The organism is Pseudomonas sp. LPB0260 (assembly GCF_013388395.1).
The window spans coordinates 4,363,755-4,476,367 of sequence record NZ_CP058247.1; the positions used below are offsets into that span (position 1 = coordinate 4,363,755).

100 protein-coding genes (1 of these 100 only partly in view) are annotated in these 112,613 nt (G+C 67.8%); 33 read left to right on the top strand and 67 right to left on the bottom strand.

Going from position 1 to position 112,613, the window contains the following annotated elements; all coding sequences use genetic code 11:
* The 15 genes from LPB260_RS19445 to LPB260_RS19515 all read right to left on the bottom strand — a co-directional run.
* Positions 1-639 carry the 5' portion of a DMT family transporter gene (locus tag LPB260_RS19445; RefSeq protein ID WP_208707441.1) on the bottom strand. Its footprint begins 246 nt before the window's first position, so only the first 639 of its 885 coding nucleotides appear in the window; its start codon is at positions 637-639; the stop codon falls past the left edge of the window.
* 242 nt (positions 640-881) lie between these two features.
* The gene (locus LPB260_RS19450; protein ID WP_208707442.1) at positions 882-1,523 is read right to left on the bottom strand and encodes a TetR/AcrR family transcriptional regulator; all 642 of its coding nucleotides are present in this window, start codon (positions 1,521-1,523) and stop codon (positions 882-884) included.
* Between the two features lie 163 nt (positions 1,524-1,686).
* Positions 1,687-2,574, bottom strand: coding sequence for a polysaccharide deacetylase family protein (locus LPB260_RS19455; protein WP_208707443.1), 888 nt, complete (start codon positions 2,572-2,574; stop codon positions 1,687-1,689).
* 58 nt (positions 2,575-2,632) lie between these two features.
* A complete protein-coding gene (locus LPB260_RS19460) occupies positions 2,633-3,424 on the bottom strand; it encodes an enoyl-CoA hydratase (RefSeq protein ID WP_208707444.1) in 792 nt (263 codons plus the stop codon).
* A complete protein-coding gene (locus tag LPB260_RS19465) occupies positions 3,425-4,621 on the bottom strand; it encodes a CaiB/BaiF CoA-transferase family protein (protein WP_208707445.1) in 1,197 nt (398 codons plus the stop codon).
* Between the two features lie 2 nt (positions 4,622-4,623).
* Positions 4,624-6,057: an amidase gene (locus LPB260_RS19470; protein ID WP_208707446.1), complete on the bottom strand. Its 1,434-nt coding sequence runs from the start codon at positions 6,055-6,057 to the stop codon at positions 4,624-4,626.
* Positions 6,054-6,455 carry a hypothetical protein gene (locus tag LPB260_RS19475; RefSeq protein ID WP_208707447.1) on the bottom strand — a complete coding sequence of 134 codons (402 nt, stop codon included), beginning with the start codon at positions 6,453-6,455 and terminating at the stop codon, positions 6,054-6,056. Before LPB260_RS19475 ends, LPB260_RS19470 begins: the two co-directional genes overlap by 4 nt.
* Entirely contained in the window at positions 6,452-7,708 is a 1,257-nt protein-coding gene (locus LPB260_RS19480) for an MFS transporter (RefSeq protein ID WP_208710044.1), read from the bottom strand. The genes LPB260_RS19475 and LPB260_RS19480 overlap by 4 nt, the downstream gene beginning before the upstream one ends.
* Before the next feature lie 514 nt (positions 7,709-8,222).
* The gene (locus LPB260_RS19485; protein ID WP_208707448.1) at positions 8,223-8,882 is read right to left on the bottom strand and encodes a GntR family transcriptional regulator; all 660 of its coding nucleotides are present in this window, start codon (positions 8,880-8,882) and stop codon (positions 8,223-8,225) included.
* A gap of 84 nt (positions 8,883-8,966) precedes the next feature.
* A complete protein-coding gene (locus LPB260_RS19490; RefSeq protein ID WP_208707449.1) occupies positions 8,967-10,331 on the bottom strand; it encodes an MmgE/PrpD family protein in 1,365 nt (454 codons plus the stop codon).
* Positions 10,332-10,433: 102 nt separating this feature from the next.
* Positions 10,434-11,267, bottom strand: a complete 834-nt coding sequence (locus tag LPB260_RS19495) for a CoA ester lyase (protein ID WP_256625495.1) — start codon at positions 11,265-11,267, stop codon at positions 10,434-10,436.
* A gap of 353 nt (positions 11,268-11,620) precedes the next feature.
* Positions 11,621-12,970, bottom strand: a complete 1,350-nt coding sequence (locus LPB260_RS19500) for an MmgE/PrpD family protein (protein WP_208707450.1) — start codon at positions 12,968-12,970, stop codon at positions 11,621-11,623.
* Positions 12,971-12,980: 10 nt separating this feature from the next.
* Positions 12,981-14,144, bottom strand: a complete 1,164-nt coding sequence (locus tag LPB260_RS19505; protein ID WP_208707451.1) for an acyl-CoA dehydrogenase family protein — start codon at positions 14,142-14,144, stop codon at positions 12,981-12,983.
* Between the two features lie 80 nt (positions 14,145-14,224).
* Positions 14,225-15,052 (bottom strand): MaoC family dehydratase N-terminal domain-containing protein, encoded by an 828-nt coding sequence (locus LPB260_RS19510; protein ID WP_208707452.1) that lies wholly within the window; start codon positions 15,050-15,052, stop codon positions 14,225-14,227.
* Between the two features lie 438 nt (positions 15,053-15,490).
* Positions 15,491-16,435 carry a LysR family transcriptional regulator gene (locus tag LPB260_RS19515; RefSeq protein ID WP_208707453.1) on the bottom strand — a complete coding sequence of 315 codons (945 nt, stop codon included), beginning with the start codon at positions 16,433-16,435 and terminating at the stop codon, positions 15,491-15,493.
* A gap of 281 nt (positions 16,436-16,716) precedes the next feature.
* Here LPB260_RS19515 and LPB260_RS19520 point away from each other — a divergent pair, with 281 nt between their 5' ends.
* Both LPB260_RS19520 and LPB260_RS19525 read left to right on the top strand, forming a co-directional pair.
* Positions 16,717-17,937 carry an OprD family porin gene (locus LPB260_RS19520; protein WP_208707454.1) on the top strand — a complete coding sequence of 407 codons (1,221 nt, stop codon included), beginning with the start codon at positions 16,717-16,719 and terminating at the stop codon, positions 17,935-17,937.
* 150 nt (positions 17,938-18,087) lie between these two features.
* The gene (locus LPB260_RS19525; RefSeq protein ID WP_208707455.1) at positions 18,088-19,971 is read left to right on the top strand and encodes a methyl-accepting chemotaxis protein; all 1,884 of its coding nucleotides are present in this window, start codon (positions 18,088-18,090) and stop codon (positions 19,969-19,971) included.
* Positions 19,972-20,133: 162 nt separating this feature from the next.
* Here LPB260_RS19525 and LPB260_RS19530 read toward each other — a convergent pair whose 3' ends face one another.
* From LPB260_RS19530 to LPB260_RS19575, 10 genes are all read right to left on the bottom strand, one after another.
* Entirely contained in the window at positions 20,134-22,152 is a 2,019-nt protein-coding gene (locus LPB260_RS19530; protein ID WP_208707456.1) for a bifunctional diguanylate cyclase/phosphodiesterase, read from the bottom strand.
* A gap of 20 nt (positions 22,153-22,172) precedes the next feature.
* Positions 22,173-22,652: an oxidoreductase gene (locus tag LPB260_RS19535; protein ID WP_208707457.1), complete on the bottom strand. Its 480-nt coding sequence runs from the start codon at positions 22,650-22,652 to the stop codon at positions 22,173-22,175.
* Between the two features lie 272 nt (positions 22,653-22,924).
* Positions 22,925-24,211, bottom strand: coding sequence for a TRAP transporter large permease (locus LPB260_RS19540; protein ID WP_208707458.1), 1,287 nt, complete (start codon positions 24,209-24,211; stop codon positions 22,925-22,927).
* Complete coding sequence (locus tag LPB260_RS19545) at positions 24,208-24,825, bottom strand: TRAP transporter small permease subunit (RefSeq protein ID WP_208707459.1); 618 nt, start codon at positions 24,823-24,825, stop codon at positions 24,208-24,210. The genes LPB260_RS19540 and LPB260_RS19545 overlap by 4 nt, the downstream gene beginning before the upstream one ends.
* An 83-nt stretch (positions 24,826-24,908) precedes the next feature.
* Positions 24,909-25,850 carry a TRAP transporter substrate-binding protein gene (locus tag LPB260_RS19550; protein WP_218281504.1) on the bottom strand — a complete coding sequence of 314 codons (942 nt, stop codon included), beginning with the start codon at positions 25,848-25,850 and terminating at the stop codon, positions 24,909-24,911.
* 629 nt (positions 25,851-26,479) lie between these two features.
* Positions 26,480-27,700, bottom strand: a complete 1,221-nt coding sequence (gene arsJ, locus LPB260_RS19555; RefSeq protein ID WP_208707461.1) for an organoarsenical effux MFS transporter ArsJ — start codon at positions 27,698-27,700, stop codon at positions 26,480-26,482.
* 100 nt (positions 27,701-27,800) lie between these two features.
* Positions 27,801-28,805 (bottom strand): ArsJ-associated glyceraldehyde-3-phosphate dehydrogenase, encoded by a 1,005-nt coding sequence (locus tag LPB260_RS19560; RefSeq protein WP_208707462.1) that lies wholly within the window; start codon positions 28,803-28,805, stop codon positions 27,801-27,803.
* Positions 28,806-28,857: 52 nt separating this feature from the next.
* Positions 28,858-29,214 (bottom strand): metalloregulator ArsR/SmtB family transcription factor, encoded by a 357-nt coding sequence (locus LPB260_RS19565; protein ID WP_208707463.1) that lies wholly within the window; start codon positions 29,212-29,214, stop codon positions 28,858-28,860.
* Positions 29,215-29,345: 131 nt separating this feature from the next.
* Positions 29,346-30,569, bottom strand: a complete 1,224-nt coding sequence (locus LPB260_RS19570; RefSeq protein WP_208707464.1) for a CaiB/BaiF CoA-transferase family protein — start codon at positions 30,567-30,569, stop codon at positions 29,346-29,348.
* 145 nt (positions 30,570-30,714) lie between these two features.
* Positions 30,715-31,893: an acyl-CoA dehydrogenase gene (locus LPB260_RS19575; protein WP_208707465.1), complete on the bottom strand. Its 1,179-nt coding sequence runs from the start codon at positions 31,891-31,893 to the stop codon at positions 30,715-30,717.
* A gap of 191 nt (positions 31,894-32,084) precedes the next feature.
* On the opposite strand from LPB260_RS19575, the gene LPB260_RS19580 reads away from it, so the two are divergent.
* The 10 genes from LPB260_RS19580 (at position 32,085) to LPB260_RS19625 (ending at position 41,370) form a co-directional block, all read left to right on the top strand.
* Positions 32,085-32,993 carry a LysR family transcriptional regulator gene (locus tag LPB260_RS19580; RefSeq protein ID WP_208707466.1) on the top strand — a complete coding sequence of 303 codons (909 nt, stop codon included), beginning with the start codon at positions 32,085-32,087 and terminating at the stop codon, positions 32,991-32,993.
* A gap of 551 nt (positions 32,994-33,544) precedes the next feature.
* Positions 33,545-34,666 carry a Re/Si-specific NAD(P)(+) transhydrogenase subunit alpha gene (locus LPB260_RS19585; protein WP_208707467.1) on the top strand — a complete coding sequence of 374 codons (1,122 nt, stop codon included), beginning with the start codon at positions 33,545-33,547 and terminating at the stop codon, positions 34,664-34,666.
* 14 nt (positions 34,667-34,680) lie between these two features.
* On the top strand, positions 34,681-34,995 hold the full coding sequence (locus LPB260_RS19590) for an NAD(P) transhydrogenase subunit alpha (protein ID WP_192328256.1): 315 nt from the start codon (positions 34,681-34,683) through the stop codon (positions 34,993-34,995).
* 2 nt (positions 34,996-34,997) lie between these two features.
* Entirely contained in the window at positions 34,998-36,434 is a 1,437-nt protein-coding gene (locus LPB260_RS19595; protein WP_208707468.1) for an NAD(P)(+) transhydrogenase (Re/Si-specific) subunit beta, read from the top strand.
* A gap of 415 nt (positions 36,435-36,849) precedes the next feature.
* A complete protein-coding gene (locus tag LPB260_RS19600; protein ID WP_208707469.1) occupies positions 36,850-37,065 on the top strand; it encodes a DUF1127 domain-containing protein in 216 nt (71 codons plus the stop codon).
* A gap of 251 nt (positions 37,066-37,316) precedes the next feature.
* Positions 37,317-37,523, top strand: a complete 207-nt coding sequence (locus tag LPB260_RS19605) for a DUF1127 domain-containing protein (protein WP_208707470.1) — start codon at positions 37,317-37,319, stop codon at positions 37,521-37,523.
* 95 nt (positions 37,524-37,618) lie between these two features.
* Positions 37,619-37,936, top strand: a complete 318-nt coding sequence (locus LPB260_RS19610; RefSeq protein WP_208707471.1) for a DUF2388 domain-containing protein — start codon at positions 37,619-37,621, stop codon at positions 37,934-37,936.
* Between the two features lie 159 nt (positions 37,937-38,095).
* Positions 38,096-38,416: a DUF2388 domain-containing protein gene (locus LPB260_RS19615; RefSeq protein ID WP_208707472.1), complete on the top strand. Its 321-nt coding sequence runs from the start codon at positions 38,096-38,098 to the stop codon at positions 38,414-38,416.
* Entirely contained in the window at positions 38,413-40,365 is a 1,953-nt protein-coding gene (locus LPB260_RS19620; RefSeq protein WP_208707473.1) for a DUF4105 domain-containing protein, read from the top strand. The genes LPB260_RS19615 and LPB260_RS19620 overlap by 4 nt, the downstream gene beginning before the upstream one ends.
* Before the next feature lie 96 nt (positions 40,366-40,461).
* A complete protein-coding gene (locus LPB260_RS19625) occupies positions 40,462-41,370 on the top strand; it encodes an AEC family transporter (RefSeq protein WP_208707474.1) in 909 nt (302 codons plus the stop codon).
* A 9-nt stretch (positions 41,371-41,379) separates the two neighbouring features.
* Here LPB260_RS19625 and LPB260_RS19630 read toward each other — a convergent pair whose 3' ends face one another.
* From LPB260_RS19630 to recC, 4 genes are all read right to left on the bottom strand, one after another.
* On the bottom strand, positions 41,380-42,153 hold the full coding sequence (locus LPB260_RS19630; RefSeq protein WP_208707475.1) for an ABC transporter substrate-binding protein: 774 nt from the start codon (positions 42,151-42,153) through the stop codon (positions 41,380-41,382).
* A 121-nt stretch (positions 42,154-42,274) separates the two neighbouring features.
* Positions 42,275-44,113: an exodeoxyribonuclease V subunit alpha gene (gene recD / locus LPB260_RS19635; protein WP_208707476.1), complete on the bottom strand. Its 1,839-nt coding sequence runs from the start codon at positions 44,111-44,113 to the stop codon at positions 42,275-42,277.
* A 103-nt stretch (positions 44,114-44,216) separates the two neighbouring features.
* On the bottom strand, positions 44,217-47,924 hold the full coding sequence (locus tag LPB260_RS19640) for a UvrD-helicase domain-containing protein (protein ID WP_208707477.1): 3,708 nt from the start codon (positions 47,922-47,924) through the stop codon (positions 44,217-44,219).
* Positions 47,921-51,223 (bottom strand): exodeoxyribonuclease V subunit gamma, encoded by a 3,303-nt coding sequence (gene recC, locus LPB260_RS19645; protein ID WP_208707478.1) that lies wholly within the window; start codon positions 51,221-51,223, stop codon positions 47,921-47,923. The genes LPB260_RS19640 and recC overlap by 4 nt, the downstream gene beginning before the upstream one ends.
* A gap of 174 nt (positions 51,224-51,397) precedes the next feature.
* Here recC and LPB260_RS19650 point away from each other — a divergent pair, with 174 nt between their 5' ends.
* The 4 genes from LPB260_RS19650 (at position 51,398) to LPB260_RS19665 (ending at position 54,863) form a co-directional block, all read left to right on the top strand.
* On the top strand, positions 51,398-52,069 hold the full coding sequence (locus LPB260_RS19650) for a haloacid dehalogenase type II (RefSeq protein WP_208707479.1): 672 nt from the start codon (positions 51,398-51,400) through the stop codon (positions 52,067-52,069).
* A gap of 195 nt (positions 52,070-52,264) precedes the next feature.
* Complete coding sequence (locus LPB260_RS19655; RefSeq protein WP_208707480.1) at positions 52,265-53,911, top strand: Na/Pi cotransporter family protein; 1,647 nt, start codon at positions 52,265-52,267, stop codon at positions 53,909-53,911.
* 116 nt (positions 53,912-54,027) lie between these two features.
* Positions 54,028-54,633, top strand: a complete 606-nt coding sequence (locus LPB260_RS19660) for an RNA polymerase sigma factor (RefSeq protein ID WP_208707482.1) — start codon at positions 54,028-54,030, stop codon at positions 54,631-54,633.
* Positions 54,627-54,863, top strand: a complete 237-nt coding sequence (locus tag LPB260_RS19665; RefSeq protein ID WP_208707484.1) for a hypothetical protein — start codon at positions 54,627-54,629, stop codon at positions 54,861-54,863. Before LPB260_RS19660 ends, LPB260_RS19665 begins: the two co-directional genes overlap by 7 nt.
* Before the next feature lie 34 nt (positions 54,864-54,897).
* Here the strand turns inward: LPB260_RS19665 and LPB260_RS19670 are convergent, their stop codons facing one another.
* The 3 genes from LPB260_RS19670 to LPB260_RS19680 all read right to left on the bottom strand — a co-directional run bounded on the left by LPB260_RS19670 (position 54,898) and on the right by LPB260_RS19680 (position 59,713).
* Positions 54,898-57,471 (bottom strand): TRAP transporter permease, encoded by a 2,574-nt coding sequence (locus tag LPB260_RS19670; RefSeq protein ID WP_208707486.1) that lies wholly within the window; start codon positions 57,469-57,471, stop codon positions 54,898-54,900.
* Positions 57,472-57,600: 129 nt separating this feature from the next.
* Positions 57,601-58,572 carry a TAXI family TRAP transporter solute-binding subunit gene (locus LPB260_RS19675; RefSeq protein WP_208707488.1) on the bottom strand — a complete coding sequence of 324 codons (972 nt, stop codon included), beginning with the start codon at positions 58,570-58,572 and terminating at the stop codon, positions 57,601-57,603.
* Positions 58,573-58,750: 178 nt separating this feature from the next.
* On the bottom strand, positions 58,751-59,713 hold the full coding sequence (locus LPB260_RS19680; protein WP_208707489.1) for an NAD-dependent epimerase/dehydratase family protein: 963 nt from the start codon (positions 59,711-59,713) through the stop codon (positions 58,751-58,753).
* Between the two features lie 156 nt (positions 59,714-59,869).
* Between LPB260_RS19680 and LPB260_RS19685 the strand changes: the two genes are divergently transcribed.
* Entirely contained in the window at positions 59,870-60,982 is a 1,113-nt protein-coding gene (locus LPB260_RS19685) for a DUF5924 family protein (RefSeq protein WP_208710049.1), read from the top strand.
* On the opposite strand, the gene LPB260_RS19690 is transcribed toward LPB260_RS19685, so the two are convergent.
* The 5 genes from LPB260_RS19690 to LPB260_RS19710 all read right to left on the bottom strand — a co-directional run bounded on the left by LPB260_RS19690 (position 60,964) and on the right by LPB260_RS19710 (position 64,388).
* Positions 60,964-62,193, bottom strand: a complete 1,230-nt coding sequence (locus tag LPB260_RS19690) for a nucleoside recognition domain-containing protein (RefSeq protein WP_208707491.1) — start codon at positions 62,191-62,193, stop codon at positions 60,964-60,966. The genes LPB260_RS19685 and LPB260_RS19690 overlap by 19 nt on opposite strands.
* 143 nt (positions 62,194-62,336) lie before the next feature.
* The gene (locus tag LPB260_RS19695; protein ID WP_208707492.1) at positions 62,337-62,501 is read right to left on the bottom strand and encodes a DUF1328 domain-containing protein; all 165 of its coding nucleotides are present in this window, start codon (positions 62,499-62,501) and stop codon (positions 62,337-62,339) included.
* 76 nt (positions 62,502-62,577) lie between these two features.
* Entirely contained in the window at positions 62,578-62,808 is a 231-nt protein-coding gene (locus LPB260_RS19700) for a hypothetical protein (RefSeq protein ID WP_208707494.1), read from the bottom strand.
* Between the two features lie 212 nt (positions 62,809-63,020).
* The gene (locus LPB260_RS19705; protein WP_208707496.1) at positions 63,021-63,455 is read right to left on the bottom strand and encodes a PA2169 family four-helix-bundle protein; all 435 of its coding nucleotides are present in this window, start codon (positions 63,453-63,455) and stop codon (positions 63,021-63,023) included.
* Positions 63,456-63,551: 96 nt separating this feature from the next.
* Positions 63,552-64,388: a BON domain-containing protein gene (locus LPB260_RS19710; RefSeq protein ID WP_208707498.1), complete on the bottom strand. Its 837-nt coding sequence runs from the start codon at positions 64,386-64,388 to the stop codon at positions 63,552-63,554.
* 234 nt (positions 64,389-64,622) lie between these two features.
* Here LPB260_RS19710 and algB point away from each other — a divergent pair, with 234 nt between their 5' ends.
* Both algB and LPB260_RS19720 read left to right on the top strand, forming a co-directional pair.
* A complete protein-coding gene (gene algB, locus LPB260_RS19715) occupies positions 64,623-65,969 on the top strand; it encodes a sigma-54 dependent transcriptional regulator (RefSeq protein ID WP_208707501.1) in 1,347 nt (448 codons plus the stop codon).
* A complete protein-coding gene (locus LPB260_RS19720; protein WP_256625498.1) occupies positions 65,966-67,741 on the top strand; it encodes a KinB sensor domain-containing domain in 1,776 nt (591 codons plus the stop codon). Before algB ends, LPB260_RS19720 begins: the two co-directional genes overlap by 4 nt.
* A gap of 10 nt (positions 67,742-67,751) precedes the next feature.
* Here the strand turns inward: LPB260_RS19720 and LPB260_RS19725 are convergent, their stop codons facing one another.
* Together LPB260_RS19725 and LPB260_RS19730 are read right to left on the bottom strand one after the other, a co-directional pair.
* Positions 67,752-68,528, bottom strand: coding sequence for an N-acetylmuramoyl-L-alanine amidase (locus LPB260_RS19725; protein ID WP_208707504.1), 777 nt, complete (start codon positions 68,526-68,528; stop codon positions 67,752-67,754).
* Positions 68,525-69,118, bottom strand: coding sequence for a MarC family protein (locus tag LPB260_RS19730; protein ID WP_208707507.1), 594 nt, complete (start codon positions 69,116-69,118; stop codon positions 68,525-68,527). The genes LPB260_RS19725 and LPB260_RS19730 overlap by 4 nt, the downstream gene beginning before the upstream one ends.
* A 192-nt stretch (positions 69,119-69,310) precedes the next feature.
* Here LPB260_RS19730 and LPB260_RS19735 point away from each other — a divergent pair, with 192 nt between their 5' ends.
* On the top strand, positions 69,311-70,729 hold the full coding sequence (locus tag LPB260_RS19735; RefSeq protein ID WP_208707509.1) for a DASH family cryptochrome: 1,419 nt from the start codon (positions 69,311-69,313) through the stop codon (positions 70,727-70,729).
* Positions 70,730-70,747: 18 nt separating this feature from the next.
* Here the strand turns inward: LPB260_RS19735 and LPB260_RS19740 are convergent, their stop codons facing one another.
* The 5 genes from LPB260_RS19740 to LPB260_RS19760 all read right to left on the bottom strand — a co-directional run bounded on the left by LPB260_RS19740 (position 70,748) and on the right by LPB260_RS19760 (position 75,311).
* On the bottom strand, positions 70,748-72,679 hold the full coding sequence (locus LPB260_RS19740; protein WP_208707511.1) for a GGDEF domain-containing protein: 1,932 nt from the start codon (positions 72,677-72,679) through the stop codon (positions 70,748-70,750).
* Positions 72,676-73,557, bottom strand: coding sequence for an endonuclease/exonuclease/phosphatase family protein (locus tag LPB260_RS19745; protein ID WP_208707514.1), 882 nt, complete (start codon positions 73,555-73,557; stop codon positions 72,676-72,678). The genes LPB260_RS19740 and LPB260_RS19745 overlap by 4 nt, the downstream gene beginning before the upstream one ends.
* A gap of 23 nt (positions 73,558-73,580) precedes the next feature.
* Complete coding sequence (locus LPB260_RS19750) at positions 73,581-74,210, bottom strand: thiol:disulfide interchange protein DsbA/DsbL (RefSeq protein WP_208707517.1); 630 nt, start codon at positions 74,208-74,210, stop codon at positions 73,581-73,583.
* Between the two features lie 155 nt (positions 74,211-74,365).
* Positions 74,366-74,974 (bottom strand): cytochrome c, encoded by a 609-nt coding sequence (locus LPB260_RS19755; protein WP_208707519.1) that lies wholly within the window; start codon positions 74,972-74,974, stop codon positions 74,366-74,368.
* A gap of 46 nt (positions 74,975-75,020) precedes the next feature.
* Positions 75,021-75,311: a cytochrome c5 family protein gene (locus tag LPB260_RS19760; protein WP_208707522.1), complete on the bottom strand. Its 291-nt coding sequence runs from the start codon at positions 75,309-75,311 to the stop codon at positions 75,021-75,023.
* A gap of 247 nt (positions 75,312-75,558) precedes the next feature.
* Between LPB260_RS19760 and yihA the strand changes: the two genes are divergently transcribed.
* Complete coding sequence (yihA, locus tag LPB260_RS19765; protein WP_208707524.1) at positions 75,559-76,197, top strand: ribosome biogenesis GTP-binding protein YihA/YsxC; 639 nt, start codon at positions 75,559-75,561, stop codon at positions 76,195-76,197.
* 312 nt (positions 76,198-76,509) lie between these two features.
* Here the strand turns inward: yihA and polA are convergent, their stop codons facing one another.
* A complete protein-coding gene (gene polA, locus LPB260_RS19770) occupies positions 76,510-79,293 on the bottom strand; it encodes a DNA polymerase I (protein WP_208707527.1) in 2,784 nt (927 codons plus the stop codon).
* Positions 79,294-79,367: 74 nt separating this feature from the next.
* Here polA and LPB260_RS19775 point away from each other — a divergent pair, with 74 nt between their 5' ends.
* Both LPB260_RS19775 and LPB260_RS19780 read left to right on the top strand, forming a co-directional pair.
* A complete protein-coding gene (locus LPB260_RS19775) occupies positions 79,368-79,652 on the top strand; it encodes a DUF2782 domain-containing protein (RefSeq protein ID WP_208707529.1) in 285 nt (94 codons plus the stop codon).
* 12 nt (positions 79,653-79,664) lie between these two features.
* A complete protein-coding gene (locus LPB260_RS19780) occupies positions 79,665-80,615 on the top strand; it encodes a homoserine kinase (protein ID WP_208707532.1) in 951 nt (316 codons plus the stop codon).
* Between the two features lie 80 nt (positions 80,616-80,695).
* Here LPB260_RS19780 and LPB260_RS19785 read toward each other — a convergent pair whose 3' ends face one another.
* The 3 genes from LPB260_RS19785 to znuA form a co-directional block, all read right to left on the bottom strand.
* Entirely contained in the window at positions 80,696-81,382 is a 687-nt protein-coding gene (locus tag LPB260_RS19785) for an NrdJb (RefSeq protein ID WP_208707534.1), read from the bottom strand.
* 41 nt (positions 81,383-81,423) lie between these two features.
* The gene (locus LPB260_RS19790; RefSeq protein WP_208707537.1) at positions 81,424-83,565 is read right to left on the bottom strand and encodes an adenosylcobalamin-dependent ribonucleoside-diphosphate reductase; all 2,142 of its coding nucleotides are present in this window, start codon (positions 83,563-83,565) and stop codon (positions 81,424-81,426) included.
* Between the two features lie 173 nt (positions 83,566-83,738).
* Positions 83,739-84,746, bottom strand: coding sequence for a zinc ABC transporter substrate-binding protein ZnuA (znuA, locus tag LPB260_RS19795; protein WP_208707538.1), 1,008 nt, complete (start codon positions 84,744-84,746; stop codon positions 83,739-83,741).
* A gap of 66 nt (positions 84,747-84,812) precedes the next feature.
* On the opposite strand from znuA, the gene zur reads away from it, so the two are divergent.
* The 7 genes from zur to LPB260_RS19830 all read left to right on the top strand — a co-directional run bounded on the left by zur (position 84,813) and on the right by LPB260_RS19830 (position 90,514).
* Positions 84,813-85,298 (top strand): Fur family transcriptional regulator, encoded by a 486-nt coding sequence (gene zur / locus LPB260_RS19800; RefSeq protein ID WP_208707541.1) that lies wholly within the window; start codon positions 84,813-84,815, stop codon positions 85,296-85,298.
* Positions 85,295-86,098: a zinc ABC transporter ATP-binding protein ZnuC gene (znuC, locus tag LPB260_RS19805; protein WP_208707544.1), complete on the top strand. Its 804-nt coding sequence runs from the start codon at positions 85,295-85,297 to the stop codon at positions 86,096-86,098. Before zur ends, znuC begins: the two co-directional genes overlap by 4 nt.
* Positions 86,091-86,879, top strand: coding sequence for a zinc ABC transporter permease subunit ZnuB (gene znuB / locus LPB260_RS19810; protein ID WP_208707547.1), 789 nt, complete (start codon positions 86,091-86,093; stop codon positions 86,877-86,879). The genes znuC and znuB overlap by 8 nt, the downstream gene beginning before the upstream one ends.
* Positions 86,880-86,962: 83 nt before the next feature.
* Positions 86,963-87,811 (top strand): PA5502 family lipoprotein, encoded by an 849-nt coding sequence (locus LPB260_RS19815; RefSeq protein ID WP_208707550.1) that lies wholly within the window; start codon positions 86,963-86,965, stop codon positions 87,809-87,811.
* A 202-nt stretch (positions 87,812-88,013) separates the two neighbouring features.
* Complete coding sequence (locus tag LPB260_RS19820; protein ID WP_208707553.1) at positions 88,014-89,021, top strand: methionine ABC transporter ATP-binding protein; 1,008 nt, start codon at positions 88,014-88,016, stop codon at positions 89,019-89,021.
* Positions 89,021-89,686 (top strand): methionine ABC transporter permease, encoded by a 666-nt coding sequence (locus LPB260_RS19825; RefSeq protein WP_208707556.1) that lies wholly within the window; start codon positions 89,021-89,023, stop codon positions 89,684-89,686. Before LPB260_RS19820 ends, LPB260_RS19825 begins: the two co-directional genes overlap by 1 nt.
* A gap of 57 nt (positions 89,687-89,743) precedes the next feature.
* Positions 89,744-90,514 carry a MetQ/NlpA family ABC transporter substrate-binding protein gene (locus LPB260_RS19830; RefSeq protein ID WP_208707559.1) on the top strand — a complete coding sequence of 257 codons (771 nt, stop codon included), beginning with the start codon at positions 89,744-89,746 and terminating at the stop codon, positions 90,512-90,514.
* An 87-nt stretch (positions 90,515-90,601) separates the two neighbouring features.
* Here LPB260_RS19830 and LPB260_RS19835 read toward each other — a convergent pair whose 3' ends face one another.
* Positions 90,602-91,492 (bottom strand): LysR substrate-binding domain-containing protein, encoded by an 891-nt coding sequence (locus LPB260_RS19835; protein WP_208707561.1) that lies wholly within the window; start codon positions 91,490-91,492, stop codon positions 90,602-90,604.
* 112 nt (positions 91,493-91,604) lie between these two features.
* Between LPB260_RS19835 and LPB260_RS19840 the strand changes: the two genes are divergently transcribed.
* Positions 91,605-92,030 (top strand): VOC family protein, encoded by a 426-nt coding sequence (locus tag LPB260_RS19840; protein ID WP_208707565.1) that lies wholly within the window; start codon positions 91,605-91,607, stop codon positions 92,028-92,030.
* 93 nt (positions 92,031-92,123) lie between these two features.
* On the opposite strand, the gene LPB260_RS19845 is transcribed toward LPB260_RS19840, so the two are convergent.
* From LPB260_RS19845 to LPB260_RS19865, 5 genes are read right to left on the bottom strand one after another with little or no spacing between them, the layout of a single operon-like run.
* Positions 92,124-92,759, bottom strand: coding sequence for an SCO family protein (locus LPB260_RS19845; RefSeq protein ID WP_208707568.1), 636 nt, complete (start codon positions 92,757-92,759; stop codon positions 92,124-92,126).
* 12 nt (positions 92,760-92,771) lie between these two features.
* Positions 92,772-93,671, bottom strand: a complete 900-nt coding sequence (gene cyoE / locus LPB260_RS19850; RefSeq protein ID WP_208707571.1) for a heme o synthase — start codon at positions 93,669-93,671, stop codon at positions 92,772-92,774.
* Between the two features lie 25 nt (positions 93,672-93,696).
* Positions 93,697-94,758, bottom strand: a complete 1,062-nt coding sequence (locus tag LPB260_RS19855; protein WP_208707574.1) for a heme A synthase — start codon at positions 94,756-94,758, stop codon at positions 93,697-93,699.
* A gap of 9 nt (positions 94,759-94,767) precedes the next feature.
* Entirely contained in the window at positions 94,768-95,349 is a 582-nt protein-coding gene (locus LPB260_RS19860) for a hypothetical protein (RefSeq protein ID WP_208707577.1), read from the bottom strand.
* Positions 95,324-96,055: an SURF1 family protein gene (locus tag LPB260_RS19865; protein WP_208707579.1), complete on the bottom strand. Its 732-nt coding sequence runs from the start codon at positions 96,053-96,055 to the stop codon at positions 95,324-95,326. Before LPB260_RS19865 ends, LPB260_RS19860 begins: the two co-directional genes overlap by 26 nt.
* A 74-nt stretch (positions 96,056-96,129) precedes the next feature.
* Between LPB260_RS19865 and LPB260_RS19870 the strand changes: the two genes are divergently transcribed.
* Positions 96,130-96,333, top strand: a complete 204-nt coding sequence (locus tag LPB260_RS19870; RefSeq protein ID WP_208707581.1) for a twin transmembrane helix small protein — start codon at positions 96,130-96,132, stop codon at positions 96,331-96,333.
* 5 nt (positions 96,334-96,338) lie between these two features.
* Here the strand turns inward: LPB260_RS19870 and LPB260_RS19875 are convergent, their stop codons facing one another.
* Genes LPB260_RS19875 through coxB form a run of 4 tightly spaced genes read right to left on the bottom strand, consistent with a single transcriptional unit; the run spans position 96,339 to position 100,532 of the window.
* Positions 96,339-97,226 (bottom strand): cytochrome c oxidase subunit 3, encoded by an 888-nt coding sequence (locus LPB260_RS19875; RefSeq protein WP_208707583.1) that lies wholly within the window; start codon positions 97,224-97,226, stop codon positions 96,339-96,341.
* Between the two features lie 11 nt (positions 97,227-97,237).
* Positions 97,238-97,801, bottom strand: a complete 564-nt coding sequence (locus tag LPB260_RS19880; protein ID WP_208707585.1) for a cytochrome c oxidase assembly protein — start codon at positions 97,799-97,801, stop codon at positions 97,238-97,240.
* Between the two features lie 18 nt (positions 97,802-97,819).
* Entirely contained in the window at positions 97,820-99,403 is a 1,584-nt protein-coding gene (gene ctaD, locus LPB260_RS19885; protein WP_208707587.1) for a cytochrome c oxidase subunit I, read from the bottom strand.
* 4 nt (positions 99,404-99,407) lie between these two features.
* Positions 99,408-100,532, bottom strand: coding sequence for a cytochrome c oxidase subunit II (coxB, locus tag LPB260_RS19890; RefSeq protein WP_208707589.1), 1,125 nt, complete (start codon positions 100,530-100,532; stop codon positions 99,408-99,410).
* A gap of 362 nt (positions 100,533-100,894) precedes the next feature.
* Between coxB and LPB260_RS19895 the strand changes: the two genes are divergently transcribed.
* A complete protein-coding gene (locus LPB260_RS19895; RefSeq protein WP_208707591.1) occupies positions 100,895-101,551 on the top strand; it encodes a hypothetical protein in 657 nt (218 codons plus the stop codon).
* A 63-nt stretch (positions 101,552-101,614) separates the two neighbouring features.
* Here LPB260_RS19895 and LPB260_RS19900 read toward each other — a convergent pair whose 3' ends face one another.
* The 9 genes from LPB260_RS19900 to LPB260_RS19940 all read right to left on the bottom strand — a co-directional run bounded on the left by LPB260_RS19900 (position 101,615) and on the right by LPB260_RS19940 (position 112,545).
* Positions 101,615-102,328, bottom strand: coding sequence for a carbonic anhydrase (locus LPB260_RS19900; protein ID WP_208707593.1), 714 nt, complete (start codon positions 102,326-102,328; stop codon positions 101,615-101,617).
* A 277-nt stretch (positions 102,329-102,605) separates the two neighbouring features.
* The gene (locus tag LPB260_RS19905; RefSeq protein WP_208707595.1) at positions 102,606-103,862 is read right to left on the bottom strand and encodes a carbohydrate porin; all 1,257 of its coding nucleotides are present in this window, start codon (positions 103,860-103,862) and stop codon (positions 102,606-102,608) included.
* Positions 103,863-104,038: 176 nt separating this feature from the next.
* Positions 104,039-105,703, bottom strand: a complete 1,665-nt coding sequence (gene pgi / locus LPB260_RS19910) for a glucose-6-phosphate isomerase (protein WP_208707597.1) — start codon at positions 105,701-105,703, stop codon at positions 104,039-104,041.
* A 50-nt stretch (positions 105,704-105,753) separates the two neighbouring features.
* Positions 105,754-106,695: a carbohydrate kinase gene (locus LPB260_RS19915; RefSeq protein WP_208707598.1), complete on the bottom strand. Its 942-nt coding sequence runs from the start codon at positions 106,693-106,695 to the stop codon at positions 105,754-105,756.
* A gap of 45 nt (positions 106,696-106,740) precedes the next feature.
* Positions 106,741-108,213 carry a mannitol dehydrogenase family protein gene (locus LPB260_RS19920; protein ID WP_208707600.1) on the bottom strand — a complete coding sequence of 491 codons (1,473 nt, stop codon included), beginning with the start codon at positions 108,211-108,213 and terminating at the stop codon, positions 106,741-106,743.
* Positions 108,214-108,246: 33 nt separating this feature from the next.
* Positions 108,247-109,350 (bottom strand): ABC transporter ATP-binding protein, encoded by a 1,104-nt coding sequence (locus LPB260_RS19925; RefSeq protein ID WP_208707602.1) that lies wholly within the window; start codon positions 109,348-109,350, stop codon positions 108,247-108,249.
* Positions 109,351-109,365: 15 nt separating this feature from the next.
* The gene (locus LPB260_RS19930) at positions 109,366-110,199 is read right to left on the bottom strand and encodes a carbohydrate ABC transporter permease (protein WP_208707604.1); all 834 of its coding nucleotides are present in this window, start codon (positions 110,197-110,199) and stop codon (positions 109,366-109,368) included.
* A 10-nt stretch (positions 110,200-110,209) separates the two neighbouring features.
* A complete protein-coding gene (locus tag LPB260_RS19935; protein WP_208707605.1) occupies positions 110,210-111,142 on the bottom strand; it encodes a carbohydrate ABC transporter permease in 933 nt (310 codons plus the stop codon).
* Between the two features lie 92 nt (positions 111,143-111,234).
* The gene (locus tag LPB260_RS19940; RefSeq protein ID WP_208707606.1) at positions 111,235-112,545 is read right to left on the bottom strand and encodes a sugar ABC transporter substrate-binding protein; all 1,311 of its coding nucleotides are present in this window, start codon (positions 112,543-112,545) and stop codon (positions 111,235-111,237) included.
* Positions 112,546-112,613 lie beyond the last annotated feature (68 nt).

The following is a 112,613-nucleotide window of genomic DNA, read 5'->3' on the forward strand; positions in this document are numbered from 1 at the left end:
CACCCAGCCGAGGTCAGCCGCCGTCATCCATTGCAGGCTCTGCCAGCGCTGTCCCGGCAGGCTCAGCAACGCCAGCAGCACGCCGCCGGCGAGCATGTTGCCGCAGGCCAGCGAGGCGGCGCTGCGCTGCGCGCCCAGCCAGGGTTTGCAGCGCAGGGTCAGCGGCGCGTAGAGCGCCAGCGCCAGGCAGCCGATCCCGTACAGTCCGTAGGCGTAGGCATCGAACCGGGCTTGGTCGAGGGCCAGCAGCGCCAGAGCGCCGCAGGCGGCGGTCAGGTTCGGCCAGAGTCGTTGCAGCACCGGCGTGCCCAGCAGCAGGCGTTCGCACCCGAGCGTGAGCAACGGTATGGTGACGAACAGCATGGCGATGTCCAACGCCCCGGTATGCTTGAGCGCTTCGAACATGCTGGCGAAATGTATCGCCAGCAGTCCGCCGAGCAACGTGTGAGCGGCCACGGCCGGCCGGCCTATCGCACTGCGTCGCCGCCACAGCAGGGGCAGGAACAGCAGGCCGGACAGCAGCAGGCGCAGGGCGATCAGTGGCAGCGCATCCAGGGTCGGGCCAAGTTCGGCGACGGCGAAGAATGACAGCGCCACCAGCAACGCCCAGAGCAGCATGCACAGATGGGCATTCAGCACGGCCTGCGCTCCCGGCAGATCGTCGTACGGGTCAGAACCGGGCCAAGCGGCCCGCTGACGGTGTGTCCTTGTTTCATATGCAGATCCTGTCGGTAACTGATTCCAGTCAGTAAGCGTGAGTGCCACCCGAAAAGCGCTGGGCAGGCGGAAGCCGATCACGGCGCAAAGGCGCAGCAATACCTTCGTTGTAAGTTGGCGCGGGGCTTCAGGCTCGCCAGGCGAAGTTGTCGCGAGCCAACGACTCAAGTCAGCGCGGCGCTATCGGCCACCAGGGACTTCAGCACCAGCGCCTGGAAGTGCTCTATCAGCCACTCGATTGAGGACGCCCCCTCGGCGGGGGGACAATCTGGCGCCCCCTCGAGCATGGCGATCAGCGCATGTACCACGGCGACCACATTGCCAATGGCGAACAGCCTCCGGCGCATGCCCTCGCGGATCATCTCGCCGAGCAAGTCGTGGTAACGGCGGCGCACTCCCTGGATATGGCGCTGCTGAGCAGAACTCAGGCTACGAAACTCGAACCGGGTCAGGGCCGCGCCCAAGTGGTTGGCTAGCAGGAAGCGGATGTAGGCGTCAATGTAGCTGCGCACCGCTTGCCGTGGATCATGGCCGTGGCACTGCTGCTTGCGCAGCACGTACAGCAGCGCCTCCTCGTAGTCCTCGATCAGCTCGTAAAGCAGGCCTTGCTTGCTGTCGAAATGGTTGTAGAGCGAGCCGGCCTGCACGCCGATCGCGCTGGCCAGCCTGCGTACGCTGACGCCGTTGAAGCCCTGCGTCACGAACAGCTCAAGCGCGACCACGCGCACCTGGTCACTGGCCGGCGCCAGCGAAGAAGCCGGCGCGCAGCTGGCGCGGGCGGACGAGACTCGAACGGACTGTTGCATTGGCTTTTACTCAGCAGGCTAATGCCGACCAGTCGGACTGGCCGGCGACACGACAGACAACGATCTTTTTCGCGACACATCAGAGCGCTTTCGCGGACAGCGCGCCGGTGCAGTCATCGCCCCATGGTGTTCGACCCTGAGCGCTCAGGACCGACATCGATGCCTACCTGGCCTCGCCCGGCTCCGCAGGCACCTGCTCGACATACCAATCGGCGATCTGCGTCCCGGTCATGAAGCAGACCCTGGGGGAGCTTTGCAGCAGGTCGAGCATCCGCTCGAAATAGGCGAAGCGGTGGGGCACGCCCATCAGGTGCGGATGCAGCCCCAATGCCAGCACCCGCGGCTGCGCTTGCGCTTCGCGCTCGAACAACGCGAGGGTCGTGGCGAGGCGCTCGAAGAACTCCGCCGAGGCGTGCTTTTCCACCGCGTAGATGACCGAATCATTCAGCTCCAGGTTGTAAGGCACCGAGAGCAGCGGGCCCTGGCGCGTCGACATCCAGTTGGGCAGATCGTCCAGCACCCAGTCGAAGACGTGATCGATCCCGGCCTGTTTCAACAACTCCGGCGTCTCGCTGGTCTCGCGCAACCCCGGACTCAACCAGCCCCGCGGGCGGGTTCCGGTAAACGCCTGGATCTTGTCCAGCGCCCCGGCGATGACCTGCGCCTCGTTCTGCTCGTCCTGCATCCCGCGCTGGTGCATGCCATGGCCGATGAACTCCCAGCCGGCGTCGAGCAGGGCCTCCGCTGCCTGCGGATAGGCGTCGATGACACTGGCGTTGAAGCTGGTCGAGGCCGGGATCCCACGGCTGCGCAGGGCCTCGATCATCCGTGGCAGGCCGCAGCGCATGCCATATTCGACCCAGGAGAAATTCGGAATATCGGGCACCGACTGGCGCCCGTGGGGCGGGGTGAGCAGGGTCCGCGGCATGGCCTGGTCGAAGCACCAATGCTCAACGTTGACCACGACATGGACCATGATGGAACCCGAGGCCGGGGCGCGCAGCGCTGGCCGCTCGGCAGGCATTGCATAGGGAATTCTTGGATTTGCCACGAACTTAGCTCTCTAGAATGCGAGACGGTGAGGGTCTCGGTTAACGGCAAGGGCGCGCTCAGCGCCCTTCGAATCTTGGCTCGCGGCGTTCGGCAAAGGCCCGCCGCCCTTCAGCGTAGTCCTCGCTGCGAAAGCACTGCTCCACCTGCCGGGCAACGGCCTGCGCGACAGCCGCCGGCACCTCGATATGCGCCGCACTGCGAATCGCCAGTTTCGCCGCGCGCAGCGACAAGGGCGCATTGGCCGCGACCCGGCCGATCAGCGCCTCGACCGCGTCATCGAAGGTCTCGGTGCCCAACACCCGATGCACCAGACCGCGCTGGGCGGCCTCTGCGCCGCTGTACTCGCTGGCAGAGAAGAACAGCTCGGTCGCCTGCGCCGCACCGAGAATGCTCACCGCGCGCTGCATGCCACGCAGGGCATAGCCGAGTCCCAGTCGCGCCGCCGGCATGCGGAACCGCGCGCTTGCCGCCGCGTAACGCAGGTCGCACGACAGCGCCAGGCCGATACCGCCGCCGAAGCAGTAGCCCTCGATCACCGCGACGACCGGGTGCACGCAGTCCTGCAGGGCGCTCTGCGCGCGATCGACGGCCTCGTCGTAGGCCTTCACCGCCTCGTCGCTGGAGCGCAGCGTGGCGAATTCGCGGATGTCCGCGCCGGAGACGAAGGCCCTGCCGCCCTCGCCGCGCAGGACGATCAGGTTGATATCGCCGCGCCCGTTCAGCTCGCTGACGATATCGCCCAGCTGGCGCCACATCGCCAAGGACATGGCGTTGTGGCGCTGCGGGTTGCAGATGGCAATGCGTGCAATCCTGCCGTCGAGGTTCAGTTTGATCGTGCCCGCTTCCATCTACACCACCCCCTGCTCGCGCAGTTCGAGCTGGCGCTCACGGCCGTAGCCGAGGGCGCTGAGAATCTCGTCGGTGTGTTCACCCCAGCCCGGCGCCGCCGAGGCGATGGCGCTTTCCGTACGCGCCAGACGCACCGGCTGGGTCACCACCCGGCGCGCCATCCCGGTTTCCGCGATCACCTCTTGCACCACACCCAGGTGCTGCACCTGCGGGTCCTCGAACATCTCGGGCACCGAATACACCGGGCCGGTCGGCACGCCCGCCTGGTTGAGCAGGTCGACCCAATAGGCCACCGAGTGACTGGAGAAGACCTTCTGCAACTGGGCATTGAGCTTGGCGCGGTTCTTCACCCGCAGCTTTTCATCGGCGTAGTCCGGGTCCTCCAGCCAGCCCGGCTGGCACAGCGCGGCGCACAGCCGTTGCCAGCTGCCTTCCCCCGAGGCGCCGAGGTTGAACGAACCATCCGAGGCCTCGAACAGGCCCATCGGGCTGCTGGTCGGGTGATCGTTGCCGGCCTGCCGGGGAATGTCGCCTTCGTTCAGGAAGCGGGCGGCCTGGAAGTCCATCATGGCGATCATGGTGTGCAGCAGCGAGGTGTGGACCCACTGCCCCTCCCCGGAGACCTCCCGCTCGAGCAGCGCGATGAAGATGCCCAGCGCCGAGTAGAGGCCCGCGGCGGAATCGGCCACGGCCAGGCCGGCGCGAACCGGCCCCTGCTCGGGAAATCCGGTCACCGACATCAGCCCGCCCATGCCCTGGACGATCTGGTCGAAGCCCGGCCGGCGCGCATAGGGACCGCTCTGGCCGAAGCCGGAAATGCTCGCCAGGATGATCCGCGGGTTGATCGCACGCAGCGACTCGTAGTCGACGCCGAGGCGGGCCTTCACATCCGGGCGCCAGTTCTCCACCACCACATCCGCGTCCTTCACCAGGCTGCGGAAAATCTCCAGGCCTTCCGGCTTCTTCAGGTTCAGGGTCAGCGAACGCTTGTTGCGATTGAGATTCTGGAAGTCGCCGCCGAGCCGATCGGCGGCAAACATGCCTTCGTTCGGGTCGACCCCCTTGGGCGGCTCGATACGGATCACATCGGCGCCGAAGTCCGCCAGCATGCGCACGCAGGTCGGGCCTGCCCTGACTCGCGAAAGATCGAGAACACGAAACCGGGCGAGGGCGTTGGAAGCACTGATCTTGGCCATGATTACCTCTTGGTACTTATCCGAGTGGAACTGCCGTCCGGGGTCAGGGGCAGGGGGGCGAAGCCCTCTGCGCCGAACAGGTCGCGCTCGACCCGGTAGGCAAACGAAAGCAGGGTTGTCTCGCTGAAGGGGCGACCAATTGCCTGCACAGAAACCGGCCGGCCGAGTGCATCGGTGCCGACGGGAAAGACGACGGAGGGGAAGCCGAGGTAGTTGACGAAGGGCATCAAGCGGTACAAAGAGCCCAGGGCACGACCGTTGAAGCGTGGCGACCGGGTATGCACCTCATCCCAGTTGGGCACCCCCTCTGGCAGCGCCGGCATCAGCAGGATGTCGGCCGCCTCGAAATACTCGGCCACCAGGCGCTTGGCCCACTGCGCGCGGCGCGCCAGCGCTTCGGCGTACCAGACCGCCGGCAGGGCGATGCCGGGCAACGCCACCGCACGCACCATGGGGCCGAGCGCCGTTGGCGACTGCCGCAGCCGTGGCAGGTGCACCTGGGCGGCCTCGACATGCAGCAGCGTCTCGGCGTAGCCGGTCAGTTCCTTGAGCCAGGGCGCGGCGCGCGGGGTGATCTGCCACGCACGGGGTAAATTCCGTGTGAAGTCGAGGAGTACCGCCAGCACGTCCTCGCGCACCGGCGCGGCGTCGAAGCAGTAGCGCAGGCGCGGCGCAGGGCTGGCGAGCAATGCCGTCTCCAGCTGCTGCGGACTCTCCAGCGCCGCCCGTAGCGTGCGCAGCCCGCGCGTCGCGGTGACGGCCAACAGGTGCGCGGCATCGGCGGCCGAGCGGGCAATCACCCCGACCGTGTCCAGGCTGGGCGCCAGGGGAAACACGCCGCTGCTCGGGATCAGGCCGCGAGTGGGTTTGAGCCCCAGTACCCCGCAGGTCGCGGCGGGAATCCGCACCGAGCCGGCCGTATCCGTCCCCAGCGAGGCGTAGCAGAGCCCGGCCGCCACGGCCACCGCAGAGCCGCTGGACGAACCGCCGACCACGGCCGCCGCGTCGAGCGGGTTGACCGGCTCATCGCCCTGCTCGCTCTGCCCGGTGGCGCCGCAGGCATACTCGGCCATGCACAGCGAGGCCAACTCGCTGGCGCCGGCGGCATCCAGCCGGGTCAAGGCCGGGGCGCTCAAGGCACGCCGGCTCACCGGCGGCGGTAGCCGATGGCCACAGCTGGCCGGCCGGTCGAGGCGGTGGAAGATGTCCTTGTGCGCCAGGCCGACGCCGTCCAGCGGACGGCGGACGGCCGCAGACTGCCTCGGGCGAGATGATTCGGCGCCGGGCAACTCATGGATGGCCGTGACGCAGCGATACTTCGAGGCGTTCGCGCGCAGGTGCGCCACCTGCGCGTCGAGGGCCTCTTGCACGCTGAGCCGTCCGGCGGCGAGGGCCTTGCGCAGACCACTCAGGGTCGCCGGCAATAGCGCGCTCATGAGCGCCCCTGCGGCGAACCGGCAACGCCGCCCAAGCGCCCGCCCGAATCCTCCTCGGCGCCCGGGAACACCCGCGCCAGCCTGGCGCTGACCTTGCTCACCATCACCAGTTCCTCACTGGACAGCGGCACATTCAAGGTGGCGAATGCAGCTTCGAGGGAGTAGCCCGGAGCACGTGCCACGGGCGCCCGCAACGCCGCCGGCGCGGTGATTCCGGTGGCCTCCTGAATCAGTTCGAGGCCAACCCTCACCTCCCGTGACAGGCTGCTGGCATGCTTGCCGATCAGCGCCAGCAGCTCTTCGGACAACGGCACGTCCAGTGCCACGGGCGACGGCTCGCCGGCGGGAAGCGCCGGGGACTGTACAGCCACTGGGAGAACAGGTGCGACGGCTTTCATTTTTCCCTCCGGACGAAGGCCAGGACCAGCAAGGTGGCGATCACCTGAAGCGTTGCCACCACGTACAGGCCGGCCGAAAAGCTGCCGGTGGCGGTCTTCAGGGACCCCATGAGATAGGGCGCGGCGAACCCGGCCAGGTTGCCGACGGAGTTCACCAGGGCGATCCCGCCGGCGGCGGCGGTGCCGGTCAGGAACGCGGCCGGCAGCGACCAGAACACCGGAAACGCCGCGAGAATGCCGATGGCCGAGAGCGACAGGGCGCAGAGCGCGATCAGCGGGCTGCCGAGGAACAGGCCGGTGAGCGCTAGTCCCGCACCGGCGAGCAGGGTCGCGAACGCGCAGTGCAGGCGGCGCTCACCGCTCCGGTCGGAGTGGAAACCGCTCCAGAGCATGGCGCCGGTACCGAGGATGAAGGGGATCGACGACAGCAGGCCGATCTGCAACTTACTGTCGACCCCGAACTCCTTGATGATCGACGGCGACCAGAACGCGATGGTGGCGTTGCCGCTGACGATGCAGAAGTAGATGGCGGCGCACAGCCACACCCGTGGGTTGGTGAAGGCCGCTCGTAGCGACGCATGCTTGTGCCCCGCCTGATTTTCCTGCTCGAGGGCGGCGGCCACCGCGCGCTTCTGCGCCGCGCTCAGCCATGTGGCGTTCGCCGGCTTCTCCGGCAGATAGAACAGCGCGGCGATGCCGGCAAGCACCGAGGGCACGCCCTCGATCAGGAACAGCCACTGCCAGCTGGCGTAGGGCCCCACGCCCTCCATGCCGCTCATGATCAGTCCGGCCAGCGGGCCGCCGATCACCCCGGCCACGGCGAAGGAGGTCATGAACAGGCCATTGATCGAGGCCCGCCGGCGCGCCGGGAACCAGTAGGTGAGGTAGAGGATCACGCCGGGGAAGAAGCCGGCCTCGAACACGCCCAACAGGAAGCGCGCCAGGTAGAACTGCCCAGGCGTGGTCACAAACATCATGGCCATGGAGGTCAGCCCCCAGAGGATCGCGATGCGGGCCAGGGTCCGGCGCGCCCCGATCTTCTCCAGGAGCAGGTTGCTGGGCACCTCGAAGAGGAAATAACCAATGAAGAAGATGCCCGCGCCGAGACCGTAGACGGCTTCGCTGAACTGCAGGTCGTCGAGCATCTGTAGCTTGGCGAAGCCGACGTTCACCCGGTCGATCCAGGCCAGGAGAAACAGCAGCCCCAGGAATGGAACGAGCCGCAGCGCGATCTTGCGATAGGTCGCCTCCATCGAAACGGCGGGTTCACCGGCGCTCGAGGACGGGCCTGAGCCCGTGGTAGTCGCCATGGTCATGGCTGCCTCCTGTGGCGGGATGCATCGGAACATGAACCCGGGACTGCGCCCGACGGCCATGGCCAAGGCTGGATTCCGTTTATAAATATATTTATAAACTGTTTTTTTACATTTACCAGCGTTTTTTTTACCGCAGCGGACGAATGATCGGTAGACCGCGTCTCCAGAGCATGGATCCGCGAGCACGCGGGCGCACGCCGGTGGCGGGCACGGCAGCGGCGTTGATGGGGAGAAGGACGGACAGCGCGAGCGGGGATTTCCAGGCCAGCGGCCGAGCAGGCGCTCGGTGGCGCGCCGCGGACAGTCAGCGCACCCGGGATAAGGCGGAGGGATCAGGCGGGGGGCGTCGTCGTCCCGCCATCGAGGCAGAAAACCGCATGGCGCCGGCGGCGAATGGCCGGCCGCGCAGGGGACTCAGATCAAGGGGCTGTGCCGCACCGGCACGCCGCCATCAGGCCAGCAGCTCCTGGGGCAGGGTTGCCACGAAAGAGGCGAACCCCTGCACGCCCAGCCCCGGACTCAGGTGGCGCACCATCGCCGTATAGGCGGCCGCGCCATCATGGTTCAGGATCGCCTTGACCACGTCCATGTGCTGCGCCCACGAGGCCTGCAGGTGGCCGATAGCGCCGAAGGCATGCTGCCGATAGGCCCCGGTTCGCGCGCGGATCTGGAAGATATGCTCGCGCAGGAACGGATTGCGCGAGCCGCGGTAGATGCGCTCGTGGAACTCCTTATTGGCCGCCTTCCAGGCCTCGAGATCGTTGGCCTCGACGACCGGGATGGCGGCGTCCAGCACCTGCGCGAGCTGGTTGCGCTCATCCTCGGTCATGCGCTCGCAGGCCAGCCGGGCGCACAGCCCTTCCATCTCCGCGAGCAGCTCCCAGAGGGACAGCAACTGCTGCAGGTTCATCTTGGTGACGATCATGCCGCCACGCGGCTGGCTGGTGAGCAGTCCTTGCGCCTGCAACTGCAGCATGGCCTCGCGCAGTGGCGTGCGCGAGATCTGGTACTTGCGCATGAATTCGGCCTCGTCGATGGCCGTGCCCGGCGGCAGGTCGCCGCTGCGAATGCCATCTTCGATCGCTAGCCTGATGCGTTCAGCTGCCTTCACTGGTGCCTCTCTCCTGGACTCGTGGCGGATATTGGATATCTGAGCGAGTCATAAATATACCAATACCGCCACTCGTGCAGCCAGTCAGGCCGGCGCCGTGCTCAGGTCGAGAATGCGCCGGACATCCGCAAGGTTTTCCAGGTCGTCGAGGGTGGCCAGCAGTTCGGCGCGCTGGGCCGCGCCGATGACCGCCGGCGCCGAACGCAGGCAGGCGTCGAACTTTTCCACCTGGCGCTCACGCACCAGCGGGCGCTGCGGATGGCCGAGGACCGCCGGCAGTTCGATGCGCAGTGTGCGGCCATCCTTGAGGATCACCTCGACCGACTGCGGCCCCAGGGCATTCTCGTCGCGCATGCCGTTGTCCAGCACCTCGACCCGCTGGGCCAGGGCCAGCCGCTCGGGATCGACCAGCTGGTCGGCATCGAAGTCCTCGATGCCCACGCTGCCGGTGAGCAAGGCGGTGGCGACGCAGTAACCCAGGCACAGCTTGGCGTAGCCCACGTTCATCCCTCGCACCGCGGGTCGCCCGACCAGGCGCACCACCAGCGGCGGCACCAGCACCCGTACTTTCTCGACGTCCGCCGCATTGAACCTGTCCTGGGCAAGCAGGGTCATGACCCCGTCGATGCCGCCGTGACAGGCGCGGCCGGTCGGAAAGGGCTTGTGGCTCATGCGCGCGATCTGGAAGTCGCGGCCAATGCTGTCGCTGACCCTGGCCCAGTCGGGCTGGCCATCGAACAGGGCGAAGTAGCCGTACTGCCCTTCAAGAATATCCTTGGGGCCGACGAAGCCGGCTCGGGCGAAATCGAATGCCGTGACCGCCGCGCGGGCATTCAGCCCGACCTGCAAGGCCACGGTCGGTGTCCCCTCGATATGCGCCTGCATGGTCCCGGACAGGTGGCTGTACATGATGCCCAGGGCGTTATGCAAAGTCGCCCGGTCGAAGCCGGCGAGCTTGCTCAAGGCCGCAGTGGCGCCCAGGGCCCCGCACATCGCCGGCCGGAAGAAGCGCATCGGCGCGCCCTGGGCCATGCCGATGAAGGCCGCCACATCCACCCCGAGCACCAGGGCGAGGATCAGCTCCTTGCCGGTCGCGCCGCCCTTGCGCTCGGCCTCGGCGAGCAAGGCCGGCAGGATCGACGCCAGTGTGTGCACCACGGCGCGGTCGTGGACGCAGTCGAACTCCTGATTGTGAATCTGGTAGGCGTTGAGCATCACGGCCGACGGCACCGGCAGGCGCTCCCCGGAGCCGAGCACCCTGGCATCGGCCGCGCCGCCCCAGCCGAGGGCCACCTGCTTGACCATGGGGTTGCAGGGATGCCGGGAGCCGGAAATGCCCACAGCGATGCTGTCCAGGATGAACACCTTGGCGGCCGCGATGGCCGCCGCTGGCAGGTCGTCATAGCTGGTCTCACTCACATGGTCCAGCAACTGGGTAATAGCACTCATTGGTCGCCTCGAAACTCTCTTTCCAATAGGGGTCTACAGGACTACCTACATTTACATAGCCACTCTGTACACCAGAAAACACGGGGGCGCGCGGCCCAGTCCTCAGTACGGGTTGCTGCCCGCCCGCTGGAGCAGCCTGCGGGCGCGCCCGATCACCGGCGCATCGACCATCTGTCCATCCACCACGAAGACCCCCGCGCCGCCGCTGCCGGCCTCCAGCACGCGGCGCGCCCAGGCCAGCTCTTCGGCGCCGGGCATCAGCGCCTGATGAACGACGGCGACCTGACTGGGATGGATGCACAGCAGGCCGCCGAAGCCCATGTCGCGGGCATCTCGGCTGGCCCGGTCGAGCCCCGTCTGGTCCTCGATCGCCGGGAACACGCTGTCCAGCGGGGCGGCCAGGTTGGCCGTGCGCGACTGCAGCAGGATGGCATAGCGCGCCTGGTCGAGAATCCGCTCGGCGGCGCCGGTGCCGCTGGCCAGGCCGAGGTCGAGCCCCAGGTCCAGGGCACCGAACGACAGGCGCTCGACACCTGGCGCCTGGGCGATCTGCGCCAACTGCAGCAGGCCCTCGCCGCTCTCGATGATCGGCCACACCGGTTTGCCGCTGGCCGCGGCCTGGGCGACCTGCGCGGCACTCTCCACCTTGGGCAGCAGCACGCCGATCACCCCGGGCTGGCGCTTGCACAGGGCGAGGTCCGCCGCCTGCTCGGGATGACCCGGGGCGTTGATGCGCACCAGCAGACGGGCATTCGGGTTGCACGTCAGAAAGGCCTCGAGATTGGCCCGCGCCTCGGCCTTCAGGCTTTCCTGCACGGCATCCTCGAGGTCGGCGATGACCACGTCGGCACCGCTGGCCAGCGCCTTGGGGATGCGCTCCGGACGCGTGGCGGGAACGAACAGGGCGGAACGAATCATCGGTTTAGGGGTATCCATGGCGTCATCTCATCAGCACAACAATGGGTTCGGTGAGGGGTGGCGAATCGCCGGGCACGCAACGGAGGACACTGCTGCGGTCAAGCGCAGGCTGCGGCCGGCCGCAGCGCCGCGGTCGTCCGGCCACGACCGCGGGAGTTAGATGGCCGAGTGGGCGGTCCCTGCGCATGGCGGCGGCGTGGCACCGTCGGACAGGCTATGCAGGGAACACCCCGGCCACTCGACCAAACGCGTGGACCGCGACCCAGCCAGGTAGCCGCCGCTGCGGCGGGCTGTCCGGGTCGTGGCAACAACAAGTCCTGACGGCTCGGGGCCGGCCAACCGCCCGACGCCTGCGCCAGCGAAGCGCGCACTCAGATCAGCAGGGCAACGTCCGGGGCCTCGCGCAGCGCCCAGGCGCGGGCGATCAGCTCGCCGGCCCGGTCGGCGCTGACGGCGCCGGAGAACGCGACCAGGCGGCGGAACTTGTCCTCCAGTTCCTGGCGACTGAGGCTGTTGCCCGGGTCGCCCTTGGCAGCGTCTATGGCGCCGCGCAGCTGACGGCCGTCGAGCGTGACGACATCGACCCGGCCCAGCCAGCGCTTCGGGTAGGCGCCGTCCACCTCGGCATCCAGCTGCATGCGCACCTTGCCGCTGAACGCCACGACCCGCGGGTCGCGGTAGGCATGCTGGGCGAACGCCTCGACCCCGGCCTGGCCGTGCACGGCGACCAGTCCCAGCACCGCGCCCATGGAGAACTTGGCCTGGTAGGCGTTCTGCGGCGCCGGCCATTTGAGCAGGTCGATAGCCCCCTGGTGGACGCGGGCGGTAACCGCGGCGATCTGCTCATGGCTCAGCCCCTCGCGCTGCATCAGGCTCAGCAGGGCGTCGGCCGCCGGATGGGTGTGCCGGCAGGACGCGTGGAACTTGAACGAGGTCTCGCTCAGCGCCCAGCGGCTGCCCAGACCATCGGTCAGGCGGCGCGGGTCGGCGTCGGTGGACATGGCCACGGCCATGCCCTGCTCGCCTTCGAGGATGTTCTGCGCGGCGGTCAGGCCCTCCGCGGTCAGGTAGGCGGCGAGCAGGCCATCGGCGGCGGCCTTGGCGATGTGCAGCTGCTTGGAATCCGCGGCGTCACGCAGGAACTGCCAGAGGCCGGCGGCCTGGGTGCCGGCACTGCCGAGCAGGTGGATGAACTGTTCGCGGTTGAAGCCCAGCAGCTTGCCGACCGCCACCGCGGCGGCCAGGGTGCCCACCGTGGCGGTGGTGTTGTAGATGCGGTAGTGGGAGCGACCGAGGAACTCGCCGATGCGGATGCCCGCCTCATAGCCGGCGACCACGGCCAGGATCAGTTCGCGCCCCGACCTGCCGAGGTCCTGCGCCGCGGCGACCGCGGCGGGAAACACCACCGCCCCGGCATGCAGCACCGCGCCGTTGTGCACATCGTCCTGCTCCAGCATGTGCGAACTGGCGCCGTTGACCAGAGCCGCGAAGTAGGCCGAACTGCGCTCGCCGTTGGCCAGGATCTGGCTGCGCCCGGTGGTGGGCCCGATCTGCCGGGCGTAACGCTCGAACAGCGGAATCGGGTGCATGCCCTGGCTGGCCAGCGCGCACCCGAGCCAGTCGAGGAACAGCGCCTCGCTGCGCTCGATCACCGCCTCCGGCAGGTCGTCGTAGCTCAGTGCCGAGAGGAACGCCGCCAGGGTCTGGGTACTGTTGCTCATGGCCGGCGCCTCAGAACGAACGCGGCAGCTCGAGCAGGTGCTCGGCCACGTAGGACAGGATGAGGTTGGTGGAGATCGGCGCGACCTGGTACAGGCGGGTCTCGCGGAACTTGCGCTCGACATCGTATTCGCAGGCGAAACCGAAGCCGCCGTGGGTCTGCAGGCAGGCATTGGCCGCCTCCCAGGACGCCTTGGCCGCCAGGTACTTGGCCATGTTGGCGCTGGCCCCGGCGTTCAGCCCGGCGTCGTATTCCTCGCAGGCGCGCCAGCGCATCAGGTCGGCCGCCTCGATCTCGATATGCGCCTCGGCAATCGGGAACTGCACCCCCTGGTTCTGGCCGATGGGCCGACCGAACACCACCCGGTCGCGGGCGTACTGGCTGGCCTTGTCGATGAACCAGCGGCCATCGCCGATGCACTCGGCGGCGATCAGCGTGCGCTCGGCATTGAGGCCGTCGAGGATGTAGCGGAAGCCCTTGCCCTCCTCGCCGATCAGGCTGTCGGCCGGCAGCTCCAGGTTGTCGAAGAACAGCTCGTTGGTCTCGTGGTTGACCATGTTGGCGATCGGCTGCACGGTCATGCCGTTGCCGATGGCCTCGCGCAGGTCGACCAGGAAGATCGACATGCCCTCGGACTTGCGCTGCACCTCGGCCAGCGGCGTGGTGCGCGCCAGCAGGATCATCAGGTCGGAATGCTGGATGCGCGAGATCCACACCTTCTGCCCGTTGATCACGTACTTGTCGCCACGCCTGACCGCGGTGGTCTTGATCTTGGTGGTGTCGGTGCCGGTGGTCGGCTCGGTCACGCCCATGGACTGCAGGCGCAGCTCGCCGGCGGCGATCTTCGGCAGGTAGTAGCGCTTCTGCTCTTCGCTGCCGTGACGCAGCAGGGTGAACATGTTGTACATCTGCCCGTGCACGGTGCCGGAGTTGCCGCCGCAGCGGTTGACCTCCTCGAGGATCACCGAGGCTTCCGCCAGGCCCAGGCCCGAACCGCCGTACTCGACCGGAATCATCGCCGCCAGCCAGCCGGCGCGGGTCAGCGCCTCGACGAAGGCTTCCGGAAAGCCCTTTTCTTCATCGACCTGGCGCCAGTAGGCCGCATCGAATTCGGCACACAGGGCGCGCACGCCCTCGCGGATGGCATTGAGTTCTTCGTTCTGGTTGGGGTTCATCACTTGGCTCTCAGGTCGGTGCAGGAGCGGCTCCTGCCTGCGATGGATGGGGCGAGGGCAGCGCACTCGCCTGCTGGAAATCAGTCGAAATGCACCTCGCCGCGGTGGGCCAGACCGCCTTGGTCACCGGCCCACAACTCGGCACTGTTGGCGCCGACCCTGCGGCCACCAACCGTGAACGGCTGCGGCGCAATCAGCGGGCGCACGCCGCGAAAGGCGAAGCGCCGCAGGCGCGCCTCGGGGTTGGCGCGACAGAAGGCGCGCAGATTCAGGGTGGCGATCAGCGGTCCCTGCACCACCATGCCCGGGTAGCCCTCGGCCTCGGTGACATAGGGCCAGTCGTAGTGGATGCGGTGGGCGTTGAAGGTCACCGCGGAGTAGCGGAACAACAGGGTCGGGCTGGGCGTCACGCGTTCCTGCCAGTCGCCGCCCAGCAGCGCCTCACCGCTGCCGAGCTTGGGCGGCGTCGGTTCGCGGTAGACGATGTCCTGCTCCTCGCGAATCGCCAGGTGGCCGTCCTGCAGGTAGTCGTGGCGCAGGGTGACAAACAGCAGGGCGCCGGTGCGACCGCGCTTCTCCTCGATATGGGTGATGGTCGACACCTTCCTGGCCTCGAGGCCGACCCTGAGCGGGGCGATGAACTCGAGGCGGCCACCGGCCCACATGCGGTTGCGGTTGTCCGCCGGCGGCAGGAACCCCCCGCGGGCCGGATGACCGTCCTCGCCGAGGCCGTCCTCGTCGGCCGGCTCCTGGAAAAATGCCCAGTGCCACAGCGGCGGCAACGGTTCTCCGTAGGCAGGCGTCGGCTCGCTCAGGGTCGCGGCGATGCGCCTGACCAGGTTGAGACTGAGCTGATCGCGGGACTCTTCGGTACGGCCGATCCAGGCGGAGAAAGCGGGGTCACTCATGGCGTTGGGTTCCGATCACATGCTGATGTGCAGGCTGTCGTGCGCACCGCGCCGATCAGGCCGATGCCCTTAACTTGGCAACATTTTTGTGGGGCCTCGGCGAACCAGTCCAACTAATAAATGCGTACGCAGGGGATAGAAAAATCCTGTGGCCCCCGCGCCAAGCCGCGTCGCCATGGGCCTGGAGCAGCAGGCCCAGCGACGCGCGGGACAGGCTCAGGGCATCGCTGGCGGCCCAGGCGGTGGGCCAGCGTCGGCCAGGCGAGGCATGGGAAAAGGCGCGGGTGACGGGCCTGGTTTCGATCAGGCTGCACGGGGGAATGAGGCGCTGTCCAGGACTTCAGCCCGCCAGCGGCGACGCCGCCAGGTACGGGAGGCACCGGCCTTGCGCCGGTGTCAGAGGGGAACGCGCCAGGCGCGTCTTGGGCAGGCCAGGACTCAGGTGGTCTCCTGATCCGGGTCGGGCACCAGGATGGAAATCATCCCTTCGCCCATCTGCGCTCCGTATTCGCAGAGCGCCTCACAGGCGAGCGCGACCATGTCCTCGTTCAGCTCGAGGCCCGGCCCGGTGTGCCAGGTCGCCACCAGCCCAAGCGGCGGCGGCAGCGGCAAGCCGTCGAGGGTCGCCAGCACGCCGCGGCGCAGATCCTCGCAGACCACCGCACCGGGCAGCAGGCCGACGCCGAAGCCGGTGCGAATCAGGTGGGTGATGGCCGCCACGGAACTCACGCAACTGATCCGCGGCGCGCTGACGTTCGCCGCGTGCAGCAGGCTGAGCGTATCGAGGTGCGGCCGGGAGTTCTTCGAGAAGGTGATGATGCGCTCCTTGCTCAGCTCGGCGATCGACGCATAGCCGCGGTGATACAGCGAGTCGGCCGGCACGATCCAGTGCACGGGAAAGTTCGCCAGTTCCAGGTTGCGCACGCTGTCGCTGCGAACCATGTCGATCTGGAAGCTGACATCCAGGTAGCCCTTCTGCAGCTGGTCGTTGAGGTTGCGCGTGGTGTCGACCGTCAGCTCGATCTCCAGCGCCGGGTAGCGCTCCATGACCTTGGCGATAAACGAACTCAGCCAGCTATTGATGACCACATCGATGGCGCCGATGCGGATGCTGCGCTGCACGTTGCCGCTGTCGCCTATCGACTGCTTGAGCTCCTGCGTGGTGTTGATCATGTGCTCGGCGTATTCGAGCACCTTCTGCCCGGCGGGCGTCAGCGATACGCCCTTGGAGTCCCGCAGAAACAGCCGGGTGCCCAGCTCGTCTTCCAGCGCGGCGATTCGACTGGAAACCGACGCCTGGGTGGTGAACATCTTTTCTGCGGTCAGGCGAAAGCTCTTCAGACGAGCCACCCACACCAGGGTCTCGAGAAATTTCAGGTTCACAGCCGTATCGAACCTCTCAGTGATTCAGGCCAGTCGAAAATGCAGGGCTAGCCGATCATACACCGGGGAAGTAGGCAGACCTACGCGCCTTTGCCGAGGCACGGGCCATAGCGTTTTCTTATCGGGGGGTGCTGTTTTTTATCGTTAGACGATGACGCCATCCCCTTCCAAGAATGCGCGAGGGAACGGGCAAGCCCACAAAAACAACAGGCATAGAAAATGCGCCTTGCCAAACAGTGGTGAACCACCGCCGCGCGTTTTTGCTTCCAGGAGTACCCCGCATGACACCTCGCAATCGCATGGCTGCACTGCTGATCCTCAGCAGCGGCCTTCCCGGGCTGGCCAACGCCGACTTCATCAGCGACAGCAAAGGCAGCCTCGAGCTGCGCAATTTCTATTTCAATCGCGATTTCCGCCAGGACAACTCCCGCGACAAGGCCGAGGAATGGGCGCAAGGCTTCATCCTGCGCATGGAGTCCGGCTATACCGAAGGCACGGTCGGTTTCGGCATCGATGCCATCGGCATGCTCGGGCTGAAGCTCGACTCCGGCGACGGCACCGCCGGCAGCGGACTGCTACCGGCCGACCGCTCGGGTGGTTCCCAGGACGAGTACTCGAAGCTCGGCCTGACCGGCAAGATCAAGTACTCCAACAGCACGCTGAAGCTGGGCGACCTGCATGTCCGCAACCCGGTGGTCCAGGCCTCCGATGCGCGACTGCTGCCAGGCCTGTTCCAGGGCGGCCTGCTGAATGTCCAGGAAGTCGAGAACCTGTCCCTGCAGGGTGGCCAGCTAAACCGTATCAAGGCGCTCAACTCCAGCGACTACACGGAGATGAGCGTACGGCGGATTGGCGGCAGCAGTGACTCCTTCACCTTCGCCGGCGCGGATTACAAGCTGACCCCCGAACTCACCGCCAGCCTCCACTACGGGCAACTGGAAGACATCTATTCGCAGTACGTCGCCGGCCTGACCTACCTGCGTCCCCTGGGCGACGGCCAATCCTTCAAGGCCGACCTGCGTTACGCCAAGAGCCAGGACGACGGCAATTTCCGCGACCTCGACAACCGGGCCTTCGGCGCCATGTTCACCTACACCCTGGGCGGCCACTCCTTCGGTGCCGGCTACCAGCGCATGAACGGTGACGACCCCTACCCGTCCATCGCCGGCACCGATGCCTATCTCGTCAACTCCGTGCAGATCAGCGACTTCGGCAACACCAACGAGCGCTCCTGGCAGGCACGCTATGACTACAACTTCGCCGCGATCGGCATCCCCGGCCTGACGTTCATGAGCCGCTACCTGTCCGGTGACAATATCCGTGTCGGCACGAGCAACAGCGGCAAGGAGTGGGAGCGCAACACCGACATCGGCTATGTGATTCAGGACGGCCCGCTGAAGAACCTCGGTATCAAGCTGCGCAACTCGACCCTGCGCACCACCTTTGGCGATGACCTCAACGAAGCCCGTTTGATCATGAGCTACACCCTGCCGCTCTGGTAAGGCACGCCACGGCCGGCGGCGACTGCGCCGTCGGTCCTTTCAATCATTCCGCCGACAGCCAATGGAACTGAAGATTCGGCGCTCGCCCTGCCCTAAAGCCCGCCGACTCTTCAGCCCCAGGCGTCCGTACTCGTGCGGTGAGGAGTCAGCATGCACCTCTCTCTTTCCTGGAAACATAAGTTCCACATCCTGATCGCGATCGCCCTGGCGAGCCTGGCCCTGATGGCCGCCTCGTCGTTCTGGGCCAGCCAGCGGCTGAACGACTCGTTTCACGCGCGCGAAGCCGCCACCAGCTACGCCAGTGACTCGTTCACCCTGATGAACGCCTGGCTCAAGCAGGGCGCCATGCGCAAGGCGCTGAGCGCCGACAATGCCGACGACTTTCAGCAGCGCCTGGCCGGCCTCGAGCAACTCGCCGAGCAACTCCTGGCTCAGGCCCAGGGGCTGGATCAGCCGGCCCTGACCGAGAGTGCCCAGGAGGTGCAGGCGCTGATGCACAAGGAAGCCGATCTGCAGCGCACCTGGCTGGCGCTGCGCCAACAGCTGGGCCTGAACCCCACCGAAGGCGTGCGCCAGGAACTGTCGGCCAGCGGCGAAGCGCTGGAGGACGTCAGCATCGGCCTGATCCAGCCGTTCATCGCCGCGGCCCTGAGCGGCCAACGCAACTACCTGGCGACCGCGGACCTCACGTACGCGCGCAGGACCGAGGCGGCCATTGCCGACATGCAGGCCAAGATCCAGGAGTTGAACTGGCAGGAGAACCAGATCGGTCAGGCGGTCACCAAGTACGCCGAGACATTCGCCCAGGCCCATGGCCTGATCCAGCAGATTCGCGGCTTCGACGCGCAACTCGAGCAGCTGGGGCAGCAGATCGAGCAGCATGCCGATGAACAGATCACCCTGCTGGAGGAAGGCCTCCTCACCAGCACGGCAAGACAGGCGCAGGAAGCGCGCAGCTCCTCGAGCCTGATGATGGGCATCACCTTCGCCGGCGTAGCGCTGTTCCTGCTGATCACCCTGAGCCAGGCCTCGCGAACGCTGCTGAGCCAGCTCGGCACGGTCACCCAGCTGCTTACCCGGGTCGCCTCCGGCGACCTCACCGGTAGCATGCCGGTAGGCCGCAACTCGAAGGATGAATTCAACCAGCTGGGCGAGGCGACCAACCGGATGATCCGCGGCATTGGGCAGATCGTCGGCCATGTCGTCGACACCAACCAGCAACTGGGTCAGTTGCACAGCTACCTGAACGACGCCATGCGCCACCTCGGCGAGAACAGTACCCAGGTGGAGATGCAGACCGAGCAGACCGCCTCGGCGTCCCAGCAGATCTCGGCAACCATCAACGAAATGGCGCAGCGCACCTCAGACGTCGGCACCGCCACCCAGTCGGCCTACGACTCGGCACGCAAGGGCACCGCGATCATTGGCGCCAGCGTCGAGCGCATGGGCCGCCTGTCGAAGCTGATCCAGGCAACCCACACGCAGGTCGAACAGCTCAATCGCGCCAGTGGCAAGGTGGCGGGGATCATCGATGTCATCAACAGCCTGGCCGACCAGACCAACCTGCTCGCGCTGAATGCGGCGATCGAGGCGGCCCGCGCCGGCGAAGCCGGTCGTGGCTTCTCGGTGGTGGCCGACGAGGTGCGCACGCTCGCCCAGAAAACCGTTTCGGCCACCACCGATATCGCGCGCATCGTCGGCGACTTCAAACAGCAGACGCGCAGCATGGACGAGCTGATGACCGACGGCCTGGCCCTGGCGGCGGAAAGCGAACAGCACGCCGGCCAGGTGGCCGAGGCCATACAAGATATCTCCTGCTCGATGGAACAGCTCACCGCGGAAATGAACCAGGTGGTGGTCGCCATCGAGGAGATCTCCTGCACCACCGAGGACATCGCCGACAAGATGGAGGAAATCAACCTGCACGTGGGCGGGACCAAGGATCTGCGCCTGACACTGGACCAGCACACCCAAGGCCTGTCGGCACAGGTCGAGGCCTTGAGCCGCAGTGCGCGGCAATTTCGCATCGCCTGAGTCCAGCGGGCGCGCAGGTCACCGCCCCTGGGGGCCTCGACTGTCGGCGCAGTGCCAGGCGCAGACAGAAGCGGGGCAATCGGCAGCGCTTCGCTGTGCGCTGCAAGCCCGCTCGATGCCGCCCCCCCGCTGTCAGCGCCTGAACCGGCTCGAGCCACTGGCTCAGGCGCCCAGCAGCAGCGCCCCGGGACCGATGGGGCGCATCTCGTTGTCCTCGCTCTCGGCCGCCAGGTTGGCCCGGATCAGCCTGGCGATCTGGGCGGCCGCCAGCGGTCGGCTGAAGAGATAGCCCTGGCCGTAGTCACAGCCATGGGCGCGCAGGAACACCAGCTGCTCCGGCGTTTCTATGCCCTCGGCCAGCACCTCGAGACCCAGGCTCCGGCCCAGGCTGATGACACTGCGGGCAATGGCCGCGGAGCGCGGCTTGCTGAGCGCATCCTGGACGAAACTGCGATCGAGCTTGAGCTTGCTAACCGGGAAGCGCTGCAGGTAGATCAGCGAGCAATAGCCCGTGCCGAAGTCGTCGACCGCCAGGCCCACACCCAGTTCGCGCAATGCCTGGGTCGCGGCAATCGCCAGGTCGACGTTGCGCATCAGCTGGGTTTCGGTCAGCTCCAGCTCCAGCAGCTCGGCCGGAAAGCCTGAGGCCTCCAGCGTCGCGCCGACCCGCTGGGCGAGCTCTGCTTGCTGGAACTGCAGCGCGGACAGGTTCACCGCCATCTTCAGCAGCGGCAGGCCCTGCTGGTGCCAGGCGATGGCCTGGGCACAGGCCGCCTGAATCACCCACTCGCCGATCGGCAGGATCAGGCCGTTCTCCTCGGCCAAGGGAATGAACTCGTCGGGGCCCAGCAGGCCACGGCTCGGGTGCTGCCAGCGCAGCAGGGCCTCGACGCCGAAGATCTGCCCCGTGGCGAGGCGAACCAGGGGCTGGTAATGCAGCACCAGCTGCCCGCGCTCGAGGGCAAAGTGCAGGTCGCGGTTCAACTCCAGCCGCGCCACACTGCCGACGTTCATCTCTGCCTGGTAGGCGTGGATGCTGTTGCGCCCGTTCGCCTTGGAGCTGTACATGGCGACATCGGCATTGAGCAGCAGCAGCTCCGCTTCCTCGCCATGCTCGGGATACAGGCTGACGCCGATACTGCCGGTGACCAGCAGCTCCTGCCCGGCCAGCAGGAAAGGCGTGCGCAATTGCCCGGCGACCCGGTTGGCGACGGCGTCGAGCACCGTGTTGTCGTCGCCGATGTTCTCGATCAACAGGACGAACTCGTCGCCGCTTATGCGCGCCACGGTATCGCCTTCGCGCACACAGGCGCCGAGGCGCTCGGCCACCGTCTTCAGCAGTTCGTCGCCGGCAGCATGACCGAGGCTGTCGTTCACCGCCTTGAAGCGGTCCAGGTCGAGGAACATCACCGCGAAGCGCCCGCCGGCGCGACGGCTGCGGCGGATAGCCTGGCCAAGCCGTTCCTGCAGCAACGCCCGGTTGGGCAGCGCCGTCAGGGGATCGTGGGCGGCCTGATGGGCGAGCTTGTGCGACTCCGCCTCGAGGGTCTTGGCCAGGGCCCTCGACTGTCGCAGCTGCAGGAAGAACAGCAGCAGCAGGGTCACGCCACTGACCGCCGGCGCGGCGATCACCCAGTCGCTCCGGGTGTGGGCAAGGTGCTTGAGAATCTGATCGTTGCGCACTTGCGCGTTCATCATGAACTGCTTGGTCAGGTCCAGGAACCTGACCCGCGGCGTGCGCAGCAACGACTGGATGTGGGCATAGGCGGGGTCATACCGGTCGGGCCTGAGGTTGGCGATCAGCGGCTCGATCGAATCGAGCATGATCGCGAGACTGTCGACCGCCGCGCGCACCTCGGCAGACTCCGCCAGCTCGCGGTTGGCCTCGCCGTGATAGAACACCGGCAGGCGGCTGACCAGCAGCTCGTAGTCCAGCTGCACGCTCTCCAGGCCGACGTCATAGACCGGATCATTCATCGCGTAGTGGCGCAGGCTGCGCATCAGCCGCTCGACGTCCTCATAGGTCTTGAACAGGGTGTGGGTATGGTGGGCGATGCGCAAACCGGCGAGGTTGTTGGCCTGGCCCAGGTCGCGATAGGAGAAGTACAGCGACGTCATGAAGACCACCAAGGCCAGCGCCAGACGCCACATCCCGCTTTGCTGCCACCAGTGCCTGAGCATGGGGCGCCGCCCGCCGGCCACTATTCGACGACCAGCTGGCGCAGCTGCCAGACCATCTTCTGGTCGGTTTCCAGGCCTGTCAGCTCGGGGTGGTCATCCTGGGGGAAGATGATCCACAGCGGCCCCTTGTCGCGGATGGCCATGTACTCGCCATTGCGCTTGTAGGCGATGATCACCGGATAGTCGGTCAGGTCCTTCACGCTCATGCGGATTTCGTAGTCGTTGAGCGCGAGCGCCCGCACGCTCGCACCCGGCTGCTCGACTGCCGCCAGCAGCAGACTGGCGCGCACCCCGGTGAAGCGTTGCAGACCGTCGGTCCAGGAGGTGTGGGTCAACAGGTTCGTGCTGTCCATGGCCTCGAGCGCGGCCAGGTCGTAGTCGACCGAAGTCCCGCCGGAGTCGGTGACCGTCAGCACAATGTGGTCCTGGCCGGCTGAGGCCTGGGTGACGACAACGAGAAGCGGGATCAGGAGAACGCGCAGGGCATTGCTAAGGGTCATCTTCTAGCTCCACGTTAATGGCTCGCGGGCCTGTGGGGGAGAGTCTGAAGTCGTCCGGGGTACCGGTCGCCGCGCGAACACCGCAGGCAAGACAGCCGGCGCTCGGTGAAGCATGGAGCCAGCCGGCGACGGCGACGGCCGCCCCTGCACAGGCTCGACAAGGGACATGGCTCAGATCGGAGAAGAACGGCTGCCTCCACAAGGGCTAACCCGTTCAGTCCGTGCCCGGCCGAGCAGCGACCCGCGGGCCACCGCTCGGCAGGCTAGGGGCGCTAGTTGGCAAAGACCGAAGGCATCCACAGGGCCAGGCCCGGGAATGCGGCGAGCAGGGCGACCATCAGGAAGAGCGCGACGACGAAGGGCATGCCGCCGAGAAATACCGCCTGCATCGAGCCGCTCTTGCGCAGGCTTTGCACGACGAACAGATTGAGCCCGACCGGCGGGGTGATCAGGGCGGTCTCGACCAGGACGATGATCACCACGCCCAGCCAGATCGGGTCGAAGCCCAGGGCGATCATGATGGGGGCGACGATGGGAATGGTGGTGATCATCATCGACAGGGTTTCCATGAAGCAGCCCAGCACCACATAGAAGATCACCACCACCAACAGCATCAGCATGGGTGACAGGTTGAGCCCGACAATGCTCTCGGTGATCGCGTTGGTCAGCCCGGTCGCCGACATGACGAAGTTGAGAAACGCCGCGCCGATGACGATGATCATGATCATCGCACTGGCGCGCATGGTGCCCTCCACCACCTCGCGCAGCATCTTGACGCTCAGGGTACGAAAGCAGGCGGCCAGTACCAGGGCGCCGACCACGCCCAGGGCGGCGGCCTCGGTTGGCGTGGCGATGCCGGCGTAGATCGACCCCACCACCAGCAGGAAGATACCGAGCGGCGGCGCCAGATCGACCAGCTTGCTCAGGCGCTCCGACCAGCTCGCCTGGATCCGTTGCCCGCCCCATTTCGGCTTGACCAGGCAGCACAGGATGATCATCAGCATGAACATGGCGGCCATCAACAGGCCCGGCACTATCCCCGCCAGATACAGCTTGGGCACCGAGGTGTTGGTCAGCACGCCATAGATCACCAGGTTGATGGACGGCGGAATCAGAATGCCCAGGGTGCCGCCGGCGGCGATGCTGCCGAGAAACAGCGGCTCGTTGTAGCCATAGCGCTTGATCTGCGGCAGCGCCACCGTGCCCACGGTGGCGGCCGTCGCCACGCTGGAACCGGACGTGGCGGAGAACAGCGTCGAGGCGCCGATATTGGCGTGCATCAGGCCACCTGGCAGCCAGGACAGCCACAGGCTCATGGCGCTGTACATGCGCTCGGCAAAGCCGGCCCGCAGCAGGATTTCGCCGAGCATGATGAACAGCGGAATGGCCACCAGCAGGAATTCGGTGCTGGAACTCCAGGTCAGCTCGCCGATGGCCCGAGTGAGCGGCAGCATGGAGTAGAGGGGGTCGAGAATCAGGCCCAGCACGCCCAGGGCGGCGGCAATCGGAATGCTCAGACCGATCAGTGTGAGCAGGATAATCAGTGCGACAGAAATCATACGGTTACTCCCCGAACATTACGCTCGCCCATGGCAACTTCAGTCGCCGCCTCTTCCTTCGCCGACTTGACTCCGCACAACTGTTTGACGGCTTCGACATCGCCGCAGATCAGGGCAATGGAAGCGCGCAGCAGCATCAAGGCGAGCACGATCGAGAACCAGGCCAGGCCGATCAGCCAGAGCCCTTGTGGCAGCCACAAAGGCGTCGCCAACGGGGTATTCGCCGCGGAGTTCTGCACCCAGGAACTCATGACGACGTCGTAGGCGTAATAGGTGAGGTGCACGGAAAATACGCCGAGCGCGACCAGCGCCAGCCAGTCCACCAGTGCGCTGATACGGATCGGCAGATATTGATAGAGCACGTCCACGCGAACGTTGGCACGCTCCAATGCGGTAAACGCCAGGGCCCAGCTGCTGCTGATGGCGAACGCATAGCCTGACAGTTCGTCGGCGCCACCGACGGTAATGCTGAACAGCCGGCGCAGACTGACATCGTAGGCAATCAGCAATACGCTGGCGATCGTCAAGCCGCCGCCGACCCAAACAGCGGCGCGCGACAGCAGGGCTGCCTTCGATATCAGGAACGAGATAAAGGCTAAATTACGGGAGAGCATGGCAGTATCCGAGGGCTGAACGCCCCGTATTTAGTTGGGCGAGGCTTCCCTGGGGAAACCTCGCGGCACGGCTTTACTGGGACTTACTTGTTGGCAGCGAGATTCAGCGTCTTGCCCACTGTGGCATTGAAGTCGGCCACACACTGGTCAGAGCAGCGCGCCGCCCACTTGCTCAATACGCCTTCGCGGATATTCAGCAGCAACTGACGATCCGCCTCGCTCGGCTGTACCAGGGTCATGGTGCCCTTGTCCGGATACGGGCAGCTCGCGGCGCCGGTATTGCAGGCGTAGCCTTCCTGGGTCTGACGTGCGGCGGCACTCCAGATGTTGTCGACCAAGTTGCTGATGCGGCCTTCCAGGAAGGTTTGAACCTTCGGATCGAGCTTGTCCCAGGCCTTCTGGTTGACCGCGTGGATCTGCTGGTTCCAGTTGATCGGCAGGGCGTACAGGTGGGTGGACACTTCGTACCACTTCGCCGAGTAGCCGGACAGCGACCCGGTGATGGCGCAATCGACAAGGTTGTTCTGCAGGGCCGGCACCACTTCGCCAAAGGACATGGTCACGCTGGTGCCCCCCAGTGCCTCGATGAAGTCCGCCTGAGTACGGCTGCTGGTGCGCACCCGCTTGCCCTTGATATCGGCCAGCCCCTGGATATCGGCATTGCAGAACAGCACCTGACCCGGGTAGGTCGAGATGCCCAGCAACTTGATGCCGGAATCGCCGCTGTAGTGCTTGGCGTAGACGGGCGAGAAGGCATCCGTCACGGCGCGAGCGGTATCGGCATCCGGCGACAAGCCAGCCAGGTCGATGGCCTCGTTGATCGGGTTGTCACTGGCGAAGTAGGCGAGCGTGGCAGTACCGAACTCGATCACACCTTGCGACATCAGGCGCATCATCTCCGGCCCTTTCAGGCCCATCTCGTTGTAGCCCTTGATGTCGGCGCTGATCTGGCCATTGGAGACGGCTGGAATTTCATTGCTCCAGAACGGCTTTTCGAAGTCGGCGTAAGCGGTGAGATTGCTCACGCCGCCGACCACCTGCAACTTGGTTTTGGGAAGGTCCTCTGCACTTGCAGAACCGATGATCATTGTACTGACGAGTGCAGCAATTATTGTTTTCATATTCAGTCCTATCCGGTGAGTAGGGGTCAGGCCAGCGCAGCGAGTCCCACCTCCCTCGAAGCGCCCATCTGGTTAGCTCTGGCGGTAATCAAACCTTCTCGATAACAACGGCATGCTCCGAGTCGTGATCCGGATAAACCCTCTGCAGCGCCTGGCGACTGCTTCGAGCATCCGCAGGTTCAGGCGTGCAGCGGCATCGCTGTCTGGAAAAAGCCCTGGGCAGATATCGTCCGGACTCTGTTCCGGCTGGCCCGGGCCAATGGGTCGACCTGGGACGACAGTTGCCGCTATCGCTGCCCGGAAGCGCCCGTGCAGCCGGCTTTTGTGCATTCTTGTGCCGAGGACTTGGCGCGTCCAACTAATAAAAACAAACGCGGGAGATAGGAAAATCCTGTTCCTGGCGAAGGCTCGCCGGCATTCGCGCGCCGGGTTCCAGAGGCGCAAACGGTGCTTCGCCGGGAGCGCCACAAAGCAAAAGGCCCAGGTAAAAACCTGGGCCTTGGCGCGTTCAGCGGCAGGTTGAGGGACGCGCCCTAGGCATCCGCGGCGTGACGAGGCAACCCGATGGAGATCAGCGCCGCCAGCAGCACGAAGGCCGAGGAGACCCACAGACAGGCCGGCAGGCCATGGGCCTGGTAGACCCAGCCGGAGAGCAGGGTGCCGAGCAGGCGGCCGAGGGCGTTGGACATGTAGTAGAAGCCGACGTCCAGCGACACCCCGTCCTCCCGCGCGTAGGAGACGATCAGGTAGCTGTGCAGCGAGGAGTTGACCGCGAACAGCGCGCCGAACAGCAGCAGGCCGCCGATCAGCACCGTCTGCGCCGGCCAGTCGCCGCCCAGGCCCAGGGCGATGGCAGCCGGCAGCCCGGCCAGGGCCAGGGCCCAGGCGCAGGCGGCGCGCCCATCCGGAACCTGCCCGCGGCGCTTGCCGGTGAGGGCCGGGGCCAGCGACTGGATCAGCCCATAGCCGATGATCCACAGGGCGAGAAAGCCGCCGACCTGCCAGAAGTCCCAGCCGAAGGTGGTCGCCAGGTACACCGGCAGGGCCACCACGAACCACACGTCGCGGGCGCCGAAGAGGAACAGCCGGGCCGCCGAGAGGCTGTTGATCGCCCGGCTCTTGGACAGCAGCTCGCGGAACTTCGGCTTGGCGCGCGCCTTGCCCAGGTCGCGGTGCAGGCTGAGCACGCTGCCCAGCCAGATCAGCGCCAGGGCACCAGCCATCAGCAGCAACGCGCCGCGAAAGCCGAGCAGCGCCAGCAAGGCGCCGCCGAGGAAGAAGCCGACGCCCTTGAGCGCGTTCTTCGACCCGGTGAGCAGCGCCACCCAGCGATACAGCCGGCCCTGTTCGCCATCGGCCACCAGCAATTTGATCGAGCTCTTGGCGCTCATCTTGTTGAGGTCCTTGGCGATCCCGGACAGGGCCTGGGCGGCCATCACCCAGGCGATGCCCAGCCAGGCTGTCGGCACCGTCAGCATGAGCAGGGCCAGCACCTGCAGGGCCAGGCCGATATGCATGGTGCGGTTCAGGCCCAGGCGCGCGCCGAGGTAGCCGCCGAGCAGGTTGGTGACCACGCCGAACAGCTCGTAGCCGAGGAACAGGGCGGCGATCTGCAACGGCGAATAGCCCAGGCTGTGGAAGTGCAGCACCACCAGCATGCGCAGGGCGCCGTCGGTGAGGGTGAAGGCCCAGTAGTTGGCGGTCACCAGCAGGTACTGGCGGACCTCGGGGGCCAGGCGGGACAAGGCGTGCATGGGTGAACCCCGGAAACGGATGAAGGGTGGAAATACCCGCGCAGCGACCAGGCGCGCGGATCGGGGCGGGAAAGGCCGCAGGCCCTTCCCGCCCCTGGGCTCAGCCGGCCAGACCGACCAGGCGCGCCAGTTCGGCGGTGCGGTTGGCGTAGCCCCATTCGTTGTCGTACCAGGCGTACAGCTTCACCTGGGTGCCGTTGACCACCAGGGTCGACAGCGCGTCGATGATCGAGGAGCGCGGATCGCTGCGGTAGTCGATGGACACCAGCGGCCGCTCCTCGTAGCCGAGGATGCCCTTGAGCGGGCCGGCGGCGGCGGCGGCGAGCAGGCCGTTGACCTCCTCCACGGTGGTGGCGCGCTCGACCTCGAACACGCAGTCGGTCAGCGAGGCGTTGGCCAGGGGCACGCGCACGGCATGGCCGTTGAGCTTGCCGCGCAGCTCCGGGAAGATCTCGGCGATGGCGGTGGCCGAACCGGTGCTGGTGGGGATCAGGCTCATGCCGCAGGCGCGGGCGCGACGCAGGTCCTTGTGCGGCTGGTCGAGGATGCTCTGGGTGTTGGTCAGGTCGTGGATGGTGGTGATCGAGCCGTGACGGATGCCCAGGTGCTGGTGGATCACCTTGATCACCGGCGCCAGGCAGTTGGTGGTGCAGGAGGCGGCGGTAACGATGCGGTGCTGCGCCGGGTCGAACAGGTCCTGGTTGACCCCCATGACCACGTTCAGCGCGCCGGCCTCCTTGACCGGGGCGCTGACCACCACGCGCTTGACCCCCTGGTCCAGGTAGGCCTGCAGCACGGCGACCGTCTTCATCTTGCCGCTGGCTTCGATCACCAGATCGCAGTCCGACCAGTCGGTGTCGGCGATGGCCTTGTTGGCGGTGACGCGGATGCGCTTGCCGCCGATCAGGATGCTGTCCCCGTCGGCCCCGGCCTCGTGCTGCCAGCGGCCATGCACCGAGTCGAAATTCAGCAGGTGGGCGTGGGTCGCCGGGTCGCCGGCCGGATCGTTGATCCGCACGAACTCCAGCTCCGGCCAGTCCCAGGCGGCGCGCAGGGCGAGGCGGCCGATGCGGCCGAAACCATTGATGCCTACTTTGATGCTCATGTGATGCTCCGGTGTGGATTGCAGTCGATTCGCTTGCCCGGCGGGGCGCCGCTCAGCAACAGGCCGCCGCCCGCTGCGGGCGCTCGCCCATGGTCTCGAGACGCTGGGCAGCGGGGCTGAGCCAGGGCCGATTGGCCTCCAGCGTGGTGCGCAGCAGCGCCTGCACCCAGTCTGGCAGCTCGGGATGCAGCCGATAGTAGACCCACTGCCCCTGACGCCGATCGGCCAGCAGGCCGGCGCTGCGCAACTGCGCCAGGTGACGGGAAATCTTCGGCTGGCTCTCGCCCAGGGCGCAGGTCAGCTCGCACACGCACAGCTCGCCCTCGCCCAGGATCAGCAGCATCAGGCGCGCACGGGTGTCATCGGCAAGGGATTTGAACAGGGCGGTCGGGGTCGGCTGGTCGGCCATGGCAGGGCTCGCAGGGGCGCCCGCCGAGGTCGGACGCCGAATATATATGGGTAACCGAATATATGAGTTCGCGCATATGCTGTAAAGCCTGCATCGCACCCGCTGCGCAGCGGCGCCGGTGGGCGTCCGCCTCAGATCACCCCGGCCGCGCGCAAGGCCTCGATCTGCTCCGCCGTCAGCCCCAGGTGCCGTTGCAGCACCTGCTCGGTGTGTTCGCCGAGCAGCGGCGGGGCGTTGCGGTACTCCACTGGCGTGGCCGACAGGCGCAGCGGGCTGGCCACCAGCGGCGTGCTGCTGCCCAGGCCATTGGGCAGCTCGATCTTCAGGCCGCGGGCCTGCACCTGGGGGTCGGCGAAGACCTGGGCCAGGTCGTTGATCGGTCCGCAGGGCACGCCGGCCTCCTCCAGCAGGGCGATCCATTCGGCGGTGCTCTTGAACACCGTGGCCTGGCGCAGCAGCGGGATCAACTCGGCGCGGTGGGCGACGCGGGCCTTGTTGGTGGAAAAAAGCGGGTCGTCGGCCAAAGCCGGAAGGCCGGCGACCGCGCAAAGCTTGCGAAACTGGCCGTCGTTGCCCACGGCGATGATGAAGTTGCCGTCGGCCGAGGGAAAATCCTGATAGGGCACGATGTTCGGGTGGGCGTTGCCCAGGCGCTGGGGCGCGACCCCGGTGTTCAGGTAGTTCATCGCCTGGTTGGCCAGGCAGGCCACCTGCACGTCGAGCAGGGCCACGTCGATATGCTGGCCGATGCCCGACTGCTCGCGCTGGTTCAGCGCGGCCAGCACGCCGACCGTCGCATACAGGCCGGTGAGGATATCGGTGAGGGCCACGCCGACCTTGACCGGGCCAGCGCCTTCCTCGCCTTCGGGGCGGCCGGTCAGGCTCATCAGGCCGCCGAGGCCCTGGATCATGAAGTCGTAGCCGGCGCGCTTGGCGTAGGGCCCGGTCTGGCCGAAGCCGGTGATCGAGCAGTAGATCAGGCGCGGGTTGAGCGCCTTCAGCGAGGCATAGTCGAGGCCATAGGCGGCCAGGCCGCCGACCTTGAAGTTCTCCAGCAGCACGTCGCAGTTCTGCACCAGTTCGCGCACGAGGCGCTGGCCCTCGGCCTGGGTGAAGTCCAGGGTCAGCGACTGCTTGTTGCGGTTGGCGCCCTGGAAGTAGGCCGCCTCGCGCGAGTCGTTGCCCTCGCCATCCTTGACGAAGGGCGGGCCCCAATGGCGGGTGTCGTCACCGCTGCCGGGGCGCTCGACCTTGATCACCTCGGCGCCGAGGTCGGCGAGAATCTGCCCGGCCCAGGGCCCGGCGAGCACACGGGACAGGTCGAGCACGCGGATATGGGACAGGGCGCCGGGCATGGAAACTCCGTAGGGTGCGCCACGCGCACCGACAACAAACAGGACGTGGGTTGGGTTAGCCGCCAGGCGAGCTAACCCTTAGGGCGATCTGATAGCGGCTGTGCGCAGCGCCGTCAAAGCGGGGTGCGCACGGCGCACCCTAGCTTCAGAAGAACGCCTGGATGCCGGTCTGCGCGCGACCGAGGATCAGCGCGTGGACGTCGTGGGTGCCCTCATAGGTATTCACCACCTCCAGGTTGACCAGGTGGCGGGCCACGCCGAACTCGTCGCTGATGCCGTTGCCACCGAGCATGTCGCGGGCCATGCGGGCGATGTCCAGGGACTTGCCGCAGCTGTTGCGCTTCATGATCGAGGTGATTTCCACCGCCGCCGTGCCTTCGTCCTTCATCCGCCCCAGGCGCAGGCAGCCCTGCAGGGCCAGGGTGATTTCGGTCTGCATGTCGGCCAGCTTCTTCTGGATCAGCTGGTTGGCGGCCAGCGGGCGGCCGAACTGCTGGCGGTCCAGGCAGTACTGGCGGGCGGTGTGCCAGCAGAACTCGGCGGCGCCCAGGGCGCCCCAGCTGATGCCGTAGCGGGCGGAGTTGAGGCAGGTGAACGGGCCCTTGAGCCCGCGCACCTCGGGGAAGGCGTTCTCTTCCGGGCAGAACACGTTGTCCATGACGATCTCGCCGGTGATCGAGGCGCGCAGGCCTACCTTGCCGTGGATCACCGGCGCGGAGAGGCCCTGCCAGCCCTTCTCCAGGACGAAGCCGCGAATCTCGCCGGCGTCATCCTTGGCCCAGACCACAAATACATCCGCTATTGGCGAATTGGTGATCCACATCTTGCTGCCGGACAGGCGATAGCCGCCGTCGACCTTCTTCGCCCGGGTGACCATGGCGCCCGGGTCGGAGCCGTGGTTCGGCTCGGTCAGGCCGAAGCAGCCGATGTATTCGCCGCTGGCCAGCTTGGGCAGGTACTTCTGCCGGGTCGCCTCGTTGCCGAACTCGAAGATCGGCACCATCACCAGGGAAGACTGCACGCTCATCATCGAACGGTAGCCGGAGTCGATGCGCTCCACCTCGCGGGCGATCAGGCCGTAGCTCACGTAGTTCAGCCCGCTGCCGCCGTAGGCCTCGGGAATGGTCGCGCCGAGCAGGCCGGTTTCGCCCATCTCGCGGAAGATCGCCGGGTCGGTCTGTTCGTTGCGGAAGGCTTCCAGCACCCGTGGCGCCAGCTTGTCCTGGGCGAACTGCTGGGCACTTTCGCGCACCATGCGCTCTTCTTCGGTCAGCTGCTGGTCGAGCAGCAGCGGGTCGATCCAGTTGAAACTTGCCTTGGCCATGCCGGGAACCTCGAGTGGGGTCGGTGACGCCGCAGGACGAGCGCCGCTCGCCTGCAACAGAGATGGCATTGATCCTAGGCGCCAATGGCAGGCCGGGCAAACGAGTTATTCGCACGCTGTTGTGCGGTTTTATCACTTCGCGATAGTTTTGATCGCCTAAACCAGCAGAATAAAGTGAGAGGGCCGCACAGATGCGCCGCAAGATCCCCAGCACCGCTGCCCTGGTCGCCTTCGAGTCGGCCGCCCGCCACCAGAGCTTCACCAAGGCCGCCGAAGAACTTGCGCTGACCCAGAGCGCGATCTGCCGCCAGGTCGCCAGCCTCGAGGAATTCCTCAACATCGAGCTGTTCCGTCGCTCGCGGCGCGGGGTCAAGCTGACCGAGGCCGGGCAGTCCTATGCCCGGCGGGTGGCCTCACAACTGGATGCGGTGGAGCGCGACACCCTGGCGGTAATGGGCCAGCAGGGGGCGATGAGCATCGAGCTGGCGGTGGTGCCTACCTTCGGCACCCAGTGGCTGCTGCCGCGGCTGAAGGACTTCCAGCGCCTGCACCCCCAGGTCACGGTCAACCTGACCAACCGCACCCGCCCGTTCCTGTTCGCCGACACGCCGTTCGATGCGGCGATCTACTTCGGCGACGCCGACTGGTCCGGCACCGACTCGCACCTGCTGATGCGCGAGAACCCCATGCCGGTGTGCAGCCCGGCGCTGCTCGCCGGGCGCCAGCAGCTGAGCGCCGAGCGGATCGCCGAACTGCCCCTGCTGCAGCAGACCACCCGCCCCTATGCCTGGCGCCAGTGGTTCGGCTCGCTGGGAATGAACGTGGCCAGGGACCTCAGCGGGCCGCGCTACGAGCTGTTCTCCATGCTCGCCCAGGCGGCCATGCACGAGATGGGCGTGGCCCTGATCCCGCCCTTCCTGATCCAGCGCGAGCTGGCCGAGGGCCGTCTGGTGCTGGCCCTGGAACATGCCTGCCGCAGCGACAAGGCCTATTACCTGATGATTCCCGAGCGCAAGGTGGAATCCGCCGCGCTGCAGAGCTTTCGGGACTGGCTGGTGGCCGAGGCGCGACATTATGCCGCGGCCAGCGACCTGCGATAGGGCTTTGCGCCGGGACCGCGCATGTAGTTAGGCTCTTGGGCGGCGACATCCTGTTTGCCGATTGCGTCATCGTCGCCAGCGCGGGGCCGCTGGACTCGGACCTGCAGCATAGTTGACCCCGTAGTCAGCAAATACTGGCGCTACACTTCGCCCCACCGCTACCCTTGCCGATGTTCGATTTCCTGCACAGAAAGGCTCGTCCAAGCCCCGACGATTCTGGGCTGACGATAAACGGACAGGAAAATGTCGCGCTCAGACAGCCGCGCCCACGGCAATGTCGCCATTATCTGAAAAAAACCGCCTGTACCGTCTGAAAGGCCCAGCCCATCGGCTGGCGCTCGGAAATGCAGAACAGCTGGTCACGCTATGACCTGTAGTTATCGCAAGGTTTTGCTCCAGAACTTCTTGAAGGCCTGGTGCTTCGCCTGCAAAATGCCGCGCCCGCCCCTTGAGAAGCGACTGCTCGGGCGGTTTTGTGCTGATCCTCCCCAATGCCCGCGTGCCACCCGCAGTGCGCCGGTCCACTAAAAAGATCACGCAGGAGAAAAGAAGTGCACATCGGTGTTCCTCTCGAAACCCAAGCCGGTGAGACGCGGGTGGCCGCGACGCCGGAGACCATCAAGAAGCTGATCGGCCAAGGCCATCAGGTAACCGTACAGAGCGGCGCGGGGGTCAGCGCCAGCATTCCGGACAGCGCCTACGCGGCCGTCGGTGCCTCGATCGGCAGCGACGCAGCGGCGTTCGGCGCCGACCTGGTGCTGAAGGTGGTGGCGCCGAGCGAAAGCGAGCTGGCGCACATGAAGACTGGCGCGGTGCTGGTCGGCATGCTCAACCCGTTCAGCAACGAAACCATCGCGCGGATGAACGCCCGCGGCATCACCGCCTTCGCCCTCGAAGCGGCGCCCCGCACCTCCCGCGCGCAGAGCCTCGACGTGCTGTCGTCGCAGGCCAACATCGCCGGCTACAAGGCCGTGATGCTCGCCGCCAACCACTACCCGCGCTTCATGCCGATGCTGATGACCGCCGCCGGTACCGTGAAGGCCGCCCGCGTGCTGATCCTCGGCGCCGGCGTCGCCGGCCTGCAGGCCATCGCCACGGCCAAGCGCCTGGGTGCGGTGATCGAGGCCTCGGACGTGCGTCCGGCGGTGAAGGAGCAGATCGAGTCGCTCGGCGCCAAGTTCGTCGACGTGCCCTTCGAGACCGATGAGGAGCGCGAGTGCGCCCAGGGCGTCGGCGGCTATGCCCGGCCCATGCCGCAGTCGTGGATGGAGCGCCAGGCCAAGGCCGTGCACGAGCGCGCCAAGCAGGCCGACATCGTCATCACCACCGCGCTGATCCCGGGCCGCAAGGCACCGACCCTGCTGCATGAAGCCACCGTGCAGGAGATGAAGCCCGGTTCGGTGGTCATCGACCTGGCCGCGGCCCAGGGCGGCAACTGCCCGCTGACCGTCGCCGAGCAGGTGGTCATCCAGCACGGCGTGACCATCGTCGGCCACAGCAACCTGGCGGCAATGGTACCGGCCGATGCGTCGGCGCTGTACGCGCGCAACCTGCTGGACTTCCTCAAGCTGGTCATCGACAAGGACGGCCAGTTCCACCTCAACCTCGAAGACGACATCGTCGCCGCGTGCCTGATGTGCCGCGACGGCCAGGTCGTCCGCAACAACGGCTAAGGGGAGACGCGCACATGGATATGATTTCCGATGGCATCTACAACCTGATCATCTTCGCCCTGGCGATCTACGTCGGCTACCACGTGGTGTGGAACGTCACCCCGGCCCTGCATACCCCGCTGATGGCGGTGACCAACGCGATTTCCGCGATCGTCATCGTCGGCGCCATGCTGGCCGCTGCCCTGACCGTCACCCCGCTGGGCAAGGCCATGGGCACCCTGGCCGTGGCCCTGGCCGCGGTCAACGTGTTCGGTGGCTTCCTGGTCACCCGACGCATGCTGGAAATGTTCAAGAAGAAGGCGCCGAAAGCGGCTGCGGAGAAGCACTGACCATGAGCATGAACCTGATCACTGTTCTCTACCTCGTCGCCTCGATCTGCTTTATCCAGGCGCTCAAGGGCCTGTCGCACCCGACCACCTCGCGGCGCGGCAACCTGTTCGGCATGGTCGGCATGGCCATCGCCATCGTTACCACCGTTGGCCTGATCTACAAGCTCGGCGCCGAGCTGGCCACCGCCGGCATCGGCTACGTCATCGTCGGCCTGCTGATCGGCGGCAGCGTCGGTACCGTCATGGCCAAGCGCGTGGAAATGACCAAGATGCCCGAGCTGGTCGCCTTCATGCACAGCATGATCGGTCTGGCCGCGGTGTTCATCGCCATTGCCGCCGTGGTCGAGCCACAGTCCCTGGGTATCGTCGCCGCCCTGGGCGATGCGATTCCCTCCGGCAACCGCCTGGAACTGTTCCTCGGCGCGGCCATCGGTGCCATCACCTTCTCCGGTTCGGTGATCGCCTTCGGCAAGCTGTCGGGCAAGTACAAGTTCCGCCTGTTCCAGGGTGCACCGGTACAGTTCGCCGGCCAGCACATGCTCAACCTGGCGGTCGGCCTGGCGATCGTCGGCCTCGGCCTGGTGTACACCTTTACCGGTGACCTCACCTCCTTCGCCATCCTGGTGGCCCTGGCCTTCGTCATCGGCGTGCTGATCATCATCCCGATCGGTGGCGCCGACATGCCGGTGGTGGTGTCGATGCTCAACAGCTACTCGGGTTGGGCGGCGGCCGGTATCGGCTTCTCGCTGAACAACTCGATGCTGATCATCGCCGGTTCCCTGGTCGGCTCTTCGGGCGCGATCCTCTCGTACATCATGTGCAAGGCGATGAACCGCTCGTTCTTCAACGTCATCCTCGGCGGTTTCGGTGGCGCGGCGGATGCCGCCGGTCCTGCCGGCGCCCAGGAAGCCCGTCCGGTGAAGTCCGGCTCGAGTGACGACGCCGCCTTCCTGCTGACCAACGCCGACAGCGTGATCATCGTTCCCGGCTACGGCCTGGCGGTGGCCCGCGCCCAGCACGCGCTGATGGAGCTGGCGGAGAAGCTGACCCATCGCGGGGTCAACGTGAAGTACGCGATCCACCCGGTTGCCGGCCGTATGCCCGGCCACATGAACGTGCTGCTGGCCGAGGCCGAAGTGCCTTACGAGCAGGTGTTCGAGATGGACGACATCAACTCCGAGTTCGGCCAGGCCGACGTGGTGCTGGTGCTCGGTGCCAACGACGTGGTCAACCCGGCGGCGAAGAACGATCCGAAGTCGCCGATCGCCGGCATGCCGATCCTCGAGGCCTACAAGGCCAAGACCGTGATCGTCAACAAGCGCTCGATGGCCAGCGGCTACGCCGGCCTGGACAACGAACTGTTCTACCTGGACAAGACCATGATGGTCTTCGGCGACGCCAAGAAGGTGATCGAGGACATGGTCAAGGCAGTCGACTGACCCGCCGCCAGCACTCGATGAAAAAGCCCGGCCCCGCGCCGGGCTTTTTCATGCCTGAGGGTTTTTCTCAAGCATTTCATAGAGATACAGAGCCGCACCGTTTCAGGTGCCGTTTTGCGTAAAAGCTGAACTCCAGGTCAGGCACACATAGCAGTCAATTTGAAACTGTACCTATAGATAGTCGCTGAATATCAGCTTAAAAATCAGATGAATCCACTGCCAATTTCACATAAACACGATATTTCACTTACGGCCGTTACAGTTTTTACCAAAACAACTGCAACAGTTACAAAGCGAGCTATCTAATAGCCGAACAATCAGTATCAGCTGTGACTACTGATTTATTGGCCAGGAGCGGAAAATGGCCTCCAGTCAAAACACTCTCTAGACCCGCCACAAGCGGAAGGATGTCACCATGGAACGTACACTCAGTTCCGACCTGTTCTACGACAACAGCACCGCCAACGCCGCCGGTTCCCAGCCCCTGCGTCTGCTCGCCAACCTGCTGCTGTGGCAGCGCCGCATCGTCAGCCGCCGCCAACTGGCGCGCCTGGATGCCCGCCTGCTGGCCGACGCCGGCATCAGCGAAAGCCAGCGCCAGGCCGAACTGCGCAAGCCGTTCTGGCGCTAAGCGCCGCGGCGAATAGCCGACCGCGCTCGCAGACAAGACCCGCCCACGCTCAGCGTCGGCGGGTCTTGTCGTTTCAGGACCAGGCATCCGGCTGCGGCGGTACAGTTGGCGCGGCCACCAGCAGAACAGATTCAATCAGCGCAATACTGGACCAGTACAATTAAACCCCGCTGTAGCTGCAAAGCGCTCCTCCACGGCGCGACCATGGTGCTCCATACCCCACCCCCGCCGGACGCGGGAAGGTCAGCGCCATGGAGCACACATTCAGCAGCACCTCACCGACCCGCCAGACCAGTCAGCCGCAATGGCTCAGCCAGCTGCGCGCCGCCTTCGCCCTCTGGCAGCGCAACGCCCGTACCCGCCGGCAGCTGGCCGCCCTCGATGACCGCCTGTTGTCCGACGCCGGCATCTCCCCGAGCGAGCGGCGCGGCGAGCTGGACAAGGCCTTCTGGCATTGAGCCGTGGTGCGGCGGGGGCGTCGCTGGGCTAGGCTTAGGGCGATCGCACACAGTCGATCGCCGAGCCTGGCGACGACTTCTCGGGAGTCCGCACCATGAACCCCATTGCTCTATTCGGCCTGAGCGCGCTGCTGCTGATCAGCGGCGGTGCGGCGGCCTCCAGCTTCGTCGGCACCACCGATGCCATCGGCAATGCCCTGGTGGGCACCTTGGACGCCAGCTCGGATGCCACCTCCTCGTTGCGGGATGACAAGGTGGTACTCGACGCCCGCGACGACGCGGCCAGCTTCGTCGCCAGCGCCGGACAGATCCGCGGCGTGCACCTGGAAGCGGCTCTGGCGCACATCCGCCAACAGCACCCCACGCTGCTGGCCGATGACCTGCAACTGGCCAGGGCCATCCTCAGCCTCTGAATCCGCTTCGCCCCCCTCTCGGGCACCGCAGCAGCCGTGCCGCGATGCCTCTGGCCGGGCGACACGCATTCGGCTAGCCTTGCCGCCGCCAGGCTGGCGCTGGAACCGCGCCCGCCGCCCCGCGTCCAATAACCACCGCTCGCCTCCCGGAGATCCTCCATGCATCGCCCGCTGCTTGCCGCCTTTGCCTGCCTCGCCCTTTCCGTCGGCAGCGCCCAGGCGCAGACCCTGGTCGCCACCAGCAACATCCTGGTCCGCGCGCTGGATCGCAGCCTCGACTTCACCTCGGACACCACCACCTCGATCCGCGACATGAAGGTCGTGATCGAAGCCCGCGACGACGCCGCCAGCTTCGTCGCCAGCCAGGGCGCGATTCGCGGCGCCCATCTGCAGGCGGCGCTCGTCGCCATTCGCAGCCGCGTGCCCGAAGCCCAGGCCGCCTCCGACCTGGAGCTGGCCGAAGCCATCCTGGCGCAGTGAACATCCTGCGCGGCTGGCTGCTGGCCCTGACGCTGCTGGCCAGCGGCGTCGGTCACGCCGCGCTAAGCCTGGCGCTGGAGGGCGACGCGCTCGACAGCGGGCAGCGCCAGGCCAGCCTCGACCTGCTCAACGAAGCCGTCGCCGCCTTGCCCCCGCGCCTGCTTCAGGGGCTCGACCGCCGCGTGGCGGTGCGTTGGCGCGAGATGCCGCGACAGGTCTACGGTCGCGCCGGACGCTTCACCGGCATCGAGCTGAACGCCGCGCTGCTGCCGGCCCTGAGCGACGGCAGCGCTGCCCGCGCGTCCAGCGGGCGCAGCCACGGCACCCTGCGCCGCGAACTGCTGGCGACCCTGGTGCACGAGCTCGCCCACCTGTACGACCGCGCCCGCCTCTGGCCAGCCGCCGAACGCCGCCAGCTGCAACGCTGCCGCCGCCTCGCCGCCAGCCTTGGCCCGGTCGGCCAGCCAGCCGACTGCCGCGGCCAGGCGGCCCGGCGCTTCACCCTCAGCGACGATCCCTACCTGCTCGACCTGGCCGGCTGGCCGCAGCGGGTCGGCAGCCGCGGCCAGCGCGAGCGCGACAACGCCCAGCTGGCGCGTAGCCCGGATGTCTACGAGCTGCGCAATCCGCGCGAGTACGTAGCAGTGAACCTCGAGTACTTCCTCCTCGACCCCGGCTACGCCTGCCGCCGGCCCTCGCTGGCGCGCTACTTCCGTGCCCATTTCGCCTGGACGCCGCCGCACTCCCAACCCTGCGCCAACGGCTACGCCTACCTCAACGCCGGCCGCGATTTCGCCCGACAGCCCCTGGCCAGCCTGGACCCCGAGCGGGTCTACCAGGTCGACTACCTGCTCGCCGAGGCCAACCAGGCCTGGGCCAGCCGCTGGGGCCACAGCATGCTGCGCCTGGTGATCTGCGCCCCCGGCCGGCCGCGGGGGCCGGCCTGCCGGCTGGACCTCGACCAGCACCTGGTGCTGTCCTACCGCGCCTTCGTCGGCGACCTGCAACTGTCCACCTGGGACGGCCTGACCGGCGCCTACCCCTCGCGGCTGTTCGTCCTGCCCCTGGCCCAGGTGATCGAGGAATACACCAAGGTCGAGCTGCGCAGCCTCGCCTCGGTGCCGCTCAAGCTCGAGCGCGCGCAGCTGGAGGCGCTGGTCACCCGCGCCGCCGAGCAGCACTGGAGTTACGACGGCGACTACTACTTCATCGCCAACAACTGCGCGGTGGAGACCCTCAAGCTGCTGCGCAGCGGAATCCAGACCCCGGCGCTGCAAGCCTTCGACAGCATCCTGCCGAACGGCCTGCTCGACGGTTTGGTCGCGCGCGGGCTGGCCGAGCCGAGCGTGCTCGACAATCCGCGCGAGGCCCTGCGCCTGGGCTATCGCTTCGACTCCTTTCGCGAACGCTACCAGGCCATGTTCAAGGTGCTGGGCGAGCGCCTGCCGATCAGCCAGCGGCGGGTCGAGGACTGGCTGCAGCTGCCCGCCGCGGAGCGGCGCGCCTGGTTCGCCCGCGCCGACCTGCGCGCCAGCGCCGCCCTGCTGCTGCTGGAGCAGGCGGCCCTGCGCCGCCAGCTGCTGCTGGCCCAGGACCAGCTCAAGCAGCGCTATCTGGGCGAGCCCGGCAGCGCCGAGCCGAGCCTGCAGCGGGCCGGCGGCGCGCTGCAGCAGATCCTCGCCAACAGCGGCTTTCTCAGCCGCCCGGCGGAACTGCTCGACGGCGGCTACGGCCTGCCCCAGGCCGGCGAGTGGCAACGCCTGCAGACCGAGAGCCAGGCCCGCCAGCAACAGTTGCGCCGCCTCAGCGACGACCTCGACCGCGAGGTGCGCCAGTTGCTGGAGCCGGCGCTGCTGGCCGAACTGCAGGCCGCCGAGGCCAATCTGGGCGAACTGCGCAGCCGGCTGCGCGCCCTGCACGAGGCCGGCGGCGGCCTGCAACTGCCCTGAAGCCGGCCACCCTCACGGCCTGCCGCCAGCGACAGCGGCCTTGCGCCGCCGCGCGCCCCTGGCCAATATGGCCGCTTTTCTGCGGACGAGGCTGTCGTGCTGGAGTTGCTGCTGGCCCTGTGGCCCCTGTTTGCCTTGATCGTCGCCGGCTACTACCTGCGCCGCTGGGCGTTTCCCAACGAAGCCTTCTGGCCCGGCGCGGAGCGGCTGAACTACTTCATCCTGTTCCCGGCCCTGCTGTTCAGCAGCCTGGCCAACGCGCCGCTGGACAACCCGGCGCTGCCGCGCCTGGCCCTGGCGGTGATGCTCGCCCTGGGCATCGCCTGGCTGGCCCTGCTGCTCACGCGCCGTCTGCGCGGCTGGCGCGCCGCGCGTTTCGGCGCCTTTACCCAGGGCGCCCTGCGCTTCAACACCTACCTGGGCCTGGCCGCGGTGGCCAGCCTGTTCGGCCAAGAAGGCCTGACCCTGGCGGCGCTGATGCTGGCGCTGATGGTGCCGACGGTAAACGTGCTGTCGGTCTGGTCGCTGACCGCCGAGCGCGGCGTCAGCGCCCGCAGCCTGCTGCTGCCGATCCTCAAGAACCCGCTGATCCTCGCCTGCCTCGGTGGCGCCCTGGTCAACTTCGCGGGCCTCGGCCTGCCCGGCGGCACCGGGCGACTGCTCGGCCTGCTGGCGGCCGCCAGCCTGCCGCTGGGCCTGTTCTGCGTCGGCGCGGCGCTGAAGCCCGAGCAACTGGGTGGGGAGATTCCGGCCCTGGGCTGGAACAGCCTGCTACGGCTGCTGGCGATGCCGCTGCTGGCCTGGGCGGTGGCCTACGGCCTCGACCTGCCGGCCGTGGAAAGCAGCGTGCTGGTGCTGTTCTTCGCCCTGCCGACGGCGCCGACCGCCTATGTGCTGACCCGCCAGCTGGGCGGCGACAGCCAGCTGATGGCCGGCCTGATCACCCTGCAGACCCTGCTGGCGGCGGCCAGCCTGCCGCTGGTGCTGATGCTGCTGGCGGCCTGAACCCAGGGCTCAGCGTTGAGCCTGGCGGTCGCGGGCCTCGAGATAGCTCCCGAGCAGGCGTTGGAAGCGGTCGCCATCGCGAAACCGCGCCAGGCTCTTATTGATGGTCTGCAGCAGTTGCTCGGCGTGCGGGTGTTCACGCGAAACGATGACATGCAGGCTGGTCTCGCCGAAACTGCCCTGCGAGCGGCGAAAGCGGCTGGCGGGCTGACCGGTGGCGCTGAGCGCGGCGGCCCCAATGGGGCCATTGGCGATGAAGAAATCGTCGCGCCCGAGCAGCAACAGCCGGGCGCATTCGTTCAAGCCCTTGGGTGCATGACGAATCATCCGGCGCTGCTCGACCAGTGCCTGAATCGCAACGGGCAGTTGCCAGCCGAGCGGATAGCACAAGCGCGCGCCATTCAGGGTCGACAGGTCGTCGACCTCGTAGGCGGTGCCGGCCCGGCTGAACAGGTGCTGCCTGACCATCAGCAGCGGTTCGGAAAACAGGAAATGCTCGGCCAGCGCCTCAGAGCGTAGATAAGGGAAGGTGGCATCGTACTTGCCCTGCTGGGTCATCTGCAGACCGCGGCTCCAAGGCAGCCAATCGAGGCTGATGGCGACGTGCTCCTGGCCCAGGGCCTGCTCGACCATCTGCGTTAGCAGGCCCCCACCGGGCAGCTCCTGGCTGGTGAAGGGGGCATAGCCGTCCCCGGTGACTAGGCTCACCTTGTCGACCTCGGCCCACACCGCGCCGCAGAAACACAGACTCAACAAGCCGCTACACAGCACACGACCCCGCATAACCCTGCACTCCTCGAAACCATCGGGCAACGAACCCGCCAGCCGGCAGAGTCCGTTCGTATCGCTCGAGTGTACGCACCATTCCTCGCCGCCCCCATCGACCGAAGTGCTGATACTGCGATCAGTCGAACAAACCCAGCTGACCGGTGGCCACGACTGTCGACTCCTCTGCCGGGGTCGCGGGGCGCCGCGCCAGGCGCTCGGCCAAGCCCGCCGCCCGCTCGGCGCGGGTCGCTACCGCCTCGCCGAGGCGCGGGGCCAGACCCCAGATCTCCACCCGCTGCTTGGCCCGGGTGATGCCGGTGTAGAACAGGCTGCGGGTCAGCAGCGGGCTGGGCTGCTCGGGCAGCGCCAGCAGCACCTCGGTGAACTCCGAGCCCTGGCTCTTGTGCACCGTCATGGCGAAGGCGCTGTCGTGGCTGGGCAGGCGTGCCGGGGCGAAGGGGCGGAAGCCGTCCTCGCCTTCGCCCTCTCCTTCGAAGAAGACCCGCAGACCGTGCTCGCCGTGCAGGCAGATGCCAATATCGCCATTGAACAGGCCCAGGGCGTAGTCGTTCTGCCGCACCATCACCGGCCGCCCGACGTACCAGCGATCGCGGCTGGCGACCTGGGCGCGACGCTTGATCCGCGCCTCCAGCGCCTCGTTGATGCCGCTCACCCCCCAGGCCCCTTCGCGCTGGGCGCACAGGGCGCGGAAGGCATTGAAGGCGGCGAAGGCCGCGGCCGGATCGCCACTCCGCGCGGCGCCGAGAAAGGGCGCGTAGCCCTGCTCCAGGCGCTCGAGCAGGGCCTGCGGAGTCGGCTCGGCGATCCACGCCAGGTCGCCACGATTCTCCCGCAACAGGCCGAAGGTGCCGGCGACATCGCCGCCGTTGATCCGTCGCGCCAGTTCGCCGATGCCGCTGTCGCCGGCGAAGCGGTGGCTGTGGCTCAGCAGCACCACCGCATCGCCCAGGGCCGAGGTGGGTTGCTCCACCGCCACCTGCTGGCCGGTGATGCGCTCGAGCTCGGCCGCCGCCTGGGCATCGAAGCCGCGGCCCTCGCACAGTTCGGCGAACACCGCGCCGGCCTCCACCGCCGCCAGCTGGTCCTTGTCGCCGAGCAGGATCAGCCGGGCGCCGGGCGGCAGGGCATCGACCAGCTTGGCCATCAGCGCCAGGTCGACCATCGAGGCCTCGTCCACCACCAGCACATCCAGGGCCAGGGGGTTGCCGGCGTGATGGCGCACGGCAGGGGTATCACCACGGCTGCCGAGCAGGCGGTGCAGGGTGCGCGCCTCTTCCGGCAGGGCCGCCTTGATCGCCTCGTCAACCGGCAGCGCCGCCTTGGCGCCGCGGATCGCCTCGGCCATGCGCGCCGCGGCCTTGCCGGTGGGTGCGGCCAGGCCGATGGCCAGGCGCTGGTCGCCCTGCTCCAGCAGCGCGGCGAGCAGGCGCACCACGGTGGTGGTCTTGCCGGTGCCGGGCCCCCCGGAGATCACCGCCAGGCGCCGGCGCACCGCCTGGGCGGCGGCCAGGCGCTGCCAGTCGGGTTGCTGGCTGTTGAAGGCGAACAGCCGCGCCAGGCTCTCGCCCAGGCGGGCCTCATCCACCGCCGGGCGATCGCCGGCGCGGCTCAGCAGCTGCTCGGCCAGGCGCCGTTCGTAGGCGTGATAGCGCGCAAGATACAGGCGCTCGCCGTCGAGGATCAGCGGGGTGAAATCGCCCGCTGCGCCGACCAGGGACGAGGCCTCGAGGCGCTTGCGCCAGTCGTCCAGGGCCGGCAGCACGCAGTCATGCTCGGGCCAGGGCCGCCGGCCGGCCAGGCGCGCCAGCGGCAGGCACACGTCGCCCTCGTCCAGGGCGCTGCACAGCAGCGCCGCGGACAGCAGCACCAGCGGCTCGGCGTCGGCCTCGAGGCGCCGCAGGCTGTCGACCAGGGCGCGCTCCAGCGGGCCCAAAGGCAGGTCATCGAGGTTCATGCAACCCTCCTATCGGGTGCCGCGGGGCCGCTTGGGCGATGCACAGTGAAAACGCCTGCAGTGGTGCGCGCGGCGCACCCTACGGCTTGAATGCGCTCGGGCATCAGTGCAAACCCTCGAACAGTCGATCCAGGGCGTCCAGCAGGCTGTCGGCCGGGCGGGCGAAATACACCCCGGCCTGTGGCATGCCGCGCAGGAACAGGTAATAGGCGCCGCCGAGCTGGCTGTCGTCGAAGTCGGCCAGGCGCTGGCGCAGGAAGCGCCGCAGCGCCACCAGGTAGATCAGGTACTGCAGGTAGTAGTGCTCGCCGGCCAGGGCCTGCACCAGCCGCTCACCCTGGTAGTAGCTGGCATCCGGGCCGAGCCAGTTGGACTTGTAGTCGGCGATGTACCAGCGCCCGTCATGCTCGAAGGTCAGGTCGATAAAGCCCTTGAGGAAACCCTTGAGGTCGTCGAACTCCAGGCGCGCGGCGGCCTCGCGCATCGCCGTCGGCAGGCCATGGTCCGGGTCGGCGAGTATCGCCCGCAGGCGTTGCACCGACAGATTCGCCACCGGGAAGGTGAAGCCCAGCTCGGGCAGGCGCCGCGTCGGCTCCAGGGCGGACAGGCGCAGGCCGTTGCCGTCCAGGTCGGCGTCGAGCACCGTCTGCAGCTGCGCGATCGCCACCTCGCGCCAGTCACTGCTGATCCCGTGCCCGCTCAGCGCCGGCTCGACCAGCTCGCTCAGCGCGCCCTTGCCCCGCGCCCAGTCCTCGAGGATGGCGTGCAGGCAGGTGCCGGCACGGGCGCCGCGGGGGAAGGCGAAGAAGCCGCTGCCCGGCTCGCCGGCATCCGGCATGACCAGGCCGTCGCGGTCCGGCGCCTCCAGGTGCAGGCCGGCGGCCAGGCCGGAGAAACTGCCGATGCGCCAGGCACTGTGCAGGCTGCGCTGCAGGCTGGCCAGGCCCTGCGGGGCCGGCGCGCGGCGCTCGCCGGCGGCGCTGGCCTCCTGTTCGAGCAAGGGCTGCAGGGCCATCTTGCCGGCGCTGGCGGCGACCAGCGCCTCGAGCTCGCCGCGCAACGCCGCCGGGCCCAGCTGTTGCAGGTGCGCCGCCAGTTCGCCCAGGGCATCCTCGCCCGGCAGCTGGCGACCGTGCAGCAGCCAGGCCAGGGCGCTGCTGTGCAGGCCCTCCTCGCCGAGGCTGCCGTCCTTCTTCGCCTTGCAGTCCACCGGCCCCCAGTGCAGCCACAGGCGATCGCGGGCCCGGGTCAGAGCCACGTAGGTCAGGCGCAGGCGCTCGGCGAAACGCTCCTGGCGGGCGCGCTGGCGATGTTCGTCGAGCCGTTCGCCGCCGAGGTCGAGTAGCGGCGTGCCGTCGTCGGCGTGGCAGCTGATGTCCTCCTGCTTGCGCAGCAGGGCGCCGTCCCACAGGAAGGGGCAGAACACCAGCGGATACTCCAGGCCCTTGGAGGTGTGGATGGTGACGATCTGCACCCGCTCGGCATCGCTTTCCAGGCGCAGCAGGGCATCCTCGCCATGGGCCTCGGCGCGGCGCTGGTCGTCAAACCAGGCGAGCAGCTGCTCCAGGCCCGGGCGCTGCAGGCTCTCGGCCTGCAGCAGCTCGGCCAGGTGCAGCAGGTTGGTCAGGCGGCGCTCGCCATCGGCCAGGGCCAGCAGGCGTTCGGCCACCCGCTGCTCGTCGAGCCAGGCGCGGAAGGCGCGCATGAAACCCTGCTGCTGCCACAGCTGGTGGTAGCGTTCGGCGGCCTCGCGCTCCTCGTCCCAGGCCCGCGCGTCGTCCTGGCAGGCGGCCAGGTCGCGGGCGCTGCGGCCCAGCAGGCGGGTGGCCAGGGCATAGCGCAGGGCGCCCTCGCGGCCCGGTTCGGCATAGGCGGCGAGCACCGCGGCCAGGGCCTCGGCCTCCTCGCTGTGCCAGACGTTTTCCTTGCCGCGGCGCACGCTGGGCACCCCCCGCGCGGCCAGCTCGGCGGCCACCTCGGCGGCCTGGCGATGGCTGGCGACCAGCACGGCGATATCGCCGCCGGCCAGCGGAGTCCGCTTAAAGCTGCTGCGCCCCGCGATAGCTGCGTCAGGTTCTCGCACCAAGCTCGCCGTACCTTCAGTACTGTCTCGCTTGTCGCTGCGATCCTTCCTTGCTCTCACGGTGCTCGCGACGCTTTGCACGGACTCCGCAGGGTTCTCTTCTTCGAAATAAGCCTCGCCGCGGCCGCTGGCCGCCAGCACGGCGGCGATCCGCCGCGCCGTGTCGCGGGCCGCCAGGGCGCCGGCCTGGCCCTTGCCGAGGTGTTCGTCGTCCAGCCAGACCAGCGCCAGCGGCGCCGCCTGGTCCTCGTCCGGCAGCACCAGCCGCGGCCGCGGCCGCGGGCTGGCGCCGACCGGCGGATACTCCAGGCCCGGCTCGGCGAAGGGCATGGGGCGGTCGAACAGCTGGTTGAGCGCGGCGATCAGTTCGGGGGTGGAACGGTGGTTGGTGGCCAGGCTGTACTGGCGCGCCGCCTCGCGCCGCGCCTGCAGGTAGGTGGCCAGGTCGGCGCCGCGGAAGGCGTAGATGGCCTGCTTGGGGTCGCCGACGAAGCACAGGTCGCCGCCCTGGCTGCCGCCCGCGTCGCCGGCCGCGTCGGGGCTCGAATAGATGCGCCGGAAGATCTGGTACTGGATCGGGTCGGTGTCCTGGAACTCGTCGATCAGCGCCACCGGATACTGCGCGCGCAGGGTGCCGGCCAGGTGCTCGCCGCCCTCGCCATAGAGCGCCTGCTGCAGCTTGTTGAGCAGGTCGTCGAAGGCCAGCAGGCGCTGCGCCGCCTTGCGCTGCGGCAGCTGCTGGTTGAGCTGGCCGATCAGCCGCACCTGCAGGTCGATCAGCCGCTGCTCGGCCTGCGGGCGCGCCGCCTCCAGCGCCTCGCAGAGCCCCTGCAAGGCATCGCCCAGCGGGCTCGGCGGCAACGCCGCGCCCTTCTTGCAGGCCTTGAGCAAGCCCTCGCGGGACAGCCGCGGCAGCGCGTCGAGGCCGGCGAACAGCGCGGCGGCGTCGCTGAAATAGCCGTCCAGCGCCTGCTGCCAGGCGCCCAGCTTGGTCGCGTCGACCATGTTGCCCTTGAAGCCGTCGAAGGCCTTGAGCCGCTCCAGCCACTCGCCGCTGTCACGCTGCCAGGCGGCGCGCGCCTGCTGCCAGGCGGCGCGCAGGCTACCGAGGTCGCTGGATGCACCCGGCGCCGGCTCGATGCGCAGGTAGGGCTTGCCCAGGTGGCTGCGCAGGCGCTGGCGCAGGCGCTGCGGGGTGAGCTTGTGCTGCACCAGGAAGGCCGCCCACTCCGGTTCGGCCAGCGCCAGCTCATGGCGCCAGAGATCGGCGAGCAGGGCGTCGAGCACCTCGCGGTCGTCCTGGGTCAGCTCGTTGTCGAAATCGCCGCCGGCCTCGAAGGCGGCATCCTGCAGGGCGCGCTGGCAGAAGCCGTGGATGGTGAAGATCGCCGCCTCGTCGAAACCGTGCACCGCCAGGAGCAGGCGGCGGTGGCTGGCGTCATCCGGGTACTGGGCGTGCAGGCGGTTGAGCAGCTCGTCCGCGCCGGGCCCCTGCTCGTAGACCGCCAGCAGTTCGGCCAGGCGCCGGCGGATACGCTCGCGCAGCTCGGCGGTGGCCGCGGTGGTGTAGGTGACCACCAGGATCTGCGCCACCGACAGCCGCTTCTCCAGCAGCAGGCGGGCGTAGAGCGCGGTGAGGGTCCAGGTCTTGCCGGTGCCGGCGCTGGCCTCGATCAGCGAGCGGCCGGCGAAGCTGTCCTGCAGCAGGTCCAGGGTGGCGCTGCTCATGCGTCGTCCTCCTCGCCCTGCAGGGCATCCAGGGCCGGGCCGTAGAGTTGCTCGGCCAGGGCCTCGAAACGTTCGTCGAGCGGCTCGCGGTCGCGGAAGGCCAGGGCGTTCCAGGGGTCCTGGCTCTCGCCGGTCATGAAGTCGTTGCCCTGCCACATGAGCCGCGCCTCGCTGCGCGCCGCGTCGATCGGTTCCTTGCGCCCGGGCTTGCGCCATTTCTTGGCGAAGCCGTAGCTGCACTTGGCCAGCACCGGCAGCGGCTCGCACAGCGCCGACTTGTAGGCCTCCAGCCAGGGTTCGAGCAGCTGCCGGGCATCGGCCAGCGGCCCCAGGCGCCATTCGCTCTTGGGCGACAACAGGCGGCTGTCACGGGCGATGCCCGGGCTGGCGGCGCAGTTGAGCAGCAGGTGGCGCAGCCAGAACGGCGCCAGCTCCCAGGCGCCGAGATCGCGCAGGCGGTAGTCGAACAGGCCGTCGGGCGTGACCCCGTCGAGCCAGCCGTGGATGCGCACGCCCGCCAGTTCGAGGTCGACCAGCAGCGGTTGCGCCACGTCGTCGGGACGCTCGTCGAACAGGGTCGGGGCGAAGGCGCGGATCGGCCCGCGGATCTGCCCCCAATGGGCCTGGCCCAGCTCGCCCACCGGCAGCCAGCCCGAGGCGGCCGCCACCGCGCGTTCCTCGGCCTCGCTCCAGCCCCGTTCGATGGCCTGCAGCGCCAGCTGGCGCAGGCCATGGGTGCTGGTCCACTCGACGCTGAACGGCTCGTCGCCGGCCAGGGCTTCCTCGCTCTGCGCCAGGCGTAGGCCGAGGCGTTGCTCCAGCAGGTAGCGCGCCGGGTGCTTGAAGCAGTGGATCAGCTGGCTGGGCTCCAGGGTCAGCGGATCGCCGCCCGGCCCGTCCGGACCGGGCGCGGGCAGGGCGCTGGCGAAGGGCTCGGGCTGCGCCTGCACCGGCTCGCTGAGGCGCTGGGCGGCGCGGAACCACGACGCGGCGAAGCCGGCCCGGCGCCCGGCGGCGAAGTTGTCCGGGGCGAAGGGCTGCAGCGGGTGTTCGAGGGTGATGTGGGCACTGGCGGCGCCGCCGTCGGCGCACGCGGCGGTGAGGTCGACCACCTCCAGCAGCTCGCAGACCAGCACCGAGGGCGGCAGTTCGGCGTTGCTGCGCGGGTCGCGGCCGACGTAGCTCAGGTACAGGCCGCCGCGCGCCGAGAGCAGGGTCTCGAGCAGCAGGTAGCGGTCGTCCAGGCGCCGCGCGCGGTCGCCGCGCCGCGGCTTCTGGGCGATCAGGTCGAAGCCGGCGGCCGGAGTACGCCGCGGCAGGGCGCCGTCGTCCAGGCCGAGCAGGCAGACCTGGCGGAACGGCAGGCTGCGCATCGGCACCATGGTGCAGAAAGTCACCGCGCCGGAGAGAAAGCCCGAGGCGCCGCTGCCCTGCTCCAGCGCGGCGGTCAGCTGCTGGCGCACCAGGGCCAGCTCCAGCGGCCGCTCGATGCCGGCCGCCTCGGCCTGCTCGGCCAGCGCCGCGCAGGCCTTGGACAGCAGCAGCAGGGTATCGCCGGCCTCGCGTTCGTCGAACAGCGCGTCGACCAGCGCCACCAGGGTCTGCGCCCACTCGGCCAGCGGCCGCGGCCGCTGCAGGTCCCGGGCCAGGGCGGCGAGGCGCTCGACGAAGGCGGCCAGGCGCCCGAGCAGCTGGGCGCGCCCGCCTTCCAGGGCATCCAGCGGCCAGCTGTCGCCGAGCAGCGGCGCGCCCTCACCGGCCAGCTGCGGCGGGGCGGCGAAGCCCAGCAGCAGGCGGTCCAGGCCCTGGCGCCAGGTGAAGGCGGCATCGGCCGGCAGGCCGAGCTGGGCGCGGTGGCCGGCGTCGCGGCCCCAGCGCACGCCGGCCTCGCGCAGCCAGTCGCGCAGCAGGCTCAGGTCCTCGGCCTCGATGCCGGCGCGGCGGGCGAGGGCCGGCTGCTCCAGCCAGCCCAGCACTTCCTCCGCGGTGAAACGGCTGTCGGGCAGGGCGAGCAGGCCGAGGAAGGCCTCGATCAGCGGGGTTTCCGCGCGCAGGCTGCGGTCGGCCAGGGTGAAGGGAATATACGCCGCGCCACTGCGTCCCACGGCTTCGCGGGGGGCGCCGCCTCTGGCGGAGAAGACCGCCTCGATATAGGGGGCGTAGCGCTCGATGTCCGGGGTCAGCACCACCACCTGGTCCGGGGTCAGGGCCGGGTCGGCGGCGAAGCGGGTCAGCAGCTGGTCGTGGAGGATTTCCACCTCGCGCAGCGGCGAGTGGGCGATGTGCACCTCCAGCGAGCGGTCGTCCTCGCGCAGCAGCAGGCGCTCCTCGGGGGCGCGGGTGCGCAGGCGCAGGATGTCGTTCTGCAGGGCCTGCAGCAGGCTGCCATCGTGCAGGTCGGCGTCTTCCGAGTAGATGCCGGTTTCCTCGGCGCCCTCGCTGGAGGCCAGGGCGAACAGCGAATCGAAGAAGTCCCGGCCCTGCTTGCCCAGGCTGGCCAGCAGCGGGTGGCCGACGTCCAGGTACCAGTCGTCCGGGCTGGCCTCCGGCTGTTTCGCCAGCTCGCGGATGTCGCGGATCTCGCCCCAGGCCTCGCGACAGGGGTTGAGGGCGAACACCACCACTTGCGTGTGCCGCGCCAAACCGTCGAGCACGCGCAGGTGGTGTGGTGCCAAGGCGCTGATACCGAACAGCAGCAGGCGCTCGGGCAGCCCGGCGATGGGCTCATCGGCGTACAGGCGACGCAGCAGCTCCTCGAGCAGGCGGGCGCGGTGCGGGTGTCCATCGCGGGTCAGCTCGCGCCACAGCAGGGCCTGCCAGGCTTCGTCCGGGCCGAGGCCGAGCAACTCGTTGCGCTCCCAGGCGGCCAGCCAGTCGTCGCGGTACAGCAGGTACTGGTCGAACACGTCGGCGATCTTGCCGGCCAGCGACAGCCGCCGGCGCTCGTCGCCGCCCTCCAGGTAGTGCGCCAGGCGCGGCGCCTCGGCCAGCCGGGCCGGCTCGCACAGCCAGTCGTAGAGCCGCCAGGTCAAGGTGGCGGGGGAGAATGCCGACTGCTCCGGCAACTGGCCGAGCACCTGGCGCGACAGCTCCCAGACGAACTTGGCCGGCAGCTGCACGTCCAACTGCATGGCGATGCCCTGCTTGCGCGCCAATTCCAGGGTCAGCCAGCGGCCGATGCCCTGGCTCGGCACCACCACCTGGGCGGCGGCGAACGGCTCGCGCAACGGTTGCGCGAGCAGGGTGGTGGCCAGTTCGCCGAGGGTTTCCAGGTCGGGGGCATGGTAGAGGCTGAGCATCGGGCAGGGTCGCTTCCGTTCAATCGGGCTAGGTTACCAGTTCGCCCAGCGTGCCGGGGTCGGCCGACAGCTTGTGTCGCCGACCGACCACCCGCGATCTGCGACCAATGGCCAAGTGTCGCCTGCGGCTGACTCTGCAACCCTGAAGCCGGATTCACAACCGAGGTATTGCCCATGACTCCCTGCCTGGCCTTCGATGTCTACGGCACCCTGATCGACCCCAGCGACGTCACCCGCCAGTTGCGCACATGGCTCGGCGAGCAGGCCGAGGACTTCTACCAGCGCTGGCGCGACAAGCAGCTGGAATACAGCTTTCGCCGCGGCCTGATGGGCGCCTACGTGGACTTCTCCCAGTGCACCCGCGAGGCCCTGGCCTTCACCTGCGCCAGCAGCCAGGCGCCGCTCGACGCCCAGGCGCAACAGCAGCTGCTGGACGCCTGGTCGAGCCTGCCGGCCTTCGCCGACAGCGCTGCCGGCTTGCGGCAGCTGCAGCAGCAGGGCGCGCGCCTGTACGCCTTCTCCAACGGCAGCCACCAGGCGGTCAGCGCCCTGCTGCAGCAGGCCGGCCTGGCCGGGTATTTTCAGGATGTCGTCAGCGTCGAGGAGGTGCGCAGTTTCAAGCCGGACCCGGCGGTGTACCAGCACCTGCTGAGCCGCACCGGCAGCGCGGCCGAGGCCACCTGGCTGGTCTCCAGCAACCCCTTCGACGTGCTCGGCGCCGGCCATGCCGGGCTGCGCACGGCCTGGGTCCGGCGCAGCGCCAAGGCGCGGTTCGACCCCTGGGGCACAGAGCCCGATCTGCAGGTCGCCAGCCTGGAGGAATTGGCCGCGCGCCTGGCCGACTGAACATGCCGAACGGCGACCCGCGGCTGGCGCCGCGGCCATTCGCCGTCTACAGCTTAAGAAGGGGCCGGTAGAAAACCATCAAGGCCATATCAATCACCTGCCCGGCGTGTCCGCCACCGGTTCGAGGCCTTTGCCCAGGTGCGCCACATCCGGTTGTTGCCCGTATTTGGGCGACCCAAGACAGGGAGATGCACGATGCTGACCCTGCTCAATCTGTTATCGGCCGTCGCCCTGCTGATCTGGGGCACCCATATCGTCCGCACCGGCATCCTGCGGGTGTACGGCTCGAACCTGCGCAAGGTACTCAGCCACAACGTCAGCCGGCTGCCGATGGCCTTCGCCGCCGGGATCGGCGTGACCGCCCTGGTGCAGAGCAGCAATGCCACGGCCCTGCTGGTCACCTCCTTCGTCGGCCAGGGCCTGATGGCGCTGCCGCCGGCCCTGGGCATCATGCTCGGCGCCGACGTCGGCACGGCGCTGATGGCGCGGGTGCTGACCCTCGACCTAGGCTGGCTGTCGCCGCTGCTGATCACCCTCGGGGTGATCTTCTTCCTCTCGCGCCGGCAGACCCGCGCCGGCCAGCTCGGCCGTGTGAGCATCGGTCTGGGCCTGATCCTGCTGGCCCTGGAGCTGATCGTCAGCGCCGCCACGCCGATCACCCAGGCCCAGGGCATCAAGGTGCTGTTCGCTTCGCTGACCGGCGACCTGCTGCTCGACGCCCTGGTCGGCGCGCTGTTCGCCCTGATCTCCTACTCCAGCCTGGCGGCCGTGCTGCTCACCGCGACCCTGGCCGGCGCGGGCCTGATCAGCCTGCCGGTGGCCATCGGCCTGGTGATCGGCGCCAACATCGGCAGCGGCCTGCTGGCCTTCCTCACCGCCAGCCTGCAGACCCCGGCCGGCCGGCGAGTGGCCCTGGGCAGCCTGCTGTACAAGCTGATCGGCCTGCTGCTGGTGATCCCCATCCTCGGCACCCTGGTCGACTGGCTGGACAGCCTGGAGTGGAGGCCGGCGGAGCTGGTGATCGGCTTCCACCTGTTCTACAACAGCCTGCGCTGCGTGCTGATGCTGCCCAGCGTCGGGCCCATGGCGCGCTTCTGCAACTGGCTGCTGCCGGACCGCCCCGAGGACTCCGGCGTGGCCAGCCCGCGCCACCTCGACCGCACCGCCCTGGCGACGCCGAGCCTGGCCCTGGCCAACGCGGTGCGCGAGACCCTGCGCATCGGCGACCTGATCGAGACCATGCTGCGCCATCTGCTGGAAGTGCTGCGCAGCAACCAGCCGGCCCTGAGCAAGGAGCTCAGACGCCTGGACGACGATGTCGACGCGCTGTACAGCGCGGTCAAGCTGTACTTGGCCCAGGTGTCCCGCGACGGACTCGGCGAGCGCGACAGCCGGCGCTGGGCGGAGATCATCGAACTGGCGGTGAACCTGGAGCAGGCCGGCGACATTATCGAGCGCATGCTCGGCAAGGTGCAGAACCAGAAGACCGCCCAGCGCCACTCGTTCTCCGAGAGTGGCCTGGAGGAGCTGGCGACTCTGCACGCGCAGCTGATGGCCAACCTGCGCCTGGGCCTGAGTGTGTTCCTTTCCGGCGATGCCGAAAGCGCTCGCCAGTTGCTGCGCGAGAAGCGCCGCTTCCGCGCCCAGGAGCGGCGCCTGGCCCACGCCCACGTCGGCCGCCTGCACCGCCAGGTGGTGCAGAGCATCGAGACCAGCGCCCTGCACCTGGAACTGATCGGCGACATGAAACGCCTCAATTCACTGTTCTGCAGCAGTGCCTACGTGGTGCTGGAGGCCGGCGAAACCGGCGCGCTGAAAGCCGAGGAGCCCGTCGGCGAATAGCCGGCGCGCGGACCGAAGGTGTAACAAGGGCCGCTGCGTGCCCTCGAATATCAGGACGGGTCGAGTCCAGCCGTACCGCCCGCCCTCTGCGGCAGTGTCCTGCCCAGGAGGACCCGATGGACAACGAGCAAGAGCTGATCCGCGGCATGCAACGGGGCGACCCGCAAGCCTTCGAGGCCGCCATCCAGGCCCATCACCATTTTCTCGTGCTGATGGCCACGCCGCTGGCGGGTCCCGAGCTGGCCAAGGATGTGGCGCAGGAGACCTGGATCAAGGCCTTCGCCGCCATCGAACAATTCCAGGGCCGCTCCAAGCTGCGCACCTGGCTGGCGCGCATCGCCCTCAACGAGGCCCGGGCGATGCTGCGCAAATACAAGCGCGAGGTGACCTGGGACGCCTGGGGTGCCGACGGCGGCTCACCCATCGAGGGCCGCTTCAACCGCGATGGCAGCTGGACCCGGCCGCCGATCCGCTGGCACCACGACTCGCCGGAGGCCCTGCTGACCGAGGAAGAACTCTACCAGTGCATCCGCGAGCACCTGCACAAGCTGCCCCACGACCAACAATCGGTGGTGCTGCTGCGTGAGGTCGCCGGCCTGGACTTCAGCGAAATCGCCCAGTCGCTGAAGCTGGCCGAAGGCAACGTGCGCGTGCTGCTGCACCGCGGACGCCAGCGCCTGCACGCCATGCTGGAGCACTTCGAGGAGGTAGGCACATGCTGAGCTGCCAGGAAATGTCGGAACTGGGGTCGGACATCATCGACCGCCGCCTGGGCTGGCGAACGCGCCTGGCGGTGCTGATGCACACGCGCAAGTGCGATCGCTGCCAGCTGTATCTCGATCAGCTGCGGCTGACCTCGGAAACCTTGCGCCGACTGCCGCTGGACGACGAACGGGTGGACAGCGCGGCGATACTCGCCGCCAGCCGCAAGAACGCCGAGCCGGGCGCCTGAACCGGCGCCCCCTTGCGGGGCGCCGGGTTGGCACTCAGACGCCGCCGGCGCCAGGCGCAGAAGGCTGCCGCCGCCGGCGTTGCAGCCAGATCACCAGGCCGAACAGGGCGAAGCCCGGCAGCCACATCAGCTCCTTGGCCCAGCGCTCGGTCGGCGCCCGCACCACCAGGATCTGCTGGTCGAACTCCAGCCCCGCCTCGGCCGCCGGGCTGCCGAAGGCGACGCTGTCGATCAGCACCTTGTCGCCGTCCTCGTAGGTCAGCAGGCCCAATGCCTGCAGGCGCTCGGCGCCGCTGGCGCCGTCCGGCACCGCCAGCAGCAGGGCGAACTCGCGCGCATCGCCGACCGCATCCTCACCGCGAATGCGCAGGCGCAGCTGGCTGCCGGCCTCGACATCGCCCAGCGCCTGCTCCAGCTGCGCCGGCGGAATGTCGCGGTAGGGGTCGTGCAGCAGGTCCATCCAGAAACCCGGGCGGAACAGGGTGAAGGCCACCAGGAGGAGGAGCAGGCCCTCGTACCAGCGGCTGCGCACCAGGAAGAAGCCCTGGGTACCGGCGGCGAAGATCAGCATGGCGCAGGTGGCAACCAGGAAGATCAACAGGCCGTGCCAGAAGTCCACGTCGATCAGCAGCAGGTCGGTGTTGAAGATGAACAGGAACGGCAGCGCCGCGGTGCGCAGGCTGTAGTAGAAGGCGGTGATGCCGGTCTTGATCGGATCGCCCTTGGACACCGCGGCGGCGGCGAACGAGGCCAGGCCCACCGGCGGGGTGACGTCGGCCATGATGCCGAAGTAGAAGACGAACAGGTGCACCGCGATCAGCGGCACGATCAGGCCGTTCTGCTGGCCCAGGGTGACCACCACCGGCGCCAACAGGCTGGACACCACGATGTAGTTGGCGGTGGTCGGCAGGCCCATGCCCAGCACCAGGCTGAACACCGCGGTGAGCATCAGCATCAGCAGCAGGTTGCCCATAGACAGCAGCTCGACCAGGTCGGCCAGCACCAGGCCGACCCCGGTCTGCGACACCGCGCCGACGATAATCCCCGCCGCCGCGGTGGCGATGCCGATGCCGATCATGTTGCGTGCGCCGGCCAGCAGCCCTTCGCGCAGGTCGACCAGACCATCGATGAAGGTGCCGTGCTCGTGCAGGCCATCGGTGCGCATCCAGCTCAGCAGCGGGCGCTGGGTCAGCAGGATGATCACCAGCATGACGCTGCCCCAGAAGGCCGACAGGCCGGGCGACAGGCGCTCGATCATCAGGCACCAGACCAGCACCACCACCGGCAGCACGAAATGCAGGCCGGAAAGCAGCACCGCGCGGGTCTGCGGCAGGGCGTCGAGGGGCGCGTCCGGGTCTTCCGGCTCCAGCGGGGCGACGCTGGCGGCGACCTTCAGCAGGCCCAGGTAGACCAGCGCCAGTAGCGCGCCGATGCCCTCCAGGGCGTAGTCGCCGAGCGCCGGCTTGAGCCAGCCGAGGCCGTAGTACACCGCCAGGGACAGGCCGCTGATCAGCGCCGCGCCGAAGGCGAAGCCGGTCAGGCGACGCAGCCAGGGCTTGGGCTGGTGGCCGCCGATCGGCTGCAGGCCGAGCTTGAGCGACTCCAGGTGGACGATGTAGAGCAGGGCGATATAAGAGATCGCCGCCGGCAGGAAGGCGTGCTTGATGATGTCGACATAGGGCATGCCGATGTACTCGACCATCAGGAAGGCCGCGGCGCCCATCACCGGCGGCATGATCTGGCCGTTGACCGAGGACGCCACCTCGACCGCGCCGGCCTTCTCGGCGGAGAAGCCGGTGCGCTTCATCATCGGGATGGTGAAGGTGCCGGTGGTGACCACGTTGGCGATCGACGAGCCGGAGATCATCCCGGTCAGCCCGGAGGCGACCACCGCCGCCTTGGCCGGGCCGCCGCGCAGGTGGCCGAGCAGGCTGAAGGCCAGCTGGATGAAGTAGTGGCCGGCGCCGGCCCGCTCGAGCAGGGCACCGAACAGCACGAAGAGGAAGACGAAGCTGGTGGACACGCCGAGGGCGATGCCGAACACCCCCTCGGTGGTGATCCACTGGTGGTTGGCCAGGGCGGTGAAGCTCACCCCGCGATGGGCCAGCAGGCCGGGCATATAGGGACCGGCCAGGCTGTAGATCAGGAAGATCAGGGCGATGATCGCCAGCGGCGGGCCGAGGGCACGGCGGGTCGCCTCGAGCAGCAGCGGAATGCCGATGCAGGCGGTGACCAGGTCGGCGGTGGTCAGGCTGCCAGGGCGCTGGGCCAGGTCCTGGTAGAAGATGAACAGGTAGGCGGCGCTGGCCGCGGCGACCAGGCCGAGGGCGATATCCACCAGCGGTACGCGCTCACGGGGCGAACGCTTGAACGCCGGGAAGGCGAGAAACGCCAGCAGCAGGGCGAAGGCCAGGTGAATGGCCCGGGTCTCGGTGTTGTTGAGCACGCCGAAGTTGAAGATGAACGGCAGCGGCGAAGCGATCCACAGCTGGAACAGCGACCAGAGCAGCGCCAGGCCGGCGATCACCCGGGCCATGGCGCCCTCTGGGGTGCGCGCACCGACGTCCTGGGCGATCAGTTCTTCGGTGGACAGTTGCTTGTCATGCATGGGTGCAACCTGCATTCGGGAGGTGAAAAGAACGGCAAAACCCGCGGCCTGGCGGCGCGCGGGCTTGGTTCAAGCTTAGTCAAGATTGCCGCCCGGACGCTGCCGGGCGCGAGCGGGCGAGCGCTGCCGTTACAGCCAGCCGCGTTCCTTGTAGTAGCGCACGGCGCCTTCGTGCAGCGGCGCGGTGAGGCCGACCGTGATCATGTCCTCGGCCTTGAGATCGGCGAAGGCAGGGTGCAGGCGCTTGAAGCGGTCGAGGTTGTCGAACACCGCCTTGACCAGCTGGTAGACCACTTCCGGGTCGGCCTTGGCGGTGGTCGAGAGGACCGCCTTGCCGCCGATCGACGGGGTCGCGGCGTCATTGCCCTTGTACAGCCCGCCGGGGATCTCGGCCTTGGTGTAGTAGCTCTTCTCGGCCAGCAGCTTGTCGATGTCCGCGCCGGTCACCGGTACCAGCACGGCATCGGTGGTGGTGGTGGCTTCCTGGATCGCGCCGTTGGGATGACCGACGAAGTAGGTCATGGCATCGATGTTGTTATCGCCCAGGGCGGAGGCCTGCTCGGCCGGCTTGAGCTCTGCGGACAGGGCGAATACCGACTTGTCCCAGCCCTTCACGCGCATGATCTCTTCCAGGGTGTCGCGCTGCCCGGAGCCCGGGTTGCCGACGTTGACGCGCTTGCCCTTGAGGTCGTCGAGGCCGGCGATGTTGGCGTCGCGGCGGGCGAGGATGGTGAACACCTCGCTCTGCAGGGAGAACAGCGCACGAATGTCGTCCATCGCGCCCTCGGCCTCGAACGGGGCCAGCCCCTTGAGCGCCTTGTACTGGTGGTCCGACTGCATGACCCCGAGGTTGAATTCGCCGCTGCGCAGGCCATTGACGTTGGCCACGCCGCCGCCGCTGGCCGGGGCGTTGCACTTGATCCCGTGTTCAGTCGCGCCGCGGTTGACGAAGCGGCAGATCGACTGGCCTGCCACGTAATACACGCCGGTCTGACCGCCGGTGCCGATGGTGACGAACTTCTCCTCGGCCTGCGCCGCGCCGCCGAGGGTGATACCCGCGAGAGCAGCCGACAGGACCCATGCGAGGGGTTTGCCTTTCATGGGAATTCTCCTTTTTCTTGATTTCTGGGCCGGGCGCGCCTTCTGGGCGGCACCCGGAACCCAACAAGTCTAACCGCTCGGACAGAATTTGCACGGCCGCGGAGCGTCTAGCACGGCACCGGGCCATGCCCGGCAGTGCTCGCCGTCCGCCGCGAGGCGGGGCCGTCCCCCCGGACAATCAGCCCTGCGCCGCGATGCCCCGGGCCTGGAGAAACGCCACGAACGCCTGGCGACTGGTGTAACGCGGCGTATAGCCGAAGGCCTCCTTCAGTCGCCGATTGGCCAGCAGCGGTCGATAGCGCAGGAAATCCAGTTGCTCGACGCCATGGCGGCTCAGTCCCAGAGGCCTGGACAGGCGCCAGGCCATGCGCAACACCGCGGCCGGCAACGCCCGGTAGGGCTTGCCCAGCAGGGCGGCGATCTCGCGCAGCGACAGGGCGCCATCGCCGGCCAGGTTGTAGATGCCCTCGCACCCTTGCTCCAGACCCTGGCGAATGACGTTCACCACATCCTGATCCCAGATGAAGCCGAATCGACTGTCGTGCCCCTTCACCCCCAGCACCGTGCGCGTGCTGATCAGCTCGCCGACCCGGCTGTCGATGCGTTTGCCGAGGATGCTGCTGGGACGCAGGACCAACTGCCTGAGGCGCGGATGACGCGCCCGGGCGGTGGCCAGCAACAGCTCGATCTCGCGCTTGTGGCGGGCATGGGCGAACGCGCCATCGCCGCGCAGCGGCTGGTCCTCGTCGAGCCATTCGGCGCTCTGCGGACAGAAGCCATAGGCGGCACCGGAGCTGGTGACGGTCAGGTGCTCGACACCATAGGCCAGGGCCGCCTCCAGCAGCGCCTGGGTGCCGCCCACCTCGATGGCGTGCAGTTGCGCCTCGCTCATGGCCGCGGGTGGATTGACGACCGTGGCCAGGTGCAGGATGGCCTGCGGCCGGTAGTCGGCGACGCAGGCCCGCACCTGGGCGGGACGGCCGATATCCAGCCGCACCGGTTCGACATTGAGCTGCAGGCCCTGCAGGGTGACCGGGCGGATGTCGGCGGCGATCAGCATCCACTGCGGATGCTGGATGGCCAGATCGCTGAGCACCTGCTGGCCGATATAGCCCGCGGCGCCGGTGATCAGTACACGCATGCAACCTGCCCTCGCCCGAAAGTGATCTGCCGCACCCGCCGGATCGGCTCCGCGTGCTCACAGCATAGGTCAGGCCGTCGCCGTCCGGAGGTGGCGGATGCAGTATCCTTGGCCCGTCCGTCGCCCTTCGCCGTGAGCCTGCCCTTGCCACCGTCCATGCTCCACCGCGGCATCGCCAAGCTGCCGCGACTCATCGCCCTGATCCAGCGCCACCCGTGGCTGGTGGCGATCTTCGGTTTCGCCTCCGGCCTGGCCAGCTTCCTGCTGGTCGAGCGCCAGGCGCAGCTGGCCAGCGTGCTGGCCCTGGTGATGCTGGTCAGCTGGTTGTGGCTGACCCTGGAGAACCTGCTGCGCGCGAGCATCGCCCGTTGGTTCGGCCTCGAGCTGCCGCCGCCGCTGCTGCGCTACGCGACCCAGCTGATCCACCAGGAGAGCCTGTTCTTCGTCCTGCCGTTCTTCTTCATCACCACCACCTGGAACAGCGGTCAGGCGCTGTTCAGCGGCCTGCTCGCCGGCGCCGCGCTGGTGTCGATCATCGATCCGCTGTACTACCGCTGGCTAGCGCCGCGGCGCTGGCTGTTCCTGGCGTTCCACACCCTGACGCTGTTCGTCGTGCTGCTCACGGCGCTGCCGATCATCCTCAAGCTGACCACGGCGCAGAGCTACCAGCTGGCCCTGGCGGTGGCGGTGCTGCTGTCGTTCCCCAGCCTGTACGGCAGCATCAACGTGGCGCGCTGGTGGCGCGGCCTGCTGCTGCTCGGCCTGACCCTGGCACTCGGCGCCGGCGGCTGGCTGGCGCGCTTCTGGGTGCCGCCGGCGACCCTGTGGCTGACCGAGGTGGCGCTGTCCAGCGAGTTCGACGGCTACCGGCGCGCGCCGGGCAAGCGGGTCAAGCAGCTCGACCTCGAGCAGCTGCGCCGCCAGGGCCTCTACGCCTACGCCGCGATCAGCGCGCCGCGCGGCCTGGACGAGCGCATCTACCATGTCTGGCTGCACGAGGGTAAGGAGATCGAGCGCATCGCCCTGACCATCCACGGCGGGCGCAAGCAGGGCTATCGTGCCTGGACCCGCAAGCAGAACTTCCCCGGCGACGCCCTCGGTCGCTGGCAGGTCCAGGTCGTCACCGAGGCCGGGCAGATGATCGGCGTGCTGCGCTTCCAGGTCCTGGCGCCTAAGGCTGCCGCGCCGTCAGCCGCGCCCGTCGCGCCGACGGACGCGGCCCTGGAGGTCGATGAGCTGGCGCTGCCGGTTCAGCCGAAGAACCAGTAGCACACCGCGACGGCGGCGATGATCCCGCTGAGGTCGGCCAGCAGCGCGCAGCCCACCGCATGGCGCGCGCGCTGGATGCCCACCGCGCCGAAGTACACCGCCAGCACGTAGAAGGTGGTCTCGGTACTGCCCTGCACCGTGGCGGCCACCAGGGCCGGGAAGCTGTCCACGCCGAAGTTCTGCATGGTCTCGATGAGCATGGCCCGCGCCCCGCTGCCCGAGAAGGGCTTCATCAGCGCAGTGGGCAGGGCGTCGATGAAGCGGGTGTCCCAGCCGAGCGCCTGGACCAGCGCGCGCACCCCGTCGAGGCCCATGTCCAGGGCGCCGGAAGCCCGCAGCACGCCGATCGCGCAGAGCATCGCCACCAGATAGGGCAGCAGGCTCTTGGCCACGTCGAAGCCTTCCTTGGCGCCCTCGATGAAGTTCTCGTACACCGGCACCCGGCGCAGCGCCCCCACCAGCAGGAACAACAGGATCAGGCCGAACAGGGTCAGGTTGCCGAGCAGCGAGGACAACGCCGCGAGCGCCGTGGCGCTCATCCCGCCGAGCAGGGCCATGAAGCCGCCGAGCAGCAGCGCCCCGGGAATTAGGTAGGCCAGCACCACCGGGTCCCACAGGCGCAGGCGCTGCACCAGGGCCACGGCCAGCAGGCCGGCCAGGGTCGAGGCGCTGGTGGCCAGGAGGATCGGCAGGAACACCAGGGTCGGGTCGTCGGCGCCCTGCTGCACCCGGTACATGAAGATGCTCACCGGCAGCAGGGTCAGCGACGAGGTGTTGAGCACCAGGAAGAGGATCTGCGCATTGCTCGCCACGGTCTGGCTCGGATTCAGCTCCTGCAACGCGCGCATGGCCTTGAGGCCGATCGGCGTGGCGGCGTTGTCCAGGCCCAGGCCGTTGGCGGCGAAATTGAGGGTGATGAAGCCCAGCGCCGGATGGCCCCGCGGCACCTCGGGCATCAGCCGCGCGAACAGCGGACCGAGGGCGCGCCCGAGCAGATCGACCAGGCCGGCCTTCTCGGCGATGCGCAGGAAGCCGAGCCAGAGGGTCAGGGTGCCGAACAGCACCACCATCACCTCCACCGACAGCTTGGCCATGGCGAACAGGCTCTCGACCATGGCGGCGAACACCGCCGGGTCGTCACCGAGCAGCCAACGCGACAGGCCGGCCACCGCCGCCACCAGGAAAAAACTCAGCCACAGGCCATTGAGCATGATTCATCCCCCCAAACGATGCGGCGGATAATAGCGTGCCTGAGGGCTGCAGGAACGGGGACTGTACGTGGAGGGTGCTGGCGCGCACGAATGGCGCGCCATGGCGGGCAGGCAGGAGCCGGGCAGCGCCCGGCTGCGCGGGCTCAGCCGCGCGGACGGCGGCCGATGATGAAGGAGACGACGAACATCACCAGGAACACCACGAAGAGGATCTTGGCGATGCCGGTGGCGGCCCCGGCGATACCCCCGAAGCCCAGTACCGCGGCGACGATGGCGATGATCAGGAAGGTTATGGCCCAGCTAAGCATGGCGGTTCTCCTCTTGGCTTGTTGCTACTTCAGGGCGGGCCGGCGGTGCGCCATGGGCGGCGCCGCCGACGCCGGACTAGAACACCCAGCTGCGCTGGCGCGGCATTTCGCGCGGCTCGGGCAAGCGCCTGATGCGGTCCACCTCGGGCGCCTGGCGCACCGGCAACAGCGCGGCGCTCGGCTGTGGCCGCGACTGCCACTGTGGCCGGGTATCCAGGCTCTGTTCGCCGACCAGCAGCAGGATCAGTGCGGCGCCGGCCAGCAGGCCCTTGCCGATCAGGGCAACGGATAGGTTTCGGCTCGTCATCTTCAAGCTCCTTGTCGTCGGCGGGGGCTCGTTGCAGAGCAATCGTTGCAGCCGGCATGCCAGCCGCCTATAAAATAAAAGACAAACAAATTCAGATACTTATAAAAAATAGGGATCGGCGGAATCGGGCATCTTGCAGGATTGGCCGATGACCATCGGGCGTTTTGCACGATGGCCGGGCCGGCCGGGACCTCCCTGTCCCGGCCTGCGTCTCACTGCATCTCGTGCTTGAGGCCGCGCATGCGGTCGTGACAGGCGCGCACCTTGGGCATTTCCACCGCGATCAGCGCCTGCACATCCGTCTCGGCACATTCCAGGGCGTCCTCGAAGGCGTGCAGGATGCGATCCTCGGCCTCTTCCAACTGGGCCACGTAGGTCGCCTCCTCGTCGCTGGACAGGGTCGCCCGCGAGTCGGCATAGACCTGGCGCAGCTTGCCCAGCAGGGTGCCGCCGGTGGCCGGCGCCTCTTCATTGGCCGCGACCTTCACCGCCAGCGCCTCGATCATCTGCTGCTTGCTGCGCGACATGTCGCGGAACAGTGCCTGCAGGCGCACATCCTTGACCTCGTCGAGGGCGTGCTCGTAGAAACGCTGGCCGTCGCGGGTGATCTCGATCAGCTCGTTGAGTTGCGCGGTCTTGTTGCTCATGCTGTTTCTCCTGAGTGCTTGGGCGCCGCGCCAGGCGGCGCCGGTTTGCAGTCGCCGGCCGAGGGACGGCCGGCGCGAGTGATGGCGCGTGCCTGGTCAGCTGTCGACGCGCAGGGCGTCGGCGTCCACCCCGCGCACGCCGCGGATGTTGCTCGCGGTCTCGATGGCCAGCTGCTTCTCGGCATCGCTGAGCACCGTGCCGCTGAGGCTGACCAGGCCGTTGTCGGTGGCCACCGAGATGTTCAGGCCGTCCAGATTGCGGCTGTAGAGGAAGCTGGACTTCACCTTGCTGGTGATCCAGGTATCGCTGATCGCCGCACCGGCGTCCTCCACCGCATCCTCGACCTGGGCCGCACTGCTGTCGGCCCGGCTGACGCTGAGGTGGTTGAACACCTCGCGCACGCCCTCGGTGTTGCCGGCCAGGGCCCCGGCCAGCTCCTTGGCCGCCGGCGTCTGGGCGTTACCGCGCAGGGTCACGGCACCGTTCTCGGCGCTGACCTGGATGTCCAGACCCTCGGTGTTGCTGTTCCACAGCAGGCGCGACTTGACCGTGGCCGCCAGGGTGGCGTCGTCAAAGCGCTGGGCCAGGCTCGGCTTGCTGGCGTCCTTGGGCTCGACATCCGGGTCGACCCGCAGCTGGTTGTCGACCTCGCTGACGCCCTCGATACCCAGGGCCAGCTGCGTGGCCAGGTCGCGTTCGACCTCGCTTTCCACGGTGCCGGTGAGGGTGGCGCGCCCGTTCTCCACCTCGACCTCCAGGCTGAACGGATTGAGGTGACGGTTCAGTGCGTAGGCCGTCCAAATCGAGCCTTCCTGCCGTGCCTCGCTGAGCTGGCGAGTCATGTCACCGTCGCCGGCCTGGGCGAGCAGTGGCGTCAGGCCGAGCAGGCCGGCGGTGGCAGTGGCCAGGGCCAGGGATTTCAACTGATGCATGGCGGTTCCTCCATTTTGCTATCCATGTTCGGGCCGCTTGTGGCAGCCGCTACGGATAACATCGCAAGCCCTGTGCCAGCCTTGAACGAACACCAAAACCTATATTTATCAATACGTTAGTAAGCCATCCCTTGCTCCATCGACATGCAGATTGCAAGATTCCCCCTCGTGCACCGTGCAACTTGCAAGACGATCCCTGGACTAATCTGTTCACCCAGCCATCGGAGCAGGCACATGCAAGCAGCAGAACGACAGAACGGACGCATCCTCCTGGTCGACGACGAAGCGGCGATCCTGCGCACCTTCCGCTACTGCCTGGAGGACCAGGGCTACCAGGTGGCCACGGCCAGCAGCGCGGCCCAGGCCGAGGCCCTGCTGCAGCGCCAGGTCTTCGACCTGTGCTTCCTCGACCTGCGCCTGGGCGACGACAACGGCCTGGACCTGCTCGCCCAGATGCGCAACCAGGCGCCCTGGACCCGCGTGGTCATCGTCACCGCCCACTCGGCAGTGGATAGCGCGGTGGACGCCATGCAGGCCGGCGCCTGCGATTACCTGGTCAAGCCGTGCAGCCCCGAACAGCTGCGCCTGGCGGCGGCCAAGCAACTGGAGGTGCGCCAGCTGGCGGCGCGCCTGGAGGCGCTGGAGGGCGAGGTGCGCAAGACGCGCAACGAGCTCGACTCCAACAGCCCGGCGATGATGGCGGTGCTGGAGACCGCCCGCCAGGTCGCCGACACCGACGCCAACATTCTCATCCTCGGCGAATCCGGCACCGGCAAGGGCGAGCTGGCGCGCGCCATCCACGCCTGGAGCCCACGGGCGAAGAAGGCCTGCGTGACCATCAACTGCCCCTCCCTGACCGCCGAGCTGATGGAAAGCGAGCTGTTCGGCCACAGCCGCGGCGCCTTCACCGGCGCCAGCGAGAGCACCCAGGGGCGGGTCAGCCAGGCCGACGGCGGCAGCCTGTTCCTCGACGAGATCGGCGACTTCCCCCTGACCCTGCAGCCCAAGCTGCTGCGCTTCATCCAGGACAAGGAATACGAACGGGTCGGCGACCCGGTGACCCGCCAGGCCGACGTGCGCATCCTCGCGGCGACCAACCGCGACCTGGCGACCATGGTCGCGCAGGGCCAGTTCCGCGAGGACCTGCTCTATCGGCTCAACGTCATCAGCCTGACCCTGCCGCCGCTGCGCGAACGCCGCGAGGACATCCTCGACCTGGCCGAGCGTTTCCTCGCCCGCTTCGTCAAGGAGTACGCCCGCCCCGCACGCGGCTTTGCCGAGGAGGCCCGCGCCGCGCTGCTGGACTACGCCTGGCCGGGCAATATCCGCGAGCTGCGCAACGTCGTCGAGCGGGCCAGCATCATCTGCCCCGAGGAGCGGGTCGGCCTCGCCCACCTCGGCCTCGGCGAGCAACCGCCGAGCAGCGCGCCGCGGGTCGGCGCCGAGTTGAGCCTGGACGAACTGGAGAAGGCCCATATCGCCGCGGTGCTGGCGGACAGCGCGACCCTGGAGCAGGCCGCCAGGACCCTCGGCATCGACGCCTCGACCCTGTACCGCAAGCGCAAGCAGCTGGGCCTGTGAAGCTGCGCGGCCAGCTGTTCCTCGGCAGCAGCGCGCTGATCACCCTGGCCCTGCTCGGCCTGCTGCTGGGCATGTTCGGCGTGTGGCAGTTGACCAAGGCGCAGAGCCAGGCCATGACCCGCAACCTGGCGATCATCGAGGCCTCCCTCGGCCTGCGCCAGGAGATGGGCACCCAGGTGATCCTGATGCTCAGCGACACCCTCGACCGCGCGGCCCTGGAGGCCTCCAACCGGCGCTTCCAGGGCTGGCTCGACGAGGCCCGGGAGGGCGCGGTGAGCGCCAGCGACCGCCAGGCGCTGGATGCGATCGCCAGCGCCTACGCGCTGTTCGAGCGGTTGCTGGACCAGCCGCTGGCGGTGCGCCGCGGACTGCTCAACGACGACACCTTCGTCCAGGCCCTGCAGACCCTGCGCGATCGTATCAACGCGGTGCAGCAGCGCTACGTGGCGGCGGTGGACAGCGCCCAGCAGGACGCCCGGCGCCACGCCTGGCTGGTCACCGTGCTGCTCGGCCTGGTGGGGCTGGCGGTGCTGCTGCTCGGCTTCATCAGCGCCCACAGCTTTGCCCAGCGCTTCGGTGAACCGATCGAGGCCCTGGCGCGCGCCTCGGACCAGATCGGCCAGGGCGACTTCCAGGTCACCCTGCCGCTGTCGCCGATTGCCGAGCTGAGCGCCCTGAGTCGGCGCTTCGGCCTCATGGCCGAGACCCTGCGCCAGGTGCGCAACAGCAATGTCGAGGCGCTGCTGGCCGAGCAGCGGCGCCTGCAGGCGGTGCTCGACAGCATCAGCGACGGCCTGCTGATCGTCGACCGGCGCGGCCGCCTGGAACACTTCAACCCGGTCGCCCGGCGCCAGCTCGGCTGGCAGCAGGAGCAGCTCGGCCAGCCCCTCGGGCGGGCGCTGCAACACCCCGAACTGGATGAGCAGGTGCACCGGGTGCTGCAGGGCGAAACCCTGCGGCAGGCACCTGCCGACCTGGCGATCGAAGCCGGCGGCGAATCGCGCCTGCTGAGTTACAACCTGACCCCGGTGAGCCACGACCAGGGCCACCTGCTCGGCGCGGTGATGGTGCTGCACGATGTCACCGAGCAGCGCGCCTTCGAGCGGGTGCGCAGCGAGTTCGTGCTGCGCGCCTCCCACGAACTGCGCACCCCGGTGACCGGCATGCACATGGCATTCGGGCTGCTGCAGGAGCGCCTGCAGTTCCCCGCCGACTCGCGCGAAGCCGACCTGCTGCAGACCCTCGACGAGGAAATGCAGCGCCTGCTGCGCCTGATCGACGACCTGTTGAACTTCTCCCGCTACCAGAACGGCCTGCAGAAGCTCGAGCGCGCGCCCTGCGACCCGGGTGAGCTGCTCGGCCAGGCCCGTCAGCGTTTCGCCGAGCGGGCGCAACAGCGCGGCATCACGCTGACCCTGGAAGTGCCGCAGGGGCTGCCGCGCGTGCCGCTCGATCGCCTGCAGATCGAACGGGTGCTGGACAACCTGATCGGCAACGCCCTGCGCCATGGCCACAGCGGCGGCTGCATCCGCCTGCAGGCGCAACGCCGCGGCGAACGGCTGGAGCTGAGCGTCGAGGATGACGGCGAGGGCATTGCCTACGGCCAGCAGGCGCGCATCTTCGAGCCCTTCGTCCAGGTCGGCGGCAAGGCCGGCGGTGCCGGCCTCGGGTTGGCGCTGTGCAAGGAGATCGTGCAGCTGCACGGCGGGCGCATCGGCGTGCAGTCGCAACCGGGGCAGGGCGCGCGCTTCTACCTGGAGCTGCCGGTCTAGGCGCCGCGGCTCAGGCCTGCTCGTTGAGCAGCAGCAGCAACGCCGCCGTCTCGGCATCCGGCTCGCCGTCGTAGCGCTGCGGCCGGTATTTCATCTGGAAGGCCGCCAGCACGTTGCGGGTGGCCTTATCCAGCTCGCCGTGAGCGGGCACCTCGTAGCCCTGGCGCGCCAGCTGCGCCTGGAACCAGGCCACGCTCGGCAGGCTGTTGGCGAACAGCGCCCGCTGGCGCGCCAGCGCCTGGGCGTCCGGCCAGGGCAGCAGGCCGGCCTCGGCCAGGCGCTTCCACGGGAACAGCGGGCCCGGATCGACCTTGCGCTGCGGCGCCACGTCGCTGTGGCCGATGATGCTGCCGGGCGCCAGCTGGTGGCGCTGCACGATGTCCTTGAGCAGCGCGATCAGCGCATCGATCTGCTCCGGTGGATAGGCCTGCCAGGTGCGCCCGTCGGGGCCCTCGCTATAGCCCTGGTTGACCAGCTCGATGCCGATCGAGGTGCCATTGAGCCAGGTCCGCCCCTGCCATTGGCTCTGCCCGGCGTGCCAGGCGCGGCGGTCCTCGTCGACCAGCCGGTAGATGGTCGCCGGCGCATCGCCGATCAGGTAGTGGCTGCTCACCTCGCCCTCGGTCAGCAGGCGCAACGAGCGCGCCATGTCGGTCGAGGTGTAGTGCAGGATGACGTACTGCACCCGGCTGCTCTGGCCGAAGGCGCTGTACTGAGTATCGACGCGCGGGCCGTGGACGCAGCCGCCGAGCAGGGCCAGACAGAGGGCAAGACACAGCACTCTCATGGGCGGATGTGCAGCACGCTTTGCAGGTTGTCCAGCAGCATGTCGACGCTGAGCATGATCAGCAGCATGCCCATCAGCCGCTCCACCGCGGTCAGCCCGCGGGCGCCGAGAAAACGCTGCAGGAACGAGGCCTGCAGGAGGATGAAGGCGGTGGCCGCCCACGCCAGGACGACCGCCAGGTACAGCTCCCAGAGCGGCCCCTCGTGGGTGTTGCGCAGGGTCATCAGCACCGCCAGGGCCGAGGGCCCGGCCACCGCCGGCGTGGCCAGCGGTACCAGCATCGGCTCGCCGTCCGGCACGTCGCCGAGCAGGCCCTGGGGGCTGGGAAAGATCAGGCGCATGGCGATGACGAAGAGGATGATGCCGCCGGCGATCGCCGTCGCCTCGCGCGACAGGCCCAGGCCGCTGAGCACCTTGTCGCCGAAGGTGAGGAACAGCAGCAGCAGGGCCAGGGCGAACAGCAGCTCGCGGCCGGCCACCCACAGGCGGCGCTTGGGCGCGACGTTCTTCAGGGCGGCGATATAGATGGCGATATTGCCGAAGGGGTCGGTGACCAGAAAGATCAACGCGGCGATGCCGAAAATTTCCATGCTGCACTCCTTAACGCATCGCCACAGTTTAGTGACAAGCGCGGCGTCCGTCTGTCGGTAAAGCGTCCTTCAGCCGGCGGATCGGCCACGCCCGTCAGCCCGTGGCTGACAGGGCGGCAGCAGTGGGACAGAGTAGGGACGCCCCTGCAGTAGTTTCCCTTTGGGCTTTGTCAGGCTTGCGAGGACCCCGCTATGCACGCCCTGCTCTGGTTCAAACAGGATCTGCGACTCGACGACCACCCGGCCCTGCAGGCCGCCCTGAGCGCCGAACGCCTGCTGCCGCTGTTCGTCTTCGACCCGGCGCTGCTGCAGCCGGGCGAATACGGCATGCGCCGCCTCGGCGTGCACCGCACGCGCTTCCTCCTGGAGAGTCTCGCCGCGCTCAATGGCGCCTTGCGCCAGCGCGGCTCCCAGCTGCTGGTGCTGCCGGGCCGCGCCGAGCAGGTGATCCCCCGGCTGGTCAGCCGCCTGGGCCTGGACCGGGTGCTGACCCTGGAGGAGATCGCCCCGGACGAGCGCGCCCAGCTCGAGCGGGTGCAGCGTGGCCTCGGCGAAGTGCCGCTGCAACGACTGGAGGGTAACGGCCTGCTGCGCAGCGCCGAACTGCCCTGCGCGGTCGACCAGCTGCCGGCGGTGTACAGCCAGTTCCGTGAACTGCTCGAGCAGCGCCTGCAGGTGTTTCAGCCACAACCGGCGCCGAGCCGAATGCCGCCGCTGCCCGAAGGTGCCGAGGCGCTGTTGCAGCCGTTGCCCGGCCTGTCCCGGCTGGGCCTCGGCGAGCCGCTCAGCGTGCCGGCCAGCGCCTTTCCCTTCTCCGGTGGCGAAGCAGCCGGCCAGGCGCGGCTGCGTGACTACCTGTGGGACAGCCAGGCGGTGCGTCACTACCAGCAGACCCGCAACCAGCTGCTCGGCAGCGAGTACTCGTCGAAGTTCTCGCCGTGGCTGGCCAACGGCAGCCTGTCGCCCCGGCGTATCGTCGCCGAGCTGCGCCGCCATGAGGCCCAGGCCGGGCGCAACGACTCGACCTATGCGCTGTGGCTGGAGCTGCTGTGGCGCGAGTTCTTCCGCTGGACCCTGGTGCGCCACGGCGCCGCGCTGTTCCGCGCCGGCGGGGTGAAGGCCACCGAGCGCGCGCCGCGGCGGCTCGATCAGCGCTTCCAGCGCTGGTGCCAGGGGCGCACCGGCCTGCCGCTGGTGGACGCCAACATGCGCGAACTGGCGGCCACCGGCTTCATGTCCAACCGCGGCCGCCAGGTGGTCGCCAGTTATTTGATCAACGACCTGCAACAGGATTGGCGGCATGGCGCCGCCTGGTTCGAGGAGCACCTGCTCGACTACGACCCGGCCAGCAACTGGGGCAACTGGGCCTACCTCGCCGGGGTCGCCTGCGACCCGCAGCGCAGCCGGATGTTCAACGCCCTGCGCCAGGCCCGCGCCTATGACCGCGACGCCGCCTACGTCAGCCTCTGGCTGCCGGAGCTGCGCCACCTGCCCCCGCACCTGCGACACACGCCGTTCCTGCTGCCGCAGCGGCAACTGCAGGCACTGAACTATCCACGTCTGGAACAGATCCCGGAGACCTGGCGGCCCTACCTGCCGAAGGCCGCCTGACGCCGCAGGCGGCGTGCCTCAGCCGCGCTCGATGCGGTTGCGCCCGCCACGCTTGGCCCGGTACAGCGCCTGGTCGGCGCGCTCCAGGACCTGGTCGCTGCGCTCGCCCTCGGCGAATGCGCTGATGCCGGCCGACAGGGTGATGCCCACCCGCTCGCCGCGGAAGTGGAACGGGCAGCCCTGGATTCCCTCGCGCAGCGTCTCCAGCAGCTGCAGGCCGCCGTCGAGCGGGGTCGAGGGCAGCAGCAGGACGAACTCCTCGCCGCCGAAGCGGGCGATGAAGTCGATCTTGCGCAGGCGCTTGCGCAGCTCCTGGGCGATGATTTTCAGCACCTTGTCCCCGGCCAGGTGACCGTAGGCGTCGTTGATTCCCTTGAAGTGGTCGATGTCCACTATCGCCAGCAGCAGGTCGCCGCCGTAGCGCTGCCAGCGGGCCAGCTCCAGGTCCAGTCGCTCGCCCCAGGCGGCGCGGTTGGGCAGCCCGGTGAGCGGGTCAAGCAGGGCCTTCTGCCGCTGCTCTTCCAGGTGCTGGCGAAAGCCCTTGGCTTCCTCCTCCATGTGCGCCACCCGCTCGACCAGCGTCTGCAGCCGCCCGCCCACCTGCTGGTCGCGTTCATCGCGCTGGCGCTGGTACTGCTGCATGGTGTCGAGCAGGCCATTGAGGCGACTCTCCACCAGCTCCTTCAGGCTGCCCAGGTCGGTCGCCTGGCGCACGCTGCTGTGCAGGCCGTCGACCTGCTGGCGCAGTTCGCTGTCCAGCCCGCGCACCACGCTGAGGGACTCGGCGTAGTCCTCGTGGGCGTCCTGCAGGGAGCCCTGGAAGGTCGCCAGGCGCTCGTTGAGCTGTTTGAGATAGACCTCGAAGTCGCGCTGGCCGACATCGGCGATGGCCAGCATCAGCACGGCCAGGTCGTCCAGCACCGGCACCAGCTCGTAGAGGTTCAGGCCGGCGCGGATCCGCTCGCGCAGCAGGTCGGCCTGGGCCTGGTGACGCTCCGGCAGGGGCAGCTCATCCAGCAGGCCGAGCAGGCTCGCCTCGACACGCTCGGCAATGGCGCTGTAGCCGGGTTCGGGCGGCGCCGGCAAGGCATATTCGACATCCGCCACCGGCTCGCTTGGCGCGGGCTCCACCAGCCCGGCATCGGCTAGCTGCTCCGCTTCTGGCTCTGGCTCTGGCTCCACAGCCTGCGCGCCCGGCAGCAGGTCCGCCGGCGCGGGCAGGCTGTCCAGCGGCGGCAGGCCAGGCGTCCGTTCGGCCATGGGCGCGGCGTCTGCCTGTGCCGACGAGGCCACGGCTGCCGCCGGTGCGAGGGCCGCCGCGCCCGGCGGCAGTGCCTGGGGCGGCGCCTGCCGGGTTGCCGGCGCCTCGAGCGCAGGCGCAGCAGCGGCAGCGCCTGGCGCGGCGCCGGGCGCCAACGGCTCGCTGCCGTCACGTCCACCGAACCAGCGCTGCAGCAGGCCGGGCCGCGCGGGCTGGCCCTGGCTGCGCTCGGCCAGCGCCCGCTGCTGCAACTGCGCCAGCTCGGCGAGCAGCACCGGCAGCTCGCGCATCTGCCCGACGCGCGCGTCGAGGCCCTTGGCGAAGCGCTTCAGCGGCTTGTGCACCTCGCGCGGCAGGTCCAGCTCGAGCAGCGGCTCGACCAGCCCCGCCAGCGCGCCGGCGACCTGGGCGATGCGCTGCTGGCGCTGTTTTTCCGAGTCGAGCACCGCCCGTTCCAGGCGCGGCACCAGGGCCGCGAGGCCGACATCGATGTCGTCGCGGCGGAGGATCTCGCGCAGATCCTGCATGCATTGATCGACCGCCTTGTCGGCGCCCTCGGCGGCCAGGCTGCTGCGCACCAGGCCGCGGCGCATCAGGTCGAGGCGGGCGTCCCAGCGCCGCTCGAGTTTTTCCTGCTGCTCGAGGCTGGCCAGGTACTTGTCCTTCCAGCGCTGCGCGTCGTCGCTCATCTCAGGTCCCCCGCGCGGGTACCACTCAGCACCGGCGTGCGGCGCGACTCGGCACCGTTCGGCAGGCGAATCTCCACGGCCACCGGCAGGTGATCGGAGATCGGCAGCGACAGCACTTCGAAACGCTCCAGCTGCAGCTGCGGACTCAGCAGGATGTGATCGAGGCAGCGCTGCGGCCGCCAGCTGGGAAAGGTCGCCTCGAGCTGCGGCGCCAGCAGGCCTAGATCGCGCAGCGGCGAGTGCTGCAGCAGGTCGCGGGCATGGGTGTTCATGTCGCCCATCAGCACCTGGTGACGGTAGTCGCCGATCAGCTCGCGGATATAGGCCAGCTGGCGCGTGCGGGTGCGCGCGCCGAGGGCCAGGTGCATCATCACCACCACCACGGCATCGGGCCCCTCGCCGAGGCGCAGGAGCATCGCCCCGCGCCCGGGCGGCCCCGGCAACGGGTGGTCCTCCAGCAGGCTGGGGCGCAGGCGGCTGAGCACGCCGTTGCTGTGCTGGGCCAGGCGGCCGAGGTTGCGATTGAGCTGCTGGTACCAGTAGGGGAAGGCGCCGAGGTGGGCCAGGTGCTCGACCTGGTTGACGAAGCCGGAACGCAGGCTGCCACCGTCGGCCTCCTGCAGCGCCACCAGGTCGTAGTCGGCGAGCAGGGCACCGATGCGCTGCAGGTTGCCGGCGCGCCCGGGGTGCGGCAGCAGGTGCTGCCAGCCGCGGGTCAGGTAGTGGCGATAACGCTCGGTGCTGATGCCGACCTGGATATTGAAGCTGAGCAGACGCAGACGGCCGCCACTGGGCCAGTCGGCGGCAGGTGCGCAGCCCGGGTTGACCCGCGGATCACACAAGCCTGCCTGGCGTGCGTTGGACCATCTGCGCAACATGCTCGGCGCTCGCGGCGTGCCGCTTACTGCGCGGCACGCTCCTGGGCGATCAGGTGGTCAGCCACCTGCAGGGCCTGCTGCGGGCCGCCGGAGCTGCCGATATCGAAGCGGTACTTGCCGTTGACGATCATCACCGGCACGCCGCTGATCTGGTAGGCCATGGCCAGCTTCTTGGCCTTCTCCATCTGCCCCTTCACGGCGAAGGAGTTGTAGGTGCTGAGGAACTTGTCCTTGTCGACGCCCTGGGTGGCGAGGAACTCGGCCAATTCCTCGGGGGTGGCCAGCTTCTTGCCTTGCTTGTGGATGGCCTCGAACACCGCGTCATGTACCTTCTGCTCGACCTTCATGCTTTCCAGGGTGATGAAGGCCTGGCCGTGGACGTTCCACACGCCACCGAACAGCGCCGGCACGCGCACGAAGTTGACGTCCTCGGGCAGCTGCTCGACCCACGGATTGATGGTCGACTCGAACTGATAACAGTGCGGGCAGCCGTACCAGAACAGCTCGACCACTTCGATCTGCCCCGGCTTGGACACCGGCACCGGGCTGGTCAGCTCGACGTACTGCTTGCCGGCCTGGATCGGCTCGGCCTGAGCAGCCATGCCAAACAGGCTGGCGGTGGCGAGGGCGGCACTGAGAATCAGGTTACGCATGTGTGACTCCTTGACGATTGAGCGGCGCCCTGTGGCGACCAGCGTTCGACCCGCCGGGGCGGTTCCGGGTTCCAAGCATTGTAGCGGGGCGACAAACGAAAAAGGGTGGCCGAAGCCACCCTTTCCCTGTCACAGCATTGCAGGCTGTTTCCGCATCAGTGCAGGCCTTGCACGTAGCTGGACAGCGCTTCAATGTCCTTGTTGCTGAGCTTGGCCGCGATGCCGCGCATGATCTGGCTGTCGCCGTCATTGGTGCGGTTGCCCTCGCGGAAGTCGGTCAACTGCTTGGCCACGTAAGCCGCGTGCTGGCCGCCCAGCTGGGGGAAGCCGGCCGCGTCGAGGCCGGCGCCGTCCGGCGAATGGCAGCCGGTGCAGGCCGGCATGCCCTGGTCCAGCTTGCCGCCGCGGAACAGGGCTTCGCCCCGAGCCACCAGCTTCGGGTCCGCCGCGCCGACGCTCATCTTCTGGCTGGCGTAGTAGGCCGCGATGTCGGCCAGATCCTGCTCGCTGAGGTTGTCCAGCAGGCCGGTCATTTCCACCACGCCACGATTGCCGGACTTGATGTCGTTCAGTTGCTTGAGCAGGTAGCGCTCGCCCTGACCGGCCAGTTTCGGGAAGTTCGGTGCAGCGCTGTTGCCATCGGCGCCATGGCAGGCACCACACACGGCGACCTTGCCCTGACCGGCGGTAGCGTCACCGCCAGCGGCTTGGGCCAGGCCGGTGATGCCCAGGGTCAACAGCAGACTCACGAGTACTTTGTTCATCAGCTAATCCAACTACGGCTAAGAGAGAAAGAGTTTTGCGTCGGACCTACTCGGCCATCAATTCGATGACCGCCTGGTAGTCCTCTGCGGTGCAGTCCATGCACAAACCGCGGGGCGGCATCGCATTCAGACCATTGGTGACGTTCTGTACCAGTACGTCCATGCCCTTGGCCAGACGCGGCTCCCAGGCAGCCTTGTCACCCCGTTTCGGCGCCATCGGCAGTTGACCGTTATGACAGGCCGCACAGGCGCGAGCGTACACGGCCTCCGGGTCCTGAGCGGCCTGGACCTGGAGCGACAGCATCGACACAACGGCGGCTAGCACTATTTTTTTCATGAGATCAGCCTCATCGGGGAGGGGAACGGCCTGCTTTCTACGGGCAGATGATCTATCGCGTTCCCGTGAACACCTATCCAGCAGTTGGGACAAAGCGCACACAAAATCGCCGGCATTATATACTGGCGCCACTGAAACGGAAACGACGCCACTTGCCGCGCGCCGCTGCGCCCGGCAGGCTGCGCGCAAATGTCGCAAGGGCCACGCGCTGTCCCACCTCCCACGCCCGCCCTCAACGGATGCCCCGATGCAAGCCAAGAACCCCATTATCGGTCTGTGCCAACAGGCCAGCTTTCTCATCAGCGCCGCCAAGGTCGACCAGTGCCCGGACGACCTCGGCTATGAAGTGGCCTTCGCCGGCCGTTCCAACGCCGGCAAATCCAGCGCCCTGAATACCCTGACCCATGCCAGCCTGGCGCGCACCTCGAAGACCCCGGGGCGTACCCAGCTGCTGAACTTCTTCCGCCTCGACGACGAGCGCCGCCTGGTCGACCTGCCCGGCTACGGCTACGCCAAGGTGCCGATCCCGCTGAAGCAGCACTGGCAGAAACACCTGGAGGCCTACCTGGGCAGCCGCGAGAGCCTGCGCGGCCTGATGCTGATGATGGATATCCGTCACCCCCTGACCGAGTTCGACCAGATGATGCTGGACTGGTCGGGCGCCAGCCAGATGCCCATGCACATCCTCCTGACCAAGGCCGACAAGCTGGCCTTCGGCGCGGCCAAGAACGCCCTGCTCAAGGTCCAGCAGGAGATTCGCAAGGGCTGGGGCGAGCGGGTCAGCATCCAGCTGTTCTCGGCGCCCAAGCGCCAGGGCGTGGAAGAGGCCCAGGCGGTGCTGGCCAACTGGCTGGAGCTGGGCCAGACGGCCGCGGCCGAGGACTGAGCAGGCAGCCGGAGGGGCGCGGAGACTTTCTTGCGGACAAAAAAAACCCCGAGCTTCGTATGGGGAGGGAGAAGTTCGGGGTTTAAGGCTCTGAACCGCTAGGGCGGGGTTCAGATGTCTGCCAACACTTAACACAACATCAGGAGCATCGAAGGGCCTGTCGGCCATTCCTAGACTCTGACTGCCCGCGCAAACGCAAAGTTCAGGCGCTTTTTAAAATCTATTGGTAATAAAAACCCCAATAGTTGAGAGATTCTGATTCTAAAGAGCCCGCGCCCTGTGCCCCGGGCGCCGGCTCCACCAGCCCGGGGCTCAGTGCGCCTCGTCCCAGTTGTCGCCCACCCCGACCTCGACCAGCAGCGGCACGTCCAGCTCCGCGGCGCCGCCCATCAGCGCCTTGATCCGCTCGCCGACCTGCTCGACCAGGTCCTCGCGCACCTCCAGCACCAGTTCGTCGTGCACCTGCAGGATGACCTTGGCGTCCAGCGCGGACTCGCTCAGCCAGGCGTCCACGGCGACCATGGCGCGCTTCATGATGTCCGCGGCGGTGCCCTGCATCGGCGCGTTGATCGCCGTGCGTTCTGCGCCCTTGCGCAGGGCCGGGTTCTTCGCGTTGATCTCCGGCAGGTACAGGCGGCGACCGAACAGGGTCTCGACGAAGCCTTGCTGGGCCGCCTGCTCGCGGGTGCGCTCCATGTAGGCCAGCACCCCCGGATAGCGGGCGAAATAGCGGTCGATATAGGCCTGGGACTGCTTGCGGTCGACGCCGATCTGCTTGGCCAGGCCGAAGGCGCTCATGCCGTAGATCAGGCCGAAGTTGATCGCCTTGGCGCTGCGCCGCTGGTCCGTGCTCACCTCGTCCAGGGCCACGCCGAACACCTCGGCGGCGGTGGCGCGGTGCACGTCGAGGTCATGGCGGAAGGCGTCCAGCAGGCCGGCGTCCTTGGCCAGGTGGGCCATGATGCGCAGCTCGATCTGCGAATAGTCGGCGGCCAGCAGCTTGTAGCCCTTGGGCGCGACGAAGGCCTGGCGGATGCGCCGGCCCTCGGCGGTGCGGATCGGGATGTTCTGCAGGTTCGGGTCGCTGGAGGACAGCCGCCCGGTAGCCGCCACCGCCTGGTGGTAGCTGGTGTGGATGCGCCCGGTACGCGGGTTGATCTGCTCCGGCAGGCGGTCGGTGTAGGTGCTCTTGAGCTTGCTCAAGGAGCGGTACTGCATCAGCACCTTGGGCAGCTCGAAGTCCTGCTCGGCCAGCTCGGCGAGCACCGCCTCGGCGGTGGACGGCTGGCCCTTGGCGGTCTTGCTGAGAATCGGCAGGCCGAGCTTGTCGTAGAGGATCACCCCCAGCTGCTTGGGCGAGGCCAGGTTGAACTCCTCGCCGGCGATGGCGAAGGCCTGGCGCTCCAGCTCCACCAGCTTGTCGCCGAGCTCCTGGCTCTGCTGGCCGAGCAGCTTGGCGTCGACCAGCGCGCCCTGGCGCTCGATACGCGCCAGCACGGGCACCAGCGGCATCTCGATCTCGCGCAGCACCTTGGCCAGGGACGGCTCGGCCTCGAGTTTGGCCCACAGGCACTGGTGCAGGCGCAGGGTGATGTCGGCGTCTTCCGCCGCGTAGGGCCCGGCCTGCTCCAGGGCGATCTGGTCGAAGGTCAGCTGCTTGGCGCCCTTGCCGGCGATGTCCTCGAAACGCACGGTGCTGTGGCCGAGGTACTTGAGGGACAGGCTGTCCATGTCGTGACGGGTCGCGGTGGCGTCCAGCACATAGGATTCGAGCATGGTGTCGAAGGCCACGCCTTGCACATGGATCGGCGTGGAGGCGTTGGCCAGGACATTGATGTCGTACTTGGCGTGCTGGCCCACCTTGGCCTTGGTCGGGTCCTCGAGGATCGGCTTGAGCGCACTGAGCACCGCGTCGCGATCCAGCTGCTTGGGCACGCCCATGTAGGAGTGGGCCAGGGGGATATAGGCCGCCTCGTGGGCACTGACTGCGAAGGACAGGCCGACCAGCTGCGCCTGCTGGGGGTCGAGGCTGGTGGTTTCGCTGTCGAAGGCAATCAGTTCGGCGCCCTTGAGCTTGTCCAGCCAGGCCTCGAGCTGCGCCTGTTCGAGGACGATCTGGTAGTCCGACTCGACGGCGGCGGCCTCATCTGCCGCCGCGTCGGTTGGCGCGGCGAACAGGTCGCCGGCCGGCGCCGCGGCCTGCTCGGCCAGGCGCTTGTCCTGGCGCAGCAGCTCGTCCAGCCAGCTCTTGAACTCCAGCTCGGCGTACAGCTCGGCCAGCGCCGCCCGGTCCGGTTCGCCCGGGTGCAGGGCGTCGATCTCGATGTTCAGCGGCACGTCCAGCTTGATGGTCGCCAGCTCGTAGGACAGGTAGGCCATCTCGCGGTGCTCGGCGAGCTTGGCCGACAGCGTCTTGGCGCCGCGGATCGGCAGTTCCGCGACCTTGTCGAGGTTGGCGTAGAGCACGTCGAGGCCGCCGCCGAGGCCGACCAGCAGGCCCAGGGCGGTCTTCTCGCCGACCCCGGGGACACCGGGAATGTTGTCGACCTTGTCGCCCATCAGCGCCAGGTAGTCGATGATCAGCTCGGGACCGACGCCAAATTTCTCTTTCACGCCATCCACGTCGTAGACGCTTCCGGTCATGGTGTTGACCAGCGTAACGTGCGGGCAGACCAGCTGCGCCATGTCCTTGTCGCCGGTGGAAATCACCACGTCGCGGCCCTGGGCGGCGCCCTGCCGGGCCAGAGTGCCGATCACGTCATCGGCCTCCACCCCCTCGACGCACAGCAGCGGCAGGCCCAGGGCGCGCACGCTGGCGTGCAGCGGCTCGACCTGCACCCGCAGGTCATCGGGCATCGACGGCCGGTTGGCCTTGTACTCGGCATAGAGTTCGTCGCGGAAGGTCCCGCCCTTGGCGTCGAAGACCACCGCGAAGGGGCTGTCCGGGTACTGCTTGCGCAGGCTCTTGAGCATGTTCAGCACGCCCTTGACCGCGCCGGTGGGCAGGCCCTTGGAGGTGGTCAGCGGCGGCAGGGCGTGGAAGGCGCGGTACAGGTACGAGGACCCGTCGACCAGGACGAGAGGGGCTTGGCTCATGAGCAGGATCAACCTTTTCGGCGGGGGCAGCGCTAGAATGACTGCACCAATGACGACAAAAGGACAAGGTTATCATGCACACACTCAATCGCCTGATGCTGGCCTGCGTGCTGGCGCTTGGTTCCGTCGCGGTCCACGCCGAGGACCCGGTGTCCGGCGATCCGGACGTGACCATTCGCCAGGAGGGCGACAAGACCATCGAGGAATACCGGGTCAATGGCTTCCTCTATGCAATCAAGGTCACGCCGAAAGGCGGCAAACCCTACTTCCTGGTGCGTGCCGATGGCAGCGATGGCAACTTCGTGCGCTCCGACCATCCGGACATGCTGATTCCGGCGTGGGAAATCTTCAAATGGTAAAGCGATCCTGATATGTCGGTTTTCACCCCCCTCGAACGCCATGAACTGGAAGCCTTTCTCGCGCCCTACGGGCTCGGTCGCCTGCGCGACTTCCAGGGCATCGCCGCCGGTAGCGAGAACAGCAATTTCTTCGTCAGCCTGGAGCAGGGCGAATTCGTCCTGACCCTGATAGAGCGCGGCCCGAGCGGCGACCTGCCGTTCTTCATCGAACTGCTCGACGTGCTCCACGAGGCCGACCTGCCGGTGCCCTACGCCCTGCGTACCGAGGCCGGCGAGGCGCTGCGCGAGCTGGCGGAAAAGCCGGCGCTGCTGCAGCCGCGCCTGCCCGGCAAGCACATCACCCAGCCCAATGCGCATCACTGCGCGGAGGTCGGCAGCCTGCTGGCCCACCTGCACCTGGCCACCCGCGGGCGCATTCTCGAGCGCAAGAGCGACCGCGGCCTGGACTGGATGCTCGCCGAAGGCCCGAGCCTGGCCCTGAAGCTGCCGGAGGCCGACCTGCCGCTGCTGCGCGACGCCCTGGCCGAAATCGCCGCGCTCAAGGCGAGGATTCTCGCCCTGCCGCGGGCCAACCTGCACGCCGACCTGTTCCGCGACAACGTGCTGTTCGACGGCAACCACCTGACCGGGGTGATCGACTTCTACAACGCCTGCTCGGGGCCGATGCTCTACGACCTGGCGATCACCCTCAACGACTGGTGCTCGGAGCCCGACGGCAGCCTCGATCAGCCCCGCGCCCAGGCCCTGCTCGGCGCCTATGCCGCGCTGCGGCCGTTCGGCGCCGCCGAGGCCGAGCTGTGGCCAGCCATGCTACGTGTGGCCTGCGTGCGCTTCTGGCTGTCGCGGCTGATCGCCGCCGAGTCCTTCGCCGGCCAGGAAGTGCTGATCCACGACCCCAACGAGTTCCTCCGCCGCCTTGCCCAGCGCCAGCGGGTCGACCTGCCCCTGCCGTTCGCCCTGTAGCGGCCCGTAGGGTGCGCCCTGCGCACCGCTTGCCGGTTACGGTGTGACCGGCTCGCACGGCGCACCCTACGGCAGCTGCCTTAGCCGCACCGGGAATAGCCGCAATTGAGGCAGGTGGCGCAGCCCTCCAGCTGCACCACCGCTTGGGTCTGGCACTTGCCGCACAGCTGCGCCCCGGGTGGGAAGCCTTCGCCGGGTTCCACCGAGGCGGCGTCCTGGCTGGCCTGGTAGACCGCCCACTTCTCCGCCAGCAGGCGCCGTTGCTGCTCATCCAGCTCATGACCCTCGAGCAGGCCGATGGCGGTCAGGTGGCGCTCCAGCACCGCGCCGATCTCCGCCACCAGCGACGGCATGTAAACCCCACCGCGCTTGAGGTAGCCGCCGCGCGGGTCGAACACCGCCTTCAGTTCCTCGACCAGGAAGGTGCAGTCGCCACCCTTGCGGAACACCGCCGACATGATCCGGGTCAGCGCCACAATCCACTGGAAGTGCTCCATGCCCTTGGAGTTGATGAAGATCTCGAAGGGCCGGCGCTGCTCGTGGGGCGTGCCGGCGTTGAGCAGGATGTCGTTGATGGTGACGTACAGGGCATGCTCGAACAGCGGCGACTTGATCTTGTAGGTCACCCCGAACAGGGTTTCCGGGCGCTGCAGGGTCTCGTCCATCTGCACCGGGGCGGGCGTCGCCTCGACCTCGGCGGCCGGCGAGGGCGGCGCCTCGTCGACCAGCTGGAAGCCCGTGATGCGTTGTTCGATCTTCACCACCATGCTCTTCTCCGCCGGGCTGCCCAGGGTCGCTGCAGCGCCGCTCAGTACTTGCCGTAATAGCCTTCCTTCAGCGCCTCGAACAGGTTGGCGGCGCTGTGCAGCTGGCCGTCGTACTCCACCTGCTCGTCGCCCTGCAGTTCCACCTGGCTGCCATCCGCCAGTTCGAAGCGGTAGCGGGTGCGCGCCAGGTCCGCCTGCTTGACCAGCACCCCCTGGAACGCCGCCGGATTGAAACGGAAGGTGGTGCAGCCCTTGAGGCCCTGGCGCCAGGCGTAACGGTAGATGTCCTTGAAGGCCTCGAAGGGGTAGTCGGTGGGCACGTTGGCGGTCTTGGAGATCGACGAGTCGACCCATTTCTGCGCCGCCGCCTGTATGTCCACATGCTCGGTGGGGCCGATGTCCTCGCTGCTGACGAAGTAGTCGGGCAAGCGCTCGGCCGGGTCCTGCGAGCCGGGCATGGCCCGCGGGTTGACCAGGCTGCGGTAGGCCAGCAGCTCGTAGCTGAACACCTCGACCCGCTCCTTGCTCTTGCGCCCGGGGCGGATCAGGTTGCGCCAGTAGTGCTGGGCGAAGCTCGGCTCGATGCCGTTGGAGGCGTTGTTGGCCAGGCTCAGGCTGATGGTGCCGGTGGGGGCGATGGAGCTGTGGTGGGTGAAACGCGCGCCGCGCTCGGCCAGGGCATCCACCAGCTCCGGCGCCTGCCCGGCCAGATGCTGCATGTAGCGCGAGTAGCGCGCATGCAGCACCCGCCCGGGCAGGCGGTCGCCGACCTTGTGGCCATCGCGGGCCAGCTCCGGGCGCAGCCGCAGCATCTGCGCGGTCACCTCGAACTCCTCGGCCAGCAGCGGCGCCGGGCCCTTCTCCTCGGCCAGCTCGAGCGCCACCTGCCAGCCGGTCAGGGCCATTTCCCGCGCCACCTCCTCGGTGAATGCACAGGCCTCGGCGCCGCCGTAGCGCAGCTTGAGCAGCGCCAGGGTCGAGCCCAGGCCGAGAAAGCCCATGCCATGGCGGCGCTTGCCGAGGATCTCGGCGCGCTGTTCGGCCAGCGGCAGGCCGTTGATCTCCACCACGTTGTCCAGCAGGCGGGTGAAGATGCGCACCACCCGGCGGAAAGCGTCCCAGTCGAAGCGCGCCGCGGCGCCGAAAGGGTCGAGGACGAAACGGGTCAGGTTGACCGAGCCGAGCAGGCAGGAACCGTAGGGCGGCAGCGGTTGTTCGCCGCAGGGGTTGGTGGCGCGGATATTTTCGCACCACCAGTTGTTGTTCCACTGGTTGACCCGGTCGATGAGGATGAAACCCGGCTCGGCATAGGCGTAGGTGGCGGCCATCAGCTGGTCCCAGAGCTCGCGAGCCGGCAGGCTGCCGTGGACCTTGCAGGCCACCCGGCCTTCGTCGTCAACGCAGTAGCCCTGCTGCAGCGGCCAGTCGCGCCAGCGCACCTGGGCCGGATCGTCGAAGTCGAGGTCGGCGCGCTCCTTGGGATGCACCGGGAACAGCAGCGGCCAGTCGGCGTCCTGCTCGACCGCCTGCATGAAGTCGTCGCCGACCAGCAGGCTCAGGTTGAACTGGCGCAGGCGGCCGTCCTCGCGCTTGGCCTCGATAAACGCCTGCACGTCCGGGTGGGCGATGTCGAAGGTGGCCATCTGCGCGCCACGCCGGCCGCCGGCCGAGCTGACGGTGAAGCACATCTTGTCGTAGATATCCATAAACGACAGCGGCCCGCTGGTCTGCGCCCCGGCTCCGGAAACCCGGGCGCCGCGCGGGCGCAGGGTGGAGAACTCATAGCCGATGCCGCAGCCGGCCTTGAGCGTCAGCCCGGCCTCGACCAGGCGACCGAGGATCGCCTCCATCGAGTCCTCGAGGGTCGCCGATACCGTGCAGTTGATGGTCGAGGTGGCCGGCTTGTAGGCCTCGGCACCGGCGTTGGCGACGATGCGCCCGGCCGGGATGGCGCCGTGGCGCAGCGCCCAGAGGAACTCCCGGTACCAGTGCTCACGCCGCTCGGGCTGCTCCACCGCCGCCACGGCGCGGGCGATGCGCTGCCAGCCGTGGTCGATGCTGGCGTCCAGCGGCTTGCCGTGCCCGTCGCGCAGGCAGTACTTCTGCGCCCAGATGTCCAGCGCGGCGGCCTGCAGGGGAATGTCAGGGGCCGTCGTCGCTGGGGACTTGCCGCGCTTGGCCATGTGCGGTCCTCCCGTCGCCGAGCCGAGCGACCCGGTGCGGGATCGACCGCCCCGACCTGTCGGCAGCCGGCGGGCGAACAGCAGGGTCGCTGACCTTTACCTTAGCCCCTGCGCGACCGCCGCGACGTTGTTCGGCCCGCCGGCAGCAGTTCCAGGCCAGGCGCCAGGCGGCGCTACAGCGGCTCGAGGCAACCGGCGAGGGTCTCGCCCAGCTGCGCCAGCAGGCGCTCGTAGCCGCTTGCGTCGACCGCCAGGCTGCCGCCCATGCCGTCCAGCTCGGCCAGGGTCACCGGCAGGCCGGCGCTCAGGGTTTCGGCCAGGCGCGGGCGCAGCGGCGGTTCGCTGAACACGCAGGCCGGTCCGCTCGCCTTCAGCCGTTCGCGCATCGCCGCCACATGGCGGGCGCCGGGCTGCACCTCGCCGGAGACGCTGAACACCCCGGCATGCTCCAGGCCATAGGCGGCCTCGAAGTAGTCGTAGGCCTGGTGGAAGACGAAGTAGGGCTTGCCGCGCACGCCACTCAGGCGCGCGCGCAGACGCTCATCGAGGGCCGCCAGGCGCTGCTCGAAGCCGGCGAGATTGCTCTGGTAGCGCGCGGCGTTGGCCGGGTCGGCGGCAGTCAGGTCGGCGGCCATGCGTGCGGCGATCACCCGGGCATTGGCCGGCAGCAGCCACAGGTGCGCATCCAGGCTGCCGGGACGGTGGGCGTGGTCGTGCTCGTCCGGCTCGGCCTGATGCTCTGGTTCGTGCCGGCCATGTGCATGCTCTGCATCGTCATGCCCGCCATGCCCCTCGTGTCCGTGGTGCTCATCGTGCTCATCGTGTGCGGCGTGCTCGTCACCGAAATGCCGCAGCTGCATCCCGGACAGGTCCTGCACCGCGACGCTGGGCTTGTCCCGCGCCTCCAGCACCCGCGGCAGGAAGCTCTCCAGGTCGGCACCGACCCAGTACAGCAGCTCCACCTTGCGCACCTGGCGCACGTCGGAAGGCCGCAGGGCGTAGTGATGCGGCGAGGCGCCCGGCGGCAGCAGCACCTCGGGCTTGCCGACACCGTCCTGGACGGCGGCGGCGATCAGCTGCAGCGGCTTGATCGAGGTCAGCACGCGGACCTCGGCCTGCACCGCAGCACTGAACGAGAGGAGGACACACAAGAGGCTGGCAGCTGAGAGTAGACGCGACACGAAGAACACCCGGGCAGGAAGAAACAGGTAATATAATAACGTCTCCCAGCCAAGGCGTCGCCGCCCATGATCCTCACTCCGCTGGCCTCACGCCCCCACGACCACTCGCGCTGCGTCAGCCAGGCCCTGGCCGAGGCCGAGAGCATCTGCACGCGCCAGGGCCTGCGCCTGACCGCTCTGCGCAAGCGCGTACTGGAGCTGGTCTGGCAAAGCCACAAGCCGCTGGGTGCCTATGACATCCTCGCTGTGCTGAGCGAGGAAGACGGTCGCCGCGCCGCGCCGCCGACCGTGTACCGCGCCCTGGACTTCCTCCTCGAGCACGGCCTGGTGCACCGCATCGCCTCGCTCAACGCCTTCGTCGGCTGCAACCGGCCGGAGCACGCCCACCAGGGCCAGTTCCTCATCTGCCGCCAGTGCCACGCGGCGATCGAGCTGGAACAGACGGCGATCAGCCAGGCCATCGTCGGCGCCGCCGCCGACGTGGGCTTCAGCGTGGAAGGCCAGACCGTGGAAGTGGTCGGGCTGTGCAGCGGATGCCGGGAGGTCGAATGAGCGATGCGCTGATCCGCCTCGACGGCGTGGGGGTCCGCTTCGCCGGGCAGGCCGTGCTGCATGACGTGCGGCTGAGCGTCGAGCCCGGACAGATCGTCACCCTGATCGGCCCCAACGGCGCCGGCAAGACCACCCTGGTGCGCGCCGTGCTCGGCCTGCTCAAGCCCGAGACGGGCAGCGTCTGGCGCAAGCCCAAACTGCGTATCGGCTATATGCCGCAGAAGCTGCACGTCGACGCCACCCTGCCGCTCAGCGTGCTGCGCTTCCTGCGCCTGGTGCCGGGGGTCGATCGCGCCAGCGCCCAGGCCGCGCTGGCCGAGGTCGGGGCCGGCCAGGTGCTCGACAGCCCGCTGCAGGGCATCTCCGGCGGTGAGCTGCAGCGTGTGCTGCTGGCCCGCGCGCTGCTGCGCAAACCCGAGCTGCTGGTGCTCGACGAGCCGGTGCAGGGCGTCGACGTCGCAGGCCAGGCCGAGCTGTACCGCCTGATCACCCGCCTGCGCGACCGCCACGGCTGCGGCGTGCTGATGGTCTCCCACGACCTGCATTTGGTGATGAGCACCACCGACCAGGTGGTCTGCCTCAATCGTCACGTCTGCTGCTCCGGCCACCCGGAGCAGGTCAGCTTCGACCCGGCCTTCGTCGAGCTGTTCGGCCAGGACGCCAAGAGCCTGGCGGTCTACCACCACCACCACGACCACGAGCACGACCTGCATGGCGCCGTGGTCAAGGAGCCGGGCGGCCTGAGCATCCAGGGCCCGCTCAAGCCGCACGTCCACGGAGATGGCTGCAACCATGGCTGATTTTCTGCTCAACGCCCTGCTCGCCGGCCTGGCCCTCGCCCTGGTCGCCGGCCCCCTGGGCTCCTTCGTGGTGTGGCGGCGCATGGCCTATTTCGGCGACACCCTGTCCCACGCCGCGCTGCTCGGCGTGGCCCTGGGCCTGATGCTGGACGTCAGCCCGACCCTGGCGGTGACCGTCGGCTGCGTGCTCCTGGCGGTGCTGCTGGTGACCCTGCAGACCCGCCAGCCGTTGGCCTCCGACACCCTGCTGGGGATCCTCGCCCACAGCACCCTGTCCCTCGGCCTGGTGGTGCTGAGTTTTATGCGCGAGGTGCGCATCGACCTGATGAGCTACCTGTTCGGCGACCTGCTGGCGGTCGGCCCGAGCGATCTGGCCTGGATTCTCGCCGGCAGCGCCCTGGTCCTGCTGGCCCTGGCGCTGCTCTGGCGCCCGCTGCTGGCGATCACCGTGCACGAGGAGCTGGCCCGGGTCGAGGGCCTGCCGGTGGCCGCGATCCGCCTGAGCCTGATGCTGCTGATCGCCGTGGTGATCGCCGTGGCCATGAAGATAGTCGGCGTGCTGCTGATCACCTCGCTGCTGATCATTCCCGCGGCCGCCGCCCAGCGCCACGCCCGCACCCCGGAGCAGATGGCCCTGGGCGCCAGCCTGCTGGGCGTCGTCGCGGTGTGTGGCGGGCTCAGCCTGTCCTGGTTCCAGGACACCCCGGCCGGCCCCTCGATCGTGGTCAGCGCCGCCAGCCTGTTCCTGCTGAGCCTGGCCTGGCCGCGGCGCACGGCCTGACGGCGGCGCATGATACGGTTTGGTGCCGCCCGGTCAGGGGGTGTAGAATTGCGCACTTTTTGCGCAACCCGAGACTCGCAGCAATGAAGTCGTTCGCCTCACGTTGTCTAGCCCTGGTCGCGGCGTCCTTGCTGCTCGCCGCCTGCCAGCAGGCCCCGCAGGTCGCCGCGCCGCCGACCGACGAACTGGTCAGTGCCTTTCGCCAGCTCGACCACAGCCTGGCCGCTGGCCAACTGGACGCCGCCGAGGGCCAGCTCGCGGCCCTGCAGCAGCGTGCCAGCGGCGACACCCGCCTGGAGCAGTATCAGCGCCAGCTGGCCGAAGCCTACCTGCAGCGCGGCCAGCAGGCCCTGCAGAGCGGCGACCTGGATCGCGCCACCAAGGCCTTGAGCCACGCCCGCAGCCTGATGCCCCAGGCGCCGGCCCTGACCACCGGCCTGGATGGCGCCATCACCCAGGCCCGGGATGCCGAACTGGATGCCGCCGACCGCGCCCACAGCGCCGCCGAACAGGCCGCGGCGCGCGCCGAGGAAGCCCGCCAGGAACAGGCCCGCCAGCTGCGCCAGGCCGCGGAGCGGCAAGCCGCCGCCATCCAGGCGACCCAGCTGCCGAACACCCCGACCCCACCGAGCCCGCCCCAGGCCCGGCTGATCGATCCGAACGCCGCCAGCACCCCGGTGCCGCTGCCGATGCTCGACCGCCAGGACAACGACAGCCTGCGCGATCTGCTCGACCAGGTCGCCGAGGACGTGGTGACCTTCCGCTGCACGGTCAGCATCGAAGTGCGCCAAGCCAAGGACTTCCACTGGGTCGCCGCCCTGCTCAACGCGCGGGTCAAGCGTCTCGACCCGACCTTCAGCCCGCGCCTGACCCAGGTGGTCAAGCCGGCGCAGACGCCGCAACTGGTGCTCAGCCCGACCCGCCGGCCTTAGCCAATCGCTGCGCAGGCACGGCCGGGTTCGCCCGGCCGTTTGCATTGGCGCTGACTAGACTGCTTCGGGCGGCCCACCTCATTAATTCAATTCAGCTATATCCATAGGCCTATAAAGATTTTTGCGGCCTAAACAGCGACGGGTAGACTAGCCGGCCTTTCCGGCCTACCCGCCCGTTCGACGAACCCAAAAGGTTTCCCGCGTGATCGAATTCCAGTCAGTCCACAAGGCGTACCACGTCGCCGGACGCGCCATTCCGGCCCTGCAGCCGACCGACCTGCACATCGCCCGCGGCGAGGTGTTCGGCATCATCGGCCATTCCGGCGCCGGCAAGAGCACCCTGCTGCGCCTGATCAACCGCCTGGAGGAACCCAGCGGCGGGCGCATCGAGGTCGACGGCGTCGACACCACCGCCCTGGATGCCGACGGCCTGCGGCGCTTCCGCCAGCGCGTGGGGATGATCTTCCAGCACTTCAACCTGCTGTCCTCCAAGACCGTGGCCGACAACGTCGCCTTGCCGCTGAAGCTGGCCGGCGAGCTGTCGCGCAGCGCGATCGACCAGCGCGTCGCCGCCCTGCTGGCCCGGGTCGGCCTGCAGGAGCACGCGGGCAAGTACCCGGCGCAGCTGTCCGGCGGGCAGAAGCAGCGGGTCGGCATCGCTCGCGCCCTGGCCACCGAGCCGAAGATCCTGCTGTGCGACGAGGCCACCAGCGCCCTCGACCCGCAGACCACCGCCTCGGTGCTGCAGCTGCTGGCCGAGATCAACCGCGAACTGGGCCTGACCATCGTGCTGATCACCCACGAGATGGATGTGATCCGCCGGGTCTGCGACCGCGTGGCGGTGATGGACGCCGGCCAGGTAGTCGAGCTGGGTCCCGTGGCCGAGGTGTTCCTGCACCCGCAACACCTCACCACCCGGCGCTTCGTGCTGGAGTCCGAGCATGTCGACGAGCACGAACAGCACGACGACTTCGCCCATGTCGAAGGCAGCATCCTGCGCCTGACCTTCCAGGGTGAAGCCACCTACGCGCCGCTACTCGGCACCGTGGCCCGGGAGACCGGGGTGGACTACAGCATCCTGGCCGGGCGCATCGACCGGATCAAGGACACGCCCTACGGCCAGCTGACCCTGGCCCTCACCGGCGGCGACCTGAACGCCGCGCTGGCGCGCTTCGAAGCCGCCGACGTGCACCTGGAGGTGCTGCGCTGATGGACACCCTGTTCCCCAACGTCGACTGGCCGGAAATCTGGCAGGCCAGCCTGGACACCCTGAGCATGCTCGGCGGCTCGCTGCTGTTCACCGTGCTGCTCGGCCTGCCCCTGGGCGTGCTGCTGTTCCTCACCGGGCCACGGCAGATGTTCGAGCAGAAGGCCCTGTACGGCGTCATCTCGCTGCTGGTCAACGTGCTGCGCTCGGTGCCCTTCGTCATCCTGCTGATCCTGATGATCCCGCTCACCGTGCTGGTTACCGGCACCTCCCTGGGCGTCGCCGGGGCCATTCCGCCGCTGGTGGTGGGCGCCACGCCGTTCTTCGCGCGCCTGGTGGAAACCGCCCTGCGCGAGGTCGATCGTGGCATCATCGAGGCGACCCAGGCGATGGGCGCCAGCACCCGCCAGATCATCCTCAACGCCCTGCTGCCCGAAGCCCTGCCGGGCCTGATCGCGGCCATCACCGTCACCGCCATCACCCTGGTGTCCTACACCGCCATGAGCGGCCTTATCGGCGGCGGCGGCCTCGGCGACCTCGCCGTGCGCTACGGCTACCAGCGCTACCAGCCGGACGTGATGCTGGTCACCGTGGTGCTGCTGCTGATCCTCGTGCAGATACTGCAAAGCACCGGCGACAAGCTGGTGGTGCATTTCTCCCGTAAATAGAACGGCAGCCGCGCGGCCATCCGCCGCCGCCTGCACCTTTCCCACAAGGAGTCGATCATGAAAAAACTGCTAGTAGCCGCCGCGGCCTTCGCCGCCCTCTCCGCCCAGGCGGAAAGCCTGAGCGTCGCCGCCACCGCGGTGCCCCACGCGGAAATCCTCGAGTTCGTCAAACCGGCCCTGGCCGCCGACGGCGTCGAGCTTCAGATCAAGGTGTTCACCGACTACGTGCAGCCCAACGTGCAGGTGGCGGAGAAGCGCCTGGACGCCAACTTCTTCCAGCACCAGCCGTACCTGGATGAGTTCAACAAGAGCCGCGGCACCGAACTGGTCGCCGTCGCCGGCGTGCACGTCGAGCCCTTCGGCGCCTACTCCAGCAAGATCAAGAGCCTCGATGCCCTGCCCGAGGGCGCCCAGGTGGTGATCCCCAACGACGCCACCAACGGCGGCCGCGCCCTGCTGCTGCTGCAGAAGGCCGGGGTAATCACCCTCAAGGACGCCAGCAACATCCTCGCCACGCCCAAGGACATCGCCGAGAACCCCAAGGGCATCAAGGTGCGTGAGCTGGAAGCGGCCACCCTGCCGCGCGTGCTGAACCAGGTCGACCTGGCGCTGATCAACACCAACTACGCCCTGGAAGCCAAGCTCAACCCGACCCAGGACGCCCTGGCCATCGAGGGCAGCGACTCGCCCTACGTCAACATCCTGGTCGCCCGCGCCGACAACAAGGACGGCGCGGCCCTGCAGAAGCTGGTCAAGGCGCTGAACAGCGCCGAAGTGAAGGCCTTTATCGAAGAGAAGTACCAGGGCGCCGTGGTGCCGGCGTTCTAAGCCGCACGCACGTCCCACACCACCAGGAGCCCGCCGCGTGCGGGCTCTTTCATGTCGGCCACTGCACAATGGTGCGCTCGGCGCACCCTACTCTGAAGCGTAGGGTGCGCCACGCGCACCCGCCTCACCGCGCAGGCAGTCCAGCAGACACTCCAGCGCCGGCTGGCGCTGCGCCCGGCGCATCACCGCGACCAGTTCACGGTGGAAGGTCAGCGGGCCCAGGTCGATCACCCGCAGCCGGATCGTCCGCTGCAGCCACAGGCCCGCGCGCGGGATCAGCGACACCCCCAAGCCGCACTCGACCATCCGCACGATGGCCTCCAGCTCGTCCAGTTCCAGCGCCTCGCGTACGTTCAGGCGCTGTTCGCGCAGGAACTGGCTAACCCGCCGGCCGCCGAAGGAGCTGCGGTCGTAGCGCACGAAAGGCTGCTCGGCGAGCAGGCGCAGGGGCTCATCGCCCTCGACGTCCAGGGGCGCGATCAGCACGAAGGGCTCCCGCGCCAGGCTGACTTGCAGCAGCTCCTTGGGCAGCTCGAAGGGCGGCCTGATCAGCAGCGCCAGGTCCAGCTCGCCGGCATCCACCTGGCTCAGCAACTGCAACGACACGCCCGGCACCAGCTTCAGCTCGACCCGCGGAGCGGCGGCGCGAAAGCGCGGCAGGGCCTCGGGCAGCAGGCCGGTCTGCACCGTGGCGATGGCGCCGACCCGCAGCTCGCCCTGCCACTGCGCCAGTGCGGTGGGCAGCGCCATCTGCGCATAGAGCGCGAGGATCTGTTCGGCCAGGGGCAGGGCGTGGCGACCGGCGGCGTTGAGCACCGCGGCGCGGCCGCTGCGGTCGAACAGGCGCACGCCGAGATGCTGCTCCAGCACGCGCATCTGCGCGCTGACCGCCGACTGGGTCAGGCCGATGTGCTGGCCGGCGGCGGCGAAGGTGCCGTGGCGGGCGACCATCAGAAAGGTTTTCAGCTCACGCAGCATCGATGCCTCGACTGATCGATTTTGTTTGTGCTTGCGCGCAAGGATATTCGCTTTTAATCAGTTTCGTCGTTACTAGAATGGGCAGCACACCTAGCCGACAAGGAGCCACACCATGCCACTCGCCCCCTTTCATCTGGCCATCCCCGTACATGACCTGGCCGCCGCCCGGCATTTCTACGGCGAGGTATTCGGCTGCGCCGAAGGCCGCAGCAGCGAGCAATGGGTGGACTTCGACTTCTTCGGCCACCAGCTGGTGATCCACCAGGCGCCGAAGATGGCCTATCAGGAAGCGGCGCACAGCAATCCGGTGGACGGCCACGACGTGCCGGTGCCGCATTTCGGCGTGGTGCTGGCGTGGGACGACTGGCAGCGGCTGGCGCAGCGGCTGCAGGCCAAGGGCACGCGCTTCGTCATCGAGCCCCATGTGCGCTTTCAGGGCCAGGTCGGCGAGCAGGCCACCCTGTTCCTCCTCGACCCCTGCGGCAATGCCCTGGAGTTCAAGGCCTTCAAGGACATCGCCCAGCTGTTCGCCAAGTAGCCACAGCCAAGCTGCCGACAGCGCAGACGGAACCCTCCGCCGCTGCCGTACATACGGAGCGGCGGAGGGATTCGTCCAGTAGGCGGGATGGAATCAGCCGGCAGGCTTGAGCAGCTCGGGCAGTTGCACGGCGAGCTTCTGGTTGTTCAACGGTGCGCGGATGAAACCACGCTGGGTGCCATCCGGGCCGAGGATCACCAGGTTGCCGCTGTGGCTGACGGTGTAGTTCTCTTCGCTGGTGTCGGCCGGGATGTAGGGAATGCTCACCGCGTTGGCCAACTTCTGGATGGCCTCCGGCTCGCCGGTCAGGCCGATGAAGTCGGCGTCGAAATAGCCCAGGTACTTCTTCAACTGCTCCGGGGTATCGCGGTGCGGGTCGACGCTGACCAGCACCACGCGCAGGTTGGCCCGTGCCTCCTCGGGCAACAGGCCGCGCAGCTGGCGCAACTCGGCCAGGGTGGCCGGGCAGATGTCCGGGCAGAAGGTGTAGCCGAAGAACAGCAGACTCCACCGGTCCCTGAGCTGGTCGAGCTCGAATGCCTGACCGTCCTGGTCGACCAGGCTCAGCTCCGGCAGGTTGCGGCTCTGCGGCAGCAGCACGATGCCGGCGTCGAGCAGGGCGGTGGGGTCGGCCTGGCCCTTGGCGGTGAGCACCTTGTTGACGGTCAGGCCGAGGATCAGGGCGACCAGGGCGACGAGGATGAAGACGGTTTTCTGGGTTCGAGTCATGACACCAACGGTTTACAGGTTGAGCAGCAGGTAGTGATCGACCAGCAGGGCGATGAACAGCAGGAACAGGTACCAGATACTGTACTTGAAGGTGTTGATCGCCGCGTGCGGCCGGCTGTCACGGTACAACACCCAGGCCCAGTGGAGAAAACGCGCGCCCAGGCCGATGGCACAGACCAGGTAGAGCAGGCCGCTCATGTGGATGGCGTAGGGCAGCAGGGTCACCGCGAACATCACGCAGGTGTAGAGCAGGATGTGCACCTTGGTGTAGTGCTCGCCGTGGGTCACCGGCAGCATGGGGATGTCGGCCTTGGCGTACTCGGCCTTGCGGTGGATGGCCAGGGCCCAGAAGTGCGGCGGGGTCCAGGCGAAGATGATCAGCACCAGCAGCAGCGGCTCGGCGGACAGCTGGCCGGTCACCGCGACCCAGCCGAGCAGCGGCGGCGCGGCGCCGGCCAGACCGCCGATGACGATGTTCTGCGGCGTGGCGCGCTTGAGAAAGCCGGTGTAGATCACCGCATAGCCGAGCAGCGAGGCCAGGGTCAGCCAGGCCGCCAGCTGGTTGGTGAAGCTCAGCAGCAGCGCCAGGCCGGCCACCGCCAGCACCAGGGCGAAGCTCAGGGCCGCGGCCGGCGAGACGCGGCCCTCGGCCAGCGGGCGCTTGTGGGTGCGGGCCATGATCGAATCGATGCGCCGATCCACCACGTGGTTGACCGCCGCCGCCGCGCCGGCGCACAGGCCGATGCCCAGGTTGCCGAACAGCAGCACCTGCCAGGGCACCCCGGCGCGGGTGGCGAGGAACATGCCGACCAGCGAAGTGATCAGCATCAGCACCACCACCCTGGGCTTGGTCAGCTCCAGGTAGTCGCGCCAGCCGGCGTGGACATGCTGCTTGCGCAATAGAGTAGCCATCGGCGTTTCTCCTCGATCGTTCTTGTTATTCGCTTGGCAGCGCGTTCAAACCGACGCTGCCCGGTTGTCCGTCGCGCTGCGGGCGGGGCGCGGCGGCCCTCGCCGTCAGCGCGAGGTACAACCGCTGATTGATTAGTACCAGGCACAACAGCAGCAGGGCGCCGCCGGCGTTGTGCGCCACCGCCACCGCCAGCGGCAGGTGCAGCACGACGTTGCTGACGCCCAGGGCGAGCTGCACGCCCAGCGCCAGCAGCAGCAAGCCGGCCAGGCGCGACAGGCCGGCGGCGCGCAGGCGCCAGGCCAGCAGCAGCAATACCAGGGTGACGACCAGGGCGCCGAGACGGTGGGTCATGTGGATGGCGGTGCGGGCGTCGCTGTCGAGCTGGCCTCCCAGGTAGTTGGGGCCGATGTGCTGGGTCAGGTGGAAACCGTTGGCGAAATCCATCGCCGGCCACCATTGGCCGTGGCAGGTAGGCAGATCGACGCAGGCGACCGCCGCGTAGTTGCTGCTGACCCAGCCGCCGAGGGCAATCTGGCCGATCACCACGGCCAGGGCGACCGCCGCCAGTGCGCGCAGCCCCGCAGGCGGCCGAGGCCGCCGCGCGGCCGTGCCGGACAGGCGCAGGGTCAGCAGGAACAGCAGGCTGAGGGTGGCGAAACCGCCGAGCAGGTGGGCGGTGACCACCTGCGGCCACAGCTTGAGGGTCACCGTCCACATGCCGAACGCCGCCTGCAGGGTGACCAGCCCCAGAAGCAGCAACGGCAGCTTCAGCGGCTGGCCCGGTGTGCCGCGACGGCGCAGCGCCTGCACGGCCAGGGCGAGGATCACAAGGCCGAGGCTGCCGGCGAAGTAGCGATGCACCATTTCGTACCAGCCCTTGGCCACTTCCAGAGGCGCCTCGGGGAAGCGCGCCTCGGCCAGGGACTGGCTCTGCTCGCTCATGGGCACGCCGAGGAAGCCGTAACAACCGGGCCAGTCCGGGCAGCCGAGGCCGGCGTGGCTGAGCCGGGTATAGGCGCCGAGCATGACCACCAGCATGGCCAGCAGGGTGGCGAACAGGGCCAGGCGGTATCCGGGTTTGCGCATCGTGAATCCTTAGCCGATTTGCGAGATCTTCAGCAGATAGCGTAGGTCGTCGAGGATGCCTTTGCCCTTGCTGCGGCTGTCATAGCGCAACACCAGATTGCCGTGGGGGTCGACTATCCACAGCTGGGCGCCGGCGCCCTCACCGGCTGTCCGCGCGTGGGCCGCGGGCTGCAGGGCATAGCGCGCCAGCTGCGGGTACTCGCGGCGCAGCCTGGCATCGTAGTCGGCCTCCAGCGCCTGGCCGCTGGCCAGGGCGTGGGTGGCGCGCGGAGCGTCGCGATTGAGGCCGATATGGATCTGCCGGGCGAGGAACACCAGTTGCTGACAGTCCGCGGCGCAGGCATCCGGAGTGGTCACCAGCAGCTGCCAGCGGCTTTCCTCGGCCGCCACGCCCAGGTCGGCGCGGGTCAGGCCGTTGCCGATCAGCTCGCCGTGGTAGCTGCGGCTGTCCGGCACCCAGAAACGCCACTGGTACATGGCACTGGCCAGGATCATCGGCCCGATGACCACGGCCAGCAGCAGGACCAGTTGCAGGCGGCCGCGCCGACGGCGGCTGGTTGAGGCGTCAGGCATGGCGATGGCTGGGTTCATGGCGAGTCTCCCGCGCGTTATGCAATCCGAAATAGATGAACAGGCCGAGCAAGGTGGCCGCCAGGGCGAACCACTGCACGGCATAGCCCAGGTGCTTGTCCGGGCTCATGGCAACCACCGGCCAGTCGACCTCGAAGGCCGCCGGCCCGGGTTCCAGGCGCAGTTCATGGCCCAGCCCGGCGCGCCCGAGGCGCTGCCACAGCGCCTGGGGCTCGACCTGGGTGATCAGTTTTGGCCAGCCCTGAACCGGCGCGTCCTGTTGCAGCAGGAAGGGTTCGCCCAGGGGTACATAGGCCCAGGCGGTCAGGCTCAGGGTGTCGTCAGGGGTGGCGAACGTCGGCGCGACGCGGCGATCGGGCCAGGGCAGCCAGCCGCGATTGAGCAACAGCCACAGGCCGCTGGCCTGGTCGTAGAAGGGCTGCAGGACTTCCACCCCGGCCTGACCACCACGGATGCGGTTGTCCAGCAACAGGGCGTGCTCGCCATCGAAGCGCCCACGCAGGCTGACCCGGGTATAGGCCCAGTCCTGCCGCTGCGCCAGCTGATCGACGCTGAGCGGCGCGGCGAGCCGGCGAGCCTGCTGCGCGTCGAGCAGCGCGCGCTTGTCTTCGGCCCGCGACAGTTGCCAGGCACCCAGGCCGAGCAGCAGCGGCAACAGCGCCAGGACCACCAGGCTGGGCAGCAGGCCGGGACGGAAGCCGTTCATGGGCACCCCGCAAAAGCACCGATCAAGCTGGGTATACTGGGTCTAACGTGCATTTCCCTTCCCCGGAGTCCCACATGCTCAAGGCCGCGATCATCCTCCTGCTGCTGGCCACCATCGCCAGCCTGTTCAGCGGCCTGTTCTTCCTGGTCAAGGACGAGGGCCGCAGTTCGCGCCTGGTCAACGCGCTGACCCTGCGCGTGACCCTTACCGCGCTGACCGTCGGCCTGATCGCCTGGGGTTTCTACAGCGGCCAACTGATTCCCCAGGTCACCTGGTAAGGCCGTCACAGCACATAGACGAAGACGAACAGGCCGATCCAGACCACGTCGACGAAGTGCCAGTACCAGGCGGCGGCCTCGAAGCCGAAGTGCTGCTCGGGCGTGAAGTGACCGCGCAGGATGCGCACCAGCATCACCGTCAGCATCAGCGCCCCCAGGGTCACGTGGGCGCCGTGAAAGCCGGTGAGCATGAAGAAGGTCGCGCCATAGATGCCCGAGCCCAGGGTCAGGCCCAGCTCGGTGTAGGCGTGCACGTACTCCTCGACCTGGAACACCAGGAAGGCCAGACCCAGAATCACCGTGAGGGCGAGCCACAGGGTCAGCGGCTTGCGCTGGTTCTTGCGCAGGGCATGGTGGGCGAAGGTCAGGGTGAAGCTGGAGGTCACCAGCAGCACGGTGTTGAGCAGCGGCAGCCCCCAGGCGCTGATGACGCCGCTGGGCGCCGGATAGAGCTTGGGGTCCGGGGTATTGAGCAGCGGCCAGCTGTATTCGAAACCCGGCCACAGCATGTTGGCCACGCCCTTGTCGCCTTCGCCGCCGAGCCACGGACCGGCAAAGGTGCGCACATAGAACAGCACGCCGAAGAAAGCGGCGAAGAACATCACCTCGGAGAAGATGAACCAGCTCATGCCCCAGCGGAACGAACGGTCCATCTGCGCGCTGTACATGCCGGCGCGGCTTTCCTTGATCACGTTGCCGAACCAGCCGAACAGCATGTAGGCGAGGAACAGGCTGCCAATGAAGAAGATCAGCGGACCGCTGGAGTCCGCCCGCTCGGCCTTCATGTCGTTGAACCAGGTGCCGACCCCGTAGACCGAGATCAGCAGGCCCAGGGTGGCGATGATCGGCCATTTGCTCTGGGCCGGAACATAGTACTGCTCGTGACTCGACATTGTTGTTCTCCTTATGGAGCCGTCCGGGCAAGGTCCACCTGGGCGACAGGCGGTTTGCGCGCAGTGATATCGAACAGGGTGTAGGCCAGGGTCAGGTGATGCACGTCCTCGGGGAGATCCCTGTCGACGATAAAGCGCACCGGCATCTCGATCCGCTCGCCGGGTTGCAGCACCTGCTGGGTGAAGCAGAAACATTCGGTCTTGTGGAAATAGGCGGCGGCCTTGGACGGTGCCACGCTGGGCACCGCCTGGGCGGTCATCGGCTTGTCGGTGGGGTTGTAGGCGATGAACAGCATCTGGTTGCTGGCCCCGGGATGGGTCAGCAACTCGTCGTCCAGCGGTCGGAACTCCCAGGCCATGCCGGCGGCGTTGGTGGCGAGGAACTGCACCCGCACCTGGCGCCGCTCATCCGCCACCTGGGCGCCGTCGTAGGCCCCGGCGGTCTTGCCGTTGATGCCGAAGGCCTGGCACATGACGTCGTAGATCGGCACCAGGGCGAAGCCGAAGCCGAACATGCCGACCACCACGGCCAGTAGGCGCAGGACCAGACGGCGAGTGCCGACGATGTCGCTCATGGCAGCCTCTCCCCGTCCCTATTTCACATCCGGCGGCGTCTGGAAAGTGTGGTAGGGCGCCGGTGACGGCACCGTCCACTCCAGGCCCTCGGCGCCGTCCCAGGGCTTGGCCGCGGCCGGCTTGCCGCCGCGGATGCACTTGATGACGATGAACAGGAACAGCAACTGGGTGGTGCCGAACATGAAGGCACCGATCGAGGAGACCATGTTGAAGTTGGCGAACATCATGTTGTAGTCGGGAATGCGCCGCGGCATGCCGGCCAGGCCGACGAAGTGCATGGGGAAGAACGCCAGGTTCATGCCGACGAAGCTCATCCAGAAGTGCAGCTTGCCCAGGGTCTCGTCGTACATGTGCCCGGTCCACTTGGGCAGCCAGTAGTAGGCCGAGGCGAAGATGCCGAAGATCGCCCCGGGCACCAGCACATAGTGGAAGTGCGCCACCACGAAGTAGGTGTCGTGGTACTGGAAATCCGCCGGGGCGATCGCCAGCATCAGGCCGGAGAAGCCGCCGATGGTGAACAGGATGACGAAGGCCACGGAGAACAGCATCGGCGTCTCGAAGGTCATCGCGCCCTGCCACATGGTGCTGGCCCAGTTGAACACCTTCACCCCGGTGGGCACGGCGATCAGCATGGTGGCGTACATGAAGAACAGCTCGCCGGTCAGCGGGATGCCCACGGTGAACATGTGGTGGGCCCAGACGATGAACGAGAGGAAGGCGATCGAGGCGGTGGCGTAGACCATCGAGGTGTAGCCGAACAGCGGCTTGCGGGCGAAGGCCGGGATGATCGCGCTGACCGCACCGAAGGCCGGCAGGATCATGATGTACACCTCGGGGTGGCCGAAGAACCAGAACACGTGCTGGAACAGCACCGGGTCTCCGCCGCCGGCGGCGCTGAAGAAGCTGGTGCCGAAGTGGATGTCCATCAGCATCATGGTCACGCAACCGGCCAGCACCGGCATCACCGCGATCAGCAGGAAGGCGGTGATCAGCCAGGTCCAGACGAACAGCGGCATCTTCATCAGGGTCATGCCGGGGGCACGCAGGTTGAGGATGGTGGCGACCACGTTGATCGCCCCCATGATCGAGCTGATGCCCATCAGGTGCACGGCGAAGATGAAGAAGGTCACCGACTCCGGCGCGTAGGTGGTCGACAGCGGCGCATAGAAGGTCCAGCCGAAGTTCGGCGCACCGCCGGCGCTGAACAGGGTGCTGACCAGCAGGCCGAAGGCGGCCGGCAGCAGCCAGAAGCTGAAGTTGTTCATCCGCGGCAGGGCCATGTCCGGCGCGCCGATCATCAGCGGAATCATCCAGTTGGCCAGGCCGACGAAGGCCGGCATCACCGCGCCGAAGACCATGATCAGGCCGTGCATGGTGGTCATCTGGTTGAAGAATTCCGGCTGCACGATCTGCAGGCCGGGCTGGAACAGTTCGGCGCGAATCACCATCGCCATGGACCCGCCGAGCAGGAACATGGCGAAGCTGAACCACAGGTACATGGTGCCGATGTCCTTGTGGTTGGTGGTCAGCACCCAGCGCATCAGACCCTTGGCCGGGCCATGGTGGTGGTCAGTATGACCGTGATCGATCACTGCACTCATGTCCTTACTCCTGAGCCTTTTTGAACGCGACGATGTCCTGCGGGGTGACCATGTCACCGACCTTGTTGCCCCAGGCGTTGCGTTCGTAGGTGATGATGGCGGCGATGTCGACTTCCGACAGTTGCTTGCCGAAGGCGGCCATGGAGGTGCCCGGCTTGCCGTTGACCACTATGTCGATATGGTCCTGGGCCGGGCCGATGGCGATGGGCGAGCCCTTGAGCGCGGGGAACATCGGCGGCAGGCCTTCGCCGCCCGCCTGGTGGCAGGCCGCGCAACTGGTGTTGTAGGCCTTCTCGCCGCGGGCCATCAGCTCGTCCTGCGTCCAGACCTTGCTGGTCAGCTCCTTCTCGGCGGCGGCGGCCTGCTGGCGCTCGGCCAGCCAGGCGGCGAAGTCCTCCTTGGACTTGGCCTCCACCACCACCGGCATGAAGCCGTGGTCCTTGCCGCACAGCTCGGTGCACTGGCCGCGGAAGATGCCGGGCTCGTCGATGCGGGTCCAGGATTCGTTGACGAAGCCGGGGATGGCGTCCTTCTTCACCGCCAGCGCCGGCACCCACCAGGAATGGATGACGTCGGCCGAGCTGATCAGGAAGCGCACCTTGGCCCCCACCGGCACCACCAGCGGCTCGTCGACCTCGAGCAGGTAGTTCGGGCCTTTCTTCGCCTGGTTGTTGATCTGTGCCTGGGGCGTGGTCAGGTTGCTGAAGAACTCGACGTCCTGGCCCAGGTACTTGTAGTGCCATTTCCACTGGTAGCCAGTGACCTGGATATCCAGCTCGGACTCGCTGCTGTCGTAGATGTCGATCAGGGTCTTGGTCGCCGGAATGGCCATCACCACCAGAATCGCCAGCGGCACCACGGTCCAGAGGATCTCCACCGTGGTGCTCTCATGGAAGTGCGCGGGTTCCTGGCCGTTGGAGCGGCGATGGACCAGCATCGACCAGAACATGGCGCCGAACACCAGCACGCCGATGGCGACGCAGATCCAGAAGATGGTCATGTGCAAGTCGAAAACTGAGCGGCTGACCTCGGTGGCCCCGGGCGCGATGTTCACGCCCCACTCGGCCTGCGCCGAGCCGATTGCCAACCACAGCAGGAGGCCCATCCAGACTCGTGGATGTCGCATCATTGCGGGTTCCCCTTATGGTTCTTGTTATCCCGCCGGCGGAGCCTGCGGCAAAGGGATCGACTGCCATAACTGCTGGCGACTACTGTCGAAACCTCTCCGTGCCGAAGCCCGTCCGGTTCCATCAGATAAAGCCTTTCGCGTTCGAGTATAGACGGCGACTTCTAGCTGGCAACGCGCAAGCGAAAAAGTCCGAAGCCGCGCAAGCCTTGTCCTAAACGCCACGCGCGACCACGGCGGGCGTCAATCCGCCAGCGAGAGATATAGCGTGCTCGCATAAGCATTTAAGAATTATGACAATTGCATCTTAGCTGGCCCGTCCAGCCAGCTATGGTTCTCGCCCATGACCCACCTCAGGAGTTGTCATGAACACTGCCGCCTTGCGCGAACTTATCCAGCGCGCCCACCAGCACGAAGCCAGCAGCGGTCAACTGGCGCGCCAACTGCACGGCCAGCTCGAACGCCTGCACCCCTCCATACGCCTACCCAGCCAGGACGCCCTCGGCGTACTGACGCGCTTCGTCAGCGCTTATATCGAGCAGGTACCGGACATGCTGGACGCGGCCAGTCAGGTCGCCCGGGAAGCCGGCATAGAGGCGCCAGTCAAGCCGGTGCTGAAGGTGGCCGAGCAGTTTTTTCTGCAACCGCCGGCACTGATGGAGGGCCACGAAGGGCTCGATGGGCTGCTCGACGAGGCCTACCTGGCCCACCGCCTGATCGAGGAGGTCAACGACCGCTACAGCAGCCACCTGGGCCAGCCGCTGATTCCGCTGGACACCACGGTGGCCAACCTGATCGCCCACCAGCTGATCGGCGAGCCCTTCGCCAACCAGCTGGACGAGGCCGTGCACCACGCGGTGGACGGCATGCTCGACGAGGACAGTTTTACCCAGGCTTCGGTGCGCGCCTTTCGCGAGCGCCTGAGCGACCCGCACACCGAGGCGGCCTGGGAGCGCTGGCCCTGCCTGTCGCGGCAGCTGGGTGTGGAGTTGCAATTGGATCAGACCCGCGCCGCAAGCTGATCGATCCTTGGGGCGAATTCCGACGGCGCGGGCGCTTGCCGCCCCGCCGTCGGCATGCAGCATTCAGCTCTGGAGATAACGTGCCCGCGGCGTCGCCATTGGCAGCGGGCCCTCGTCGATCGCGCGGAACTCGCCCTTCTCCGCATCGTAGGCCCTGATCGCGCAGGTCTCGATGTCATACACCCAGCCATGGATGAACAGCTGACCGCTGGCCAGCCGCGCGGCTACCGCGGGGTGGGTGCGCAGGTGGTCGAGCTGGGCCACGACGTTCTCCTCGGTGAGGATCTCCAGGGTGTTGTGATCGGCGCAGCCGCAGTTTTCCGCCACCACCGTCTTGGCCACCTCGGCATGGCGCAGCCAGGCCTTGACCGTCGGCATGCGCTCCAGGGTCTGCGGGTCGAGCACCGCCTTCATCGCACCGCAGTCGGAGTGCCCGCAGACGATGATGTGATGCACGCCGAGGGCCATCACCGCGTATTCGATGGCGGTGGATACCCCGCCCATCATCTGCCCGTACGGCGGCACCACGTTGCCGACGTTGCGGGTGACGAACAGGTCGCCAGGATCGCTCTGGGTGATCAGGTCGGGGACGATGCGCGAGTCCGCGCAGGTGATGAACATGGCGCGCGGCGCCTGGGCGTGGGCGAGCTTCTTGAACAACGCCTGCTGCTGTGGGAAGACATCCTGACGAAAGCGTCGGAAACCCTCGACGATATGGCGGAGCGCATCCTCGGCGCTTTCCGCCGCGCCGCTGTTCTGCTGTTCTTGCTTATCCATTTGGCCTACCTCGAAAAAGCTGTGGGGACGCATCGACATGGCCCGGCCAGCATGCCGGGCGAGCGACGGCGAACCTTTACTGGACTTTCGTCGCGCATTTCGGGTCACCACTCACCCGGCCAATAGTGGTCTGAAAGCGCGGAGTCGATCGGCTGCCGCCAGCGACAGGCCGTCCGGAAGAGGCGCGCTGCCCTCTCCTGGACGGGGGTCGGTGCGCGTATCTAGGCGCGCAACGAGCGCTGCCACCTGGCCGCAGCGACCCGCAAGCAACCGCCGATCACCACCAGTACTCTACCTGTACGCCGAAGTTGGAGCCATGCCGCGCACTGCCGAACACGCCGCTGTCGGACAGCGCCGAGCCGGCCGCCATTGCGTTGGCGGCATCCTGGGCCGCCTGGTTCCAGGTCGCGTAGGTGTAGTACAGGCGCAGCTCCGGGCGGGTCCAGAAGCCCGGACCCGCCGGCGACCAGGTCGGCGCCACGGTGAACTTGCTCAGCTTGCGCGTGCCGCCGCTGGCATCGACCTGATCAAAGCCCAGCTCGCCGACCAGCTTGAACTGCTCGGTGAAGGCGTAGCTGGTACGCCCGCCGACCGACAGCCAGTTCTCGTCGTCCTGGTTGGCGCGCTCGTCCTTCTGGTACACCACCAGGAACTGGCCACCCAGGCGCGGGGTGATCTGCCAGTCGAAGTGCTCCACCAGGCGATAGCGCTTGGCGCTGTCATCGAGCATCACGTCGCCGGTCGAGCCCAGGGCGGTGCCCGGGCCGGGACCGTACTGCAGGGCGAAGGTGTTCTTGCCGCCGAGACCAAGGAAGTCCTGCTGCTTGTGCTGGGCGGTGATCGACCAGCCGCTGTGGGCGCCTTCGATGTGGCGCGGCTTGTCGATGAAGCTCAGGCCGAATTCCAGCTCGCCATTGGGGTTGGTGTCGAAGCCGGCGACGTTGAAGTCGTGGCGGTTGATGTATTCCTTCTGGAACACGCTGTCCTTGCGCGAGAAGGCGTAGCTGTACTTCAGCCCGCCCAGCTCGTAGTTCTCGATGCCGGCGCCGGTGGCGCTCTGGTTCCAGTAGAAGAAGTCGCTGATATGGATGTCGTTGCGCTTGTAGAAGCGCCGCCCGGCCCACAGCGAGCCGCCGTTCAGCGCCGGTACCTTGCTCCACTCGACGAAGGCCTGGTTCATCCGCGTGAAGCCATGCTCGCCGGTGAATGTCGGGGTATGCCCATATTCGTTGAAGAACTGCGCCATGCCCTCGACGCTGAGCACAGAGCCATCGTCCAGGGTCAGCAGGTCCTGACGCAGGTCCAGCTCGGCGTACTGCTCGCACTCGTTGCCGAGGCGGAACTTCGACAGCGCGCCGGGCAGCTGGAAGCACGACTGGCGATCACCGTCGGAACTGCCGGCGCCGCTGCGCACATAGCCGCTGAACTCCAGGGCCTGGGCCTGGGGCAGAACCAGCGCCAGGGCGAACAGGTAGGGGGCGCCACGCGCAGCACTGACTAGCGGCGATGACTGAGGCTTGAGACTGGTCTTCATGGTTGCTCCTGATTGTTTTTATTGTCTGAAATGCTGCGGATAACCGCCGCGGCAGCGGGTTCTTGCGAAACATTCGGGCGCACACTCCCCCTGCCGAGCGACGAATCGCTCGGCGATGAGGGTCCATGAGGTTTGGGGGCGGCGCTGCCCTTCAGGTCGGCCTGGACGACGAGCCGTCAGCCACGGTGACGACCGCGGAAGAAGTCGATCAGGCCCTGGGTGGAGGGGTCCTCGGCCGGCCCCGGCTCGCTGCTGAGCAGGCGCGAGTAGACGTTCTTGCCCAGCTCCTTGCCCAGCTCCACGCCCCACTGGTCGAAGGCGTTGATGCCCCAGATGGCACTCTGGGCGAACACCTTGTGCTCGTACAGCGCGACCAGGGCGCCCAGGCGGCGCGGGCTGACCCGCTCCATCACCAGGGTGTTGCTCGGGCGGTTGCCGGGGATCACCTTGTGCGGCGCCAGGCGCTGCACCTCGTCCTCGTCCAGGCCCTTGGCACGCAGTTCCGCCTCGGCTTCGGCCTGGGTCTTGCCGAGCATCAGCGCCTGGCTCTGCGACAGGCAGTTGGCATACAGCCACTGGTGGTGGTCGGCCACCGGGTTGTAGCTGACCACCGGCACGATGAAGTCGGCCGGGATCAGCGCGGTGCCCTGGTGCAGCAGCTGGTGGTAGGCGTGCTGGCCGTTGCAACCGACCCCGCCCCAGATCACCGGCCCGGTGGCACAGGGCACCGGGCGGCCATCCTGCAGCACGCGCTTGCCGTTGGACTCCATGTCCAGCTGCTGCAGGTGCTTGGTGATGTTTCGCAGGTAGTGGTCGTAGGGCAGGATCGCCTGGGTCTGGGCGCCCCAGAAATTGCCGTACCAGATGCCCAGCAGGGCCATGAGCACCGGCATGTTCTGCTCGAACGGGGCGTTCTGGAAGTGCTCGTCCATGCGGTAGGCGCCGGACAGCAGCTCCTTGAAGTTGGACATGCCGATGGACATGGCGATCGGCAGGCCGATGGCCGACCACAGCGAGTAGCGACCGCCGACCCAGTCCCACATCGGCAGGATGTTCTCCTCGCGGATGCCGAAGGCCACCGCCGCCGGCACATTGCTCGACACGGCGATGAAGTGGCGGTGCAGTTCGCCCTCGGTGCCGCCCTGGGCCAGGTACCAGCTGCGCGCGGCCTGGGCGTTCTTCAGGGTTTCCAGGGTGCTGAAGGTCTTCGAGGAGATGATGAACAGGGTGGTTTCGGCGCGCAGCTTGGCTGCCAGCTCATGGAACGAGCTGCCGTCGATATTGGCCAGGTAGTGGCAGCGCACGCCGCGCTGGGCGAAAGGCAGCAGCGCCTCGGAGACCAGCTGCGGGCCGAGGAAGGAGCCGCCGATGCCGATGTTGACCACGTCGGTGATGGGCTTCTCGCTGTAGCCGCGCCACAACCCGTCATGCACCTTGCCGACCAGTTCGGTCATCTGGTGCAGCACCCGGTGCACCTCGGGCATCACGTCGACGCCGTCGACCAGCACCTTGTCGCCGATCGGCCGGCGCAGGGCGGTGTGCAGGGCCGGGCGGCCCTCCGAGGCGTTGAGCCGTGCGCCGTCGAACAGCGCGCCAATCGCCTGCCGCAGGCCACACTCTTCGGCCAGACGCACCAGCAGGTCGCGGGTTTCGCGGGTGATCAGGTTCTTCGAGTAGTCGAGGAACAGCCCGCAGTCGTTCAGGGAAAACTCGGCGAAGCGCTGCGGCTGCTCGGCGAATGCGTCGCGCATGCTGAACTCGGCAAAGCACTCGCGGTGCGCGGCCAGGCCCTGCCAGGCGGGCAACTGGGTGACATCGTGGGAAGGCTGAGGGTGCGGCATGTCAACTCCTGGAAAGTTATTGGACGAAAGGCTTGAGGCCCCGGCGCGGCTCAAGGCTGTTCCAGTTCATGGGCGTAAGGCAGGTCCGGCCCGATTCGCGAGCAGGTCACCGCGGCCGCGCGCACGGCGTAGCCGAGCATCGCCTCGATATGCCTGTGCGACAGCGTGGCCAGCGCCTGCGGGCTGTCCAGGCCGTGGCGGCTCAGGTAGGCCAGCAGTGCGGCCTGGAAGGTGTCGCCGGCGCCGACCGTGTCGCGCGTGTCCACCGCCTGCGCCGGCACCGCCCAGCGCCCGTGCTGGCGACTGTGCACGCTGGCGCCATCGCTGCCGTGGGTGAGGAACACCAGCTGGCAGCGCTGGCTTAGCCACTGGCTGACCACGTCCTCGGGCCGGCGCTGCGGATAGAGCAGGGCCAGGTCTTCCTCGCTGACCTTGATCAGGTGCGCCTGAGCGGCGAAGGCCTCGACGCGCTGGCGCCACAGCTCGATGCTGGGCTCGACGCCGAGGCGCACATTGGGGTCGAGGCTGATCAGCCGCCGATCGCTCTCGCGCCGCACCAGTTCGAACAGGGTATCGGCGACAGGCGTCACCACCAGGGAGTAGGAGCCGACATGAATACCGCGCACCCGTGCCTCCAGCGCCGGCAGATGCTCGAGACCCAGCATGCGATCGGCACAGCCCTCGCCGCGAAAGCTGTACTGCGGCACGCCCTGGGCGTCGACCGCGACCATCGCCAGGGTGGTCGGCGCGTCGCTGGGCACCAGGTAGGCGTCGCTCACGCCTTCCTCGTGCAACACCTTGCGCAGGCGCTCGCCGAGAAAATCCGTGGAAATACCGGCGAACAGCGCCGAATCGGCGGCCAAGCGGCGCAGGCCGACGGCCACGTTGAACGGCGAACCGCCGGCAATCGCCTGCAGCTCTAGCTGACTGCTGCGCGCGCCTTCGTCCAGGCTGAAGACATCGAACAAAGCCTCGCCACATACCAGATACATAACTGACTCCTTATCAGGGGAAGGCGCCTTCGCGGGCATGGGGGGTTAGGCGAGCAGGGCCTGCAGGGTGGCGCTCACCCCTTGGCTGCGCAGGCTCTCGAGATTGCGCTCGAAGGCGGCGACGAAGGCCGGGGAGGCGGCCAGTGCGCTGCCGAAGATCGTCTCCTCACCCAGTACCCGGGCGGTCAGCTGCTGGTCGTCATCGATCAGCGCCTGGCAGTGCTCGGCGCGTGGGTCGACGATCCGGTACTGCTCGCCGTTCTCGTCGACACCCTTGAGGTACAGCGCCCAGGCCGCCACCACCAGGGCGCCACGCTCCAGCGCGGCGCCGTCTTCGAGCAGCCGGTTGAGGGTCGGCACGATGAATTTGGGCAGTTTCGACGAACCATCGGAGCAGATCCGCTCCAGCTGATCGGCGATGGCCTGGTTGCAGAAACGCTCGATCAGGGTGTCCTTGTAGGCTTCCAGGTCGATGCCCGGCACCGGCGCCAGTTGCGGGGTCACGTCCAGGTCCATGAAGGTGCGCACGTAACGCCGCAGCAGCGGGTCGTTCATCGCCTCGTGGACGAAGCGATAGCCCTGGAGGAAGCCCAGGTAGGTGAGCGCCAGATGACTGCCGTTGAGCAGCTTGATCTTCATCTCCTCGTAGGGCGTGACGTCGTCGGTGAACTGCACGCCGACCTTCTCCCAGGCCGGCCGGCCGTTGACGAACTTGTCCTCCAGCACCCACTGGGCGAAAGGCTCGCAGACCACCGGCCAGGCGTCCTCGATGCCGTGGCGCTCGGCCAGTTGCTGGCGGTGCGCATCGCTGGTCATGGGCGTGATGCGGTCGACCATGGCGTTGGGAAAGCTGACATTGGCCTCGATCCAGGCGGCCAGCTCGGGGTCGGCCAGATTGGCGAAACTGAGCAGCGCCTTGCGCGTGACCGTGCCGTTGTGCGGCAGGTTATCGCAGGACATCAGGGTGAACGCCGGGGTGCCGGCGGCGCGGCGCCGAGCCAATGCCGCACAGAGGAAGCCGAAGACGCTGCGCGGCGCCTCGGGATGGGCCAGGTCGTTCTGGATGTCCGGCAGCTCGGCGAGGAACTCGCCGCTGCTGTCGTCCATGCAGTAGCCGCCTTCGGTGATGGTCAGCGAGACGATACGGATCGCCGGATCGGCCAGCTTGTCGATCAGCGCCTGGGGCGAATCCTCGGCCAGCAGCATGCCGCTGATGGCGCCCACCACCTGCACCGCGTTGCCCGCCTCGTCGCCCAGCTCGACCAGGGTGTAGAGGTAGTCCTGGGCGGCCAGGACATCGCGCATGGCGCGGTCGGCGCCGCGCAGGCCGACGCCGCAGATGCTCCAGTCGAGGGCCTCGCCCTGGTTCATCAGGGCCTCGGTGTAGTACGCCTGGTGGGCGCGATGGAAACCACCGACACCGATGTGGACGATGCCCTGCTGGGTGGTGTCGGCACGGTACGCGGGCAGCGCGATAGGCGCCGCCAACTGGTCAAGGTGCTGGCGATTGAGTTTCATCTGTGCATTCCTGGATGGGTCTGGCGGGCGGCCTCAGGCCGCCTGCTGGAGTCGTTTGGCAATGGCCTGGCCATCGGCGTCGAACAGGTGGCAGTGGGCCGGGTCGAAAGCCAGCTCCAGGACTTCGCCGGCGCGCGGGGCGAAATCGCCACGTACGCGGATGGTCAGCATCTCCCCGGAGGCGCAGCGCACGTGGCAGTAGGTATCGCTGCCCAGGCGCTCGCTGACATCGGCGGTGACCCGCAGCTGGCCCTGGCCGGCCGGCACGATGTCGAAGTGCTCGGGACGCACGCCCAGGGTCACCGCGCTGCCCGCGGCCAGGCCGGCGGCGGCCAGCGGCAGGCTCAGCTGCGCGCCGCACTCCAGCTTCACTTCGCAGGCGGCAGCGTCGACCTTGGCGGTCTGGCCCCGCAGGAAGCCCATCTTCGGCGTGCCGAGGAAGCCGGCGACGAACAGGTTGGCCGGATGGTGATACAGCTCCATGGGCGAGCCGACCTGCTCGACGCGCCCGCCGTTGAGCACCACCACCTTGTCGGCCAGGGTCATGGCCTCGACCTGGTCGTGGGTCACGTAGATCATGGTCGCCTGCAGCTCCTGGTGCAGACGCGCCAGCTCCAGGCGGGTCTGCACCCGCAGGGCCGCGTCGAGGTTGGACAGCGGCTCGTCGAACAGGAAGATCTTCGGATTGCGCACGATGGCGCGGCCGATGGCCACGCGCTGGCGCTGGCCGCCGGAGAGCTGCTTGGGCTTGCGCTCGAGCAGGGGCTTGAGCTCGAGGATGGCCGCGGCGTTGTCGACCTTCTCCTGCACCTCGCGCTTGTCCACGCCGGCCAGGTCGAGGGCGAAGGACAGGTTCTTGCGCACGGTCATGTGCGGGTACAGGGCGTAGGTCTGGAACACCATGGCCAGGTCGCGCTTGGCCGGGGCCGTGTCGGTGATGTCCTTGCCATCCAGTTCGATGGTGCCGCTGGTGACTTCCTCCAGCCCGGCGATCAGTCGCAGCAGGGTGGACTTGCCGCAGCCGGACGGCCCGACGAACACGACGAACTCGCGGTCGCGTACGTCCAGGTCGATGCCCTTGATGATGGCGGTGCCGTCGAAGCCTTTTTTCAGGTTGCGAATCTTCAAATCTGCCATGGGGAAATCCTCTTGTTACTTGACTGCGCCGAAGGACAGGCCGCGTACGAGTTGTTTTTGGCTGATCCAGCCGAAGATCAGGATGGGCGCACAAGCCAGGGTCGAAACCGCCGAGAGCTTGGCCCAGAACAGGCCTTCCGGACTGGAGTAGGAAGCGACCAGCGCGGTCAGCGGGGCGGCGGCCGAGGAGGTCAGGTTGAGCGACCAGAACGCCTCGTTCCAGCACAGGATCAACGACAGCAACATGGTCGAGGCCAGGCCACCGCGGGCGATCGGCAGCAGTACGCGGCCGATTTCCTGCAGGGTGGTGGCGCCGTCCAGGCGAGCGGCTTCGAGGATGTCGACGGGGATGTCCTTGAAGTAGGTGTAAATCATCCAGACCACGATCGGCAGGTTGATCAGGGTGTAGATGACGATCAGCGCGATGCGCGAATCGAGCAGGCCCAGGCTCTGGCAGATCAGGTAGATCGGCATCAGCACGCCCACCGGCGGCAGCATCTTGGTCGACAGCATCCACAGCAGCGTGCGCTTGGTGTGGCGGCTCTCGAAGAAGGCCATGGAGTAGGCCGCCGGCACCGCGATGAGCATGCACAGCAGGGTCGCCACGGAGGAGATCAGCAGCGAATTCCAGGCGAAGCTGAAGTAGTCGCTGCGCTCGTTGATCAGCAGGTAGTTCTCCAGCGTCGGCATGAAGACGAACTGCGGCGGCGTGGCGAACGCGGCGATTTCGGTTTTGAAGCTGGTAAGGATCATCCACAGGATCGGGAAGAAGATCAGCGCGGCGATAGCCCAGGCCGAAGTACCCACCAGCACACTCTGCAGGCGACGGGATTGTTTAAGCGTCAGCATGATCAAGGCCTCATTGCTGGTTGGTGAGGTTCTTGCCGATCATTCGGATCAGCACGATCGCCGCCAGATTGGCGATGACCACCGCGATCAGCCCGCCCGCCGATGCCATACCGACGTCGAACTGCAGCAGCGCGTGGTTGTAGATCAGGTAGGCCAGGTTGGTGGACTCGAAGCCCGGACCGCCACTGGTGGTGGTGAAGATTTCGGCGAACACCGAGAGCAGGAAGATCGTCTCGATCATCACCACCACGGCGATAGGCCGGGCCAGGTGCGGCAGGGTCAGGTGCCAGAAGATCGCCAGGGAGCCGGCGCCGTCGAGACGCGCGGCCTCTTTCTGGTCCTGGTCCAGCGACTGCATGGCGGTCATCAGGATCAGGATGGCGAACGGCAGCCACTGCCAGGACACGATGAAGATGATCGACAGCAGCGGGTACTGGGCCAGCCAGTCCACCGGTTCGGCGCCGAAGAACTTCCAGATCGCCGCGAGGATCCCGGAGACCGGATGCAGGATCAGGTTCTTCCACACCAGTGCACTGACCGTCGGCATGATGAAGAAGGGCGAGATCAGCAGCACCCGCACCACGCCCCGGCCCCAGAACTCGCAGGCTTCCAGCAGCGCGGCGATCAGCACGCCGAACACCACGCTGATCAGCAGCACGCTGCCAACCAGCAACAGGGTATTGAGTGCACCCGGCATGAAGCCGGCGTCGCTGAGGAAGTACTCGAAGTTCTCCAGACCGACGAACTGGTTCTCGCCGGGATACAGCAGGTTGTAGCGAATCAGCGAGAAATAGATGGTCATGCCCAAGGGCACGATCATCCACAGCAGCAGCAGGGCCACCGAAGGGCTGACCAGAAACCAGCCCGGCTTGAGCGCGCAGCGCTTGCCGCTGACCGGCGCGGGCGCACTTTTCAGGTGCGTATCGAGGGTCGAAGTAGTCATGGCGACTCCGTGTAGATTCGGCGAGAACGGACGGTCGGACACCGGCCTACGGGGCAGTAAGCGCGGTGCCAGGACGGTCTAGGTGAGGTGGGCTACTTGGGATAGCCCGCGCGCTTCATTTCGCGCGCCGTGGACTGCTGGGCCGCCATGAGCGCCTGGTCGACCGACATGTGGCCGGTAAGCGCTGCAGTGAACTGCATGCCGACCTGGGTGCCGATGGCCTGGAACTCGGGAATGGTGACCAACTGGATACCCACATAGGGCACCGGCTTGAGGGTCGGATCGGTCGGGTCGGCCCGCTTCAGCGACTCCAGGGTGACCTTGGCGAACGGTGCGGCCGCCATGTAGGCGTCGCTGTAGGTCGAGGCGCGGGTGCCCGGCGGCACGTTGGCCACGCCATCGGTGTCGGCGACCAGCTGGGCGTAGGCCTGGGACGTGGCCCAGGCGCTGAAGAGCTTGGCCGCCGCCTTGGAGTTGGAACTGGTGGGGATGCCCAGCGCCCAGGAATACAACCAGGCCGAACCCTTGTCGGTGACCTGCTGCGGCGCGCGGCTGAAGCCGACCTTGTCGGCGACCTTGCTCTGGCTGGTGTCGGTGACGAAGGAGCCGGCCACGCTGGCGTCGACCCACAGCGCGCACTTGCCGCTGTTGAACAGCGCCAGGTTCTCGTTGAAGCCGTTGCTGGAGGCGCCCGGCGGGCCGAACTGCTTGAGGGTATCGACGTAGAAGTTGAGCGCCTGCTTCCATTCGCTGCCGGTGAACTCGGGCTGCCACTGCTCGTCGAACCAGCGCGCGCCGTAGGCGTTGGCCACGGTGCTGATCAGCGCCATGTTCTCGCCCCAGCCGGCCTTGCCGCGCAGGCAGATGCCGTACTGCTCCTGCTCCGGCTTGTGCAGGGCCGCGGCGAACTCGCGCATCTGCTCCCAGGTCGGTTGCTCGGGCATGCTCAGGCCGGCCTGCTCGAACAGGTCGGTGCGGTAGTAGGTGATCGAGCTTTCGGCGTAGAACGGCAGGGCGTAGAGCTTGCCGTCGACCGACAGACCTTCGCGTACCGAGGGGAACACGTCGTCGAGGGCGTAGTCGGCCGGCAGGTTGGTCATCGGCTCCAGCCAGCCTTTCTCGCCCCACAGCGCCGCCTCGTACATGCCGATGGTCAGCACGTCGAACTGGCCGCCCTTGGTGGCGATATCGGTGGTCAGGCGTTGGCGCAGGACATTCTCTTCGAGCACCACCCACTTCAGGTTGATCTGCGGGTTCTGCTCTTCGAAGGTTTTGGCGAGCCGCTGCATGCGGATCATGTCGCTGTTGTTGACCGTGGCAATGGTCAGGTTTTCGGCGGCGTGGGCAGACACCGAGAGGGACAGGCAGGAAACGGCAACTAATGCTGTAGCTAATTTGTTCATTGTTTTGAACTCCCCTCCTGCATCGCCGAAGCGACCGGAGATCGATATTGTTTTTGTATTAGTCGACC

What these genes read in the sequence shown, in the direction of transcription:
- LPB260_RS19735 (WP_208707509.1), top strand. Translation starts at nt 69,311, where the DNA reads ATGCACGCCCTGCTCTGGTTCAAACAGGATCTGCGACTCGACGACCAC.
- LPB260_RS19580 (WP_208707466.1), top strand. Translation starts at nt 32,085, where the DNA reads ATGCGCCGCAAGATCCCCAGCACCGCTGCCCTGGTCGCCTTCGAGTCG.
- LPB260_RS19690 (WP_208707491.1), bottom strand. Translation starts at nt 62,193, where the DNA reads ATGCTCAATGGCCTGTGGCTGAGTTTTTTCCTGGTGGCGGCGGTGGCC.
- arsJ (WP_208707461.1), bottom strand. Translation starts at nt 27,700, where the DNA reads ATGCACGCCTTGTCCCGCCTGGCCCCCGAGGTCCGCCAGTACCTGCTG.
- LPB260_RS19615 (WP_208707472.1), top strand. Translation starts at nt 38,096, where the DNA reads ATGCATCGCCCGCTGCTTGCCGCCTTTGCCTGCCTCGCCCTTTCCGTC.
- LPB260_RS19535 (WP_208707457.1), bottom strand. Translation starts at nt 22,652, where the DNA reads ATGACCCTTAGCAATGCCCTGCGCGTTCTCCTGATCCCGCTTCTCGTT.
- coxB (WP_208707589.1), bottom strand. Translation starts at nt 100,532, where the DNA reads ATGATGCGACATCCACGAGTCTGGATGGGCCTCCTGCTGTGGTTGGCA.
- LPB260_RS19570 (WP_208707464.1), bottom strand. Translation starts at nt 30,569, where the DNA reads ATGCCCGGCGCCCTGTCCCATATCCGCGTGCTCGACCTGTCCCGTGTG.
- LPB260_RS19880 (WP_208707585.1), bottom strand. Translation starts at nt 97,801, where the DNA reads ATGAGCGACATCGTCGGCACTCGCCGTCTGGTCCTGCGCCTACTGGCC.
- LPB260_RS19895 (WP_208707591.1), top strand. Translation starts at nt 100,895, where the DNA reads ATGAACACTGCCGCCTTGCGCGAACTTATCCAGCGCGCCCACCAGCAC.
- LPB260_RS19830 (WP_208707559.1), top strand. Translation starts at nt 89,744, where the DNA reads ATGAAAAAACTGCTAGTAGCCGCCGCGGCCTTCGCCGCCCTCTCCGCC.
- LPB260_RS19530 (WP_208707456.1), bottom strand. Translation starts at nt 22,152, where the DNA reads ATGCTCAGGCACTGGTGGCAGCAAAGCGGGATGTGGCGTCTGGCGCTG.
- LPB260_RS19905 (WP_208707595.1), bottom strand. Translation starts at nt 103,862, where the DNA reads ATGAAGACCAGTCTCAAGCCTCAGTCATCGCCGCTAGTCAGTGCTGCG.
- LPB260_RS19545 (WP_208707459.1), bottom strand. Translation starts at nt 24,825, where the DNA reads ATGCTCTCCCGTAATTTAGCCTTTATCTCGTTCCTGATATCGAAGGCA.
- LPB260_RS19480 (WP_208710044.1), bottom strand. Translation starts at nt 7,708, where the DNA reads ATGGAGGCGACCTATCGCAAGATCGCGCTGCGGCTCGTTCCATTCCTG.
- recC (WP_208707478.1), bottom strand. Translation starts at nt 51,223, where the DNA reads ATGCTCAGCCTCTACCATGCCCCCGACCTGGAAACCCTCGGCGAACTG.
- polA (WP_208707527.1), bottom strand. Translation starts at nt 79,293, where the DNA reads ATGAGCCAAGCCCCTCTCGTCCTGGTCGACGGGTCCTCGTACCTGTAC.
- LPB260_RS19925 (WP_208707602.1), bottom strand. Translation starts at nt 109,350, where the DNA reads ATGGCAGATTTGAAGATTCGCAACCTGAAAAAAGGCTTCGACGGCACC.
- LPB260_RS19670 (WP_208707486.1), bottom strand. Translation starts at nt 57,471, where the DNA reads ATGCATGACAAGCAACTGTCCACCGAAGAACTGATCGCCCAGGACGTC.
- LPB260_RS19755 (WP_208707519.1), bottom strand. Translation starts at nt 74,974, where the DNA reads ATGAACAAAGTACTCGTGAGTCTGCTGTTGACCCTGGGCATCACCGGC.
- LPB260_RS19510 (WP_208707452.1), bottom strand. Translation starts at nt 15,052, where the DNA reads ATGAGTGACCCCGCTTTCTCCGCCTGGATCGGCCGTACCGAAGAGTCC.
- LPB260_RS19845 (WP_208707568.1), bottom strand. Translation starts at nt 92,759, where the DNA reads ATGACTCGAACCCAGAAAACCGTCTTCATCCTCGTCGCCCTGGTCGCC.
- LPB260_RS19900 (WP_208707593.1), bottom strand. Translation starts at nt 102,328, where the DNA reads ATGGATAAGCAAGAACAGCAGAACAGCGGCGCGGCGGAAAGCGCCGAG.
- ctaD (WP_208707587.1), bottom strand. Translation starts at nt 99,403, where the DNA reads ATGAGTGCAGTGATCGATCACGGTCATACTGACCACCACCATGGCCCG.
- LPB260_RS19630 (WP_208707475.1), bottom strand. Translation starts at nt 42,153, where the DNA reads ATGCGGGGTCGTGTGCTGTGTAGCGGCTTGTTGAGTCTGTGTTTCTGC.
- LPB260_RS19450 (WP_208707442.1), bottom strand. Translation starts at nt 1,523, where the DNA reads ATGCAACAGTCCGTTCGAGTCTCGTCCGCCCGCGCCAGCTGCGCGCCG.
- LPB260_RS19855 (WP_208707574.1), bottom strand. Translation starts at nt 94,758, where the DNA reads ATGCGCAAACCCGGATACCGCCTGGCCCTGTTCGCCACCCTGCTGGCC.
- LPB260_RS19575 (WP_208707465.1), bottom strand. Translation starts at nt 31,893, where the DNA reads ATGGCCAAGGCAAGTTTCAACTGGATCGACCCGCTGCTGCTCGACCAG.
- cyoE (WP_208707571.1), bottom strand. Translation starts at nt 93,671, where the DNA reads ATGGCTACTCTATTGCGCAAGCAGCATGTCCACGCCGGCTGGCGCGAC.
- LPB260_RS19540 (WP_208707458.1), bottom strand. Translation starts at nt 24,211, where the DNA reads ATGATTTCTGTCGCACTGATTATCCTGCTCACACTGATCGGTCTGAGC.
- LPB260_RS19610 (WP_208707471.1), top strand. Translation starts at nt 37,619, where the DNA reads ATGAACCCCATTGCTCTATTCGGCCTGAGCGCGCTGCTGCTGATCAGC.
- LPB260_RS19490 (WP_208707449.1), bottom strand. Translation starts at nt 10,331, where the DNA reads ATGAGTGCTATTACCCAGTTGCTGGACCATGTGAGTGAGACCAGCTAT.
- LPB260_RS19590 (WP_192328256.1), top strand. Translation starts at nt 34,681, where the DNA reads ATGGATATGATTTCCGATGGCATCTACAACCTGATCATCTTCGCCCTG.
- LPB260_RS19705 (WP_208707496.1), bottom strand. Translation starts at nt 63,455, where the DNA reads ATGAGCAACAAGACCGCGCAACTCAACGAGCTGATCGAGATCACCCGC.
- LPB260_RS19725 (WP_208707504.1), bottom strand. Translation starts at nt 68,528, where the DNA reads ATGAGAGTGCTGTGTCTTGCCCTCTGTCTGGCCCTGCTCGGCGGCTGC.
- LPB260_RS19780 (WP_208707532.1), top strand. Translation starts at nt 79,665, where the DNA reads ATGTCGGTTTTCACCCCCCTCGAACGCCATGAACTGGAAGCCTTTCTC.
- LPB260_RS19685 (WP_208710049.1), top strand. Translation starts at nt 59,870, where the DNA reads ATGCTCCACCGCGGCATCGCCAAGCTGCCGCGACTCATCGCCCTGATC.
- LPB260_RS19525 (WP_208707455.1), top strand. Translation starts at nt 18,088, where the DNA reads ATGCACCTCTCTCTTTCCTGGAAACATAAGTTCCACATCCTGATCGCG.
- LPB260_RS19495 (WP_256625495.1), bottom strand. Translation starts at nt 11,267, where the DNA reads ATGGATACCCCTAAACCGATGATTCGTTCCGCCCTGTTCGTTCCCGCC.
- LPB260_RS19595 (WP_208707468.1), top strand. Translation starts at nt 34,998, where the DNA reads ATGAGCATGAACCTGATCACTGTTCTCTACCTCGTCGCCTCGATCTGC.
- LPB260_RS19785 (WP_208707534.1), bottom strand. Translation starts at nt 81,382, where the DNA reads ATGGTGGTGAAGATCGAACAACGCATCACGGGCTTCCAGCTGGTCGAC.
- znuB (WP_208707547.1), top strand. Translation starts at nt 86,091, where the DNA reads ATGGCTGATTTTCTGCTCAACGCCCTGCTCGCCGGCCTGGCCCTCGCC.
- pgi (WP_208707597.1), bottom strand. Translation starts at nt 105,703, where the DNA reads ATGCCGCACCCTCAGCCTTCCCACGATGTCACCCAGTTGCCCGCCTGG.
- LPB260_RS19470 (WP_208707446.1), bottom strand. Translation starts at nt 6,057, where the DNA reads ATGAGCGCGCTATTGCCGGCGACCCTGAGTGGTCTGCGCAAGGCCCTC.
- LPB260_RS19875 (WP_208707583.1), bottom strand. Translation starts at nt 97,226, where the DNA reads ATGTCGAGTCACGAGCAGTACTATGTTCCGGCCCAGAGCAAATGGCCG.
- LPB260_RS19740 (WP_208707511.1), bottom strand. Translation starts at nt 72,679, where the DNA reads ATGAGCGACGACGCGCAGCGCTGGAAGGACAAGTACCTGGCCAGCCTC.
- LPB260_RS19840 (WP_208707565.1), top strand. Translation starts at nt 91,605, where the DNA reads ATGCCACTCGCCCCCTTTCATCTGGCCATCCCCGTACATGACCTGGCC.
- LPB260_RS19505 (WP_208707451.1), bottom strand. Translation starts at nt 14,144, where the DNA reads ATGAACCCCAACCAGAACGAAGAACTCAATGCCATCCGCGAGGGCGTG.
- LPB260_RS19825 (WP_208707556.1), top strand. Translation starts at nt 89,021, where the DNA reads ATGGACACCCTGTTCCCCAACGTCGACTGGCCGGAAATCTGGCAGGCC.
- LPB260_RS19835 (WP_208707561.1), bottom strand. Translation starts at nt 91,492, where the DNA reads ATGCTGCGTGAGCTGAAAACCTTTCTGATGGTCGCCCGCCACGGCACC.
- LPB260_RS19465 (WP_208707445.1), bottom strand. Translation starts at nt 4,621, where the DNA reads ATGGCCAAGATCAGTGCTTCCAACGCCCTCGCCCGGTTTCGTGTTCTC.
- LPB260_RS19935 (WP_208707605.1), bottom strand. Translation starts at nt 111,142, where the DNA reads ATGACTACTTCGACCCTCGATACGCACCTGAAAAGTGCGCCCGCGCCG.
- LPB260_RS19475 (WP_208707447.1), bottom strand. Translation starts at nt 6,455, where the DNA reads ATGAAAGCCGTCGCACCTGTTCTCCCAGTGGCTGTACAGTCCCCGGCG.
- LPB260_RS19790 (WP_208707537.1), bottom strand. Translation starts at nt 83,565, where the DNA reads ATGGCCAAGCGCGGCAAGTCCCCAGCGACGACGGCCCCTGACATTCCC.
- LPB260_RS19605 (WP_208707470.1), top strand. Translation starts at nt 37,317, where the DNA reads ATGGAGCACACATTCAGCAGCACCTCACCGACCCGCCAGACCAGTCAG.
- znuC (WP_208707544.1), top strand. Translation starts at nt 85,295, where the DNA reads ATGAGCGATGCGCTGATCCGCCTCGACGGCGTGGGGGTCCGCTTCGCC.
- yihA (WP_208707524.1), top strand. Translation starts at nt 75,559, where the DNA reads ATGCAAGCCAAGAACCCCATTATCGGTCTGTGCCAACAGGCCAGCTTT.
- LPB260_RS19775 (WP_208707529.1), top strand. Translation starts at nt 79,368, where the DNA reads ATGCACACACTCAATCGCCTGATGCTGGCCTGCGTGCTGGCGCTTGGT.
- LPB260_RS19695 (WP_208707492.1), bottom strand. Translation starts at nt 62,501, where the DNA reads ATGCTTAGCTGGGCCATAACCTTCCTGATCATCGCCATCGTCGCCGCG.
- LPB260_RS19865 (WP_208707579.1), bottom strand. Translation starts at nt 96,055, where the DNA reads ATGAACGGCTTCCGTCCCGGCCTGCTGCCCAGCCTGGTGGTCCTGGCG.
- LPB260_RS19710 (WP_208707498.1), bottom strand. Translation starts at nt 64,388, where the DNA reads ATGCATCAGTTGAAATCCCTGGCCCTGGCCACTGCCACCGCCGGCCTG.
- recD (WP_208707476.1), bottom strand. Translation starts at nt 44,113, where the DNA reads ATGAACCTCGATGACCTGCCTTTGGGCCCGCTGGAGCGCGCCCTGGTC.
- LPB260_RS19730 (WP_208707507.1), bottom strand. Translation starts at nt 69,118, where the DNA reads ATGGAAATTTTCGGCATCGCCGCGTTGATCTTTCTGGTCACCGACCCC.
- LPB260_RS19930 (WP_208707604.1), bottom strand. Translation starts at nt 110,199, where the DNA reads ATGCTGACGCTTAAACAATCCCGTCGCCTGCAGAGTGTGCTGGTGGGT.
- LPB260_RS19660 (WP_208707482.1), top strand. Translation starts at nt 54,028, where the DNA reads ATGGACAACGAGCAAGAGCTGATCCGCGGCATGCAACGGGGCGACCCG.
- LPB260_RS19500 (WP_208707450.1), bottom strand. Translation starts at nt 12,970, where the DNA reads ATGAGCAACAGTACCCAGACCCTGGCGGCGTTCCTCTCGGCACTGAGC.
- LPB260_RS19640 (WP_208707477.1), bottom strand. Translation starts at nt 47,924, where the DNA reads ATGAGCAGCGCCACCCTGGACCTGCTGCAGGACAGCTTCGCCGGCCGC.
- LPB260_RS19520 (WP_208707454.1), top strand. Translation starts at nt 16,717, where the DNA reads ATGACACCTCGCAATCGCATGGCTGCACTGCTGATCCTCAGCAGCGGC.
- algB (WP_208707501.1), top strand. Translation starts at nt 64,623, where the DNA reads ATGCAAGCAGCAGAACGACAGAACGGACGCATCCTCCTGGTCGACGAC.
- LPB260_RS19760 (WP_208707522.1), bottom strand. Translation starts at nt 75,311, where the DNA reads ATGAAAAAAATAGTGCTAGCCGCCGTTGTGTCGATGCTGTCGCTCCAG.
- LPB260_RS19680 (WP_208707489.1), bottom strand. Translation starts at nt 59,713, where the DNA reads ATGCGTGTACTGATCACCGGCGCCGCGGGCTATATCGGCCAGCAGGTG.
- LPB260_RS19560 (WP_208707462.1), bottom strand. Translation starts at nt 28,805, where the DNA reads ATGAGCATCAAAGTAGGCATCAATGGTTTCGGCCGCATCGGCCGCCTC.
- LPB260_RS19860 (WP_208707577.1), bottom strand. Translation starts at nt 95,349, where the DNA reads ATGAACCCAGCCATCGCCATGCCTGACGCCTCAACCAGCCGCCGTCGG.
- LPB260_RS19675 (WP_208707488.1), bottom strand. Translation starts at nt 58,572, where the DNA reads ATGAAAGGCAAACCCCTCGCATGGGTCCTGTCGGCTGCTCTCGCGGGT.
- LPB260_RS19565 (WP_208707463.1), bottom strand. Translation starts at nt 29,214, where the DNA reads ATGGCCGACCAGCCGACCCCGACCGCCCTGTTCAAATCCCTTGCCGAT.
- LPB260_RS19655 (WP_208707480.1), top strand. Translation starts at nt 52,265, where the DNA reads ATGCTGACCCTGCTCAATCTGTTATCGGCCGTCGCCCTGCTGATCTGG.
- LPB260_RS19920 (WP_208707600.1), bottom strand. Translation starts at nt 108,213, where the DNA reads ATGAAACTCAATCGCCAGCACCTTGACCAGTTGGCGGCGCCTATCGCG.
- LPB260_RS19700 (WP_208707494.1), bottom strand. Translation starts at nt 62,808, where the DNA reads ATGACGAGCCGAAACCTATCCGTTGCCCTGATCGGCAAGGGCCTGCTG.
- LPB260_RS19915 (WP_208707598.1), bottom strand. Translation starts at nt 106,695, where the DNA reads ATGTATCTGGTATGTGGCGAGGCTTTGTTCGATGTCTTCAGCCTGGAC.
- LPB260_RS19650 (WP_208707479.1), top strand. Translation starts at nt 51,398, where the DNA reads ATGACTCCCTGCCTGGCCTTCGATGTCTACGGCACCCTGATCGACCCC.
- LPB260_RS19460 (WP_208707444.1), bottom strand. Translation starts at nt 3,424, where the DNA reads ATGGAAGCGGGCACGATCAAACTGAACCTCGACGGCAGGATTGCACGC.
- LPB260_RS19870 (WP_208707581.1), top strand. Translation starts at nt 96,130, where the DNA reads ATGCTCAAGGCCGCGATCATCCTCCTGCTGCTGGCCACCATCGCCAGC.
- LPB260_RS19665 (WP_208707484.1), top strand. Translation starts at nt 54,627, where the DNA reads ATGCTGAGCTGCCAGGAAATGTCGGAACTGGGGTCGGACATCATCGAC.
- LPB260_RS19600 (WP_208707469.1), top strand. Translation starts at nt 36,850, where the DNA reads ATGGAACGTACACTCAGTTCCGACCTGTTCTACGACAACAGCACCGCC.
- LPB260_RS19750 (WP_208707517.1), bottom strand. Translation starts at nt 74,210, where the DNA reads ATGCGTAACCTGATTCTCAGTGCCGCCCTCGCCACCGCCAGCCTGTTT.
- zur (WP_208707541.1), top strand. Translation starts at nt 84,813, where the DNA reads ATGATCCTCACTCCGCTGGCCTCACGCCCCCACGACCACTCGCGCTGC.
- LPB260_RS19745 (WP_208707514.1), bottom strand. Translation starts at nt 73,557, where the DNA reads ATGTTGCGCAGATGGTCCAACGCACGCCAGGCAGGCTTGTGTGATCCG.
- LPB260_RS19940 (WP_208707606.1), bottom strand. Translation starts at nt 112,545, where the DNA reads ATGAACAAATTAGCTACAGCATTAGTTGCCGTTTCCTGCCTGTCCCTC.
- LPB260_RS19815 (WP_208707550.1), top strand. Translation starts at nt 86,963, where the DNA reads ATGAAGTCGTTCGCCTCACGTTGTCTAGCCCTGGTCGCGGCGTCCTTG.